We start from the raw sequence: 98951 nt of genomic DNA, 5'->3' as shown, positions 1-98951 counted from the left end.
AACGAATCAGTTTTGACCTCGTGAGATTGAGTTTATTCGAACGACCCGTAGGAAGTGAGATTGAGTTTATTCGAACGACCCGTAGGAAGTGAGATTGAGTTTATTCGAACGACCCGTAGGAAGTGAGATTGAGTTTATTCGAACGACCCGTAGGAAGTGAGATTGAGTTTATTCGAACGACCCGGGTAACTCAATGAATGCCTTCCTATGGGTCGGCATTCAGGAAGTGAGACTTTAGTTTATTCGAGCGCTAATAGAAGCGGGACGCCTGAGTTTCACAAAAACGCAGGAGTTCCCACATTTCAAAGGGATTAGGTTTTAGGACTTTTACAACTTGCCTAAGAAACGTTGACCTAATCTTTTAAAAAAGCGAGACCCCAGTCCCTTACGTTACCGGCTCCGAGTGTGACGAGCTTATCTCCGGGTTTTAGAAAATCTTTCAGGACAATCACATCCTCGGCAATAACTCCGGGAAGAATTTTTGCGGAAACCTTCATGGAATCCGCGATGAGTTCGGTTTTTACACCGTCGATCGGATCTTCGCCCGCGGAATAGATCGGTAAAAGATAAACGGTTTCTCCCGTATCCAGACTTTGAGCAAATTCTTTGTAAAGACTTTGTGTCCTCGAATACCGATGCGGTTGAAAAAGAATAACCGCCCGTCCGTCTTTTTTCAGACCCTCCATCGACTGAATCACCGCCTTGATTTCGGTGGGATGATGTCCGTAATCGTCGTAAACTTCGATTCCGTTTTTACTTCCTAGATATTCCAATCTTCTGCTAACGCCGGAATACTCCGGAATTTTAGAAACGAGCTCCGCAATAGGCGCCCCCGCCTCAAAACAGGCCAGAATCGCAGCCAAAGCGTTTTTCAAATAGTGTTCCCCCGGATACTTAAGAGAAAACGAATATTCCTTTTCTTGAAAGCTAAAGCTCAAAACACAGGACTCGATCGTGTAATGTACGATTTTGCAGGAATCGACATCCGATAAAACGTCGTTTCTCACATTGTTTCGAACACCGAACGTTTCGTTCCCTAAGTTATAGGAAATCGCTCCGTTTTCCGTAACATCCGAATTGTCCCTTCTGCGATATCTCTCAACGTCCGATTTTTCCGAAAGACCCTTTGTAGTTCCGCCGGAAACCATAGATTTAGAAAAACATAATATTCTAGGACGATTCGGAATCAAAACGAGCGAATCCAGAATTCCGACATCGTCCAGATTCAAAATCAAACTTCGGGAAGCCAGTTCCATATAACGGGCAAAGGCGCCCAAAAGATTCTCCCGCGTCTTATAATAGTCCAGATGATCCTCGTCCACGTTGGTAAGAATCCGGATTTCAGCATGATGATTATTGAATGTTCCGTCCGACTCGTCCGACTCGAAAACTCCCCATTCTCCCTTTCCCCAAAAACCTCCCTTCCCGTCCAAAAACGCGACCTCTCCCCCGACCATTACGGAAGGAGACATCCCGCATTTTTCCAACAGGAAAGCGACCATCGCGGTCGTCGTCGTTTTACCGTGGGAACCCGCAACGGAAATCTGCTTTTTCTCCGCCATGATTCGATGAAGTAGTTCCGACCGATGAACTAAAGGGATTTTCTTGTCTCTGAATTTTTTCACCAAAGGATGAGAATCCAATCGGATCGCGGAAGAATAAACCGCAAGATCGTAATCCTCTACGTTTAAAAAATCGGACTTATGCAATACGGTCGCGCCGTTTGCGACCAACTTTTCGACGATCGCGGAATGTTTTCCGTCGTAACCGCCCACCTTAAAACCCTTGCTCAAAAGTAAAAACGCAAGAGAGGACATTCCCGAGCCGCCGATTCCCAAAAAGAACGGTTTTTGAAAAGATAAACGATTTGAGTCCATCGTCAATCGAGAGAGAAAAAATATTTCGCCGTATCTTTGGAAGCGTCCACGTGAGAACACTGAAGAGAACTGATGGACATGTCGTTTAACAAATTCACGTTATTTACCATTTGATCCAATATTCTAAAAAGATGGGATTCGTCCTCGTCCTTTTGATCGATTACGACCGCCGCCCCGTTGAGTTCGAAGTATTTCGCGTTCGCCATCTGGTGATCGTCTTTCGCGTACGGATAAGGAATCAGTATCATAGGTAACGCGAACGCCGCACATTCGGAAAGAACGCCCGAACCGGCACGGGCGATCACGAAGTTCGCCCATTCGTAGTGTTCCTTCATGTTGTCGGAATAAGAAATGAGTTCCGCGTCCTTCTTCGTCTTTTTGGAAACTTCTTCGTACAAAGCGGAGCCGGTCAATACTCGAAACCGAAACTGAGTGTTGATTTCCTCGTGACCCATGAGCGCGATGACGATATTGTTGATCTGTCTCGCTCCCTGACTTCCGCCCATCACGAGCACGTTGAATTGTGTTTTCTTTTTTGTGTCGTATTTTTCCGAGAACTTCAAAGACATCTTAGGGAGCGTTTTTTTTCTAAGCGGATTTCCAAGAACTTGATAATTGCAGGGAATCGCGGAATTTTTCGGCGGAAAACTAAACGCGACCTTGTTCGCAAATCGAAAGAACAATCGGTTCACGTTTCCCGGCACGGTGTTTTGTTCGCAGAGATAAATTTTCTTTTTAAAAAAAATTCCGTAAAAGATGGACGATACGGTGGAATATCCTCCCATCCCGATCACCACGTCCACATTCAATCTTTTGAATAAAAGAAAAGTTTTTAGAATCTGAATCGTATAACGAAAAGGGAATAGAAGAATATTACTCGAAAGCGGCGGAAGATCGTGCCATAAAACCGGACAAGGAGCCTGTTCAAGGTCCGGATTGTTTCGATTACGAACCAGGGAATATAAATATAAATTTTCGTATCCGATCTTTTCTTTCAATTCGGTCAACATTTCCGCCAGAGCCACCCCCGGTGAAATATGCCCCCCGGTTCCGCCGGCCGCGATTACAATCGATCTCATAGACCCAGGTTTTCCTTTCGCGTAATATTGACAAGAATTCCGAGAGAAATCAACACGATGAGAATCGACGATCCTCCGTAACTTAAAAAAGGCAGACTGATCCCCGTGATCGGAAAGATCCCGGTTACGACGAACATATTGATGATAAACTGAGTTCCTAAGACGATCAGAATTCCAGCTCCTAAATAAAATCCGAACGGATCTTTGACTTTTTGGACGAGATAAAAACTGCGGAATAACAAAACAAGGATGAGAAAAATAAAAATCATAAATCCGAGAAAACCGAAATCCTCGACAAACGTCGCGAGTACGAAGTCCGTATGACTGTAGGTTAGATACCGGTGCGCGTAACCGGACGCCAACTTATTGCCGAACCAGCCCCCGTCCAAAAAAGCGCGAAACGACGTTACAAGCTGATGACCTTCGTCGAATCGATACCGATACGGATCCAACCAGACTTCCACTCTCTTTTTTCGATAACCCACCCGATCGATCAGAATGTATATTAGAGGAAGTGAAACAATTCCCACAACGAGCAGATTTCGAAACGGAAATCCGAATAAAAAGATAAAACCCAAAATGACGAACAGGATTTCGAGAGTGGTTCCGAACGCGGGTTCGACCAAAATCAAAACGATCACGGTCAATAAAAGCAAAGTAGGAATCAAAAGTTTTTTGTAATCGGGTAACTTCAATTTTTGAAAGAGAGAAGCGAGATAAACCAGAACCGCAATCTTGGCGACCTCGGAAGGTTGTAGTTGATACGGACCGATCGCAATCCATCTGTGAAAGTTTCTCCCGTAGTAAGTCGAAACGGACTTTCCGACTCCCGGTATAAACACCAAAATCAAAAGACCGATCGCGACGATCATTCCCACGAGGGCGAGTTTTTCGAGTTTTTGATACGGAAAGACGGAAAAGAAAAAAAAGAACACAAGCCCGATGCAAATCCAAACCGCCTGTTTTTTGAGGAAATATTCGGAATCCTTAAACTCTCTCCAAGCGGTGATACTCGAAGAGGAATACATAGCGCAAAGTCCGGTGAAAAGAAGAATAAAAATCGTTACGATCAAAAGCACATCCAGGGAATTTTTTCCCGGAAGCCAAACCGCCCTCCACTTTCTTGCGATAAAATCGATCATTGAATTTTCAAAGTCGAAAGGGAGACGATTGCGAGAATGACCGCTATGATCCAGAAACGGATCACGATCTTGGTTTCTTTCAATCCTCCCAACTCGAAATGATGATGCAAAGGAGCCATCTTAAAAATTCTTTTTCCGGTCAGTTTAAACGAACCTACTTGAAGGATCACCGAAAGAGCCTCGCTCACAAAAATCGCTCCCAAGATCAAAAGAAGAATTTCTTTTTTTAAAAGAATCACGATCATTCCGAGGGTCGCGCCTAAAAACAAGGAACCGGTATCGCCCATAAACACCTGGGCCGGATGTGCGTTAAACCAGAGAAATCCGAAAAGCGCTCCCGTAAGCGCCGAAAGGAAAACGGAATACTCGTGCGCTCCGGGAAGGTACGGAATGTTCAAGTAGTTCGCAACAACGGGCGTTCCCGAAAAGTAGGCGATGATTCCGAGTGTTACGACCGAGATCGCTACGGTTCCGGTCGCGAGCCCGTCGAGTCCGTCCGTCAAATTTACGGCGTGCGAGGAACCGATGATTACCAGGATCGCAAAAGGAACGGCAAACACGCCGAGCGCAATCACGGGGCCTTTGATGAAAGGGAAGAATAAGTCCGTGAGTTGAAACGGAATTTTACCGGAATGACCGGCCGGGGTCGCGCCAGTATAATAAAAGAATAATATACAAAAGGCGAATGAGATCAAAATCGAAGACAAAAATTTGGTTCTCGCCCGCATACCGCCTTTGATTTTTTTGACGGATTTCATATAATCGTCCGCAAAACCGAGAACGGAAAAACAAAGTGAAAACACGGACAACAAAATCACATTCGGATTTTTTAAATTACCCCAGAGCAAAACCGAAAGGAGAAGGGAACCTATGATCAAAAGTCCCCCCATGGTAGGGGTCCCTTTTTTTGCCTCGTGAGACTTGGGGCCGTCGTCCCGAACCGATTCCCTGAATTTTAATCCGTATAGAAAATCGATCACCCTATGTCCGAGCCAAAACGTGACGAACATAGAAGTCAAACCCGCCATCAGAGCGCGAAAGGTAACGTAGCTGAAAATCCTAAGAGAATCGAGATGATTGAAGTAAAGATCGTAGAGATAATAAAACATTTTGCCTGTCCTGTTTTCAAAAAAACGGAGTATTCTTTTTTTGTATCGGAAAATTTCTAAAAAAGGCCGAACGCTTTTTGAACTTCTTCGACGTCGCTGAAATGACGTTTTTCCTTTCCGACGATTTGGACTTCTTCGTGTCCTTTTCCGGCCACGAGCAAACATCCGCCTTCGGGTAAAACCGACACTCCCGTTGCGATCGCACGCGCCCGGTCGACCTCCCGCAAAAGCGGAATAAAACCCGGAGAAAACCCGGTTTGAATCTCGTCCAAGATGGCCTCCGGTTTTTCGGTCCTCGGATTATCCGAGGTTAAAATCACCTGATCGGAAAGTTCCTCCGCGATACGCGCCATCTTAGGCCGTTTGGTTCGATCCCGATCCCCTCCACAACCGAACAAAGTGATCAGACGTTTGGGCTTTGAATCCCTCACACTTCGGATTATATTTTCCAGAGCGTCGGGCGTATGAGCGTAATCGACGACGGCCATACGGGAACGATCCTTGCTGTAGACGATCTGAAATCTCCCCGGAATCTGGGGGATTTTTTCCAAGGAGGAAAGCATCTTTTCCGGATCCAAGCCGAGAGCGATTCCCGTCAAAAACGCAAGGGCCGTGTTACGAACGTTAAACGAACCGAGCAGATTGGTTTTAACGTTAGACGTAATTCCTCCCGGCGATTTCAGGGAATAGGAAGTCCCTTGTAGATCGAGGGAAAGATCTCCGACCTTCCATTCTTCCGCGATACCGTCTAACGCGCTTACGGAAAGTTTCGGGAGTTCGTTTCCGATTTTCCGATAAACTTCGCTTCCGCCCGGAGAAGCGTAATCCAAAACCGCAAAGGGAGATTTGGAAACGTCCAAGATTTCAAAAAGACGAAACTTACTTTCCAAGTAATCTTCCATATCGGGATGAAAATCCAAATGATCCTGGGTAAGATTGGTGAATACACCCGCCTTCAGGGAAATTCCGTTCATTCTACCGAGTTTGAGGCCGTGGGAACTCGCCTCCATGAACACCGTATTTACCCCTTCGTCCTTCATCTGTTTGAGAATGAGGTTGAGAGAGGAAGCGTCCGGAGTGGTATAACCCGTGTCGATCAGACGATCCCCGAACTTGACGCCGATCGTTCCGATCAGTCCGCAGGTTCTTCCCTGATCCTTTGCTAATGCGAAAAGAATGTTCGTAAGAGAAGTTTTACCGTTCGTTCCGGTAACGGCCACGATTTCCAAATCGCGGGAAGGATGTCCGAGCAAAAAGGAAGCGATTTTTCCTTGGAGTTGTTCCGGATCTTCTTCGGATTCCAAAACGAACTTGGAGGAATCGATCGAAACCGAAGAACCGGCGCGGAGTAAAATTACGGAAGACTTTGTGCTGGAAATAAATTCTTTCTTATTGGAACCGATCGAATCCGCGACGCAGAAGACGTCTTCTTCCTTCGTTTTTCTGGAATCCGATTCGATATATCCGATTTCGATCGAATCCGGATTTTTTCCGGAAGGAAACGTTCTTAATTTGAGTTCTGGAAATTCACGGAGAAGGCCGGTTAACTTCATTTTCATCTTCGTTCTTTTCGGGCGGTAAATTCAAAGTGATGATTCGATCTCCCACGGTGATGGGAAGATAGTTGTACGTTTTTCGATACAGAGTTTCGATCCTTCTTGCGGAAGTATAAGTGGCGACTCCGATTTTTAAGTCGTCGTTCTTTTTAATCTGTTTGATCTTTTCGCCCGTCGCAACTCCGATTTCTCGGTTGAGTCTTGCAACTTGAACGTTCTGCCAAACATAAAGAAAGAATAAACTCAAAAAAAGAACCACCTTACCCAAGTTCAAAAATAAAATCCCGAGATCCGTCCATAAACGACGGTTTAGAAATGTGGAAAACGCAGACATCTATTCTTCCTCTTCCTCGAAATCTTCCTTTCTGTATTTTTTATCGACCGATTTCGTTTTTCTAAGCGCTCTCAATTTTGCGGAACGGGAGGCCGGATTTTCCGCGGTTTCCTCTTCGGAAGGAAGAATCGGCTTTTTGGTAAGAAGTTCGAATCCGTATTGCTTCGCATAATCTCGAAGCGAGTTTTTTACGATCCTGTCTTCCAAGGAATGAAAGGAGATGACTTGAATCACACCTCCCAAACGCAAAAGGTTAAGGAGGGAAGCCAAACCCTTTTCGATATGAGCCAACTCTTGATTGACTTCGATTCGGAGCGCTTGAAAGATCCGAGTCGCGGGATGTCTTCCCGGAGGCCAAAACTTACGCGGTATGATTTTGGAAATCAGATCCGCGAGTTCGGAAGCGGTTGCAATCGAATTTTGTTTTCTTCTGTCTACGATGACTTCCGCGATCTTCTTGGACCAACGTTCTTCTCCGTAAGTATAAAAGATATTCATCAATCGGTCCTTGGAATACGTGTTGATTACGTCTCGAGCGCTCAGACCTCCGTCCGGAGTCAGCCTCATATCCAAGGGTTCGGCTTCTCTAAAACTAAAACCTCTTCCGGAATGAAAAAGATGAAACGTGGAAATCCCAAGATCCAAAAGGATTCCCTGCGGAGTTTCGTGGATTCCGTGAGAATTTAAAAGTGCAAAATCGATCTCTGAAAAGTTCGTTTGAATCGGAATCACTCTTTCTTTACAATCGTTCAAACGCGACGTCGCTCTGGACAACATCGCGGGATCTCTGTCGCAGAGTATAACTTTGGAATTGGGAAATTCTTTTAAGAACAAAAGACTATGTCCGCCTTCTCCCGCGGTTCCGTCCAAAAATAAAACGGGATCGTCCTTATGAAAATTCTCCGTAAAAATTCGGAGAATATCCTTTCCCTGAACTGAATAATGAACGGGTTCCAATCTCGTTCCATACTTTTCCGAAGTGTCGGTCCTGCAAGGAGATTCTATTTTGACACAAGGACGCGAGGAATTATTCTAGGACCGATGGAAGAAACGAATTCTACACAATGGGACGAACCGAGGAAAAATCTTTTTTCAATCCATAAGCTGGATTATGCGAGAGGAAAAAGACCCGAAGTGGATTGTATCCTTTGCGGAATTTGTAGAAGAGATCCGGCGGTTCCGAACCTAATCGTTTCGGAGACGGATCTTACGATCGTTTCGGTGAATCTTTATCCGTACAATCCGGGACATCTGATCGTATTTCCGAAACGTCATATACTTTCTTACGAGGAACTGACTCGGGAGGAAGCTATGGAGATTCACGACGGAACCGTAAAGGCGATCACCATTCTAAAAACGCTTTGGAACGTTCAAGGGTTCAATCTCGGTTACAATCTTGGGAAGAATTCGGGCGGTTCCATTCCGCATATCCACGAACACATCGTGCCCCGATTTCCGAACGAAGCGGGGTTTCTGGACGTATTAGCAAATTCAAGAATTGTAATCTACGAACCTTTCCAAATGCAGCAAGAATGGATTCGAATCTGGAAGGAATTTCCTAACGAGCGCCCATAGAAGCGAGTTAGTTGAATTGCACGAAGTGCCAAATTCAAATTTCAGCGAAGCTGAAAAATAGAGCGCCCAAATGCACACACGTGGGGTTGAACTCTAAACAGGATAGATCTTTAATTCAAAGTAAAATCCTATCCACTGATCCCTAACAACTATCCACTTGAAACACACACGTGGGGTTTTCTCCGTCCCTTTTTCAACAGGCCTAGCCACTTGAAACAGGGAGAAACATTGAGTTATCCGAGAACCCGCCCATCCCTAAGGGGATAGGGCCGCTCCTAAAACTTGAAACCTTCGGTAAAATGTAGGAACTATCACAAAACTTAAAACATCGAAACGAATTCATTTTTTGAATTTTATTCGTCTATTGTACGGATAAGCCCACTTTTCGTTCGTTTTAACAAATACGTTAAGACGAATCCATTTTATGAAAGCGCGGGATTACCAATCGAATCCTAAAAGAAAACGAGGCGGGATTATGCGTTTAAAAAAACCGTTCTTTCTAGGGATGAACTTTAATTTTCTGAAAATAGAAACGCGTATTTTTCTGCCTTTTCTTCTAGGTTGTATCTTGCTGATCCTTCTCCTCGGAATCCTACTCTTTTACTATCAAAAAAAGAATACGGATACGACCGCGATACGAAACGTAAAGACCGTCGCCGAACAGATGCTCGCGCTTCGGATTTATTATTCGGATAATCTCGTAAACAAGGCATTGCAGGAAGGAACGGAAGTCACTTACAAATACAAAACCGTTCCGAAAAGTATTCCTCTCCCAGCGACGATCGTGAAAGAATTCGGAGAACACCTAACGCGTCAATTCGAGGGAATCCGAGTCGAGTTATACAGCGACTATCCGTTTCCCACTCGAGGTAAAAAAGGAGGTCTCGACGACTTTCAAAAAGAAGCCTTGATCCGTTTGCAGAAGGACCCGGAAATTCCTTACTATACGTTTCAAACGATCGATTCGATTCCTTACGTTCGATACGCGCTTGCGGATCGAATGCAAACTTCTTGTATTCAATGCCACAACACTCATCCCGAATCTCCGAAAAAGGATTGGAAGGTCGGAGACGTCAGGGGAATTCTCGAAATCGGTATGCCGGTCAACAAGACCGAAAGCGGAGCCGACATGATCTTATTTTCCACAGTAGCGATTCTGATCGGACTAGGAACAATCTTTATCGTCAATCATACGAGAAACAAGGAAAACGAAGCCATGGTCCTGGAACTCAATGCGAATTTGGAACAAAAAGTGGAGACTAGAACGGCGGAACTTGCAAAATCAAACGAGGATCTCGTGAACGCGGTGAGTAGTCTCGAAAAATTAATGCGAAATCTCCGGGATACTCAAAATCAGCTTGTGTTTTCCGAAAAATTGGCCGCCTTAGGTCAGTTAGCTGCCGGAGTCAGCCACGAGTTGAACACTCCTCTCGGTGCGATTTCTTCGTCCTCAAGAACCGTATCGGAAGTAGTAAATCACGAATTGAAAAAAATTCCTTACTTACTTTCGAGTTTAAGCCCGGAAGATTCGGAACGTTTCACTACGATCTTGGAAGAAAGTTTGAAACATATATCCGAATCTTCCATCTTATCGAACCGGGGAATTTGGCGGGAATTGGCCGCCGATCTGGAAAAGTCCGGAATTAAAAATCCGAACCTGATCTCTCGTACGGTCACGGATCTGGGTCTACACAAATTAGGAGATGATTTGATTCCTTTATTACAATCGGAAAAAATCGCCGATATTCTCACGGCGGTGACTTCCTTTATAACCATCGTTCGGGTAAACAACGTGATCGGAATCGCGGCGGATAAGGCTTCCAGAGTCGTAAGCGCTCTTAAAAGTTATCTGCGTCCGGAAACGGAAGCGACGGACGGAGAACTTTCCGCCATCGACATTCGGACCGAAATCGAAAACATACTTATACTGTATCATCATAAATTGCACTACGGAATCGAGGTCGTAAAAAATTACGGAACCGACAAACGATGTTTAGGCGAAGCGGACAAATTGAATCAAGTATGGATCAATCTTCTCAACAACGCCCTTCAATCCATGAACTACAAGGGAAAAATAGAGATTACGACGGAGGAACGGGACTCTTGGATCGTGGTTTCCTGGACGGACTCCGGAGCGGGAATTCCGGAAGCGATTCAAGACAAAATTTTCGATCCTTTTTTTACGACCAAAAAACACGGGGAAGGTATGGGACTCGGGCTTGACATTTGTAAAAAAATCATCGATAATTTCGGCGGCAAAATCGAGTTCCAATCCGCACCCGGTCGAACGAAATTCAGCGTATGGCTTAAAGCCGCATAACACGTGTTAGGGGAAGATACCGAATTGGATTTAAAAAACGAACCGAACGCAATTCTTTGCGTCGATGATGAACCGATCATTTTGATTTCATTGGTGCAGGAATTGAAAAATAAACTCGGCCACGAATTCATTTTCGAAACGGCTCAGGACGCGACCGAAGGTTTGGAAGTGATAGACGAGTTGTTTTCAAACGGGACGAAAGTAGCCTTGATCGTTTCGGATTGGCTGATGCCGATTACGAACGGAGACGAGTTTTTGATAGAGGTGCATAAAAAATATCCCGACATCCCCTCCATCCTCGTTACGGGGCATATCGAAAAGGGAATTTTCGATAAGGTTCAAAAAGAAGCCGGAACGTTCACGGTCCTCCACAAACCTTGGAACTCGGAGGAATTATTAAAAGTCGTCCGAAAACTTTGTTACAATTCGACCGATTGAGAAGAGGTTTTCATAACTTACAAACGCCTTCGTTTAAACCGATCGAAAACCTAGTATTCTTCTCGGTGAAAAATACAATTCGACTTGTGGGATACGTTTGCCGAACGTCGGTTACTCGAGAAATATGTTTCAAAAAGAAAACAATCGCATTTTAGAATATTCTTGGATTCTCCAGCCGATGAACCTCCGATTTTGAAAACGAAAGATCTTAAAAAAATAGAAAAACGATCCGTTTCGTTTTTTTGATTTGATTTTTATCGTCCAACTTTTTACTTAAAATTATCTTCCAAATCGAATTCAAAAACGGTATTCGGAGTTCGTTATAAAGCTCCAAATTTCGGGCGAATCGTTCTTTCCATCTTCTCAAAAAGCCGACTCACCTTTCTTCGCGGAAAACCGAATATTCAAATATAATTTTTTTTCAGTGGACGATTTGTCCGAAGAAGTAAAAGTAAATTCGTAATGAAATTATAATTCTATTACAAGAAGGATAAAACGACAAAAAGAAAAATACACGTTATTCGCGTTTGATTGCAAATAAATCGTAAAATCAAAAAAGTATGGATAAACCTAAAACCAATCATAATTCGAGAGTCGTAATAACCGGAATCGGAGTCATTCTTCCGAACACGTATTCTGTGGATACGTTTTGGAAAAATCTTTCCGAAGGGAACTCGCAGATAAACACGATCACGCGGTTTCAAACCGACGATATGCCCGTAAAAGTCGCGGCGGAGATGAACGACTTTGAATGGGAAAAGTTCCTACCCGATTTGGACGAAAAACACGCAAGACATTACAATCGTGAGACGTTCGCGATTATGGCCGCGATGGAAGAAGCGAGAAGGGACGCGAAATTGGATAAGGATTTCTTGGATCCTTCCAAGGTCGGCTTTATCGATTCCTCTTCGCGGTCTTCTCTCGCATGGTGGGAACACGCTTGGAAAATCTATCACGAGGAAAAAAATCAAAACGTCTTCGATCGTTATTCCGTTCTCACTTCGATGGCTTCCAATCCGACCAACCTTACCGCAATCTACGCGAACATACAAGGATTTGTGACTACGATCACGGCGGCCTGCGTCGGCGGTCATCACGCGATCAGTCTTTGTTATCAGGCGATTCGCAAGGGAAGAGCGGAAGTGATGTATGCGGGAGGTCACGAATTTCCGCTCATCAAACCTCTGATGATGATGTATTCCGATCCGGCGAGTTCGGTCATGTCCTCCGAAAAGGACAATCCGAAATCGGCGATCAAACCCTACGATCGTAATCGGGACGGATTTATCCTGGGGGAAGGAGCCGCCGTTCTCTGTTTGGAAAGAATGGATCACGCGATCGCAAGAGGCGCAAAAATTTACGCGGAAGTTTTGGGAACCTTCAGTTACAACGAAGCGGATCACGCGATGAGAATGGATCTTTCCGGTAAAAAGGCCGCGACCGGTTTAAACCGACTTATGAAAATCAGCGGACTCAAACTCGGAGATATCGATTATTTCTGCGGACACGGAACCGCGACGATCAACAACGATATGGCCGAAAGTCGCGCTCTTAAGATTTTATACAACGGACTCGCTCGGAATAAATGGGCGCCCCTCGGTTCCATCAAACCGATCTTCGGCCATACGTTCGGAGCCGCGGGAATCATCAATGTCGCCGCCACGGCGCTTATGCTTGAAAAACAAATCATCTGCCCCACGATCAATCTCAAGGACGTGGATCCGGAATGCGATCACGATCATATCACCGAAGGCGCAAGAAAGGTTCGGCTTCGAAACGCGATTTCGATGGCCTTTGCGATCGGAAGTCAGTCTTCCTTCGTAAGCCTAACCGCGCCGGATCTTCTTTAAGGAAAACAAAATGAAATTCGACAAACTGTATAGGCAATACGATTATTTAAAAAAATTAAGATCGGTTCTCTATTATCAGGGTGTGGTGACTCACGAGATTCTCGGAAATCTTACCGAAATTCTTAAGGATAGAATCACAAACGAAAAAAGGAAGAATAAGATCCTAAACGTGTTTGTGGAAATGGCTCAAAACGTAAGCCACTATTCTTTGGAAAAGGAAGCGGGTTACGGAATCGGTTTGATTTTAGTCAAAGAAAAAAATCATATCCTAAAACTTTCCACCGCGAACTTTCTGAGCGCGGAAACCGCATCGTCGCTTCAAACAAAATTGGATCATTTTTTAACCCTCACCGAAGAGGAAGTGAAGGAATTGTATCTGGAAAAAATCAAGGGCGAAAGACCGGAGTACAGTAAGGGCGCCGGTTTGGGTTTTTTGGAAATATTAAGAAAATCTGATTTTCCGTTTCGTTCCTCTTTCGAAAAAACTCCGAACGGAAATTTCTTTTTTACTCTTACAGTTTTTTTCCGCTTGGGATAAATTTCCAAGGTTCGGAAAGGGAAAGCGGCATTTCCCGGACTTCGATCACGATTACGGAAGTATTGTCCTTGGTCATTCTCAGATTCGCCTCTTCCAAAAGCTGATAACAAGCCTCTTTCACGTTGGACGAATTTTTTAAGATCTCCTCCAGATCGTCTATCTTGATGACGTCCGTCAAACCGTCCGTACAAAGTAGAATTCTATCTCCCGCACTTAACGAACTCGTAATATCGAAAAGATCCATCTGAAGATCGGTGGTTCCCCCGCCGATACAACTCGTGATGTAACTCTTCGAATTTTGATTTCCCCGGATGGGACCCGCAAAGGAATGATCGACCGTAATCTTATGAATTCCCCTGTGGGAAAAATGATACGCCCTACTGTCTCCCATGTTGAAAACGAGAGCCTTTCTTTTTCCGAACAGAATGCCGACTAACGTGGCTCCCATTCCCAGTTTTCCGGTCGCCTTCGCGTGATCGTTGATTTCGTGATTGATGATACCGAATAAACTCTGCCAACCGGATAGGGGCAATTCTTCCAAAGGTTGAATGGCCCTTTCCGTCCAAGCGAGTTTCTCAAGTGTCATACGACTTGCGACCTCGCCGGAGATATGTCCACCCATTCCGTCCGCCAGCGCGAGGATCAGAGGAGACTCCCGAACACCGGAAGAGGAAAACGAACCCGAAACCGTTCCGGCTACGATTTCTCCGGATACATACATCGAATCCTCGTTATGCGAACGAAAATTTCCTTTTTCCGTAATTCCAAAATAATTGATAATCATGGAGAAATGTTTGGAATTGAAATAAATTCCGAAATTATATTATAAAAATGTGTCATGAACGAACTTCAAGAACAAATCTTCTCTCCGTCGTTTTTTTAATATGAATTCGCGCTTTCATCCCGATCGTAGTAAGATTCCGATCGAATCGAAAAGTCGGAATCGTTTCGGTAAAATTTCCATTCAAATTACCTAATGATGAGAACCGAGTCTTGGACGTGTTTTAAAATTGAATCGGATTCGTTTTCCTTCCGATTTTTCGTCCGAAGTTTTTTTCCCTTTCATTTCGCGGAATATCCGCCGTCGACCGGAATCGCGGTTCCCGTGATAAAGGAAGAATCCTCGCCGCAAAGCCACACCACGGTTTTTGCGATCTCTTCCGGAATGGCGATCCGATGAAGAGGATGCAGTTTTACGAGTTGTTTTTCCGCTTCGACGGGATCCTTTGCGAGATGAAAAAGTTCGTCTAAAATTTCCGTCTTAACCGCACCCGGACAAATCGCGTTGACCCGAATATTCTTCTTCGCATATTCCAAAGCCGCGCTTTTTGTAAGTCCTACGACTCCGTGTTTTGCGGCCGCATAGGGATTGATTCCGACAACTCCGTTGATTCCGGAAATCGAAGAAACGTTCACCACCGCTCCCCCTCCTACCTTGATCATTTCGGGAATCTGATACTTCATCGAAAGCCAGGTCCCTTTGAGATTCACGTTAACCACGTTGTCCCATACATTCTCCGGATATTCGTGCAAGGGATGATTGAGTCCCATGATTCCCGCGTTGTTGATTCCGAAATCCAGTCTTCCGAATTTTTCCAAAGCGGTATCGACCACCTTCTTCACCTGTTCTCCCGAAGTCACGTCGCAGACCACAAAATGCGCTTCTCCGCCTTGGGAACGAACCGCAGATTCCAACTTTTTTCCCTCTTCGATTCTACGACCGCAAAACACGACTTTGACGCCCTTCGAAACGAGTTCGTTTACGACCGCTTTTCCGATTCCGGTGCTTCCTCCGGTCACTACGGCGACCTTGTCTTTCATCGTATTCTCCGAATATTATATTAGAATTTTAGAATTTATCTTAGATCAATTTTCTCGTTTTTCCGTTTCGAACCCGGACGAGATATTTTTTCAGATGTCCGTTGATCGCTTCCAAATCGGATAATTCAATTTCTACGGAATAGACCCCCAAATCCTGCGCAAGAATCAAAAGATATCTGAGTTCTTCGAGATGCACCTTGGCTTTCAAAATATTTTTGATCTTTTCCGAAAGAATTCTGCTCCCCCAAGCTCCCGCGACGGAAACGGGCAAAAGAATCCCGACGGAACGGATATGTTCGAAAAGGGCCCCGTGTTCTTTGGTCCCCGAATTTCTCTCTTTGTTTCCAAGCGAGTATAACTTTAGGATGAGACCGTGAGCGAGTCGCAAAACTTCCAGCCGATCGAAGTCCCTTACTTGAGTAGAACGTTGTTGTTCGTGTTCCTCCTCGGTTCCGACTTTAGGAGACGGATAAGAAGGAATATTTCTTAAAATTTTCTTAAACCCTTCGGGAACGGGCATTACTCTACGGATGGAATAATCGAAAAATAGAACGCGGATTTTTACGAGGGCTACTTTCTCCTTTCTTTGATCCTTGGAAAGACGGAACGTGAGATCGAAAGATTTTTCCCCTAGATTGTTCAATACGACGTCGATCTTAACCCGATCGTTATAGAGCAATTCTCCTTGATAGAGAATTCCGGCGTTAGCGAAGATGATACTCTTTCCGTAGATATCCGTAACCGCAAAACCGAGATATTGAAAGAATTGAAGATGCGCTTCCATCACGATATCGAGAATGGACGCAAAAGATACGTGAATATCCAGAGTGAGATCCGTTTTGCGTATGGATAACTCGGTTGAAAAATGATAGTTCTCCGGAAATTCAATCTGTATATCTGTCATTGCTATCGATCGGGCATCTTAATCGGGACATAAAATCATTTTATACTATTCGAATCTTCGTTTCCTCTCCGACTTCAAAAATAAAGTCATAGGAAAAACGCGGAACAATCCCGATTCCTCTCTCGTTCTTAATTTCGGTTTTTGGAATATCCGTCTTAAATCGATTTCGAGTTTTGTTTCAATTTATAAAAAAGTTCTTGCTATAGAGTTCTTATAAGTAAATCTTTTTATCGTTATAGTGCGCTTCAATCCGTTCGGCGTTTACCGAAACAAGAATTGTATAAAAATATTTACGAATTCTAAAAAAAGAAATTTTTTTATAACGAACCATTTTCGTATAGGCGCCTTAGTAAGAAAGATTCGTTCCGAGTACGAAAAGTTCGTCATGTCCATACCGATCCGGAAACATAGAATCATTGGAAAAAATCGTGAAGATCTTTAAAAATCCCGATGATATGATTCGAGAAACGGTAAACCCGGGAATGTATCTGCATCTTTCGGCGACGATGTCCAGACCCAACGCGCTCATCTATTCCCTCGCCCGTTGTTTTCAACATTCCAATCCCGAGTTCGTCATCAGCATGGCTGGAATTCATTCCAGCGCGCACGCGCTTACGATTTCAAAAATCGTAAAAAGAATGATCACCGGTTTTGCGGGAGACAATTATCCGAAACCCTCTCCTAATTCATTATATTCTAATTTATTGGAAGGTAAACCTTTCGAACTCGAACTCTGGTCCCTTCTCAGCATCGTTCAAAGATTGATGGCGGGCGCGATGCGGCTTCCGGGTTTTATCACCAACTCCCTTTTGGGAAGCGATCTGATCCTGGACAAATTGGGCAACTCCGCGTTCCTATTTCCCGATCCCAAACATCGCGGCACAAACGGCTCTCACCCTCCGAATTATAAAGGTAAAAAAGGCGTGGACCTCGTCTACATTCTCCCCTTAAATCCGGACCTCACCCTTTTGCACGCGGTTGTGGCGGACGAGGAAGGAAACCTGGTTCTCTGCCCTCCGAGCGGAGAAAAAGATTGGGGGGCGCTGGCCGCCAAACAAGGAGTGATCGCAACCGTGGAAAAAATCGTTCCCAGAGGTTCCATTCCTGCGGAACTCGTTACGATTCCGGGCAATCGTGTCAAAGCCGTTTCCGTAGCGGAGTTCGGCGCCCATCCCCAATCTTTGCGCGTCCACAATTTGACGGGAGTTTCCGCCTTTGAGGGACTTTCCACCTATCTGGACGACTACGAATTTCAAATCGAAGCCAACGAGGCGGCTAACGCACCTTCTCGCGCGGAAAAATGGTATGCGGATTTTGTAAACTTACAGGGCGGTCACTCGGAATATCTGGAACGTCTGGGAAGCGCTCGTCTTAAGAGATTAAAAAGTATTCCCAAAGAAAACAAAGCCGTCATTCCGGAAGATCCGAAAACAGTGAACGACTCGGAACAGATGATCATTCTCGCCGCGAGAGCGATTCAAGAATACGTCAAAACCAAAGGTTACAAAACGATTCTCGCGGGTATCGGCGCGGCTCATATCTCGGCTTGGACCGCGGCGCGGTTTTTGGAACAAGAGGGAATTTCCGTCAAGGTCATCACGGAGCTCGGGTTCTTTTCTATGAAACCTCACACGGGGGACGTTTTTCTTTTCAGTCAACTCCATACCAAAGACTGTACGATGCTTTCCGACATCACGAGTATTTTAGGAACCGTGGTTCCCGATCACTGTCTCGGCGTTTTAGGCGCGGCGGAAGTGGATTGGTTCGGCAATATCAATTCCACAAAAACTTCCAAAGGAAAATTTCTCGTCGGTTCCGGCGGCGCCAACGATATCGCCGCGGTCGCGGATTGTATCGTGGTCGCAAAGGCGAATCGGGGGCGATTTGTGAAACACGTTAACTACATTACTTCAGTGGGAGACAGAGTGATGGAAGCGGTCTGTCAATTCGGAAGATTTCAAAGGACTCCGAACTCGGATCACGTTTTCGAGTTCTCTCATTGGATCCCGCCTCCTTCCGACGAAGAGATGGAACCGGAGGAAGCGGTATTACGTTATACGTCTTGGCTCCCTCCGGACGAGGACATTCCTCTCATACGGGAACCTCCGGTTACCTCGGAAGAACTGACCGCGTTACGCGAATTGGATCCGGAAAAGATTTACACAGAACAATTCATGGTATATACAAGACTTCCATAATAAAATGAAATTTGAATTTACTAGAGGCCCCTTATGAGCGGAAAAAATCAAAGCTCGAACGGAATCGGAATTACAGGTTTCGGTCATTATTTTCCGAAAAAAATCGTCACCAACGACGAGGTCCGCTCCCGTCTGAAATTTCCGGAAATGCATCCCGCGGAAAAAGCGGTGATCGGAAACATAGGAGTGAACGAAAGAAGAAGAGCCGACGAAACGGAAACCGTTATGTTTATGGCCGCAAAGGTCGCGGAGATGGCTTTGAAAGACGCCGGAAAAAAACCGGAAGACGTGGATCTCTACATTCTCGCCAACTGGACGGATCGTTATTATCTTCCCGATCTCGCTCCGCAAGCCTCCAAACTTTCCGGAACGACAAACGCGCTCGCCTTTGACGTAAGCACCGCCTGCACCGGATTCGTTCACGGAGTTCAAACCGCTTCCGCCTATTTGGGTACTGGAAAATTTAACAACGCTCTTGTAATAGGAAGCGAACGTTTTTCCGTCAGAACAAGAATGGGTGGTTACGGTGAATTTACGGCGGGAGACGCGGCGGCCGGCGTTTTTTTGGAGCACACGGGCGATAAAAATTCCGGAATCATCGATTCCTTTCTGCAAGACGACGGGGACTTGGCGGGAATCATCGTGACCGGTCCCCCTCCCGCGAGTTACGTGAAAAGTTATCCCGAACTCGTCACCCGCGCGGCCGATCTCACTCTCGAGTCCATGGATCTACTTTTGGAAAAAAACGGTCTTACCGTAGACGACGTGGATTGGGTCGTTCCTCATCCCGGTACGGACGTGGTCGTTCAGGACGTTCTCAAAAGGACTAAGTTCCCTAGGGAAAAAATTCTCATGAACTTCGAAAGAATGGGAAACACTTCCGCGGCTTCGATTCCGATTGTTTTATCAGAATATTATTATAAAGGAAAATTCAAAAAAGGAGATGTATTCCTCACCCCCGCGGTAGGAGGCGGATTTTATTGGGGAGGACTCTTATTTCGTCTTTGAACGATTAAAAGGTATCGACATTTATGAAAATAAACGGTTACGAAATTAAAGAGAGAATGAATACCGATTCGTCGACGGAGGTTTATAGGGCCGTTCGTTTGAAGGACGGAGTCGACGTGGTCGTCAAATACATTCCGATTTTGGACGAATTGCACCCCGCGGTGGTTAATCTTAGAAACGAATACGAAATCCTAAGTTATCTTGCCTCCGAGAAAATGATTCACGCGTTCGGGATGGAAAAAATTCCGGAAGGTTTTATACTGATCTTGGAATTCGTTCCCGGACAATCCCTCAAACATTTTTCGGGGAAAAAACCGGGCAACCTAAACAACTTCTTTAAAATCGCGATCGACCTCGCGGAAAAACTCGGAGAAATCCATAATAAAAAAGTAATACACAAGGATCTAAAGCCGGACAATATCATATTCAATCCGGATACGGAAGTTTTAAGAATCGTGGACTTCGGAATTTCCACACGACTCTCCAAGGAAGAAACTTCCTGGTCCAATCCGAACCGCCTCGAAGGAAGCATCCACTACGTTTCTCCGGAACAAACCGGTAGAATGAATCGTTCCGTGGATTACAGAAGCGATTTTTATTCTCTCGGCGTCACTTTCTACGAACTTCTCACCGGTAAACTTCCTTTTGAAAGCGACGATCTTTTGGAACTCGTTCACTTCCATCTCGCCAAATCCCCCGTCGATCCGCGTAAGGTTCGCGGCGAAATTCCGGAGGCCCTTTCTCATGTCGTATTAAAACTTCTTTCAAAAACCGCGGAGGAAAGATACCAAACCTCGGAAGGACTCAAATCGGACTTGGAGTTCATCCGGGACAAATGGTTGGAGTCGGGAGACGCTCCCGCCTTTCCTTTGGGGGCCACGGATTATTCTCACGAATTCAAAATCCCTCAAAAACTCTACGGGAGAGAGGGATACATAAAAGCGTTGTTAGGCGAATTCAAACGAATGACGGAAACCGGAAGGACGAACGTCGTACTCATCGCGGGTTACTCCGGCGTCGGTAAATCCTCCCTTGTCAAAGAGATCAACAAACCACTCACCGAATCGAAAGGATATTCCATTTCCGGAAAATTCGATCAGTACAACCGTAACGTTCCCTTCAGCGCAATCATTCAAGTATTCTCCAATTTGATCGAACAAATTCTCACGGAGTCTCCCGAAAGAATCGAAGACTGGAAAAACAAAATCAGAACCGCTTTAGGCGCGAACGGAAAAGTCATAACGGACGTTTTGCCGGAACTCGAGTTCATCATCGGGGAACAGGTTCCCGTTGCGGAGTTGGGACCTCAGGAAAACGCGAACCGTTTTTATTTGGTATTTCAGAATTTTATAAAGATCTTCGCCAATCAGGATCATCCCCTCGCGATCTTTTTGGACGATTTACAATGGGCGGACACTCCTTCTTTGGAGCTTGTCAAAAATCTGATCGAAGACGCTTCCGTAAATTACATTTTTCTGATATTGGCTTACAGGGACAACGAAGTGGATTCCACACATCCCTTCTCCGCGCTCATTACGGGTTTGGAAAAGGAAGGATTTCGTCTGGATAAAATCCTGCTCAAACCTCTAAACCTGGAAAACGTGAACGAACTTTTATCGGACAGTTTACGCAGGCCCGCCGAAGAAACCCTAAATTTTGCGGAGGTGGTATTTTCCAAAACGAGGGGAAATCCGTTCTTTATCAACGAACTGTTGAAACAATTGTCCAAAGAGGAAATCATCTTTTATCAAAAGGGAAATTCCACGATTTTGGGAAGATGGATCTGGAATCTTGAAAAAATCAAAGAGACGGAAATTTCGGATAACGTGGTCGATCTTCTCGTTAAAAGGATCAAAAAACTTTCTCCTAGAACTCAGGAAACCTTAAAACTCGCGTCCTGTATCGGAAGTAATTTCGATCTCGCAATTCAATCCAAAATTTTAGGCGTTACGTTAAAGGAAACCGCGGCGGCGCTTATGGAAACCATGGAAGAGGAATTGATCGTTCCGATCGGAGACAATTATCGCCTTGTAGATTCGATGGTCGAGATCGAAAAAAATAAGGATAAGAATTTTCAAACCGCAAAGTCGATTCAATTCCGATTTCAACACGACCGCGTGCAACAAGCCAGTTACGAACTTCTGAGCGAGGATCAAAAAAAATCCTTACGACTTCGGATCGGAAGAATCCTCCTCGAAAACTCAAACGAAAAGGTTTTGGAGGATTCGATCTTCGACGTGGTAAACCACTTGAACACCGGTTCCTCGCTTGTTACGGAAAACTCCGAAAAAAGAAAATTCCTGGAGTTGAATCTTCAAGCCGCGCAAAAGGCGAAACTTTCCGCCGCTTACAAACCCGCGAAGTTGTATGCAGAAAAAGCGAAAGAACTTCTATTCTCCCTTTCCAAAAAGGATCTTTGGGAAAAGGAATACGATCTCACCTACTCGGTTCATAAAGAACTCGCCGAAATTCTTTATCTCAACGGCAACTTCGAAGAATCTCAGGAGACGATTCAAAATATTCTCAAACAGGCAAAAACTCCCGTCGAACAAGCGGAAGCCTACAACTTACTGATGATCGAATATTCGGCCCAAGGTAAATACGACCTCGCAATGCCGACCGTAATCAAGGCCCTAAAACCTTTGGGGATTGAACTTCCCGTTTCCGGTTTCGACAAGGTTGTAAAAAAAGAAATCGAAGAGGCGAAAAAGAACCTGAAGGATCGAAGCGTAACATCGTTGTTAGACGCTCCTTTGATGAAGGACCAGAATCATATCTGGGCCGTGAATCTTTTAATCAGCGCGATCCCGATGGCTTACAATAAGGAACCCGCCCTTTTTCCGGTGATCTGTTTGAAGATGGCGAACCTTTTGTTGAAATACGGAAACCTTTCCGACTCGTACGGTTACTCCTGTTACGGTATGGTCCTAGTGAATCAATTAAACGACTACAAAGGCGCGTACGATTTTTGCGAACTCGCGGTAAAACTCAGCGAGAAATATATGAACTCGGGCGGATATACGAAAGCCGCGAATATTCTCGCGAATTATTCTTCCTCCTTTGTTAAACACCTTAAATTTTCGGAAGATATAAACGTCAAATGCGTTCAATCCGCTTTGGATTCGGGGGAATTTTTACACGGAAGTTATGCCGCGATGAACGATGCGTCTAACGTAATGTTCCAGGGAAAAAATCTGGAAATCCTAAAACCCAAAATCAATCAACTGCTCAAGTTCGTCAGAAAGGTAAAAAACAATCTTGCGATCGATACGATCCTCGGTACCACTCTCATTCTTTCCAACCTTAGGGGAGAAACGGGCAGTCATCTCGACTTCTCTTCCACAGAGTATCTTGAAAAAGAATACATCGATCTCTGCAACGATCATCAAAGTTTGGCTCCGATCTGTACCTTTAAGGTGATGAAGGTTCGTTCCCTTTTGATGTACGGGGAATATCAACTCGCGCTTCAGGAAGCGGAGGAAACGAACGGAATGATTCTCTATTTAGGAGGTCAGTACGGTCCGCTCGAACATAACTTCCTATATTCACTCGCCCTCGCCGCGAACTATAAAAAAGTTTCTCCCGATCTTAAGAAGGAATATCTTAAAAAGATTCGGGAAAATCAAAAACATCTTCTTACCTTGGCCGAAAGTTGTCCCGAAAACTTTTATCACAAATATCTTCTCGTGGACGCGGAACTTGCAAGACTCCAATACAAAAACTGGAAAGCGGCTAGGACCTACGAAGCGGCGATCCGAGAAGCGAGAAAGAACGAATTTCAAAACGACGAAGCGCTCGCTTGCGAAAACGCCGCGATGTTCTGGCTCTCCAAAGGCAGCGTTAAAATCGCGGGAGAATTTATCAACGAAGCGTTTCATCGTTACGGTCTTTGGGGAGCCAATCTCAAACAAAGTATGCTCAAGTCCAAGTTTCCGGAATTTATTCGGGAAAGGGGAACCGGAATATTACGTACCCACCGAACGATTTCCAGCACGACCGCTACCGCTACCGAAATGTATTCGGGTCAAACGCTGGATCTTCAATCGGTATTAAAAAGTTCCACCGCGATTTCCGGAGAGATTAAACTGGAAAATCTCCTGGACAAATTGATGAAGATCGTGATCGAAAACGCGGGAGCGCAAAGAGGTGTACTCATCCTGAAAAAGGAAGGGAAACTTTATGTGGAAGCGGAGGGTTCGATTTCCAAAGACGACGTGGAAGTATTAACGGGTATTCCCCTCGGTAACAGCAAAAATCTTCCGATCTCTCTCATCTACTACGTGGAAAGAACCAAGGAAAATCTGGTTTTAAGAAACGCGAGCCAGGACGAGAAGTTTAACAAAGACGAATATATCAAAAATTCTAAAACGAAATCGATTCTCTGCGCGCCCGTAATCAAACAGGGGGAAATTTCGGGAATTCTTTATCTCGAAAATAATCTTTCGGAAGGTGCGTTCACTTCGGATCGACTTCAGATCATGAACATTCTTTCCTCTCAAGCGGCGATCTCCATCGATAACGCGTTACTCTACGCGAACATGGAAGAGAAGGTCAGGGAAAGAACCAGAGAATTGGCTCAAGCCAACGCGGATCTGGAACTTAAGAATCAGCGTATCACGGATAGTATTACGTATTCTTTGAATATTCAACAAGCGATCCTTCCTTCGAACGACACTCTCGCTAAAAACTTGCGCGAACAGTTCGTCCTTTTCAGACCGAAGGACATCGTATCGGGAGACTTCTACTGGTTCAGTAAAAAAGAAGGATCGATTTTTCTCGCGGCGGTCGATTGTACTGGACATGGAGTTCCAGGCGCGTTAATGTCAATGATAGGCAATACCTTGCTGAACCAAATCGTAAACGAAGCGGGAATCAAAGATCCGGGTAAGGTTTTGGAACATTTAAACCGAAACGTTCGACAAGCCTTAAAACAAGACACGTTAGGCGCAAACTCTTTGGACGGAATGGATATCTGTTTCTGTAGAATCGACGAGGATAAGGTGCTGTTCGCAGGCGCCAAAAGACCGCTCTATTTCTCAAAGGGTGATAAGATCGAAGAAATTAAAGGCGATAGACACTCGATCGGCGGAAGACAAAAAGAGGATTCCAGAACGTATTCCACTCACGAAGTGAAATTGGAAAAGGGAAAGTCCGTCATGTTTTATCTCACGACGGACGGTTATATGGATCAACCGAATCCGCAAAGACAAAGGATCACAAGCAAGGGACTCATCTCCCATTTGCAAAACGTCCTTTCCTTATCCGCACGCGAACAAAAGGAACGATTGTCCTCCTTTTTGGACGAATATCAAGCGGGAGAGGCTCAGAGAGACGATATAACTTTGATCGGATTTAGAATCTGACCAAGCGAACAAAATATAGGAGTATGTTAAAACGAAATGAAGGAAAACAAGTCCCTAGATCTGTTTAAACAATATAGAGACGCCTACGATTACCAATTCATTGTTTCCTTTAAAGGTCGTCTATCGCAGGAAGTTCTGACGGAGTTCGGTTCTATGATCCGAACGTCTCTAAGCACGGAATCGAAAATTAAAAAAATCTTTGCGGTTTTCATCGAACTCGCTCAGAACATGTTGCACTATTCCGCGGAAAGAAAGGCTCTCGAAGACGGAAGGGAAAGCGGAGTCGGCATCATAAGGGTCGATGAAAAATCGGTTGGCTATAATGTTTCAGCCGGAAATCTTGTACTAAATGAAAAAATCGAATCGTTGAAAAAAAAATGCGAAAAAATCAATTCGATGTCAAGAGATGAGTTAAAAACTTATTACCAAAAACAGTTACGCTCTAACAGACCCGAAGACAGCAAAGGTGCGGGAGTCGGTTTGATAGATATTGCGAGAAAGTCGGACGGACCTCTTTCTTACGATATAGCTCCGGTGGACGATCAACATTCGTTCTTTACGCTTTCTGCATACTTTACGAAGGAAAATTGAGAATGGAATCCCTACACATACAACAGACCAAAACCTCTCCCGAAGTTATCTTAGATACGGAACACGGATCGGTCGAAATTATCGGCGAATCCTATCCTGAGAATGCGATCGCATTTTACAAACCCGTATTCGATTGGCTGAACGCCACGATGAATTCCAAATCACAGATCCAAGTAAAATTTCAGTTGGATTATTTCAATACGAGTTCGTCTAAAGTTATCATGGACATTTTAGATTCTCTTCAGAAATACCACGATCAAAGCGGCAAGGTAAAGGTACTTTGGTTATTCAAAGAGGATGACGACGATATGCAGGAAACGGGAGAGGAATTTTCATCCGATCTTTCCCTTCCGTTCGAACTTAAATCCTACAAATAAAACGGCTCGGTATTAGAATTTTCCATGGAACCCACTTCTACTCAAAAGGACTTTAATTCCTTTTTCGAAAACGAATTCCAATTATTAAACGAAGTCAACGGAACGCTGGATAGGAAAGATTCCCTCGAAAAGGAGGAACTCTTTCAGGAGTTGAGCAAACTCGGCGACGCTTACGAATCTCTTTTAAAACAATCTTCCAAACTCATGAAAATCGGGGATTCCACTCAAAACCGTTTGATGAAAGTTCAGACGGAACTTCAGGATTCCAATCAGAGACTCGTTTCCTCCTATCAGAACTTAAAACAGCTGAGCGAGATCGGGCAGATCATCACCGCCAGTCTCGAACCTAAGATCATACTGACTTCCGTATATGAAAACACGAAGTCCATGGTTTCTATGGATATTCTCGCGTTCGGAATCATCGAAGAGGGTAAAAATGAAATCAAATATAAGTTCAGCCTGATCGAAGGACGTTATACTCCCGCTCCTTCGGTGGATTCTCTTACCGAGGACAACCCTTCCTCTTTTTGTTACCATAACAATCAGGAACTGATTACGAACGATCTCGAAAAGGATTTTCCGCAATATGTTTCCACCATTCAGAAACATTTCGGCGAAAAGACGAGTTCGGCGGTTTATCTCCCTTTGAAAGTGGAGGAAAGATTCATCGGAATTCTTACGATCCAGAGCCACAATAAAAACGAGTTCAGCGAAAACCAACTCAGCATCTTAAGAACCCTTGCCAATTACGTCGCTATCGGCGTGGATAACGCGGACGCGTACAAAAACCTTTCCAAAAGAAACCGCGAACTCAAAGACTCTTTAGAAAAAATTAATATATTAAACGTCGGTTTGGAGAAGGAAAGACAAAAGTCGGAAAGCCTTTTGCTCAACATCCTTCCCAAGTCGACCGCGGAAAGATTAAAAGCGGGCGAAGTTGTGATCGCGGATTATATCAAAAAATCCACGGTTTTATTTGCGGACATAGTCGGTTTTTCCAAACTTTCCACCCAAATCCCGACCCCAAATCTACTCGTGGAAATTCTGAATCAGATCTTCACTTGTTTCGACGACATTGCGAGCAAGTACCAACTCGAAAAGATCAAAACCATCGGAGATTGTTATATGATGGCGGGCGGAATTCCGATCGCAACCGAAGACCACGCGGAAAAAATCGCGTTAGCCGGAATCGATATGATTTCCGGCCTTAAGGATCTTCAAAAATCCTGGAAATACGAATTCAATATTCGAATCGGAATCCATACGGGAGACGTCGTCGCCGGTGTGATCGGTAAGAATAAATTCGTTTACGATCTTTGGGGCGATTCGGTAAACACCGCTTCCAGAATGGAATCGCACGGCGAGCCCGGTAAAATTCATTGTTCCGAAGCGGTTTACGAATTTCTCAAGGACTTATTCGTATTTGAAGATCGGGGTATTATCGAGGTCAAAGGGAAAGGCCCGATGAGAACCTTTTTTCTTTTAAGTAAAGTTCTAATTCCTAACCACTGATTCCTTATCCACTTGTAAAGTCCTAAAACCTATCCACTGATCCCTAAAACGTGGGAACTACTACGTTTTTAAACGAACGGTAAACTTAGATTTCTTCCGTGCGCCGTTATGGATAAAATCGGAAAAATTTTAACCCTGACATCTGACTCCTATCCACTGACATCTAATATGCTGACCCCTAAAACCTATCCACTAACATGCATGCGTGAGCGATCGTAGTGGAAATCCTGCAACGCACCATGAGTTAAATGCAGAAACTGGAATATACGAAAAGTTTGAAATGGTGCGTTGCAGATTGAAACGAAGAGCGCGACCCGGCGCAAAGCGCCGGGGCACGCCCCTGACATCTGACCCCTAAAACCCATCCACTAAAATGGGCACGCCCCGAAAATATTTAGCCGAGAGCTTTGATTACGTCCGCGGGCGCTTGCACCAGTTCCACAAGCACGCCTTCGGATGAATACGGAAATTCTTCGTTTCCTTTCGGATGAATGAAACATACGTCGTATCCGGCGGCGCCTTTACGAATTCCACCCGGTGTGAAACGAACTCCTTTTGAGGTCAGCCACTCCACGGCTTTGTGAATGTCGTCCACCCAAAGTCCAATATGATTGAGTTTCGGTTCGTGAACTTTCGGACTTTTGTTCGCATCGATCGGTTGCATAATGTCGACTTCGACCGCGTAAGCGCCCTTACCGATTCTGAGTATGTCTTCGTCTACGTTTTCTTTTTCGCTTTTAAACGTTCCCGTTTTTTCAAGCCCCAGTATATCCACCCAAAAAGTTTCGAGTTTCTTTTTGTCTTCGCCGCCCACCGCAATCTGCTGGATTCCTAATATCTTAAAAGGTCTCATATACTTCCTTTTCCAAGTTCTTTCCTCCAGAGAATTATCCGCTTTCGGTTTGGCAAGCGTTCCTCTCGCGTTCGACAGCCGAACAATCGTCGTCGAGTTATTCGTTTCTGAAAACTCGGCATACGGATTACTCGCTCCGAGCCTGAGTCGTTCGATAATTTCCGATCTGAGGGAAATGATCCGAGACGGTCCAAAGAACCGTCTTCTGATCCGCCTTATATCCGGATTGTTTCAAATTGGAAGAATAAAAGATATAATCAATCGTCCGATCCGGTTTGCCGATCGCGGGATCATTCGCGTAATACGTATAATATTTTTCTCTTTCAGGTCCATTCAAAATATTGAATGGAACGGCGGAACTCCATCTATCAAAGAGAGGTTTGATTTCCTGTTCGTCCGAATAAAAAAAGGAGGCGTTGGGATGCATGGCCTTTCGATCGAAACCGGGCGGAAGTAAATTGAAATCCCCGCCCAATACCCAATAATGTCCCGCAAGATCCAGTTCCTTTAAAAGCCCGGCAATCGTCTCCACCTGTCTATGCATCGTATCCGTTCCTTGGGAAAATGCGTCGAGGTGGGTGTTCAGCGCCGTAAACTTATCTCCTCCTTCGATCGGAAAATCGTTCTGAAGAATCGCCCTCTTCAAATTAAACTGAGTCGAAATAGGATCCGCGGGTATGAGAGGTAAAGAATGTCGGATACCGTCGGAAATTTTATATTTACTGATCGTAGCGAGTTTCATTCCCACACTTCCCCAAATTTTAGGATGTGGAACAAAAAGGGACTTCCAGTAAAAGGCTTCGCTTCTACACACATACGAAGATCCGATCTGCGAAAGAACTCTTTCCAGTTGATCTTCCTGAAACGTGTTCTTAGCCCCGTCATGAAGCTCCTGTAAAAGAATCACGTCGGGATCTTCCGAACGAATGTAGTCCGTTACTTTTTTGAGAGTCTCTTCGATTTCCTCTCGGGAAGGTCCGATGTCCGGTCCGTCGCCGTTAGGCAAGTCGTACCAAAAAACCCTTTTTTTACCGGCGAGATATTGCACATTCCACACCAAAACTTTGATCTTAAAATCCGATTTTAAGATCGGAGCGTTCTCATTACAGACAATGTCCGCAGGTTGCTCTTGATCCGGATGATACGTAATCAAGTAGATCAAAATCAAAAGGGATCCGAAAAGAATCCCGAATATGGCCGCAATTTTTCTCAACCAACCCATCGTTATCTCCTAAGAAGCTTTCTAAATGGAAAATATATATGTTTCAAAGAGAATACAAGTTAGGAAGGAAAAGCGAGTGTAAAGGATTTTCTTTTTGAACGGGCAAAATAAAACTGGCTAGAGAGCTTAAGATGAAAATATTCTCTACGATTCTATTCTTTCTTTTCCTAATACAAACATCCGCCCATTCGGAGGAACTCGAACTTAAAATCCGCATCAAAAACGGAACCACGGGTAAGGAAGGCAACATAGAATCGCTTCGGATTATCGCCCTTCAACAAGGGATGATTCCTATCAAGGAAATCGGACCTTCCAAAGGTTCCTTTGTCGTATCGAAACTTTCCGTTCCGGACGGGACTCCGATTCTTCTTCAGGCAAATTACGCGGGCGTCAATTACAATAAGATGGTTCCCCCGGTTCCCGTTCTTCGTTCCGGCGTTCAGGAAATCGTAGTCTACGAAAAGACCAAGGAAAAATTCCTTGTGAGAACCAGGTCCGCCATGCAAATTTCCAGAGGCAGGGACTTCCTGAGAGTATTTAAGATTTATCTAATATCAAATAATACCATTCCCCCTAAAAGTTATCAAGACGAACAAAATCCTTTCGAAATTTTCGTTCCTTCCGAAGCGACCGAAGTAGTCGGCCAACTGACTCAGGGAGAGTCTAGAATGGCCATCCCTCTTCAACTTAAAGACGGACCGAACGGAAAAGTATTGGATAGGGCGATCCTTCCCGGAAGTTCTGAATTACAAATTTCTTATACGATTCCCGCGAGTAATCTTTCCACGGTAACATTTAAAGATAGGATGATCGCGGAAAAAGAGGAAGGTTTTAGAGCCGTTTTTTCAAAACCCCAGGACATGGAAATTTCCTTTATCGGAGCCTCCAAACAGGAAAGAATTCAGGAAGACGTATCTTCCGACATGAAGGCGTTTAAGGTCGGTTATCCTTCCCCTAAATACGAGGTTTCCATTTCGGTTTCGGGCGGGGCGCCGGTTGCAGAAACGGAAAAAGTCGTCGATCGAAAGATAGAAAACGGAACCTGGTTTCCGACAACGGAACGTTCCATCTTGGCATTGGTTGCTATATTAGGATTTCTTTTTACTCTTTCTTTTATTTTCGTTTTTAGAAAAAATCCGTAGTTTGCCGTAGATAACGTGAGTTCGTCGGTTGAAAATCTGGGCGAATGGAAACTAAAGCGCGGAGCTTTCAATTCATCACTCTCTGAACTCGGTGAAACGCTCTCTATGGAATCGCAACATACAATCGATTTCGGATTTGTTCGTTAAATATCGTATTTTTTGATATCGGCCGCAATACGATCGTTGATCTGGTGTTGTGCGCATTCGATCACGACTCGGATCGCACTTTGAACCGCAAGCGCGTTGGAAGAGCCGTGACCGATCAAGCAGATTCCGTCCACACCGAGAAGCAAAGCCCCTCCGTATTCCGCGTAATCGAGGCGTTTTTTGATCGCTCCAAAGGTGGGCTTGAGCAACAAAGCCCCGGTCTGGGCCAAACTGGATTGTTTGATACTTTCCCTTAAGACGTTAAAGATGGATTTGGAAAGCCCTTCGGTCGCTTTTAAAACGATATTTCCGATAAAACCGTCGCAGACCACGACGTCCACGTCCTTACCGCCTCCGTAAAGATCCCGCCCCTCCACGTTGCCTACAAAATGGATCGGAAGTTTTTTGATCATCTCGAAAGCTTTCAGAGAAACGGTGTTCCCTTTTTTATCCTCTTCTCCGTTGGAAAGAATTCCGACTTTTGGATTAGAAATATTGAATATTAGCTTTGAGTAAATTTCCCCCATCACCGCAAACTGCGCCAGATAATCCGGTTTGCAATCCACGTTGGCACCGGCGTCCAATAATAACATCGGCGGTCCGTCCTCCTGCGGAATCGGGGCGGCGATAGGAGGACGTAAAACGCCGGGAATTCTACCCAGATACAAAAGAGCGGAGGCCATAGTGGCCCCCGTATTTCCGGGAGAAAACATACCGACGCAGGTTTTATCCGCTACGAGTTGTGTGGTTTGAACGATGGAGGAATCCTGAAGAGCACGTACGGCGATCGAGGGAGAATCGTTCATGTCGATGATCTCCGATGCGTGTTGGATTCTTACTTTGTTTGTATCGTATTCGAATTTGAGGAGGATCTCCCCAACTTCTTCCTCTTTGCCGACCAAAACGACATTGGCCCCGTCCTGGTTGACGGCATTAACGGCGCCTTCAATGATTTTTTCCGGCCCGTAATCGCCGCTCATTACATCGACGGCGACCCACATCATAGGAATTAATTTTCTTCTTTCGGCTTCTTAACTTTCGGCTCTAAAACGATTCCGGTTTTATAAAATCCGCAGGTAGGGCAAATTCTATGGGGAAGTCTATAAGAGTTACAATTAGGACAAGGAACCAAATTCGGTTTTCCGATGGCATGATGCGCCCTTTTGGTTCTAACTTTTGATTTCGATTTTCGTCTTTTGGGAACTGCCATTGCTTTCCTCTTGGGAAATTGAATTGTTAAACAATACTTTTTTGAGGGTGGTAATCCTCAACTATTATTTCGAATAAAAGGAAAGAACGAAGACTCTTTTACGAGCAATTAGAAAGAGAATCCATAAAATCCACCGCTTCCTTTCGTTTTCCATACAAAGAGGAACGGTTGAAAACGAGACGAGCCGAAGATTCCAAAATTATGTCCAGCTCTTTGAGACCGTTTGCTTTGAGGGTTCCACCGGTGGAAACCAAATCCACAATGCAGTCGGAAAGACCGACAAGCGGGGCCAGCTCGATACTTCCGTAGAGTTTGAAAATTTCGCAGGACAATCCTTTGTGAAAAAAGAATTCGCGTGTAAGGTTCGGATATTTAGTCGCCACTCTGATCTTGCGGTGACGCGCTTCGAGCGTAAACCCTTCCGGGGCCGCGAGGGAAAGTCTGCACTTGCCGATTTTTAAATCCAAAGGAGTCACAAGATCGTAACCGCCTTCTTTAAGGACGTCCCAGCCGCTGATTCCCGCGTCCGCGGCGCATTGTTCCACGTAGGTCGCAACGTCTTGGGAGCGCACGAGTAGAATTCGAATTTTTCCTTTGGGGTCGTTGTAAATCAGTTCTTTGGAATCAGGATCGGGTTTTGCGGAAAGCCATCCCTTGGAGATCATCAGATCGATACTCTCCGTAGCCAATCTTCCTTTAGGCAATGCCAGTGTAAGCATCAGCCTTTCTGATTGAGTTGTATAAGTAGAAACGTGGCGTATTGTTTTACGGTATTGTAATCGGTCGCCGGAGTTTTGATTTCCTGATCCAAAACCTTTTTTAAGGATTCCGTAGCTTCCGTCTTTTTACCGTTTTTGATCTGCATTCTTCCGGTTTGGTATAAACTCCAAGCCAAAAATCCGTTGGCCTCTCTCGTATTTGCAAGAAGATTTGCGGAGGTATTAAAGTCGGTTTCGGCTAACGTGAAATTCCCTTCTCTTTCGCGGATGTTTCCCGCGAGATAAAAATAATACGCCTTTACTTCCGTCGGCTCGTCGATTTTTTTCCCGGCCCATTCCAGTTTATCCGCGGCTTTTTGAAATTCTCCGTTGCGGGAATACAAATCGGAAAGCATCTTTGCCAGTCTAAGTTCCAGTTTTTTGGAAGAATACTGAGCGGATATTTCTTCGTAAGCCTTGATCTTATCCTTTAAGTCGATCGACGGATTGGCGCGGAATTTTTTATCCAAAACCTCCAACGCAACCGTTCCTTTTTCAAACTGAGAATCCTGATATTGAACGTAGATAACGACGGCGAGGATTACGACGAAAATCACCCCGGCCCCGATCAAAACTTCCCGGATCCGGGAAGCAATCCCTCTGAAAAATTTGATCAGAGTCAATTCTATCTTATTGCCTTGAAAGTCGGCGTAAGGATCGACTTTCACTTCTTTGGTTGTGTGACCGACTTCGTATCGTTTCATAATTCTAAGTTTTTATCGGAGAGAAGTGTTTAAAAAACTTCCTAAACTTTCGCGAGAAGGAGTGTCCGAAGTTTTCAGGTATTTGGACATTTCCTCTCTTTCCAACGCCTTATCGAAATCCTTGATGGAAAGGGAAATCTTTTTGTTTTTTACGTCCACTTTGATCACTGCGGTTTTAACGATCTCGTCCGGTTTGTAAAGTTCGACGAGGTTAGCCTCTCTTCCGTTCGGAACTTCGGAGATATGAACGAGTCCTTCGATTCCCGGAGCCACTTCCACAAAAATACCGAATTCTTTGATGGACTTGATCTTTCCTTCCACGATGGTTCCGATCGGATGTTCGTTACGAAAGATCTCGTACGGATTTTCCATCAGTTGTTTGAGACCACAGGAAATCCTCTGCGCGTCCAAGTTCACGTCGAGAATCATGTATTTTACAGTATCGCCTTTTTTAAGTTGAGACGTAGGATTGGAAACCTTTTCGTCCCAAGTGATATCGCTGATGTGAATCAGACCTTCGATTCCGTTTTCCACTTCCACAAACGCGCCGTATTTGGTGATGCCGGTGATCACACCTTCCAGAACGTTTCCTCTACGAATTTCAGGACCTAACTGATCCCAAGGATTCGGTTGCAGTTGTTTTAATCCTAAGGAAAGTCTTCTGTTTTTGAAATCGATATCCAAAACCAGGGCTTCCACTTCTTGACCTTTTTTTAATATGTCTTTCGGTTGAGGGGGTTTTTTAGCCCAAGCCAGTTCGGAAGTATGAATGAGGCCTTCCAGACCTTCCTTCAATTCCACGAAAGCCCCGAATTTAGTGAGAGAAGTGACGGTTCCGCGGATGACCATCTCTTTTTCCAAGGAACGTTCCGCCCAAACCCAAGGATCTTCGTAGAGTTGTTTTAAACCTAACGCGAGTTTGTTGTTTTCCTTGTCGAGTTCCAGAACGACCAGTTCGACTTCTTGACCGATTTGAAAGTATTGTTTAAAAGGAGCGTATTTTTTGTAGGAGATATCTCTTTGACGGAGAAGTCCGGTCACTCCGTCCACTTCGCAAAACACACCGAAGGAAGCGATTTTGCTGACGATAGACTTTACCTTGTCGCCTACTTTGAGTTTTAAAAGAAGAGCGTCCCATTTTTCTTCGTTCACTTCGTCCAAAAGTTTTTTTCTGGAAACAACCCCGGAACGAGTGCGGTCGTTGAGCTCGATGATCTTGAATTCGAGTTCTTTGTTTTTGAAGGTTTCCCCTTCCTTAAATTTATAACTGAGTTGAGAAGCCGGTAAGAAGAGTTCCACCCCTTCCACGTTTACGATATAACCTTTGCCCTTGATTTCGTTCACCAAACGACCGGTAACTTGATAACCGTTTTTGAACGCCTCTTTTACGATTTCCCAACCCTTTCTTTGGTCGGCTTCTTTTTTGGAGAGAATACAACCGGAGTCCTGAGACTCTTTTCTTTTTACGATTGCTGAAACGTAATTTCCGCGTTCCGGAGTTTCGTCGAAATCTCCTCTCGGGATACGACCTTCTTGTTTGAGCCCTTCGATCGCCACATAAACGTAGTCGTTGTCGACGGAGACGATTTTTCCTTCAACGACTTGATCTTTCCGGAGTTCCGGTTCTTCGTGTATTGATTGTTCCCACTGTTTGAATACTTCTGCAAAAGTGGACTTCTCTTCCTTGTTTATCATGGGGCGTAGGTTACTCGGCTAATGGTATTGGATCCGTCTGGAATGTTGGGGGTCATCGATCCAGAATTTCAAGGATCTTGCTGATTACACTATTTTTGGAGAGTATATCAGTGTCAATCAGGAATGCATCCTTTGCCTGATAGAGAGGCGCGATTTCCCGTTCCATATCGGATTTGTCTCGAAGAACGATCTCGCGTTCGATCTCATCCCGATCGGCTTCCATCCCCTGCTCTTTCAACTGTAAAAATCTGCGTTCGGCCCGAACCATAGAAGATGCGGTCAGATAAAATTTGAACCTCGCATCCGGAAACACTTCGGTTCCGATATCTCTTCCGTCCATAATCAATTTATGAAGTTTAGCGAGTGCGTGAAGTTCTTCGTTTACGAAGTCCCGATAAATTCTGCGGTTGGCGATATGTTTGATTTCCCTCGTAATTTCCGGGGTTCGGATCGCCAAAGAAACGTCCTCTCCGTTTAATAAAATCCTGTTTTCGTTTCCCGCAGAAAACTCGCAAAGAATCCGAACCTCGGACAAACTTTTTTCCGCGGGAGAAGTTTTTACCCATTCCGCAAACGAAGCCGTGTTAGGCGAAGCGCCGTACAACCGAAACAGATACAGGGTCAATGCCCTGTAGAACGCTCCCGTATCCAGATAATTGAAACCGATCCTTTCGGCGATTTGCCGAGCGACGGTGCTCTTACCGGAACCGGCGGGACCGTCCAGGGCGATTACGTTTTCATTCATACAAACAACTCTCGAGTAAGGTTTCAAAACCGGGAAAAGAAGTTTCTATCCAGGAGGTTTCGTCGATTTCGAGGGAAAATCCGGAAAGGGCTTTTAAGATCAAAAAGCTCATCGCGATTCGATGATCCATATACGAAAGAACGGGAATTTTTTTTCCGGAAGAAAGAGATTTCCAAACCTCCGAAGATCGAGGGGAAGCGCCGTCAAACGCGTATCCGTCCGGATATTCCTCCACTTCGATTCCGAGCGCCCGGAAATTGGAAACCATCGTATGGATCCGATCCGATTCCTTGGCGCGCAACTCCTCGGCGTGACGGATCTCGAAACCGCCTTCGGCAAAAAGTCCGGCGACCGATAAAACCGGGATTTCGTCGATGATCGCAGGGATTAACGATTCCGGAATATTCGATTTTTTTAAAGTAGAAGGGTAAGTTTTGAGATCCCCCACCGGTTCCCCGCATTCGATCCTCCGATTCCGGATTTCGATTTTCGCGCCCATAAGTTCAAGCGCGGTCAAAATCCCCGTCCTGGCGGGATTGAGTCCTATATTTTTGATGAGAAGATTTCCTTCTTTGGCCAAAACTCCGAGAACCAAAAAAAACGCCGCGGAGGAAATATCTCCGGGAACCTTAAACTCTCCCCCGTTCAAAACGTACGGAGGCGAAATCTTAAAATGTAAAGGGGAAATTTGTCTGATCTTGTTTCCTAAAAACCGGAACATGTTTTCGGTATGATCGCGGGATAGTATGTTTTCTGAATATTCCAAATCCGTTTCGGACGCGATGGCTGCCAGCATCAAACAGGATTTGATCTGCGCGCTCGCGATCGGGCTTTCGTAACGGAAACTTTTCAGTTTTTTTCCCTCGATTTTCAGAGGAGCGGTCTCTTTCTCCCCCAGTCCCACGATGGAAGCTCCCATCGCGCTTAACGGTTTTATGATTCTACTCATCGGACGTTTTCTTAAGGAATCGTCTCCCGTCAAAACCGCGTTCACTCTCCCAAGTCCGCAGATCAGTCCCGCGGACAATCGGATTCCCGTACCAGCGTTTCCGAAATCGAGTTCCACGTCAGGGCCAACGAGCGCGTCTTTGCCGGGACTTGTAAATTCATATTCCCCCGGTTTGATCTTTTTGAACTTTAACCCGAGTTTGGCGAACGCGGACATCGTGTTCAACGGATCTTCCGCTTCGAGAAAGCCTGTCACCTTGGAGTTTCCTTTGGAAAGCGCGGCGAATAAGACGGATCGATGGGAAAGGGATTTGTCGCCGGGGACCGTGATTTCCCTGGATTTGAGTTTAACGTTTTTTGGAATCATCCTGGTTCTTCAAAATAGAATCCCTGGATTCTCGGGAAGTTTCCATAAAACTTTCCCATTCCTTCGGATTCAGAGTGTTTTTTGGATTCAATTTTTCTAATACAATATCGAGCCGATCCCGATAGTCCAAAAGGGATTTGTAGATCTCGTTTTGGTTCGAGGAAAAAATCGCCGCCCACATTTTCGGATTGGAGCCCGCAATTCGAGTCATATCCCGAAAACCGCCTCCGTTCAACGGAATCGGAGAAAGATCCGTATAACGTTTTACGACCTTTTGATTGGCCGCCCAGTCCGCCATGATCGAAGAAAGTATATGAGGAGAATGTGATAAATACGATAATATCGAATCGTGTTCCACCGCCGGAATTTCGATCGTTTCCATTCCGATCAGCCTCCAGAAAGCTTCCAGATTCTTTTTAACTTCGACTTTTGCGTTTTCGGGAGAAGTCAGAATACAAAGTCTTCCTTCATACAAAGAAGCGTTTGCAAACTCAAGCCCGGATTCCTCCGAACCGCACATCGGATGCGAGGAAATATAATTGTGGGAACTCCAAAACCGAGCTTCTACGGCGTGAACGATTTCTTTTTTTGTGGATCCAAGATCGGTTATAATTCCCGAATAATCCAGAGGCAATTGTGCGATGAGTTTTACGGTTAAATCGACAGGAACCCCGAATATAATAAAATCGTAATCTTTCCAGCTTTTGGAGGAATGAAATTCCTCCGCGGTCAAAATCGCGTCCGCGGATTTCAGGGATTCTCCCTTGGACTTGCTTGCGAGGGAACTCACCACCCCGGTAACGTGTGTTAAAATTCCTTTTTTTTTGAGGGCCAGGGAGAGCGAGGCTCCCATGAGTCCCAATCCGTATATGAGAATATTAGAAAATTCGGATTTCACAGGTTTTGCGGAGACATCGGATAGGATCCGAGTACTCTCAGAAAAATCGTATTCTCCTTCAAACTTGCGAGGACGTTTTGGATCGATTCGTCCTTTTGATGACCGTAAAAGTCGATGAAGAAGTTGTATTCCCAGGAATTTCTTCTCGTGGGTCTGGATTCGATCTTGGTCAAATTCAACCGATGATCGAAAAAAGGTTTTAGCACTCGGTACAAGGCGCCCGGTTTATCGGGACAAGAAAAGACCACGGATGTCTTGTCGTTTCCCGTGGGAGGACATTGATTTTTTCCTATGATTAAAAATCGGGTCGTATTGTCCGCGAGGTCTTCTATGGATTCCCGAATCAGACTTAGGCCGTAAATTTCAGCGGCGATGGAGGAAGCGACGGCCGCACAACCTTCCTTTCTTTCCGCGACAATCTGGGCCGCTTTGGCGGTGGAAGACGTCTCCACAATCTCGACGTGAGGCAGATTGGCCGCGAGCCAATTTTTGCATTGGGAATTGGCGATCTTGATTCCGTATAACGTCTTGATCTTGGAAAGATCGTGTTCGAAACCGAGAAGACTGATGTTGATACGAAGATAATGTTCCGAATAGATGAGAAGATCCGAGATCAAAAACTGATCGAGTGTGGAGTTGACCAATCCTTCGCTGGAGTTTTCCACCGGAACGACTCCGTAGTCGATCTTATCGGTTTCCACCGCGCGGAACACATCCGGGATCGAATTGAATTCCAACGCGCTGACGGAAGCTCCGAAACGGGCGCGGACCGCCTGATTGGAAAAAGATCCCGCAGGCCCGAGATAACCTACTTCCAATCCTTTTTCCACGGAGATGGAACCGGACATGATCTCTCGGTAAATCGCGAGCAACACTTTGTCGGGTAAGGGTCCCGCACTCAAAGACTTTATCTTTTCGTAAACTTCCTTTTCTCGATCCGGCCGAAAAACGGGTTCGTTTCGTTCGCGTTTGATTTCTCCGATCTTGGACGCAAACTCGGCGCGGGTCTGGATCGACTTTACGATTTCCCGATCCAAAGAATCGATCTGATCCCGAAAGATTTTCAGTTGTTGATCCAAGTCACTCATCTTCGAGTAAATCGTCCAGGTTTTCGAATTTCAGCTCTTTGACTTCCACGGGAGCCGGAAGATCCGATAGTTTATTCAAACCGAAATGAATCAAGAATTCTTTCGTGGTTCCGTATAAGGCCGGTCTTCCCGGAACTTCCTTGTTCCCGATCGGTTTGATCAGCTTTTTAGAAATCAAAGAAGTGACCATGGCTCGGGAAGAAACTCCTCGAATCTCGTCGATCTCCGGAAGTGTGATGGGTTGTTTGTAAGCGATGATGGCGAGCGTATCCAAACTGGACTTGGAAAGTTGTTCTCTTCTTTTTTCCTTAAAGATGTTTCCGAGCAATTCCGCAAAACTTCCGTTGGTAACGAATTGATACGCCCCTGCGATTTCTTTGAGAAGGAATCCCCCGTTTTTTTCGGAGTAATCCAGAACGAGTTCGTCCAGAATTTCGCGGGCTTCGGTTTTTTCTATTTCCGCGGATTTAGCGATGCTCGCCAATTTTAGGGGTTCACCGGAAACGAAAAGTAAGGCCTCGATCAATCCTTTGATTGCTGTTCTGTCCCGTTCCAATGTCCCTCGTTCAGAAATAAACGGATTTCCCCGAACAGTTTATGCTGTTTAGCTCGGAGAATCCTCTGCTTACTTAGTTCCAGCAAAGCCAGAAAAGTGGCAACGATTTCCGCTTTTTCAGGTCGCTCCCGTTCGAATAATTCCGGAAAAGAGATTTCCTTTTTTTCACGGAGAAAAGAAAGAATTTTTTCCATTTTTTCCTCTACGGTAAAACGATGCGGCGCGGTGAGTAAGGCGGGAATTTCGGGCTCTTCCGATTGGGATTCCAAAATTTCATGAAAGGCGGAAATCAGATCCAAAAGAGAAACGTCGAGCCAATTGTCGTCTTCGTCCAGAGTGACGTTGGATTCTCTTCTAAAAACTCCGGTCTGATTCTGATCCATTTCCGAAAGTTTTTTGGCGGTGAGTTGAAACTTCTTATGTTCTAAAAGTTTTTCTACAAGTTCGGGAGGAAGCGGAGGTTCGTAATCCTCTTCCTCAAACCCGGGGTCCGGCAACAAGGCCTTGGATTTGAGATAGATCAGGTTTGCGGCCATCAAGGCGTATTCTGCGCTCAGTTCCAAAGAGAGAGTTTCGGAAATGCGCAGGAAACTTAAAAAATCCCGGGTGATGCGAGAGAGAGAAACATCAAAGATGTCCACTTTGTAACTTTCAATCAAACTCCAGAGGACGGACAGAGGGCCTTCCGACAAACCGCCTTCGCCATTATTCCATTGAACTACAAAGGACTTACCGGATTCTTCATTCTCCATTCAAAAGAAATCTACCTTACGAATTGAGGGCTTTGTCCGCCGCTTGTTGAAGTCTTTCCGGAGAAAACGGTTTTACGACAAAATCCTTCACTCCCATTTTGATCGCTTTTGCGAGCAGGTCTTCCTGTCCGAGCGCCGTTACCATGATGATTCTCGCCTTCGCGTCCAACTTAAATATTTCCTGAGCGGCTTCGATTCCGTCCTTTTCACGCATGGTAATGTCCATCGTGACCAGATCCGGTTTCAGAGATTTGTATTGCTCTATTGCTATATTTCCGTTTTCCGCTTCTCCCACGATCTCGTGACCGGTTTGGGTAAGGGCGTCTTTTACCATGGTTCTCATAAATTTGGCATCATCCACAACGAGAATTCTGGCCATATTAAATTCCTCTCTCTTTCAAAATGATTTGGATCCTATTGATGATTTCAGTGACAGGCTCGATATATTCGACGCCTCCCATTTCAACTGCCTGACGGTTCATTCCATAAATTACGGAAGTTTGTTCGTCCTGTGCGATGGTAGATCCGCCGACTTCTTTAACTTTTACCATGGCCGCCGAACCGTCCTTGCCCATGCCGGTCATAATTACGCCGATCATTCCGCTCTTATATTCTTCAACCGCGCTGTTTAGGAGAACTTCAATGGAAGGTCTGTGTCCATTTACAGGGGCTTCCCTGTTCAGGGCAATCCATTTCCTCCCACCTCGGGATTGAATGAACAAATGCGCGTCACCCGGAGCCACATAACCCGTGTTCGGTTCGATCGGCTCGCCGTCTTCGGCTTCCTTAACTTTGATTTTCGCGTGATCGTTAAGCCGCATCGCAAAGGCCTTAGTAAAACCCGCGGGCATATGTTGTACTACAAAAATAGGTAGGGAAATGTCCTCGGGAATTCTGGAGAATACCTCCTGAAGCGCTCGTGGACCGCCGGTGGAAGTGCCGATACAAATCGCCTGAATCGGAGATTTTTTTATATGCGTATCTCCCGCAGGAACCTTGGAATGAACGGGAACTTTTTTTAAAAGGTCTCGGGAAGGAATTCGAATTCGACTTTCAAAGTACGCGAGAATTTTGAATTTTAAAATGTTTCCGATTTCTTCCGGATCAAATTGAAACACACTGGAAGGTTTGGGTACGAAATCGATGGCTCCGTATTCCAGGGCTTTGAAGGTCGCTTCGGCGCCGTTCTGAGTGAGCACCGAAAGCATGATAACCGGAATTCCAAGCTTCTTTTTTTGAAGTTCGTGAAGCGCGGTAAGACCGTCCATAACCGGCATTTCCACGTCGAGAATGATCACGTCGGGGTTCATCTTTTGTGCGAGATCGATACAATCCATCCCGGTTTTACCCGTCGCAATCACTTGAATATTGGAATCTTTTTGGATCTGATCGGATATGATATTTCTGACTAATAGAGAATCATCGATAATAACGGCTCGAACCGGATTGGGAACCATCGAAATCAAAACCTCGGAATCAGTTGGAGTAATTCGTCAAAATCCGGAAGGAATAATAACACCCCTAAGAGATCGTTTCCCTCGTGATTGAATTCCGTCAGCATACTTAAAAACTTGGTACGCTCCGGTTTGACGACGTCCAACACCTGCATGAAAGTTCCTTCCAAAAATTCGGGAACGGAAGGTGTTACACTTGCCTTCGCCTTATTGGATATCGAGTTCATCACCGAAGAACAAACGATGTTGGAAATCTCGCTTAACACCGATTTGGCGTCTTCCGTCAATTTTTCACCGGGAGATGCTTCCGAACCCAGAAGTTCCTTGGCGAGATTGGCCGCGTTCTCACGGGAGAACATCATCAAAAGGTTTCCGTTCAAATCCCCGTTCATTCGGATCCTTAAACCGTAAAAATGATTTTCGGAAAAACGAATTTCTTCCGCAAGACCGTCTCGGTCGTTCATGATGATTTCCGGAATAAAAAGATCGATGTTCTTTTTCAAAAGTTGGGAAAGAACCATACCGGCGTTCATCATACCGGTGTTGACTACGTTCTCCAGTTTTTTGAGTTCCTCTTTGGACAACGCCCCTTTAAAATCCTTGGAAGGAGCGACCGACATCGTACGTTCTTTCTTTTGAGTTAAAAAACTGTCTATGATCGCTTTGGCGCGTTTTTGTTCCTCTTCGCTCGCGCTTTGATCCAATGCAATATCCGTAATATGAGAACGGTATTCCTCTTCGGAAGATACGAACGGTTTTTTCGGACCGGAAGGAGGTTCGGAAGAATACGAAGTAGTCGAAGGCGGAAGGTTCGTAATTTGCGGATCCTGAGTTTTCGGCTCCGTAGACTCCGGAATTTGAATTTCCTTGGGAGTTTTCATCTCCAGGGCTACGGCCGCGGCCAATTCTTTTTCCTCTCGGAAAACCTCTTCTTTTTCCACGACGATTCGTTTCGTATCGCGAGTCCTATCGACCTTTTTCTTTTTGAGACGTTCCCGATTCGTGATGTCGTGCAGCTTGTAGTTGTAGACGTTCGTAGGATTCGTCGTTTTTTGAATATAGAGTTCTTCTTCCCTCTCTGCGGAATGGATGGAGCCGATTCTTTTCATCGTTTCGAGATGATAGTGTACGACGGTGTCCTCGAGTTCGGAGGCGATTTCCACAATGCCTGGGATATCCAAAACCATGATGATGGTTCCGTCTCCCATAATGGAAGCTCCGGTAAGACCTCGTATGTTTTTGAAGTTCTTTTCCAAAGATTTGATCACCGTCTCGTGTTTGCCCACGAGTTCATCGACCATAAATCCGATCTTACGACCTTTGTATTGAACGATAACGACCGGAAATTCATCCCTATCCGTTTTATCCTGAAGACCGATGATTCGGTTGAGTCTGTAGATCGGAAGCACCTCGCCTCGGAGATTGATGATCTCGTTTCCTTCCAGAGTCGTGATCTGATCGTTGTGAATTTTAATCGTCTCGTTGACCTCGGAAAGAGGAAATGCGTACACTTCTTCTTCCATAAGAACCAGAATGGAAGGAATGATCGCAAGAGCTTGAGGAAAAGAAAGGATAAAAGAAGTTCCCTGTCCTTTGGCGCTGTTGATGATGATCTTACCTTTGAATTCCTGGATCAGATTGTTTACGACGTTCATCCCAACGCCGCGGCCGGAAATATCGGTGATTTTTTCCGCGGTGGAAAATCCGGCCTGAAAGATGAATTGAAAAATTTCCTGCTCGGAAAGATTGGACGCCTCGGTTGCGTTCACGAGACCTTTTTCGATCGCCTTATTCAGAATTTTCTCGGAGTCCAGACCGCGTCCGTCGTCGCGGATCTCAACCATGATATTACTTCCGCCTTGATAAGAATTCAGTTCCAAAGTTCCGGTTTCCGGTTTTCCGGCGCTCAACCTTTCCGCCGGGGTTTCAATTCCATGATCCACGGAGTTGCGAATGAGATGAAGCAGAGGTTCGCCTAACGCGTCTATGACTTTTTTATCGAGTTCGGTGGATTCTCCCAAAAGAACCAGATTCACCTTTTTGCCGGTTTCCAAGGAAAGATCTCTCACGAGTCTGGAAAATCTTCGGAACACGGTCGAAATTTGTACCATCCGGATATTCATGATTCCGGATTGAAGTTCTTTGGAAATTCGATTGATGAGATCGATTCTGGATTTGAGATCGTTAAACAGCTGATCCTCTCCGAAAATTCGAACGAGGTCGTCGTAAATTCTTTGAAAGCCTGAGTTCGTGATGATGAGTTCCCCCACGTTGTTCATCAACTGATCCAGTTTATCGGAAGATACTTTAATACTTTTTAATGTAACCCTGGACTCCGACGCCGTCATATCGTCTTCGATCTTGAAATTCTCGGCGACCGTTTCGTGAACGACGGGAACGTATTCCTGAACGTCCAAGGACTCCACCATATCCACGTTAGCCGCGGTGCGGATTTGTTCGAAAGACTCGGAGGAAACAAATAACAAAGCGATGGAAGTCGCATCCACGCCTTTTTCCAATTCGTCCAAATCCGGAACGGACTTAAACACGATCCCTAAATTCTTCAGGTTTTGAAGAATTAAGGAAAAACGAAGTCCTTTCATCGGAGAATCCTTTCCAAGAGTCACCGAAATTTTCCAACACCGGCCCGACTTACGGATTTCATCTTCGAGTTCTTTGACTTCTTCCGCTTCGAGACGAATTTCCAATCCGTTCGGTCGAGACGGAGTTTGTGCCGGTTTTGTCGCGGGAGCTGGCGTTGCAGTTGCGGGAGCCGTTTTGGGTGCGGCTTCCTCCGATTTTGTCGCAGGGGCCGAGGAGGGAGTTGCAGGCGAGGAAGCGGCAGCGCCGGAAAAAGAGGAAGGATCTTTTTCGTAAACATCCAGTTTTTGGATCATCTCCGTAAACGGAGTATCGATTTTTTTTCCTTCGCCCACGTTTCGAATCACGTATTTGATAAGATCGAAACATTGAAAGAGAAGATTGACTAAAGGAAGTTTAACGTCGAGTTTACCGTCCCTCGTCAACTGAAGCAGATTCTCCATTTTATGAGCGAGATCGGAAAGATTATATAAGCCAACGAAAGCGGCGGAACTTTTTAAGGAATGCGCCGCGCGAAAGATGTCGTTGATGATCGAAAGATTTTTATGATCGGTTTCGAGTCTGAGGAGATTGGCGTTTAACTCCTCGATTTGATCTTCCGATTCTTCCAAGAAGAGGTCGGTATATTCTCCGAGAATTCCGGCCATTAGAATACCTCCTGTTCAAAGTTGATCAGGACGGATAAGTTTAAATTGAGTATCAACGTTTCGTCCGCTTGGCTGACCGATTCTATCAGAGAACTATAGTTAAGAGTGAGATCGTCGGTCGCTTTACTGATTTTGTCGAATTGAATTTTTATCACTTGTCTTACCGTATCTACGAGAATTCCCGCGCGTTTATCGTCGTGTACAACGACGATAATCCTCGTAGAAGGAATGATATCGCTATAACCGATTCCGAAAACCTGCTTCAGATCTAGTATCGGAATGATCTCTCCTCTGAGATTAATGACTCCTAAAATATAATCGTCTCCGTTCGGGATTCTTGTAATCGGAACGGGTTTGAGAATTTCGTGGATTTTCAGGATGTCGATTCCGAAAATTTCCTCGTTCACGTTGAAAGTTAAATATTCCTTCTGAGACTCCGTAATTTTATCCGCTTCCAGGGATTCAAGGTATTGTCGATTATCGAATGAGGCCATGATTATTACCTAACGGTGCTCCATAAAAATCCGGGATCAATCTATAGAACAGATTGTAATTTGTTTTTCAAGAACAATAGAAAGAAAGAAATTCCTAAATCTAAAAATTCTCGCACTTTTCCAAAGAGAAACCTTTTTTTCGATCCGATCAAAGTTACATACTAACGTCAATGGCCGCGAAAGTATTCCGAAATAAAATCGACGGTTTTGTATCGGCCTCCAATCCCTTTTACGGATCTCGCGCCCATACATTTACCGAATAACCCCGTGGCAAATTCTATCACACGATCCTTAATAGGTTGTGTTTGAATTTAGGAACGAAACATTGAGTTTATAAGACTTACAACTTTAGGATCCGCTCTGAACTCGGCGTAACAATTCCGACGAAGCGTGCACTAAGATCGCTCGATATTTCAAATAGACAGTATTTTAACGTTTTTTCAGACGATTCGATAATTTTTTTTCTCCGTAATGATTCGGCCTACCCTTATATCGTGCTTTTCCTTTGGAAAGCTAGCAGGAAAGAGTTCCTCATAAGTAAGTCCGATCAATCGAGTCGGATCCGCTTCGGAAAGAGTTCTGTCATAAAAACCTCCTCCGCGTCCGAGACGGTAACCGAACTCGTCGTAACCCAAAGCAGGCACGACAATCCATTCCGCGTCGTGAAAATTCAAGGCTTTTGTTCCCTTAGGCTCCCAAATCCCAAACGGACCCTCTTCCCAGGCTTTCGGAAGAATAAACTCCAATTTTCGATCTACGATCTTCGGGAAATAAATTTCCTTTCCGGAATCGGTCCAACCCAAAACTTTTGGATCGATCTTTACTTCCCATTTATCGGGAGAGTATGCGATAATCTTTTGTGCGCCGATCGTGATTTCTTTTAAAAATTCGAGAATAGCGAGGTCTTTTTTCTCCCTTTCTTCTAAAAGGGTAAGCAGAGTTCTGAGTGCGTTTCTAGACTGAAGTTTCAACGAGGATTACTAAGGGGATCTAATTTTAAACCAAAGAAAAAATCAAAGTTCTCCGATGATTCCTTCTTCCAACATCGTAATTAGCTTGCGGGTTTTTTCTTCGATTTCTCCGGTTCCCATAGGAACGGGCGACGGTTCGTTTTTGATTTCTTTCGCTTGTTGCAGTTCGTCCGCAAAGTTGAGCGCGGCTAAGATGGCAAGTTTTTGCCTGGAAGCGCCGGGCATTCCGACTCCAAGCTCTCTGAGTTTGCGATCCACGTCTTCCGCCAGAGAATAAATGTAGTCATCCCCCGCTTCGCTGAGGATCGTATATTCCTCTCCGAGGATTCGGACTTTTACCCTGCGGAGATCCATCTGAAATTTAAGATTTAGGATCGTCCTCGATGATTAGGAAATCATCGTCTTCATCGGCGTCGAATACGCTAATTGAGTCCTCGTCGTCATCGATGATAATATCGTCATCGTCGTCTATGGCCAAATCTTCCGCAGCTTCGTTTTCATCTGAAATTTCGATGATGTCTTCGTCTTTTTCAGGAATTTCCGTAATTAGCGAGATATCGTCGTCTTCTTCGTCAAGAAGAATGATCTCATCGTCTTCGCCGAATTCGTCTTCGGCAGAAGCGCTTTCTTTGACAACGTTAGACGCCGTCGCTGCGGCGGCAACAGCCGGGCCGGAAGGAGAGGATGCAGAAGCAGAAGACGCAGTGGATCCTCCGCTTACGGGAAGAGAATCCAATCTTCCGAGAAGCTGATTGATTTTCCCTTCGAGTTTCCGTTCTCTTTCTTTGAGTTCGTTCAGTTCGTCCGTGGTTTTTTGCAGTTGATCGCGTAGAGAAGAAAGTTCTTTTTCCTTCTCTTCCATCGCCAGTTTCATCTGGTCGTTTTCCGCTCGGAGAGTTTCGTTTTCGGATTCTAAGCGACCATTTTCAGCGCGAAGATCGGCGATGAGTTCGAGGGCTTTTACGACCTTGCTTTCTAATTCCTCAATGGTCTCCATCGTGAGCATATCTGATTCTCCCTTAAAAACATTCTCGAAAAACGAAAAACAGCCCTGTATGTACAGAGCTGTCGATTTTGGTCAGGCCGGATGTTTATCCCGCTACTTTGATTTTTTCAACCAAAGCGTTAAACACTTCCCGATCGCTGAAAGCCAGCTCTGCCAGGGATTTACGATCCATATTGATTCCCAATTTTTTTAGAGAATTCATAAATACGGAATAAGACAAACCATTTTCCCTTGCGGCTGCGTTAATTCTAATGATCCAAAGTTTACGAAAATCTCTTTTTTTCGCTCTACGATCGCGGTAAGCCCATTGCCCCGCTTTCATCACCGCGCTTTTTGCCGTTCTGTAAAGTTTAGAACGGGCTCCGCGGAATCCTTTTGCGTCTTTTAGGACTCTTCTTCTTCTATTTTTGTGGATTGTTCCGTTGACCGCTCTCGGCATTATCGTACTCCATAAGGCATTAATCTGACGATGGATTTCCAATCAGAATTATTGACCAGGGTCAAACCGCGAAGACGTCTTCTTCTTTTCGGTCCCTTTTTGGTCAAGATGTGACGGGTATTCATACTCTTACGTTTGATTTTGTTGTTCTTTGTGAACTTAAAACGCTTTGCAGCGGCTCTGTTCGTTTTCAACTTTGGCATCTTATCTACCTTTTAGGTCCTTTCCGGAAATTATTTCGGATTAATAATTACTACGATTTGCTTCCCGTCTTGAATCGGATCTCTTTCCGCCGATCCGTATTCTTTCAGGTCTTCAACCATTCTATAAACGACTTTCATACCGAGATCCGAATGCATCATTTCCCTGCCGCGGAACCGGAGACTTACTTTTACTTTGTCTCCTTTCCCGAGAAACTCCTGTGCGTGTTTCTTTTTAATTTCGTAATCGTGACTTTCAATTCGAGGTCGAATCTTAATTTCTTTAACGTTGATTACGTGTTGTTTCTTCTTTGCTTCTTTGCTCTTTTTGAGCAGCTCGAACTTGTATTTTCCGTAGTCGATAATCTTGCAAACATGAAGTTCCTGATCGCCCGATACTTCCACGAGATCTAGATTTTCTTCTCTTGCTTTTCTCAGCGCTTCTTCAAAGGGTACGATCGCCACTCCGTCGTCTGAAACGAGGCGAACTCTGGAAACGCCCGTGATTTTCTCATTGATCCTATGATTAAAAAGCTTATCCGTTGCTGATTTTTGACTCGGTTTCCTCTGCATTCATTCTCCGGCTAGATTTCCAAGATTTTATTCTTAAGTGTGTTTTCAAGCGATTTTTGACTCTATTCCGGCGGAATCGGTCTTTTATTTCAAGTCGAATTTCAGGTTTTCGGCTTCTTGTGGGAGTTCCCACGTTTTAGTTCGTTACGAATTAGTGAATAGGAGTTAGGACTTTACAATCCAGGTCGACGTGGTCATCCTCCTTGTCTGACATCTGAGCTCTGATCCCTCCTAAGAAACAATTAGGGTGAACTCCGGACAAGCCTCATTCGATAACCTTCCTCGCTTAATTTACGTTTCTTTATTTTGCAGCCTGTGGAAACGGCGTGGGACTGACTATCCACTAAAACGCGAGCGTTCCCAGACTGGAATCGTTGTTTGTCGGACCAAAGACCGGCTAACCCGCTTTGATTTCTTCCTGAAGATTGGATATGAATCCGGTTCGGGTTAATGTCTTTGTGTCTTCCTGGCCTCGCATCCTCACCGCGATCGTTCCGGATTCCATTTCTTTTTCACCCAATATCAAAAGATAATTCGTCTTTTTCAAAATAGAATCCCTGATTTTCGCTCCGATCTTTTCGTTTCGAGTATCCAATTCCACTCGAAAGCCCGCGTCGACTAACTCCCGATAGACGACTTTTGCATAATCGGTTACCTTCTCGGTTACGGTCAAAATTCTTATCTGGTTGGGAGAAATCCAAAGAGGAAATTTTCCTTCGTAGTGTTCGATTAGAATTCCGATGAATCGCTCCAAAGAACCGTAGATCGCCCTGTGAATCATAACCGGTCTTTTTTTCTGACCGTCGCTGTCCGTATAATCCAAATCAAAACGTTCGGGCATAGAAAAATCCACTTGGATCGTCCCACACTGCCAGAGCCTACCGATCGAATCCTGAATGTTGAATTCTATCTTCGGTCCGTAGAACGCTCCTTCGCCTTCTTTGATTCCGTACGGAATTCCTTTTTTCTCAAGGGAAAGTTTTAAAGTGTTGGTGGCAAATTCCCAGTCCTCGTCTCGTCCTTGCGATTTTTCGGGACGGGTCGCGATAAAGGTTTTGAATTCGTTAAATCCAAATTTCTTATATACAGTAAACGTAAAGTCGATGATATCCATCACCTCGGATTCCAAATGATCCAAAGGAGCGTAGATATGAGAATCGTCCTGCGTAAACGCCCTTACGCGAAAAAGTCCGTGAAGAACCCCGTGCAACTCGTGACGATGCACGCTTCCGAATTCCGCAAACCGCAACGGAAGTTCCCGATACGAATGCAGATGATGTTTGTAGATCAAGGAACATCCCGGACAGTTCATCGGTTTGAGTGCGTAATCCTCTTCGTCGATGTCCGTGAAATACATGTTCTCGTGAAAGTTGTCCCAGTGCCCTGATTTTTTCCAGAGTTCGGAGGAAAGAACGGCGGGGGTTTTGATTTCCTGATATCCTCTTCTGTTACATTCCGATCTAAGATAATCCGCGAGTGAGTTCCAAAGAATCGTTCCTTTCGGATGCCAAAACGGAAATCCGGGGCCTTCCTTTTGAAAGGAAAACAGATCCATTTCTTTTCCGATCTTTCTATGATCTCTTTTCTTCGCTTCTTCGATTTGAAAAAGATATTGATCCAATTCTTTTTTTGTCGGAAACGCGACTCCGTAGATGCGCGTGAGCATCGCATTGTCTTTGTTCGCTTTCCAATACGCGCCGGAGATAGCGGTTAGTTTAAAAGATTTTAATATTCCCGAATTCGGAACGTGCGGTCCTCTACAAAGATCGAACCATTCTCCCATTCCGTAGATGGAAACCTCTTCGCCCGGAATTCCGTCTATGATTTCGATCTTATACTTTTCTCCGAGTTTTTGGAACGTTGAAATCGCTTCTTTTTTAGATACGACCTTTCTCCAAACCTCGTAATCGGCTTTTACGATCTTTTCCATCTCCGCTTCGATCTTTGGAAAATCGTCCGGAGTGATCACGGTTTCGGCAAAGTCGATGTCGTAATAAAAAAATCCCGGTCCGTTATCGATCACGGGACCTACGGTGAGATTTGCGTTTTTATATAAATTCTGAACCGCCATTCCGAGCAAGTGAGCCGCGGAATGTTGAAACGTCTCCCTACCTTCTTTTTCGGAATAGGTCAATATTTCTATAATTGCATCCGTCTCCACCGTTCGGGATAAGTCCTGGATATCCTTGCCGTTGAGTCTTACGGCAAGAGCCTTGTTTTTTAAGAACGGCAATTCTTTTTCGATAAAGTCGCGATAGGTAGAACCTTGTGCGACTTCCTTTACTGATTTGTCCGGCAGAGTCAGCTTATACATATTCTTTTCCAGGAACTAAATTGGGATTTCCGCTTTCCATTCGCAAAAATCGGACATATTTTTCAATCGATTTGCATTTATGGGAGAAAAACCTGTGTTGACTCTAGTCACCACCTCATCCAGTTTGTAAAAGATGAAAGCGTTTTTAGTTTTCGATAACGGCACGATCTTAGAGGGAAAATCCTTCGGCTATGAAACTGAATCCGTCGGAGAAGTCGTTTTCAATACTTCCATGGCGGGTTATCAAGAAATCCTAACGGATCCTTCCTATTGCAATCAGATCATTACACTGACTTACCCGATGATCGGGAACTATGGGATCCATCCGGACAATATGGAATCTTCCAAAATTCAAGCGAGCGGTTTGATCGTTAAAGAATATGTGGACCGGCCTTCCAACTTCAAATCCGAAAAAACCCTATCTCAATTTTTAAAAGAATATAAGATTCCCGCGATCCAGGGAATCGACACGCGCAAACTGACTCGGTTTATCCGCACGAACGGTTCTCCGAACGGAGGAATCTTCGTGGCTCCGGATTATTCTCCTTCGTTTTTGGAGAAGGTAAAATCCTTTCCGGGAATCGTTAATTCCGACCTTGCGAAAGTGGTAACTACGAATTCAAAATATATCTTCGGAACTCATACCGGTAAAAAATACAAACTCGCCGTCTACGACTACGGTGTGAAGACCAACATACTCCGTCTTTTGGATGCGACCGGTTTTGCGGTTACGGTTTATCCGGCTGAAACTCCCGCAGAGGAAATCATGAAAGAAGGAATCGACGCGTTCTTCCTTTCCAACGGCCCCGGCGATCCGGCGCCTTTAAACTACGCAATCGCCGCGACCCGAAAAATTATGGAAAAAGGATATCCGCTTTTCGGGATCTGCCTCGGTCATCAAATCATCGGGCTTACTTTAGGAAAAAAAACGGAGAAGATGAAATTCGGTCATCGAGGCGGAAATCAACCCGTAAAAAATCTGCAAACCGGTCAGGTGGAAATCACTTCGCAAAATCACGGTTTTGCGGTGATCGACGATCATAAGCAGGATGAGCCCGTTTCTTTTATCAACTTAAACGACAACAGCGTGGAAGGAATTTTAAAATCCGGTTATCCTTTATTGACCGTTCAGTATCATCCCGAAAGCGCTCCCGGGCCGAATGATTCCCGTTATCTATTTCAAAAATTTTACGATCTCGTTGAAAAAACAAAAAGAGGTGAATGAACATGACTGAATTTCCGCAACTTCCCGATAGAATTTTGGGATTACCCGTTGGAAAAGATTTTTCCGTAGAGGCTCTCGTTAAAGACGTTTGGAATCCGGAAACCGACGATCTTTTTCCCCCTAAAAATTTTCTCGGTCTCGGCTACGGTGTAAACTTCTACGCGATCGCGAGGAAAACCGGGCTTCTTTAAGACGAACAATCGACTTCCGAAGAAGTAAATTTTTTGCTTCGATCGTTACGACTCGTTCTAAGGATTACAAACATCCCTTAGGACGAGCGCAAAAAACACTCCTTTACGCTCACGGTTCCAATACTCTAAAAGCTTCCTTTAGGAATTGTTCCGGATATTCGTGATGCATAATGTTAAAAAGCGTAAAATAGAGTTGTTGAAAAATTCCGTAGTGGAGTTTAACAAAACTGCTTCAACCGTCAATTTTAATGAAACAGAAACGGATGGAAAATTAATTTTTCGGGCAACTCTATTGTTCGTATGTGCCGTTGAATCACTTTGCAAAACCGGGAACGAGACAACCTTAGCAAAACGTCTTGCAAACTACGACGACAAAGTCGCGTATCTTATTTTTTTCGTCCGACAAATCTGATTACTGAACCTTTTCCGTTATGGAACAGACCTTCGCTCAATTCAATTTCCTTTTCTACTAACTCTATAATTTCATAATTCGCAAAGTCCGTTTTTAACTCGTCCATTGAGAATAACATCGCGATCTCTTTCGGTCCGCCGACTTTTTCGTTTTTAGTGACGTAGTCGATGTGTCTTTTACTAAACGCTTCAAAGATAACGAATCCGTTCTTTCGTAAATATCCATCCAATGTTTTATGGTATGACGATTTAATATCCGCCGGGAAGTGCGCATAAATTAGCGCAATAGCGTCAAATTGTTCGGCGTTATAATTCAACGCCTGCAATTCGCCAACTTGATAGTCGATTGTCACTTTATTAAGTTCTGCAAGCCGGAAGGCTTTCTTTTTCCCCTCGACGCTGATGTCAAACGCCGAAACCGTCCAACCAAGTTTAGCCGCAAAAACCGCATTACGTCCTTCGCCTTCCGCCGGAAAAAGTATTCTTCCAACATTCAATTTCTCTAATTGTTCTTTTAAATAGTCGTTAGGTTTTTCACCATAAGCAAACTCATCTTTACTATATCTATCGTTCCATCTGTCAATCCAAGATTCATTCATGTTTTCGCCCGATTTGTTATACTGCTAAATTACTGCTAACGACCAATGATTGCTTACGTTTTACAAATCCATTGGGCCTTGGTAGGAGATTCGCTATTGGAATGGAAAGAACAAGTTAAATTCGAGACTCATTGCCGCAGCCTGATCGGTAGATTTAGTCCACACCGGCTAAATGTCAAGGGAATTAGAATTGAAGTTTACTCGATTTTTACACAACAAAGCAGTTATAGGGACAGTCTTCAGATCGGAGCAAGATATCGATTACCGATTCCTACATATTAGAATACCATAAATTTTGAAACGAGTCCCCGTTTAAAGACAGAATTCTGGGAACTATTTTATGTAGTTCTGAGTAATTTATAAATTTCCTTATTCTATAAATATTCCGATCGCAGTTTCGCATATTTGTTTGTTTTTATATTGAGTGTAGGGTAAAACAAGAAGCGGTGTAAAACCGATCGGCCCGCCCGGAAACCTATACCATATGAGACACCGGTAATAGCAGCGGTAAAATTCCTATTTTCAATTTGAATCTCTCTCATCCTTCTTTTTGCTTGAAAAAATTGGACAACACATTCTTCCGCACCACTCTTCGGATGCTCTGGAATAGAAATACATATAAAGGGAAATATAAGAGAAATATTACTGATATTTTTTTGAAATGTCTTTTGCACATATATCAAGTGCCTTTAAATTTGTTCCCTCTATCATAGCCTCACGATAGTTCTGTAAAATCCATATATATTAACCGTTTCTGAACTTGTTTCAGTGACAGAAGATTGTAAGATAACGTTTTTACCTTTAGAAATAGTATAGGAAATACTTACTGAATAATCTCCGGTCCTCACTTGAACGGGCCAGTAACCGATTAGCGGATATATTGCGGGCTAAGTCCACCAGTAGTTATAACTGTACTTATATATAATGATCAAAGAATCAATGCCCACATTTTCATTCTTAGATGCATCTTTTACTTCTGAAAATATACGATTATTTTTTAATGTAGCCTTAAACATATATTGCCATGCTTTAAGATAATCGATTCGATCAGCCGTAAAAACTTCAAATCTACCGATAAATACGGGCAAATCATGAAGGCTAAGTTTTGTATTCTCAAATTCTCTCGGCGGAGGCAGTTGCCTAATATCCACTTTGCAATTTGATGTCACTAACGTTATTGTTATTAATATTTTTAAATAGAAAATTCTACTCGATTTCATTGTATTCACTCTTAAATTAATTTTTTAAAAAATGGAAACTAACAACATAAGCTTCTCGACTTTGCGTCCCAAACATTTGTGTGCGACAATGATCGCGGTGGCAAATCCGTAATTTCGGTATTCTTTTCGAGTCGAAATATCATAAAGACCAACCGCCTCCGCATCATAGGCGGCCTCGCAAATAACAACCGAAATTCCATTCGAAAAACCTAAATAAAATCTGAGCGGACAATTTGAATCCAGAAACAACACTTCGTTACTCTTAAAAAACGCAAGTACGTTCCCGTTCGGCGGCTCCCAGTTCATTGTGTTGATGTTGCGAATTCGAACGACTCTTTCGAAGAAGTCACTCTTCGAATTTCCAATCGATGATCTTGTCGGATCTTACCGATCCCTATAAAATAGAATACCGTCAATTTGAGCACAAATCGATTCCCATCGCGTGATTCGTATCCCGCTCTACAAAACCGAACTCCGCAAGTGCAGTTATAGCAGTATCATTTCAATCTTCTGATGCAATCCACCATGAGGATCTCCTTTCCGAGTTTTGAATATAATCTCGAATGAATTGAACCCGGCTTCGATCGAAAATCCCATCCATCTCAATTTCAAAGATCAGATTGAACGTATCACAATCTAAACCCGAATCCAAAATCTATCCGAATCCGGGTTCGATCCATTTTATATCCGTGTTGCGCTTGTGACAATATCCGATATGAAGAAGTATGTTGTTTTTGATAACGTGAAAAAGCTCATCGATCTATTTTAAAAATTTATAATAGACTCTATTTGTCGCAAAGTGCAATGATTTTATTTTACGAACGATTGATTGCCCATTTTGTATTTTACTCGGAAAGGCATTAACGTTCATGAAAAAGATTGATCCATAAATCCAAGGAACTACAAGCCAAAGGAAAATCCCCTACAATTTCGATTTTCTTGATGCACATCAAAAAAATCACAATTACGAATTCCTTTTTCGATCAGCGTTCGACGTGTTTTATAGAGATTAGTAGAATTGTAAAATCGGAGAATTTGGTTTTTTGAACCAGGTCCCGCTTTCTACGCTCTAACTTTTGAATATCCACGGAAACCTTATGTATTTTTACGAGCAAATGTCTTCTATCCCGTTTGGGAATTTTATCCTCTTCGAATAACTTTTTGTATTTCAAAAGGAATTCATGATCGATTTCCAATCTTTTAGTACATTCCTCAAACGGCATCGTAATATCCTCTATCGTTTCATCCGACTTCTCGACAAGTTCCAGATTTCTTAGTTCGATCAAAAAATGATCCTGACTCGCAAAGGGAATTTTGAATTTTAAGATAGAATTCGTACTTTTTAAAATAAAACCCTTATAGCTATAAATCAGATTCTGAATCCTGTCCCGAGACTTTGAAATCTTTTCCGATTCAATTTTTATGTTCAAAGAATGAGTATAGTATCTTCTCTCCAAATGTGCGGGATCCACATCGGTAACGGGACTTGCAAAGAGCGATATCGGAATGAGAAGAAGTAACGTAAACAATAGAACGCGATACAATACGAGCGACATGTCAGGACAGGATATGGAAATTCTATGTTTCGTCAATCTTGGTTTCAAAGTTTTGTTTCAAGATTCATGGGACGATTTCAAACCGATTTTTAAAAAATCGGATTCCGGTTCTTTTCCATTCAAGTATAGGATATTGACATCGTCTAACCATGAAATCAGCTCTTCTTTGATTTTGTATTTACTGGATTCTCTGGAAGTATAACGGAAAAAATTTTGACCTTCTTCCTCTAACAGAAAATTCTTATATTCGTTTTCATTTTTTTTATTCTCGTAAAAATCTATTTTGAAAATCAGGAATCGACTCAAAATTAAAAAGGAAAATTCAACGACGATAAATATCGGAACCATAACGAAAGTCATCGCTCCAATCAAGATCTATTTCGCGCCCCATAGGAAGCGAAATAGCCAACGAGTAGCAAAGCGTTACGAGTGGCTCTTAGCGCAGCTAAGATTCGCGATCCATAGAGAGCCATAACCTTACCCACAAGTACGTGGATCTCAAGATAAATCTGTCGGAATTACGACAAATCTTCTGTGAAACTTACGCCCCACCCTAATTTTGGGTGGTGGGGCGGGAGGTGGAAAGGCTCGGGAGGCTTTTCTCTATCAGAAAATCATACTTTTTGCAAGTAAAAAGCTCCATTCTTGTCGGAACACTTGAAAAATGTGCGTTTTTGATCCTTCTTATTCCAAAAACCTTCTTAACTTGTGGGTAAGGTTATGATAGAGAGCGAGTTATTCCCTGAATTGCGCCCCAGAAAACTAAAGCGCAGAGCTTTCAATTAATCACTTTCTGAACTCGGTGAAACGGCTCTATGGATCGCGTTAAAACAGAGCTCGGACGGCAAGTCGAATCGAACGCGGAGAAGCGGGTCGCGTGTGAATATCGTCGTAGCCTCCTTCATTCGGACCCTCCGCTTCGGATTTTAATCGGGAAGCGTAATAATAATCTATATCGCTCATCCTCGCATTTTGAATATTAAATATTTCGAATGTTATACTCCATACTTCGTCGAACCTTTTTCCGACTTGCAGATTGAATAGGGTGGTAGGAGAGGATCTCACGCTATTGTCTTCCATCAAAGCCCTGGGCCCGAAGTATCTGCCGCGGATAGAACCGAAAAAACCGTTTGTTTCCTTGAGAGTGATTCCGCCCGAGTAAACGTGTTCGATGGAGCCCGGAATGAAATTACCGGTTTCCTCGTCCCCTCTGAATCTGGATCTTGAAATCGATACGTCCGCGTCCAAGATCAGATTTTCAATCGGCTCGAAACGATTGGACCATTCCACTCCCCTTCTCGTACTGGATCGACTCGCTGCGGTCGTAGCTGCGTCTCCTTCGAATATGAGTTCGGAATCCAAATCCAACTGCCATAAACTCAATGTGGTTTTCCAACGTTCTAAAAATACGCTTCTGACTCCGAATTCTCCTCCGCGGGAAATTACGATCGGAGTGAAAGAACGTTTATTTTCCGTAAGTCCTCTCGCGTCGTTCGTATGAAAACCTTTCCCTGCGCTTAAGTAAACTTCCGTATTCGACCAAGGTCCGAAAATCATTCCCGTTTTGGGATTTGCGATCGAAGCGCGCTTTCGGTCGCTCCGTTCCGAATTCCGATCGTCAACGTGAAATTGAAATTGATCCGCTCTGATTCCAAGTACGGTTCTGATTTTGGAAGTCCATTGGATTTTACTTTCGTAGTACGCGGAAAGATTGGTTTCGACGATCCGATTGGATGAAACGGATTCGAGTTCCGCCCTTTTGGTCGTATGATAGAGAGCGTTGTTGATAAAATCCCTTCGGATCTGAACCCCGATCGAATTTTCAAATTTGATCTCGTTCCATGCGGATCGAATTTTATAACTCGACTTGAGACCGGATACGGTTCTTCTATCCGTTTGTTCTATCTGATCACCTCGCTCCGGGTCCTCAAGGTAATAAGTGGTGTTTGAAAAAAGGGAAAGATCGTTATACAAACCATATATTAGAATTTTTGCATGCGTATTTTTATCCGTACGATTGACCTCCCCCGAAAAAGAAACCCGGTTCGTATATCCCCCGTCGGTCGGATCGATCGTATCGAACCTACCGATCCGATCCTTCTCCGGCTCCAACCAAGATCCTCCCGTTTCCATCGCTCTTTTCGGAATCTGATGAGTCGTGTGCCAATTCCCTCTATAAGCCATTGCTAATAAACGATATCCGTTTTGTTCGTCTCCGCCGCTGTAACTCAACACGCCGTTTACTTTTTTATAATTTTCTTTAACGGTCCAAGGTCCGTCGGAATGCGCGCCTTCGAGTGCGTAGAGTAAACTTCCATTACCGATCGAATGGGACTTTGCGACGACCGTCCTTCCGTAACCGAAAGTTCCTCCTTCCAAGGAAGCGATTCCTTTTGAAAGAGAACGAAAATAAGACACATTCATGGAACCCGCGGAAGAGAAGTTCCCTTCCTCCGCCGAATAAACTCCCTTTTTAAATTTGATCTCTTCTATGAGTTCCGGAATGATAAAGCTGATATCGGAATAACCCTGACCGTGTCCGTGAGAAGGATTGTTGACCGGAATTCCGTTTACGTTGGAAGCGAAATCGGTTCCGTGATCCAAGTTAAAACCGCGTAGAAAATACTGATTTGCCTTGCCGGAGCCGCTGTGTTGAGTGGCGATCATTCCGGGAACCAATTCGGCGATCTCTCCCGTTCTTAAAATCGGTCTGGACCGAATCTGTTCGGATCGAACGGTATCTTCGCTGGCTGTGTTTGCGTTTCCAAAATCCGCCTTTCCCGTTACTACGATTTCTTTCTTTTTTGTTGCTTCTTTGTCTTCGTTCGGTTCTTGCGCCCCAATCGAATTCAATATTCCTAATGTTAAAAACCAGATCCAAATCCACATTAAGTTTTGAAATTCATTCCGGATCAATCGATTTGAAAGCTGCGTTGTATAAACCAATACGTTCCGAGCGACGCGAGCAGGAATAATAGAAATGAGAAGGCGATCTCTCGAAATTCGGGTTTTATCTTGGGAAACAACCACCGATTTACACACCAAACGATCGAAAGCGCTAAACCGACCAAGATCATTTGACCGATTTCCACTCCTAGATTGAAGCCGAAAAGCGGAGCCAATAAACGATTCCGATCCAATCCGGTTTCCAGTAAAAATCCCGCAAAACCGAAACCGTGAATCATACCGAAGGCAAGAGTTGTGATTCCCAGATACAAACCTCTTGATTTCAAATCGGCCGCATACCGACTGAGAGACAGATAACACGCCGCGAAAAGGGACATCCCTAAATAAGCGAACAATACGTGACCTTCACGGATCTGAAACCGCCAAGCGAGAAATCCTACGACCAAAGGAAGGGATGCGATTAGGATTGAAATGGTCTTGCGATTTTTTTCACCGACTAACACCGATTCTGCGGCTACGATCAGTATGGTGAGACCGATAAACGCTTCGATGCCGGAAGTATCCGGTTTGATTCTTCCCAACACCGCGATCGAAAGAGTGAAACTATGACCGAGGGTGAAACCGGTGACGGAAACCAAAATCTCCTTCCAATGTCTGCTCGCTAAAAGGATGGCCAACAAAAAGAAAATATGATCGATTCCGGTGCCGATATGTTCGATTCCCGCGGTTACGAACGGAAAAAATCCGGAAATTTTAGAAGTCGCTTTGTTTTGAAAATTCCATTCGGTTCTTTTGGACTGAAATAAATTTTCGACCAAGTTTCCATCCTCCAAACTCAAACGGGAATAATGAAGATGAGAAGGCGCGTATTCAAAGAGCCCCGTATAAATCATAAAATCCGGAGAAGAATTTTCGCACCGGAAAACGATCTCCAATTTCAGAAACGCGGAATTGGATCTAAGAGAACGAGGAGAATCGGAAAGCGAACAATCTCGATCTCCGGAACGAACCGCAACGTGCGATCGAATATAGGAAGCGAAATGATCGGATAAATCCCCCGTTTCTCCGTCCGCGAACGGAATCCGAGTCGCTTCCCTTACGGGAATCGTTATAACCCCGCCGAGGGTATTTCCCGCGACCTTCCAAACGGAAAACGATTCGCTTCGATTGTGGGAAAAAAGATCATTCGAAAAAATGAATATTAGAAGGACGTAAATGAAACGTTTCATCCTCGCCCTTCTTCGGAAATCGGCAGATTTCTTTCGATTTTGGATTTTGTTTTCAATCGATCCAAATATTCCCTAAGCGCCCTATCCCCGTTTTCTTGTAGGAAGGACGCTTCGACTTCTTCTCTTACGGAATCGAAGTCCGGAATTTGACCCGGTTCCAAAACGAGCACTTTGACGATTAAGAATTTTTCTCCGTACCGGATCGGGCCCGATACTTCTCCCGATTTTAAATCCTTCAAGGCTCCCACTACGTCCGGACCCAGATAGTCTAGAAGTTTACGCAAAGGTAATAAAGAATTCGGCACATCGAGAACGTTAGGCGCAATTGTCCTGCCGGTTTCTTTCAATTGTTTTGAAATTTGACGGGCGGATTCCTCGTTGGACTGTTCGTAAACGATCACTTTATAGCGGGATGTTTTCAGGAATTTTTCCCGATTGGATAGAAAATAAGTCCTCAGTGCACCAACGTTGGGTTTTTCGGAAACGTTTTCGGCAAGCACGGATTGAATGACCGTTCTGACGATCGAACCTCGGATCGATCGATCCCTTTGTGCAAAACCCAATTCCAATCCTCTTTGCACCAATAATTCCTCTTCGATCAATCTTTCTAATACTCCGGTTCTCACTTCCTCCGTAATCGGATTTTTACTGTCGGAAGCATAACCGGATAAGGCGCGAAAATATTCATCTTTACTAATGGATGTTCCGTTCACTTCCGCGATCGTGTCGGAGAGAAAAATTTCCCTTTCGGGGAACAACAAGCCGACTAACGCGAGTAAAAAACCGAAAAACGCTCCCGCTCCTAGAAAATATCCGGGTTCCCAATTACCGACTTTCCAAAAGAACATATTATTTTTGTTTCGACCCGATCAAATAGATCGGAGAAGACCAAGCCCTCTCTTCCACATTCGCCAAACAGTCGTCTTTCGGATCGGTACGATAATCGGCGTAACATGGTTTCACTTTGATACAACGTCCTTGATCGTCGTACTCGCATCTGAGTTGTCCTCCGTTGATCGCTGGGGACGGTTCTTCGACGGCTCTTACGTAATAAACGGCGTCTCTTCCCAAATCGGCATAACTCGTATCTTGAAATTCCACCTCACAACCGGACGAATCCGATTTACAAGGTATGGTCTTCCAAGGATCTTGAATCAACTTCGCCACGGATTCGTTCGGAGAAATCTGAGGAAGAATCCGAACCACTTCTATTCTTGTGATCTTTTTTCTTTCGGAAGAAGGATGGTAACATTCCCCCTTACAAAGCCTTTGCAGACGTTCGGTTCCGATTCCGGAGACGCTGCTATCGGGACAACCCGGTTTCTGTTTGAACGCTCCGACCGCGCGCACTTTGAAGGTGGGATTTTTGGAGAAACGAATCTCCGAACCCATCGAGGCGATCACTTCCGATTTTTTTCCGGAATCGTTTTTTAAATCGAACCAAAGTAGAATCCTATCTCCCGATGTTGCGTAGACCTCCTTTCGATTCAAAGACTCCCAGATGGAATCCCTATCTCTACCCGGAGAATGTACCGCGACGAGCCCTCCCGTGAGAAAAAAAGAAGCCTGTCTTTCGTTATCCATGATTTCGAAAGGAGTCAAACCCTTGGGACTGAAAGGTTTGGAGTTGGCAATCGGCTTTTTCCTGTTCTTTTCGGGTTCCATCATTCCGAATGCGTTCGGTTTTTCGGGCCCCGCCGTTTCGGTCAGGGATTTTCTCCAGTATTCCTTATAACCGTTACCCGCCCTCGCGGTGTGAGAATCGCTCGAACCGATAAAACCGAAACGAAAGTTCCTGGGTTTATGAGGATTATCAAAATTAGTAATTGCTAATGCGTATTGAACGGAATTACCCGGTCGGTGATTGAAAGCTGGTAAAAAACAATCCGGGCATTGTCCCGAGTTTCCCCAGTCGTCCAAGTTGGCCCCCGGTACGGTTGAAAACCCGGAAACGCCGGCTAACGCGTGAAACTCCCTCGCCTGTGCGGCTCTTGACTCGCATTCTCTCGGAGATTCACCTTCCTTAAAACATCTTTTTCGAATGATTTCTCCCGCTCTCCAACAAGAAGGTTCATAACCGAAAGAAGGTTCGTTACAAACCGGTTTTCCGTTTGGATCGAAACTTACTTCCTGCCAAGGACGGTATTCTTCCGCGTTACCGTGACCGGAATAGATTTCGACTAACTTTTGCAGGTCTTCGTTATGATCTTTTCCTTTTAATTGTTTATCGAATGTGATTCCGGGAGGAGTATAAAAACCCCAAGTGGTTCCGTGTGGAATCACCAAAGAAGGTATATTCCATTGTTGTAATTTTTCAAAAAGTTCCGAAGGAGTCGCCGCCCATTCCGTACAATCTTTCGGTAATTCCTTTACGGGAACTCCGGACGGACAATGTTTGTAAGAAAGACGATCGGTGACAAAATCCGCAAAATCGTAATAAGCTTGTCTATTTCCTCCGGGAGCTATGATTTTTAAAACGTTTCTCATAATAAACGGAGGACCCGAAAAAAGATCCGTATACGGACCGGACGCGGCAATCGGTCTTGCGGGAACCTTGTCTTCTTCGGTGTCTTTCAAAATTACGTTTCTATGTCCGTAGTGATCTTGTACGGTGGTCCCCATTTGAGTCCATTCCCAACCTAAGAATGAAACCAAATCCGGATTTTTAGGATCACCCGCGCTTGCATTGCACTGACGGATCAGATCTTTTTCTTCCTGCCATTGTTTCGGAGTTAAACCTTCCGCGTGATCGTTGATGGACCAAAAATCCAAAGAAGAACAATATCTTGCAAAGTCGCAGGCGTCCTTAGGCGGATGGGCCCCTTCTCCGTTGAGCATCGGTAAACTAATCGCATACGCATCCATGGAATACGTAGTATGTACGTGTAAGTCGCCGAATAAGATTTGTTTTTCCCGAGGCGGTTTTTCCGTCGAATCCACTCGCAGTGTGGAATCGGGGTTTTGAAATTTAGAGCCGGAAGGAGCGCCGATCCAACCTTCGTTCCAGGCATTGACCACAAAAATAAACGCGATCCCGATAAAAGTAACTGACTTCAGAAAATTTTTCCTCATTCGATTCTCCATTTCTAATCTCGTCGGGAAATTTAATTTGAACTTAAAACAATCTGCGAACGAGAAATCAGAATATCTTTCGAAAAGCGGCTTTTGAGTGCAAGCAATTTCCATTATAACAGACAAATATTATTCAATATAAGAAATATAGTTTGATTAACAGATTAATTTTTCATTTATGGTTATATTATTTGTTATAGCGGATGCAAATCATTCTAATTGAGATTAAATCTCTTTAAAAGTATATCGATCCGACAAAAAGGCGCTAGTCAAGGAGCTTCATGAAAACCGTATTCAATCGAATTACATTCCTAGGGTTGGTAATTTTCACTCACTATCATTCGCTTTGGGCGGTTGCAAGTAACAACAGAAATGCGATCAATGCAAGGTACGAGGGTTTGGCGGGCGTTAATTTTGCGTTAGGCGGTTCTCCCATGGACGTCGCACTCAATCCGGCGAATTTATATCTGACAAAAGGAAAAAAAATAGAATTCGGCTTAGGACTCAGTTACGGCCAAATAAAATTTAAAGACCGCTTTCTGGATCCGGATCCGAGTTTGGATTACGCGAATTCCAAATCAAGATCCGGCGGAGGTCCCGCGCCGTATTTTGCGGTAAAACTCCCTGTGACCGATAAAATCGATTATGGATTTGCGGCGTACGTGTCCGGAGCGGTGGACGGAGCGGCGGAAAAAATCGATCGGAATACTCCCACGGGAGATTCGGTAAATCAATGGAGTGAACTGGGTCTGCCCGGGGTCTTAGGAAGCGGTAAGAGAATCAAAGAAACTACTCAGAACAAAGCTGCTTTCGTAAAGGCAGTGAACGGCTTTTCGGTCAAGTTTGGAAATCTTTCCTTAGGGGCAACCTTAGAGCTGAACTACGGAACTCAGAATCGCACCGTAAAATATTACGACGCTTCGGGAACCTTTGAAATTCCGGGCCAAGGATTTCGTTATGACAGTAGAAAAAACGCACTCGCTCTGAGCGGGATTTTAGGTTCGAATTATACGGTTACGGATTGGCTCAGAATCGCCTACATATACCAATCGAAAACGAGTTTTCCATTGGACGGTAGTTATTCTTTCGGTGTGAACGATCCTCGTTATCGATCCACGGGAGTATCCTTTCAGTTCAGCACTCCGGAGAAACACGGCCTTGGATTTGCGATCGGTCCCGAAAATCTGAAAGTAGCGATCGATTTCGTTTATACGAATTACGGTTCTTATTTAAAAAACATTCGGCAGGATTTGGCGGATCCGTGGTATCCGAATCTGCAAGGAAAAGGTTCAAACGTTGTCGCACATTTGAATTACAGAGATCAATGGGCCGCATTGATCGGGCTCGAACATAAAATCACTCCGGAATGGGTCTATCGTTTAGGATACAGTTATAATTCTCCGGTGGTTTCCAGCAACGGTTTAAACGGAGCACAGGGGATCGTGTTGACTCTCAATCACGTGATCGCGGGCGGTTTTAGTTATTCGCCCGGACCCTGGAGTTTTGATTTTGGCGCCACTTACTTTCTTCCCGGAAAACAGATCGAAGGCGGCAAAGGTACGGACTGGGCAATCACCCACGGAACTTACGGACCCGATCAAAAAAACTTAACTGGATATTCTTACAGCGGTCAAGCGCTCAATTCGATCGGGATCAACTTCGGAGCCACACGTTTTTTATCGGACTAAAGCGAGCGGGAAAGACGGATCTTGATTCTTCGGGATTTACTACGATCGGTAAATTATTTTTATCTAAATTATTCTTTTCGGATATATCAAAACAGTCGGAATAGATTTGGTAAAAATCAGCAATGGGAATTAGAAACTTAAGAAAACTGCTGCCATAGATTCGGCCTATCCTTTTCCTTCCAATGTATCTTTGTATGACGGATTCGACGGTAAAGGAAATTTTTGCAATTTTTCAAACCGCTTTGAACTTTAGCAAAGCTTGATACATTTTTTCCAAAAGTTTTCGATATGCGGTTCATTCGTATTCGAGTCACCCGGATATTCTCTGCCAAATTCCGAAAAATCTCCGTTTGCTTTCTTGCAATGGTTGGATTCTTTCATTCCGATAGAGAGGAGCTCTCAAGTCGATCGCAAGCATAAGACTTTCACAATTTCAAATATTCACTTTTTAGAATAAACGATCCTCTCGAAACGATCCGAGCCCCTTCTTTTAAACCGGCCTTGATGACGATCTCTTCTCCGACCGTCTCACCCGTGATCACTTCGGTCGCTTCAAAACTTCCGTCCTCGTTTTGAAGAAACAAGACGGACTTTCCTTCTATCTCATGAACGGCTTCGAGAGGAACGGTATGTCTCGGTTCTCCTCCGGAATTAGCCACGATTCCTTTTACCTTTGCGGTCACCGACTGACCGGGTTTTAACTTTCCGTTTCGGTTGGAAACCATGATTCTCAGTTTTGCGGTTCTTTTGATGCTATCCAAAACCGTTCCGACATACGCGACCTCTCCTCGTATCCCCGGAGATTTTTCGTCTCCCAAAGGATACACGATCGCTTCCGCGCCTTCCGAGATGGTGCCCAAGTCCTTTTCATAGACTTCTAGTAATACCATCAAATTGGTAAGATTGGCGATCGTGAACAAGTCTTCGTTTCTTGTGACCTGTTGTCCCTGAATCGCCTTTCTTTCGGTGACTTCTCCGTTGATCGGACTTCGGAGAACCAGGTTGGAAGAAACGTAAACGCCTCTTTCAATCCCCGCGATTTCTCCGGGAGTGAGTCCGTAATTTTCGAGTTTGATCCGGGTCGTTTCGACTTCGGTCTTAGCGGTTTTGTATTGCATGTTCGCGAACTCGTAATCCTTCGCGGAAGTAACCTTCATATCGAAGAGTTCTTTGGCGCGATCAGCCTGCAACTTCAATGCTTCCAGACTGGCTCTCGCTTTTACGTAGGAAGCTTCGACTTCTCCGAGCATCACGGAGGAAAGAATCGCAAGCGGAGAACCCTGGCTGACTCGGTCGCCTTCTCTCACGAGAACTTTTTTGACTCTCGCTTCCACGGTGGAACCGGCCCTCGCCATACTTTCGGGATCGTAGGAAATTCTACCCGGAAGAGCGACCTCGTCGAACGCGGAAACTTCCTTAAGCTCGACTAACGTCAACGGATGTCTCTTTAATATTTCTTCCGATACGCTGAACCTGTTTTTATCGACGACGGTTTGTTTTTTTTCGTCCGGTTTTTTGGAAAAGAATTTTTTGTAACCGAAATATCCCGCGCTTAAGATCGCGAGAAGAACGAATGTGGTTTTATATCTTTTTATGAAATGGATCATACGAATCTCCGGGATCGATTTTCAATCCCTTTCTGTTTTTTTTCCGACGGCGGCCTTATAGATTTCGACCGCGTTGTAATAGAGATACAATACTTCGTAGTAATCCCTGAGGACCGTAAGGTAATTTTTTTCGGCTTGAAGAAAGGTAACCTGATCGGACGCACCGCGAACGTAGGCTATCCTGGACTTTTGTTCCAACAGTTTATTCTTTTGTAATAGATCAATTCTTTCGTATTTTGCGAGAAGGTCCTCTCTCGCGAGAAGTTCTTTTTTGGAAGCCTCTATCTCTTCGTTGACTTCCCTTTTTTTGGCTTCGAGCGCGAGTTCGAACTTCTTGTATTCTTCCTTTGCGGAAAGAACCTTTCCCTGACCTCTGTCGTTCACGGGAAGAGGGATCGTCGCAAAAACCCCCGCGTAGTGTTCGTTACCCTTGATCCTCCATTCTCCCCCGACTTGAAGATAACCAAGGGCTTCCCTTCTTTGAAGATCGATGTTGAGTTTCTTTTCTTTGACCCTTTCTTCGAGAGCGGCGATATCGGGACGGTTGACGGAGGCGGTCTCCTTCAATTTCAACCCGAGATCCTCCAAGGATTTGAATTTCATTTCCGTTTTAAACGCGAAAACTCCTTCCGCTTCCCTGATTCCGGAAAGAATTCGGAGTTCTTTTTCCACGAATTGTCTGCGAACGAGAGCGTCGCGATAGAATTTTTCCACCTGGATCCTTTCCAACTCGAGTCTTTCGTATTCGAGAGGGGAAATGTCCCCTTTTTCGACCCGAAATTTCGTAAGCTCCAAAAGGTCGCTGTAATTTTCATAAAATTCTTTATTATAATCTACTAAATTAGTAAGAAATAAATAAGCCCAATAGTTCTGCCTAAGTCTGAGTCGAAAGAGTCTGTCGAAGTTATCGAATTCCCCCCAAACCGCTTCAAACGATTTTTTCGCCACCTTGGACCTAAGAGAAACCACTCCGTATATGTCCAAATCCTGATAGAGTCCGGGAGCGAGTTCGGCGCTTCCGCCTTGGGATCTGTTGGTACCGAGAATATTAGGATCGGAAGGCCCTCCTCCCGGCACACCGATAAACTGCTGTTGGAATTGTAAGACGGGGTTTTTATAAAGAGAGGCGGTGATCACCTTTCCCCTTTCGATTCCCATATTTTGTTTTTCCGCGAGATAAAGCGGATTGTTTGCGACCGCATACTCCGTCAGCCTTTCCACGTCCCAATCGATGATCTTTCCGGTAAAGGAAATCGGATTCGCGTTAGTCGCGTTTTGATTTTGCGATTGCGACAGTTGTGTTTTCTCTTCCTGGAAATTTTGGGAATTCTTTTCGTTTAACGCGGAACCTGATTTTTTCTTTTCCTCTTCCGTTACGGCCCCGGATTCGAGAGGAATCACCTCCGTATAAATCGGAGAAGGCGGGAAAACAAATCCGAGAAAACCGAATAGGAAAAGTACATTTACGAACTTTCCGGGTATGAACCTAAGATTGCGGATATTGCAATTTTCGGGTTTTCCAAAAAAGAATATTCGAAATTTGGAATGATCCTCGGACTTGAGCGCACCGATTCCATTTCGATACGACTTCGGAAAAATTTTTACCTCGCCGCGGAAGAATTCGTTTTCAAAAAACGATTCTCCATTCGGATTTCTTAAAACATTCTGTGAAGATACCATTTCCCCTGCACTTTCTTAAAGTATGGATTGAGAAGCTCCTTTTCCAGTTCTTTATTTTCTTTAAATCCGAGTTTCAATTCGCATTCCGTCATACTTTCGTAATAAAACTCAACCTCGATCCCTCCCGAAAGTAAAAACAAATCCCGAACCGTCCTTACGTTTTCGGACTCCTTTTGTTTTTTCAGCAATTCCCGATCGAAAAAATAAGTCTCGAAATAATTTCCTTCTTTGGAGAGTTCCTTTTTGATTTCTTCCCGGGTCCAAATTCCTTTCAGATCCAATAACAATCCGTCTTTCGGAGAAACCTGATCCGGTAATTTTGAAAAATCTTTTGCAATCGTATCTTCCACCAGGGTTTTTATCAATCGTAGAATTTCGGGCGTGTCCTTACTATGATCGCCCGTGTGACCCGCGAGAAATACCTTTCCGGCCCGAACGTCCGGGCTTTTTAGATTCGTTGTGGATAAAAAATTTTCCCGTGCCGACGCCGACGCACAAGAAAGGGTCATAACCAAACCTAAGAAGAGGAAGAGCCCGCATTTTTTTTCGGATAAGGATCGTTTGCAAAGAAGGTTCATTACGGTTTCCGGATTTTCAAACAAGGAACGAGCCTAATCTCTGAAAATCAATCCGAAAGTCGAGCTCAAGTTTTGTTTTTCCATTAACGTCTAACATCACGCGCCTTTCGCTTCCTGACGAAGCGCTTTTTTAAGAAGTTCTTCCAGATCCTTTCCGCCGATCACGTTGAGTACGGAGGAATTCTCCGTAAGAAAACGTTTAGCGCCTTCCGTAAACTCCGCGTCGCCGACGATAAAAGCCTTATCCACGCCCAACTCACTCAACTGACCGATGGTATCCCGAAGAAAAATATCCGAAATTTTCGCGTCCTTCCATTTACGAAATTTGAATAGGGCGCGAGTTTCCTTGTCCGCTTTGTACAAACCCGTAAGATTGAGACCGTCCCCTTCTTTGTTGGGAACTTCGCGACTCACGGTATAGTTCAGAGCCGTCACGATTCGAACGCAGAGATTTTTAAACTCGACCCCTTTCAGTTGACGATAGTGATCCAAAACTCCGACGCCGATTTTAGAAACGTCCGAAAGAAGTTTATTCCCTTGATCGTCCAAGATCCCCTTGATGTGAAAGGACTTGGAAGACTTCAGTCCGGAGAGTTCGTAAAAACGTTCCACCGGAAAAAGTTCCCCGAAGATCCTAGCGATCTCGTCGTCCAAAGAAAAGTTACCCTGAGCGGCGGTCTTACTCGCATCGGTTCTTTTGGTTTCCAATTGAAATTTGTAGTTCGCGAGTTCCAAAATTCTTTGGTCGTCGATTCTTTCGGATTCCGCTTCGATGAGATACTCGCTCGCTTCTTCGAGTTTGCCGAGTTTAACCGCCAAAAGGGAAAAATGAACGTCGGAGTCTATCATCTCCTGTTTCCAGCCGCTCGTCCTCGCCGTCTCCATACAAAGTCTCGCGTGTTTGAGAGCCTCGCCCAAATTCTTTTGAAGGATAAAACAACACATCAAAAACTGAAAGACCGTATAACGTATGTAATCGTCTTCGATCAGATCCGCGACGTTGTTTGCAACCTTGACGGCTTCGTCGTATTTCCCGTCTCTTGTCAAACTGAGAGCGTATAAAAAACCGCCTACCGGAGAGGAAGGATCGAGTTCGTAAGCCTTTGCAAAAAATTCGACCGGATTTCCTTTTCTAAGAATCGCGGAGATCACTCCCTTGCCGATAAAGATGGAAGCGGTTTTGATTTTATCGTCGGAAATCTTACCGAGGAAACGATCCGCGATCGTAAATTCTTTTTGGCCCAGTGCCATAAATCCGATCCGAACGTTCGCTTCCGGATTTTCCGGATCGACGGTAACGGTGTCCAAATAATGGAAGAGGGCTTCCTCAAATAAATCCTGTTGGTAATAGATGTCGGCGACTCGGTTGGAAACGACGACCTGGTTGATTCCCTTCTCGTAAGACCCTATCTTTTTGATTTTTTCAAGATGGCGGGCTTCGTTGATCGTATCCCCTTCCATCGCGTAGATTTTCGCGATCACATAATGAGCCCGGACGTTCGAGGGAGAATTGTCTAAAACATCCCGAATGATCGCTCTGGCATCCATATAATTCCCCATCGCGGCTAGGGCTAGGGCCTTTTCATACGCGTCTTTCTTGGTCTGAATCAGAAAGGATCCAAACGCAACGATCAGAATGATTCCAATGGCAACAAGAATGACGAAGATCATTTTTTTTGTTTTTCTTTCAGGTTCCGGTTGGTAAATGGATAAAATCCCGGAAATTGGTCCGGGTCTTATCCAATTTTAGGATAAAATCAATCATTTTGTAGAAACGAAAACCAGATGGGAAAACTTACCTACTTCAGATTCGCGTATTCCATTGTAAAACGCGATATTACGATCAGTGTACTTCATATGGGATTTTCCGCTTTATTTTGTTTTTTTCTGATTTTCGGAATCTTTCTACTCAGGATGGATAAGGCCCCTTCCAACTCTTCTAGTATCGAACTCTTCCGGAATTATCCTCAGTTGGTTTTATTGCTCAGTTCCTCCGCGCTGATATTTATGGCGATTACGAGAACCCTCCTTCGAACCGCCGACGCCGGAATTATGATGGCCGTCGGAGGAAATCGAATCGGAACGATTCGACTTTTAGTCTCCGAACTCTGGATTTTACACGGAATCGGATTTTTTCTAAGTATGCTCGCGACCGTTTTTTTCCCACCCTGGGTGGCCGAAGGTTCCAGTTTATTCGATTACGGAAAAGCTTTTTTGATTTGTATCGCTCTCATCTCCGGAATCGGGTCGATTCTGTCCTTGATTCTCACCTATTTGGATCCGTACCGATCGATTCGGAGGGGAAAATGATCCTTCGCATCAACGACCTTTCCCGAGAATACGGAAAATCGAGGGCGGTCAACGGGGTTTCCTTCGACATGAATCAATCCGACTATGTCGCGATCGTAGGTCCGTCCGGCTCCGGAAAAACGACATTACTTTCCATGATCACCGGAATGCTTTCCAGCACCTCGGGAGAAGTTTACTTCGACACGACCAAGGTCAGCGATATGAGTAGCGGAGAACTCGCGAACTTCCGCGCGAGAAACATCGGCCTTATCTTTCAGTTTTCGGAACTACTTCCTCATCTGGACGTCGAGGAGAATATTCTGCTTCCAGCGCTTCTTGTTGGAAAATTCAGTCGGAAGGAATACCTGGAAAAATGCGAATACCTGATTCAAAGTCTCCACCTCGGATCGATCCGAAAAAGTTATCCGAGTAAACTTTCCGGCGGTCAGATTCAGATGACCGCGATCGCGAGGTCGCTTATCAACGAGCCCGAACTTTTACTCGCGGACGAACCTTCGGGAGATTTGGATCCGGAAAACAGCGAACTCGTACGCAATCTTCTCTACGATTTCAATTCGAGAGGACTTACGATTCTATTAGTAACTCATGATATGAATCTCGCATTCGACGCAAAAACGATCTATGAAATGAGAGAGGGAGAATTTACCCGGGTGGTAAAGTGAAATCCTATCTCGGAATCGATATCGGCGCCGGAAGCATCAAAGCAAATCTGATCGATAAACAAGGAACGGTTCTGAAAAACGCGTCTCGGACTACCGGAGCGGAAACCGACGAAAAACAATTTTTGGATTCACTTTGCGACATCGTTGTCGAGATGAAAGATTTCTCTCTTACCGCGATCGGAATCGGGAGCCCGGGACCGATCGACTGCGAAAACGGAATTTTAATCCAATCCGCAAATCTTCCCTTACTCAAAAATGTCGCGTTAGTCGCTCATTTAAAAAAGAACTTTCAAATTCCGGTATATTATAATAACGACGCAAACCTCGCCGCGCTCGGGGAATATCGTTTCGGTCTCGGAAAGGGATCTCCCAGTTTGGTGATCCTTACGCTCGGAACCGGACTCGGAGGCGGTTGGATCTATCAAGGAAAATTGTTTAACGGTTACAAAGGAAGCGGAATGGAAGCGGGACACGTTACGTATCTTCCGAACGGTTCTCTCTGCGGTTGCGGACAAAGAGGTTGCACCGAGGCATATTTCAGCGCGAGCGGTCTCTTAAATCGATACCGGGAAAAAACGGGAAACCGCTTAAACTCCGTCGAAGAATTCTTCGATAAAAATCGAAAAGGGGAAACGAACGCATCGATTTTGTTAAACGAAGGAATCGAAGCGCTGGCGCAACTCTGCAGGGGGCTCATTCATACAATCAATCCCGAAAAGATCGTTTTTACGGGAGGACTTGTGAAGTCCTGGGATCTATTCGGAAATTCTCTCAAAGAAAGAATCCGGGAACTGATCTTTCCGATTTTCAGAACTTATACGCAAATTCTGCCCGGTGGAAACGTATCCGGAGCCTTAGGCGCGGCCGCGCTTTGTATGGAGAACCACGAATGAACGAACACAATTGTATTTTCTGCAAGATCGTCCGAAAGGAAATTCCTTCCAAGATCGCGTTTGAAAACGATGAAATATTAGCTTTTCATGATATTTCTCCCCAGGCCCCGGTTCATATCGTTTTTATTCCCAAAAAACACGTAACGTCCCTCGCGGAAATCGAAAACGAAGACTCCTCCCTGCTCGGAAACGTTCTGCTTCGGATCCGAGACACCGCAAAAAATCTGGGATTTTCCGAAAACGGATACAGGGTCGTAAACAATACCGGAAAAAACGGCGGACAAACCGTCTTTCACATTCACTTTCATCTTTTAGCGGAACGCCAACTTCATTGGCCGCCGGGTTGAACAAGGAGCCCCACTTTGAAACGAATCTTATTCGGAACCGTTGTCAGCGTCGTCGCCCTCGGATTTTTATTTTCAAAATTGGATCTGAGCGAGTTCGCAAGAATTCGGGAACGTTGGGAACCCATTTATCTCGTTCCATTTTGTCTCTCTTCGATTTGGGGTTTGATCCTTTTTTCCTGGAGATGGTATCTTCTTATGGGAAAACAAATCCGCTTCCGTTATGCGCTCCTTTCCTCCTTTATCGGAGTGGGAGCGAATATGTTTCTTCCCGCGAGAGGCGGAGACATCTTCCGTTTATACTTTTGTAAAAAAGAATCGTCGCTTCAATATCCCACGCTCGTCACGGCGCTTTTTATCGAAAAAGTATTAGATTTTTCTTTTATATTTTCGGCGGGGATCTGCGCTCTGATGTTTTTGGGAATCAAGGACGAAAGCAGCGATTCGTTCCTGATCGTGTCCTCTCTTGTGTTGGCCGGAATTTTTCTCGGTTTGATCGCCGTTCGATTTTTAAACGAGACCATCCTATCGATCCTTGCTTGGACCGCGGGTCTCTTCGGTAAAAAAGAATGGTTCTTACACAAACTTTCGCATTATATCCGCGACCTAGGAAATTTTTTAGTTTTGAAACGATTCCTGCTTCCCGCCCTTCTTACCGCGTTTACTTGGTCGATCGGATACGCTCTCTCTTACGGAATTCTTCTCAAATTGGTCGGAATTGAAATGAGTTACGCCGGAATCGTACTCGTCATGTTTGCCGGTGCGGTCGGTGTGATGGTTCCTTCCGCTCCGTCCGGTGCGGGTGTGTTTCACGCCTCGGTCACATCTTCCTTTGTTCTAATGGGTAAAAAGGCCTCCGAAGGTTTGTTCTATGCGACGACCGTTCATCTCGCGCAATTCATCTTACAGAGTGTCTTTGCGGTGATTCTTTATCTCTATTGGATCGTAGACAGAAGAAAACGCGGTCTCGATAAGGCGGAATTTTCCCTCAAAGAATCCGAAATCATAGAAGTGGAAAGTTCCGAAGAAGAGACTGCGTAGAGTTCGGCCATATCCGAAATTGAATCCGGAAAACGACCGATCGGTAAAGAGGTTGTGTCGATTTTTTCACAAGACGATCGAAAACTTAGGAAATAGAAAAGAAGATCGTTCTAACGAAACTTCGTTGTATCCTTTGGGTTTTAATTTTCAATTCCTGTTTTAATTACGGCGTTATCAAGAGGATAACTCCGATTTCGGATACGAAAGAAACGGAGGTTTGTAGATTCAATCCGCGTCAATTGTCGTATCAAGAATCGACCCTAATACTGGATGCGGAGTTCGACTTCTGCAATGGAGAAAAAATTGCGAAAACGTATTGTTTTCACGATCCGTTTGAAAATTCTTATGAACATAAAGTTTTAGAATTAAAAGATACTTGCGAATTAGAGAAAGATAAAATATTCAAGAAGATTCGGATCATAAAGTCCGTTCTTAAAAGTTATTTTCTCGTTTACGATAAGGAATTACAAAAAAAATATTCGCTTAAATACCATTACCTGGATTTACAAAATTCTTTTTGAAATTTATCTTAAATCGAGATCATTTGTGAAACCACTCACAGAAACGATGACTTGAGCGGCAATCTATAACTTAAAAAATTCGCAACGGATCTTATTCCATTCTACTTTTAAATCCAATGATAAAGATTCAATTGCTAAAAATCTTTAAACCCATAAATATAGCAGAATCTACTAAATTATAAACTTCATAAAATTCATATATTCTATTTTTATAATTATTTCATTCCGTAAAATCCGAACCTGTCGATTTCAGTCTCGATATCCGGAAGACGAAAAGAAGGGAAACAGAAAGAGAATTTCAAGAATAGCCTCAAGAATTTCCGACAGTCGATATCTCCTTGTTTGGACCGGGAAAGTGGATTGCGTTTTGATTCGGAACCGGATAACGGCGCCTCCCTCCCTAAAACCTCGAAGATTTTTTAGCGAAAAAGCAAAATCATTACTAGGGGAAATTGATCAAAACGACAGTATTTTCTAGACATAACATTCAATTTTCCTACACAAGTCTTTAGCCTATTCCCCACACACGTGGGGTTGGATGGGAAACAGGATAGATTTTGATTTAAAGTCCTATCCACTGATTCCTAACAACTATCCACTTGAAACACACACGTGGGTAACGTTATGGCTCTCTATGGATCGCGTTCTATACAACCGGTTTTTTTTGATAGATCGTGTGTCCCAAAAACTTATAACTATCCGAAATTCCGAACAAGGTTTCCGAGTGACCGATCACGAGAAGTCCCCGGTCCTTCAAAACGGTTTCAAAATTTTCGAATATTTTTTTCTGAGTCGGTTTGTCGAAGTAGATGATTACGTTCCTGCAAAACACGCAGTCCATCTTTTCCGGAATCGGATACGGAGTTTCCAAAAGATTGGCCTTTCTAAAATCGATCAGGTCCTTGAGTTGTTGTTTGGCTTGATACGATAATTCTCCCCTTTCCGGGTCCCGATGTTTGGTAAAATATTTATTTTTGAGTTTATCGTCCACGGGTAAAAGACGATCCTCTCTATAAATTCCTTCCTTGGCGGCGTTGATCACGTTCGTATCTATATCGGATGCGTAAATCTTAATGTCCCAACCGGGTTTGTATGCGAAGTATTCGAGACAAGTAATCGCGATCGTATACGGTTCCTCTCCCGTCGAGCAGGCGCTGGACCAAATTCTTAGGATTTTTTTTCCGTTTTTACCGGCCTTCTCTTCCACCGAAGGAAAGAAAGTGGACTTTAAGAATTCGAAGTGATGATTTTCCCGAAAAAAATCCGTTTTGTTCGTAGTGATCCGATTGATCAGTTCCGTGAGTTCGCTGTTGAAAAAACCGTGATCCGCGCGGAGTCTTCCGATATATTCGGAAACGTTTTTTAAACCGAAATGTTTCGCCCTTCCGTTCAACCTGGATTGAACCATGATCTTCTTATGATCCGCGAGAAAAATTCCCGTCTCTTTGTACATTAGAGATTTGACGAATTGAAATTCCTCGTCCGAAATCGTGGTTATCCCGAATTGGCTTTCTGTCATATAATGGAATGGTTTACAAAGAACCTAGTCATCTGTCAAGAGTTACAAGTTTAGGTTTTCAAGATATGAATTAAAAATCGCTTTGTAACTTTTCTCAATTCAAATAATTGAAATCGATCGGAACTTTCTCGTTGAAAACCTTTGATACAATGGGACGGTGTAAAAAATAGAATTCAAACGAAATATTTTTTTGAATCCCTTATGGAACCATTCGAGAAAAACGAATCAGAAAACGAAGACGATTTTTCGGCCCATTGGGAAACCACGGACCCGATGTTGTTATCCATCGTGAAATCCTTTTTGGACGCGAGGGAAATTCATTATTTCGTCGTCGGCGAAGAATTGTTCTTTTTGGGGGGAGCCGCGGTTCCCGCCGTAAATCACACTGCGGTTCTATATTTGGCAAATCGGGATTATCCGATTTTATTGGAGTTTTTGGAAAGAGAGAACCATTGAAGATAGGAATCGTTAAACATTTAAACGCAAGACCGTTAACCTGGGGATTTGAAAAAAATCAAGAACACGAAATCGTACCGGAAAATCCGGCCATTCTGAAAGACTACTTGATAAACGGAGAGATCGATCTGGGTTTGATTTCATCGATCGAATGTATACGTAACCGGGAAGTTCTCAACGCGTATTACGATACGGGAGTATGCGCCCTGGAAAAAGTCAGATCCATTCTTTTTTTTAAGAACAAAAAGGAAAAATATCCTCCCGAATCGATTTGCACGGACAACGGTTCCAAAACGAGCGTGGCCCTAGTCCGCGTTTTGGTACACGAAGAAAGCGGATTGATTCCGGAGGTGGAGCCAACGGATTCGAAACTCATACAGGAAAAAATCGCAAAAGGAGTCGGTTCCCACATGTTATTCGGAGACAACGCTCTATTAGCAAAATGGAATCCTGAATTTTACGAGGTCAAGGACTTGGCTCGGTGGTGGAATCAAATCACCGGACTCGGATTTATTTTTGCGCTTTGGGCGAGTAAAAAACCTTTGAAGGCGGACGATTCTATCTTCATTCAATCTTTGGAATATGGAATTTCTCACATAGACGAAATCATCGCTCACGAAACCAGACTTCCTCCGGTTTTGGTCCGAGAATATCTGACGAAAGAGCTTCACTACAAGGTAACGGAAAAGGATCGGGAAGGATTTATTCTTTTCGGAGAGAAATGCGAAAAGTTAAATCTGCTGTAGAACAAAAATAGCGCTCTTGCCGATTTCCATATATTAGAGTATCATGAATTTTGAAACGAATCCCGATTGCCCATTGCGGTTTATCCATGCCGCGTCCGGTTTCACCGGACCGCGCTCTCAGCTTCGGTCAATAAATTGCGAAAAAAGTAATGAAAAATCAACTTCAAATACAATTTATTGACCACGCATCGATCGCTCGCGGATTTAAAAAACACAACGGTAACAAACAAATGACCCGAAAAAATTCCAAAGAAGAATTCGAATTTCATCATACTCTCCGAGTGCGTTATGCGGAATCGGATCCGCAGGGAATCGTGTTCAACGCGAATTATCTCGTCTACTTCGACGTAACGATCACGGAATACTTTCGATTTCACGGCCTACCTTACGGAGAGTCGGTTTCCACACACGGAATCGACTTTCACGTGGTTCACTGTTCCATTGATTACAAGGCTCCGGCTCATTTTGACGAAGAACTTCAGATCTACGTCAAGGGATCGTATTCGGGCGTTAAGATTTTCTGGGATCTCGCGGTCTTCAAAGAAAACACTTTGATTTGTTCGGGCAATTTGGTCTACGCCGGAGTGGATGTTGTAAATGGTGGTTTGAGAAAGATCGAACCTAACCTCGCTTCCATCTTAAAGTTAAAATCGAAGTCGGAATGAATGTTAGAATTTATTCCCTATTCTTATAAATGGATTTCCCGAACTCTGACTTTGGAAACGGTCAGAACCGCAAATTTCCCATAAAGTTTTGCTCCATGCTGATCGAGAAATTTGAAAAGAGTATTTGTGATCTCCTGAAATTCCTTCGGATGGTATCGCAGTAGAACGATACCGATCGGATCTTCCTTATGAGCAAAAACCCATTCGCCAAAGTCCTTATCTAAAGTGAGAAGAATTGAATTCGATTTCTTGGCGATTTGCAGAATTTCGAAATCGCCATAACTTCGAAAATCTTCGAGGACGGATTGAACCGTAAATCCGGATTCCCTTAATTTTTGAATGATACGAAAATCAACGTTTTCATCCGCAAGAATCTTAACTTGCAATCAAACTTTCTCTGGAAATAACATCGCTCGAATAGGAAAGACAAGCAAGAATATCTTCTTTAGTAATGTTCGGAGTAGCGGCAAGAAGTTCCTCAACCGACATTCCTTCCCCCAACCTTTCCAAGATCAACTCAACCGTGATGCGCGTGCCTTTGATTACCGGCTTACCAAGCATCACACCTGGATCGGAACTCAATCGATTCTTATATTCCATATTTTAAAAGTAGTGTAAATCGACGGTTTGTCAAGATTCATTTTATGACCTTGTCGTATAGGAACGATAACCTTATGTATATTAGGGTCGCCCGAAAAATTAATTTTCTTCTCTTTCTTTTTTAACAAGACAACTGATAACGCCGTTTTGTTAAAAGCGGATACGGAATTTTTCGGGCAACTCTATTGCGGGAAAGTCAATAGATGACCGTGATTCTATAATCCCAGGAATGGTTTCCCGTTTTTTCAATCGTCTCCGCCAAAGGCAAACGATAACTGAGTCTTCCCAGATTGACGTCGCCTCGATTGGATCTGCATACGGATGCGATCGGAAAATTCACCTTAAACAGAATGGAACTTGTACGTAACAATCGAAGTGTCTCGGAATAAATTTTTTTTTCTCCGTCCTTCTTCAAGGTTTCGGGGGCCCTACTGATCGCCGGAATTTCCCTTTTGACGTAGATCGTATTTCCTTTTTTACGGACCTGAACCTTCCCGAGCATCGCGTCTTCGATTTGGGAAAGATCCTGAAATTCCACCTTATAGTAAACCTTCGCTTTTTCCCGAAATAAACTCGGATCGGTTTCCGGTATTATGATCTTTTGATACGTATAATCCTTGAGGGAAACGTTTTTGGAAAAAAAACCCTTGTTCAGTCTCCCTAAAATTTCGTCTTTTTGTGTGGGAAGAAATTTAATCAGGGATTCGTCGGAATTCTTACGCGTCGGAACTACATAAGAAACCTCTAATGTTCCGGAAAAGTCGTGATTGATCGTCAAGGTTTCCTCGTAATCGAAACAATTGGAAACGAATAATAGGATGATTACAAAGGGAAAAAACTTGGAAATCCGGCCGTAAAAGGGGCTCATGCATCAAATCTGAGACGCAAAAGGATTCCGTCAACGAAAAGAGATTACGAGCTTTTTCGCAAGGGCTCGAATGAAGGCGCCAATCTCCGGACGATCCCTAACAACTATCCGAGTAACTTGGAAATGGTGGAAAGAATTCCCTCTTTGATTTTAGTCGCAAACCCGGGCTCTGAACGAAGTCCGTGTTTTTTCAAAAAGGATTCCACGTATTGAAAGACGTCGTCTTCCGCGCGATCGCCCATCACGAGACAGGCGTGACCGTAGTCTTCGGAAGATCCGTTCGCTTTGGAGACGACCCTGAATTCCTTTTTTCGGGAACCTGCGTTTTCGTAAACGGCTCGGACCGCTTCCGGAGTCGCGATGACGTCCTTCTCACCCGCGATAAAAAGAGAAGGAACGGAAATTTTTTTTTGAAGTCGGATGTAATCGTACAATCCGTTGAGCGAATACATACTTTTCGTTTCGATCCAGTGCATAAACTGTTCGATAACCCCGTCGGAAACGTTTTCGACCGCATTCTTCATGATCTTCTTCACCGTTTTGGAAGAGGTCACTTTCGGGTTGTATAATATTTCGTCGATCGGAGTATAAAGTTCTCCCGCGAGAGGCGCAAGAATCGAAGCTCCGAATTTCAGATCCAACATTCTCCGAGCGCGGGGAAATCGGGAAAGAAGTCCGATCAGAGTGATTCCGATATGATTCAGATTTCCGGGACCGCCTAACGATACGAAGGCGGCGATGTCCTTCGTATCGTTTTTATCTTCGGACATGCAAAAATGGGAATATAAAATCATCGCTCCCATGGAATGCCCCACGTACGAAATACGATCGGAACCGGAGATCGTTTTCACTTTTTCGATCATCGCGGGGATGTCGTATTTTACGATGTCGTCGAACGTAAAGTCCTCGTAACGAGTCGGACTTTCGTGATAAGAACGACCGCAACCTCTCAGGGAAACCGCAAATACGTCGTAACCTCTGAGTTTCAGATAATAGGGAAGAGAATGCCTTCGATCCAAATCGACCACGAACTTGTTCGTTCCGATTCCGTGAACGACCAACACCGGCGCAAGTTGCGGATTCGGTTGGGGAGGAATATGTCTGTGAAGGGCGAGATTCCATCCGTCCTTCGTTTTCGCAAAATGGACTTCGTCCGCGATGTCCTCTTGTCCGTATAATTTTCCGATCCAATTCAAAAGAAGAGGATGGATGAGAAGTATTAAGATCAAAACTCCCGTGAAAATAAAAGCGAGTGTGGATGCGAACAACGCGAACAAAAGAAGTATGAGAAACGTAGTCGCTAAGTAGAAAGGGCTTCTACGATTCTTGAGGATGGCGATCACAGAATTAAAAATAACCGAAATTTCGAAATGTCAAGAAATAGAAGCTGCTTGCCCGAAAAATCCAGGAAAAGATTCTGGTTCAGAGATTTCGTCATGTCTCAAACTCCGGAATACAAACTCTACACTTCGCCCAACGGTTGGTACTCCATGGTGGTTCCGGCACATTGGGTTCATCTGGTCATCGAAGGAATTCCCGCTTTTTTCGAAGAAAACGGAAGCGGCGCTCTTCAAGTCTACGCCTTTGAAAATAAATCCGGAAGTTACGATCTCAGAGAAGAATTGAAAAGATATCTCAAAACGCACGAGATCGATTTCGAAGAGGACAAGATCGCCGCTTTCGAAAACGAGGAAGGAAGCAGGATCATGGCCTGCGAATTCGTGAAAGAGGATCGTTTCTGGATGGTTTATATGATCTCCAATCAAAAGAGGATGACCCTCCTTACGTATAACGGCGACGAAATGCCTCCGAGTTATCTCGTAGGCGAACTCACCACGGTCATAAGCTCCATTCGATTTTCATAATATATCTTCAAGTTCGGAATAATACATTCGTCCGGCGTTTCGATTTTGAACGTTTATCGAGGCAATATTTTTCGCGTGAAATCTTTTTTCGATTTGATTAAAATCGGGCCTTGATTTCCATTCTCCCATCATGAATTCAAACCGTAAATTTTCGGATAAACTTCGTTATCACTTCGACAACTTCATGTCCCGAGGAGGCGGCTCGGTTTTTGCGGCCCTCATACTTTTGTTCCTAATCGCTTTCGTATCTCTTTCCATTCTCCGCCTATCGGGGGGACTGATTTTCCCGGACGAATCGATTCAAGGTAAGGGAGAATTTTTGTGGAGAGTGTTTCTGCAAATTTCAGACGCGGGGGCCGTCGCCGAAGACGGAGAATCGAACTGGTTCAACAAATTTTCGGGAATCCTGACCGTGTTTCTGGGACTCGTTCTATTTTCAAGTTTAGTGGCCTTTATCACGAACCAATTCGATCAAAAAATCCAGGAGCTGAGAAAGGGAAAAAGCGACGTATTAGAAAAAGATCATACGATTATACTCGGGTTCGGAGTCAGGGTGTTGGAAATCCTGAAAGAGCTGATCGAGGCGAATTCCTCGGAGTCGAGGGCCGTCGTAACTGTACTTTCGGAGGAGGACAAGGAGTTTATGGACGATTATTTTTCGGAAAATCTGAAAGTCAGAAAATCGACGAAAATCATCACACGTTCCGGAACTCCCTCGAGTCTTCATTCGCTCAGAAAAGTAAACGCGAGCGAGGCTAAGTCCGTTCTGGTTTTAAACTCCTCCGGGGGCGAGGATTCCAAAGAAGGCAGAAACGTAGGGGATTCGAAAGTTTTAAAATCACTCATGGCGTTAGTCGCCGTTTGCCGTGATCGGGAACTTCCTCCGATCGTCGCGGAACTCCACAACGAGGAAAATCGAATGATCGCCCAGGAACTTTCCTCCTCGATTCAGGTGATGGACGAAAGGAATATTCTCGCAAAACTTCTCGTTCAAACTTCCAGAACATCGGGACTTGCGGTCGTGTATTCCAATCTCGTCGGTTTTGAAGGAGACGAAGTTTATTTTTACAAACCTCCTTCCGGTTGGAAGGGCCTCGATTTTAAGGAGATTTCATTTCGGTTTAACGAATCGATTCCCTTGGGATTCAGAAAAGAGAACGGAGAAATCATTCTCAATCCTTCTTCGGATTACGTTCCGAGCGACGGGGAAAACGCGGTGTTGCTCGCGGAGGACGATTCCAAAATTCGTTTTTCCGAAACCGCCGTTGGGAGTCCGAGGGATTTTCCGCTTCCGGACATAAAAAGATCCGTTCCGATCGACAAACAGCTCATCGTAGGTTGGAATTCCAAGAGCCCTCTCATCGTGGAAGAATACGCTAAGTTTGTTTCTCCGGGTTCGACCATCGACATCCTCGTTAAACAGATCGAGGAGGAATTCAAGGCCACGGTTGTACGTCTCAAGAAAAAATATCCGGCGATAACGTTACGCGCCTTTCAAGCGGATCTTTCCCAAGAATCCTCGATGAAACGACTTGAACCCGAATCCTACGACTCCGTGATCTTTTTGGCCGAGGAAAAGGAAAATATCGAGGAAGTGGACGCGCAAACGATTTCTCTTCTTCTCAGATTCAGACAATATTTCAGACGATATGCGCTGAAAACCGGGAATCAACCTTCTACGCAGTTGATTACGGAAATCATGAATTCCGAAAATACCGAAATCGTTTTGGAAACAGGCGTGAAGGATTTTCTCATCTCCAATCAGTTCGTTTCCAAGATGATGGCGCAGGTCTCGCAAGAACCGGACGTTATGCGCGTTTACGAAGATCTTTTTAGCCCTGAAGGAAGCGAAATCTATCTTAAACCCGCTTCGCTTTATTTCGAAACCCTGCCCCAGACTCTGAGTTTTGCGGATTGTGTAGGCGCCGCTCTAAAACGGGGAGAAACTTGTTTCGGAATCAGAATGTCTTCCGAAGAAAAGGACGAAAAAAAAGGATACGGAGTTTATCTGATTCCTTCCAAGGATGTCGAGTTTTCCATCAGCTCGGAGGACAATTTGATCGTGTTGGCGGAAGACCAGACTTAATCGGAAAGGGCGTCGTTCAAATATTCGAGAAACGGTCGCAGAATTTTATAAGACTCGATCGTATTCTTGATCAAATTCTTAGACAACAGATCCTCGTCCTTAAGTTTTTTTTCGACGATATAACTCGTATATTGAATCCATTCCAAATCGGGATGATCCTTGGAAAAACCCTTCGGGGCCGTTTTCAATTTCATATCCGAAAGTCCGCCGAACTCTTTGACGAATTTTTTTTCCTGAACGATCTTTTTTAGAAAATTAGAATTTTCTAAAATACTCTCCCGAACCTTTTTTAACACGGGAGAATCGGGCATATAAAGCCCGCCCGCCAAAAAGGATTCTCCTCCCGGTTGAACGTGAAAGTAAAAAAGAGGTTTCCTCAAATCCTTTCCGGTGGGACCGATACTCGCGCCGAAATTGGTTTTGTAGGGTTCTTTATTTTTGGAAAAACGAACGTCTCTGTAGATTCTAAAGATACATTTTTTCGGATCGACTCCGGCCAGGGACGGTTCTATTTTCGCCAGTCCGATGACCAGTTCGGTGATTAAGTTTTCGAAGTCCGCCTTGGCCTCAAGGAATCGATCCTTATTCTTTTCCAACCAAGGTTTGTTGTTGTTTTTCGCTAATTTTTTAAGGAAGTCAAGAGTGGACGGATGTAACATGGGAAAACCTTTTGCAAAAGAAAGGTTTCACTTTCGTTTAAGTCAAGTCCAAAATGAATCGACGACTCCGGGTAAACCAACTTCAAGTATTAAAAAATTCCATCTCCGATTTGAGTTTGCCCGCTTGTTCGTTCAACTTTACGGCCAGTTCGTCGATCCGGATCACAACGTCGTTGAGAAAATCTGTCGTTTCGGAGATGGCGACGATCGTTTTCGAAAATTCTTCGGAAGTTCGAGCTTGTTCTTGGGTATGATTGCTGATTTCATCGGAGGAAAAAGAAAGCTCCGTAAACGCGGACCTCACTTGTTCGCTTGCGACCAATTGAGAATCGGATAATAAGGTCACCTCGGAAACACGATCCAGTGTGACTCCGACGGTATCGCCGATACGTTGAAAAACCGTCTGGGTGGATTCGATCACTTCCCTTCCGCTTTTGGTCGCGCTCAACGCTTCCGCAATCGCGGCCGTAATTCTTTTTGCGTTTTCTTGAGTCTGTTCTCCGAGTTTTGCGATCTCCTGAGCCACAACCGCAAAACCCTTCCCCGCTTCCCCGGCTCTTGCGGCTTCGATGGACGCGTTCAAAGAAAGCAAACCGATTCGATCCGTAATTTCCTTGATCACGTTCATGGTCGCGCCCATCTTCGCAGTACTCCCTTCGATGGCTTCCATCGCTTTCTGAGTTCCTTTCAGAGCCTCTTCGCCGCTTTTGGTTTCGCCTTTCATTCGATCCGCATCGCCCTTGGTTTCCAAAAGAGCCGTATGAACCCGACGAATTCTATCTTCCAACTCCGCAAGGGAAGTCTGCGCCTTTTTCGCGATCTGAGTCTGACTTTCCGCGCGAGAAGCGGTGGAATGAATCGAAGCCGCAATTTCTTCGACGGAAGAACTCATCTCCTCCGAAGACGCCGCTTGATTTTGCATCTTTGCGGACAATTCCCTCGTATTTTCTCCGAGAGTTTTAGAACTTTCCGAAAGTTTATCCGCTTCCCGAGTCACTCTCTTAACGATAATACGAAGTCGCTTAACAAATTCGTTAAGCGCCCTGCTGTTGGAACCCAACTCGTCGCTGGAAACGGTGGGAAGAATATGAGTCAGATTTCCGTCGGACATCTCCGCGAAAATTTGAATCATGTTTTTGGAATTTCTTCGGATCGTGGAAGAAAGTTGAAACGAAGCGATTCCGACCGCAATCAACATGAACGTCAAAGTAAGGATCAAAGGAATCGTGACGTCGCCGAGTTGGATCCAACCGGACGTTTCTTCGAACAGAAGATAACCCAAGATGATAATCGGAAGTACGGCGATCGCCGAGATCGTGCTGAAAATTCTAGTATGAACTCCCACGGTTTTTATTTTTTCGGAATCCGTTTGAACCTCGTTCAGACGATCGGATTCCAAAAGATCCACGAACGTGGATTCCGTTAAAAAGAAATGAGAAACGCCTAAGATCGGATAGATGATCGCCGGCAGAAACGCAAAAGGAACGGATTCGATCGTTTTCGGCACGAAGAATAAGTGCATGATTCTCCAAGCGGCAAAAATTCCGTAACACCACTGGATCACGTAAAACCAAGTGTTATAAAGCGGAAAATTGAGAATTTTCGTTTTAATCTCGGATCTTTCCTTGGAGTCCAATAGAAACCAATTTTTATCTTCCAAGTTTCTAAAAAGTTTTCCGAGTATCGTAAACCGAACGGAAGGAACCACAAACGAAGTGGTCAAAGAAATTGTGGAAGAAACGATCAATGCGATCGACTGATCGAAGTCGTAACCTCCCGCCGAAATTACGAACAAAACCGCCAATGGAACGGCCAAAATCGAAGTCAGCAATTCCAAACCGACCGTTAACTTCCATCGTAACTTCCGAGATTCCAGTTGATTCATAGTGTTACTCTATTTTTACAATCGAAAGTCAATCGTTTGAACGGGAGCCGTTTCCATCCACAAATTATCGGCCGAACCTTTTTTTTTCCGCTAATGCGAAAGAAAAGAATCATCCGAAAATTATTTTTTCACTTTCGTCTCCTCAAATTACGGAATTCCGACACGGAGTTTTCAAATAGATCCCTAAAAGGCCAAAGTCTATCGCCGACGAACCCATATTCTCGATTTCCGTTGGGACAACGCTCACGCCGCTTCTTTTTTCTCTTCCGTAAACTTCAAATCCCGACCGAAATTTTTCAAAGAGTTCATAGTTTGTAAATACAACCTTTTAATTACGGAATGGTTCCAGCCGAACCAGCGGGAAATTTCTTCGTAAGTATAGATCTTTTCGACTCTCAAAAGTTTTTTCCTGAGTTTTCGTTTGGCCTTGGAGGAAAAAAACGCGGCGTTTTTCCGTTTGGAAAAAAGCATTTGATGAGAGATTTCCATTCTTTCCAAAACGGCCAGTTCCCGACGCCGGACCGCAAATCTTTTTTCCATTCTTTCCTTTAGAAAATCCGGAACCGAATTTCCGGACGCATAGAGAATACTTTTTAAAAGTAAAATCTCCTTTCTTTCGAGAAACAAATTGTGTTTGAGTTTAAAGATCAAAACTCCTCTCGGATCCAAGGCGCCCAGTTGTTCCCGTAGGAGAATTCTAAACGGACATCGCTCGGCGTTATAATCGGGTTCGTAGACGACAGAACCGGCTAAACCGTCGGGCTCTAAAAAGACGGGTTCCGTCTTTAGGGATTTGATTTCCTTCTTCCATTGATTTAATACGAGATTTCTAAAAAAAACGATCGCGTACGCCGTAAAATTTTCGAATTTTCGGGTCTCGTAGATTTCCGAAAAATATTCAATTTTTTGAATGAACTTGAGCAGAACTTCGTTTCGTCCGTCCTCGCTCAGGGAATATTTGCCCGCCGTGATTCTACGAATCCAAAAGTCCGCCTGTTCTACCAAAGCTTTCGAATCGCCTAAATTTTTGTATTCTAAATAAGAATTTATGAATATACGATCCTGTTCCGTTTTTTGTTCCATGATCGAAAAATCCGTTTCGATACTTTATCATCCAAGTTTTTTATAGAAATCCCAATTCTCCGATCGATCAAAATCCGGAGGTATAAATCCAAATTTTAGATTTTTTTTGATTGGAAAACGGATTGGGAGCGATACACTTTTTGCGAAGAGAAACAACATGCAAAGATTCATCAAAAAAATTTTAGTCCCCGTGGACGGTTCGGAAAGTTCCAAAAAAGCCCTGGAAATGGGAATCGCGATCGCAAAAGCGGCAAACGCAAGCCTTACGATTTTGGAAGTCGTCGAAGAGTTCGGTCCTCTTCCCGGTTATTACGAAAAGGCTCCCGAAGGCAAGGACAGAGTGAAATGGATTTCGGAACAAAGATTCGAAAAGATTCATTCTCCTTTGGACGAATCCCCCGATATCCAATGGGATCGTCTGGTCCTGGAAGGTTATCCGGCCGACAAGATCGTCGAAACGGCTACAAAAGGAAATTATGATATGATTGTAATCGGTTCGAGAGGTCTTTCCGCAGTCGGAAGATTTTTAGTGGGTTCGGTTTCGGATCGAATCGTCCATCACGCAACCTGTTCGGTCACGGTCGTACGATAACGTCAGTCTTGCGATATTACGCGGGCAAGACCCCGGGATTCAATTCTGGTCCCGGTAAAAGTGTCACTCCGGGAAGATTTTTCCAATCGGGATGATCTCCGATATGTCTGTATCTATGTTCCCATACGATTCGATCCCGAACCACAAGAAACGCTCCTGGCATCTGAAACGTATTACTTCCCGGGATTCCGTAAAAATGTCCTTTGAGAGTGGCTCTCGCGGTTCCGATCAATACTTCGGGACCCGCCAGTTGAAGGAGGTTTGCGTTTTGTAATCCTAGGTCCCGATAAAATTCGGTTTTAGAATCGGAGACGACACAGGCGTCTTCCCAAACTCCTTCAAAAAATTTTTCGCTGTCTTTCAAATTTCCGGGGAAAAAAAATAAGATCGACGGAAAGGAAAGACAGGTTTCGAAAATTTCCTTCAGATCGGAAATCGCTTCCCGACTGAAAATACAACCCGAATGTCTTAAAAAAACCAAAAGGCTGAGACGAGGAGGTAAACAAGGGAGAATGGTCTTGTTCCTCAGATGAATTCCGACCGCTTCTCTCGTTTCGAAACTTTCCGGAAGAAACTCCATACCTCCAGTATGCCTCCTTAAATTCCTTTGTAAATCGATTGATTTCTTCGTTTTCGAAAAATTAACTGCAAGCATGGAACTACTCACGCTCGATAAAGTCGTCGCAATTCTGACCCTAACACTCATGGAAATCGTTCTTGGAATCGATAATATCGTATTTCTATCCATTGTTTCCGGTAAACTACCCAAAAATCGACAGAATCAGGCAAGAAACCTCGGCCTCACGCTCGCCCTCGGTTTTAGAATCGGTTTGTTGTTTGCGGTCAGTTGGATCGCTTCTTTAACGGCCCCTCTCATCACGATCGTGGGTTTCGAAATCTCGGGCAGGGATTTGATTATGCTCGGGGGAGGACTTTTTTTGATCGCAAAAAGTACGAGTGAGATTCACGGTAAGGTGGAAGGAATCGAAGAGGATCAGCCCAAAAAACAAAAAATTTCTTTCTGGGGAGTGATCGTTCAACTGATTATTTTGGACGTCATTTTTTCCGTGGATTCGATCGTAACCGCGGTCGGGCTTTCGGGTCAGTTTCAGGTGATGGTGGCGGCGGTGATACTTTCGATGATCGTAATGCTCATTTTTTCCGGAACGGTAAGCGATTTTATCAACGAACATCCCACCATGAAAGTGTTGGCTCTTTCGTTTTTGATCATGATCGGAGCGATGTTATTTGCGGACGGACTTCACTTCCACATACCGAAAGGATACGTGTATTTTTCCATGGCCTTTTCCCTCGGAGTGGAACTGGTTAATATGAAAATCCGAAAGGCGCACACTAAGAGACGCTGATTCCCGCTTTGGAATTCCAAAAAGACCATTGCAATCGATACAAGGGCGCGAATGCTTTTTTAGGCCGATTTTTCCTCAATTCGCTTAACAAATCCCCGTTCCAAAATCGGTATTCCTGAAAAGCCGCTTGTGCGGCTCGGACGCTCAGAAGATCCAAGGCCTTGGAAGGATTGGGATTTTTTTCCAACTTTTTCAACTCTTGAAACCATTCCTTTTCCAAGGCTGCGATCCGAGGTTGTACGAGTTTTTTTGCGTCGGGATAAAAACGTTGGATCTCCCTATAAAACTTTTCGTGAGTCCACCAAAGGGAAATATCCGCCCTCGCTCCCGGTTGTTCGAAATTCTTTTTCAAGAAACTCGTTCCCGGAAAACCGACGGGAAGAAAAAAAGAGACGGAAGGAATCGAAGCGCCCGTAAACCAAAAACGATTTTGGGAGAGTTTCGGTTTTAACTCGGCGATCAAAGAAGCGGTCGTACCGTTAGGCGTAATCGGCCCGGTCGCGTGAAGGCAAACCGAACCCATATCGGAGGAAGAAGGATAAAAATCCTCGATTTGGAGCGGTTCCCCTTCCGTTCTAAGGATCTCCGCCGCCGCGTGTACATCTAAATTCCCTTTTTTGAATGTACCCATCGCCTTGGTTTTTGCCCTTCTTACCCTACACTTGCTGAAAAAAGTAAAAAAAGAATCCGAAAACGCATTACAAAAAGAGAATGTTTCTCCCTTTTTTGTCCAACCCTTTTCGAGGGCAAACTCGATCGCTCCCGGATGAATCGCGTCGTAATCGTTTTCCAGAGTGAGCCCGTTGGAAATCGAATAAAAACCTTCGATCTTTTTCCAGGCCCAGAACTTGCCCGCGGTTTCCAACACGAAAGCATTTTGAAAATCGGCGATCAAAAAACTATTATGATAATAAAAGGAAGAATTCGTATAACCGCCGCAAGCGTCTTGACCGAAACGTTCCAAGAGTTGCAGAATCGTTTCTCTTGCCGTCTCAGCGTCCTTACTTCTTTCCAAAGCGAGACGTAACAAATCCATTCCGGTCAAACCTTGATTCTTTTTTTCAAAAGGGATTTTCGTAAAGACCGCTTCGTTTCCGATCACAACCCCGGAAGCGTTGGCCCCCATCTCCGCTCCCCACATCTGAAAGGGTTTTGAGAGAACGACTTCCTGAGTTTGTTTCACACCCGGAACCTGAATGTAAGTACAAAGAGTTGCCGATTCTCCGGAACGGGCAGGAACTCTCAAAAGAGCTTGAGCCTCGTTGGGTTCCCTGTCCGAATTCTTTCCGAAAATCATCGAACCGGTTCCCGTAAAAGACGGCGTGGCGACGAACGTATCACACATGATACGTTGAAATTCTTCGTTTGGAATCGTTTGACAAGCGGTTTTTATACGGGGCACAATAGACGGAAGAGCGCGAACGGAAACCGTGTTTTTGTTTGAAGTATGACAAAATTCTCCGACGTCTCGATTTCATATCTTCTGGAATCGATCGTGAAACAAAGTCGATTCCCGGTACGATAACGGCGACGGAACTTTTTTTCGTTTTTGAAAATAAGCAAAAATAATAAATTCTAAATTGTTTATATATAAAATGATCAATAAAATCGTTATCTTAATCATAATCGTTTCCCTTGAAAGCTGCGTTACATTTATGACCTTACCTACTTGGACGGAAAAGGGAGGATGTCCTATTTATAGCGGAGTCCGAGCGGGTTGTGACGGAAAATCAAAACCTATTTCCTCTTTAGAATTTGCCATAACGTATTACTTAAGCCTCCCTTTTACTTTTGTTGCGGACACAATATTGTTGCCGGTATCGATTCCCTTCGGTTTTGGAAATACCGTTTATTACGGCATTAAAGATTGGAGAGCTAATAGAAAGGCCGCCGAAATCTATGAACACAAGTTCCCGCTGCATTATGCCGCAGAATTCAATCAAAAAGAAAAAGTAAAAGTTCTTTTAAAACAGGGAGCGAACTTCAACGCTCCGGATTCAAATGGTCGGACTCCGATCGACGCCGCGATCAACGGGAAAAATTATGAAGTTGCGGTTATTTTATTGGAATACGGCGCGCGTCTCGAAGAACCGAATATGGAATTTTTTGAATATTTAACGGAACAACGCAACTATAAAAAAATTGAAACGATCTCCGAACATCGACCGAATATAAAAAATGATTTTTTGTTTTTTGCGGTGACGACCGGAAATTCGACGTTAGTGAACGATTTGATTCGTATCAATGCGAACGTAAATTACATTCGCCGCTATCCTATTTTAGTATGGGCTTACATAACCGGAAACTTCGATATTATTAAAACGTTAGTGGAGAAGGGAGCGGACGTAAATATTCATTACGAGGATAGTGGAGAAATTTCAACGCCTTTCTTTAGAATTGTATGCGATTATCGAAATCAGAAACTACCGGAGAATCTTGAACGAATCCGATTTCTTTTAAAGAACGGCGCAAAGGTCGGCAATCTTAAAAAGGATAAAGAGGAAGCGATCGTATTGTATGAAGATCTGCTCGGATCGCCCTCTAATGACATCCCTATTTTATTATTGGAAAACGGTTTAAACGCAAACGAAAAAGGATATAACGGTAAAAACCTTTTGCAAGCCCCAATCGATAAAGGTGATATAAAGGTAATAAAGTATTTAAACGAACACGGAGCGCCGATAAAAAAATTAGACAAATCCTACCGCACCTCGTCTTTTTTATCCGCAATCCGCGAACAACGAATAGAAACGGTAAAATGGTTTTTAGACACGAATAACGCGGATGTTAAATCGATTCGAGACGTTGCATTATATTCCTCTAATATGGAAATTACGAAACTCCTCGTCGAAAAAGGGGCTGAAATAAATGCAAAAAGAAGAAACAAAGGTTATACGAACGACGGTTTCACCTTTTTAGCAAACGCCGTATGGAATAATCAACCGGATATCGTCGAATACCTGGTTTCAAAAAACGCAGACATTTACGAATTGAACGACAACAAAGAGACGTTGCTCTTTTTTATCACCGAACATAAAAATACGAATATGGCAAAATATTTAATCGGAAAAGGTCTGGACGTAAACGCAAAAAATTCAAAAGGAGAAACCGTCATCCTAAAATCATTTTCTCCTTTTGAAGATACCTGCAGTCTGAACCCTAACCTAGAATTGGTTCGACTTCTCATTGATCATCATGCGGATTTGAACGCGCAGGATTATGCGGGACATGCAGCCATACATTGTGCGGCCGTTATAGGCAGCATTGACGCCCTACGATTTCTCTTAAGAAACGGAGCAAATATAAACTTAAGAGACAAAGCGGGTTTGTCAGCCTTGGATTACGCGGAACGATATAATCATACTTTAGTTCGATATTATTTAAAGCTGAACGGCGCCGAATAATCCCCAAAAAGAATTCTTTAAAACGACTTTTTGAATTTTGTTATAATCTTTTCCCTTTGCACGACCGTGTCCACTAATTCGAAGGAAGTTCAATATCAAAATCGGGAATAAAACGGCGAAGGTGTTCGGTTTCCTCCGCCGTAATCGTGAATTGATGTAAAAAACTTTCTCCTAGTTTCCACTCTTTTTCTCCGTGATAAAATACGAAATGCACAGACTCGCCGCCGCATGTAGGAACCAACGCGCGCCTCCGACAACATTCATATGTATTTTCTAAAATCAGCTGAACGGTATTCTTATTTTGATAATTCCAATGCGCATTCTGCCTGTAAGCCGGATTCTGTCCTCCCCGCGAGGAGATGGATGATCATTTATCTTGCCCCGAAAGTTACCGATCGGAGTCCTTGCTCTCTACCCGCAGCCCTGCGGAAACGGCAAAAAGGCTGCCTATTTGAGATTGCACCCGGGAGGGTTTACCGTTCCCGATCTCTCTCGAAATCGGAGGTGGGCTCTTACCCCACCATTTCACCCTTACCCGTCGAATTTCTTCAACGGGCGGTATCCTTTCTGTTGCACTTTCCATACTCGTTTCCCTGAAATTTCTCTCAGGGTTAGAATTCCGGGGATTGCCCGGTCCCGTGTTTCCCGGTGTCCGGACTTTCCTCACCCTTTTGTTTGCAAAAGTAGCGCGATCATCCGGCAGAATGCTTACTTTCGACTATTTTGGAAAGGCCCAATCAAAACGAGAAAAAAAGAAAGATTCTTTAGAAATTTTGGCACGGCCCTTGCATATATCTATACAAGAACACTGGAGTTGAGGTGATAAGATGAACAAGTTTGCGACAATTGCCCTCTTTTTAAGCATTTTTACAGGGCTTTATGCAACTCCAGAAGCCGAAAAGGTTGCAGATGAGCTTAATAAGTTTAAGCCTGAGAATGAAATCCAACTTGCAAACAAGCTGAGCGCCTTAGGGAGTCTCAAACAAAAGGTAAGGGACTACGGTTCTGCCATCGATCTTTACGACCAATCTCTGATCATTCGCGAAAAGATGGGAGAAAAAGAATCTTCCGGCTACGCTCTGGTTCTCTATCTCAAGTCCATTTCGGAGTTCCGTCAAGGAAAGTCCTGCCAAGCGCTTGAGAACATCAAAAACGTAATTTCCATCTATCAGAAAATCGGGGACATCGATTCTGCTTTGAACGCGGAAGAAGAGGCTTATAAAAAGTATCAAGAAGCTTGTTCCATCCACATGGAGAATGTTGCAAACGCGCAGTAATCCTTTTGTGAATTCATCCCATCTCTAGTTCTAACTGACTTGACCCGCCCCGAAAGGGCGGGATTTTTTTGATTTGACTCTTCCTCTTTCAAGGCTAACCTGAAATTCCGGATCTTGGAACTCCTCTATCCTTTTCAATTTATCCGGTACAAAAACAATTCGGAGCCGCCTATGAAAATAAATTATAATTGGAAAAACGTCGATCATTCTAAAGCCGCCGAAAAATACGCCGACAGTAAATTGGATCGAGTTTCAAAATATCTTCATGCGGTTCAGTCTTTCGAAATTTCTTTCGAAATGATCCATGGAGAAGTCACCGCAAATCTGAATTTGCACGGTGACGGCAACAAATTCAACGCACAAAATTCAAACAAGGATATCTACGCTTGTATCGACGGATTGGAAGATAAGATCGTCAAACAAGTCAGCAAACATCACGATAAAAAAGCGAACCACTGATCCGAATTTTACAAATATCCCGTCCGGTGGAATTCTCCGCCGGATTCTTAAGTTAAGAATCAATCCTAAATGTCCTTTTCCAGAAAACTCGAAGAAGCAAATCAATATCTATCGGACGGAGATTTTGATAAGGCAAAAAAGGTTTTCGATTCGCTTCTCGGAGAAAGTCCGGAACATCCGGACACGATCGCCGGTTATTTTATTGCATCCTACTGGGACAATCGTTTGGATCGAATTCACAATACGAAGGAAGGAAGAGAAAGAAGTCACCTTCTCGTTCAATATTTTTCCGAATTTCAAAACGCGTTCGAACTGAGAAAATTTACCGGCACTTCTTCCTTTCGCGCCGTTTCGGAATCGGTTTTATCCGAAGCGGTCGATCAACTGAAAATCTCGGTTCAAAGGGAAGGCATTCACTTTCAAGATCCGTCCGCGTTGTTGAGTCTTATACGGGAACTCATTCGTTTCAGAGATTACCGAAACGCACTTGAAATTTTAAATTATTCTTCCTCCGTGGAAAGAAATTCTCCCGAGTTTCTTTACTTGAGAGCGGAATCCCTTTTTCAAACCGGCGAAGAAAGAAGGGCTCTCGTTCTCTTTCGGGAAGCCTTTTTAAAAGATCCCTCCGCGGCCCCGCTCGCGGTTTTGAAATCGGAACCGATTTTCTCTTGGATCGAAAAACTAAAAGATTCCTATCAGGAGGAATCGGATCTGAAAGAAGTTCTTCCGGTCGTTTTGACGGAACGGGGAGTTTTCGAAGAAACCGGAAATTATTCCGAAAAGGATATATTAGGATATTATCAAAATCTAATTCGTTTGAAAGATACCCTGAACTCCAGAAAGGATCTCTACGACTTTAAGATTCGTTGCAGGATCCTACAACACGCTTGTTTCCTTTTGGACGTTTACAAAGGTATGCAATACGGCGAAATCTATCAAGAATCCAAGAAAATCCTGGATTCCGTGGACCCCGGTTTTTTTCAAAGACGCCAAGAAGGAATTAAGGGTTAATTGTTTCCCTGCGTTTGTTCCAGTATTCTATCCAATTCTTCCGCAATTCTTAATTCCCCTCTTTCGGAAAAATATTTCCGAAGAGAATGGATCGTTTTTCTGGATTCCGCAGTGGAAGGAATTTGTTTAAGAAGAGCCTTATCCAATTCAAATTGAAACTTACCGGAAGAAGGAATGTCCTGAAAGTTTCCCGCTGGAGATTGCCCGAACACGGTACCGGATCTTTCCGATGGATTCGATCTATCGGAACTCCGATTATAAGTTACGAATACGATCGTAAATACCAAGATGAACGAAAAGGAAAGTTGCAGACCTCGATTGCCGAGAATACTTTCCCTCATTTTTTCCCACCCTTTTTCAGGCTCCGGTCGAACCGACTTGAGTTGATTTTTCAATCGGATCGAAAATTCATCGCCCAAGTTAATACTACGCAACTCTTTGTCCCTGAGTTCGGACATCGTTTTTATAAGCGAATTTTCAATTTTAAGCAAATCTCCGTCTTCCTTTCGCAGGAAAAGCGGTATTTTAAATTTTGACTGCAATCTTTCCATCTTTTTTACCTAAAGTATCCTTCACCCTTTCCGTCTTGTAAAATCAAATGTTTCAAAAATTCTTTCGCCTTAAAGAGTCTGCTCTTTACGGTCCCCACGTTGGTTCCCAGAACTTCGGCGATCTGCGCGTAGGACATCTCTTCGAAGTATCTGAGTTCGATTACCTCTTTGTAGAGATCTTCCAACCCGTTGATTTTGCTAATTAGATAGTTGGATTCGTCACTAAGTTCAATTTTTTTTTCGAATCCCAATCTTTCGTCCGTTACCTGATATTCCTTATCGTCCATGGAATTTTCTTTAGCTCGTTTCCGTTTCGCTAACATGTCCTTGGATTTATTGACTACGATCCGATAAAGCCAAGTATAAACTCCCGATTCCGCGCGAAAGTTACGTATGGATCTGTATCCGGAAATGAGCGCGTCTTGAACGATGTCCTCCGCGTCGTCTCCGTCCTTTACCATCGAGACTGCTTTACGAAAGAGTCTTTCTCGAAACGGACTAACGAGTTGAATGTAAGCTTCGTCGTCCCCTTCCTTGATTTTTTTAAGAAGGCCGATTTCGATCTCTCTTAAGGTCGGTTTTTTAGGAATGATTTGTTTCTGTTCCATTCTTGTAGAAGATGAATCCATGATTCAAGAATCGCGAAGGAATCGGATATGGCAATCCGGAAACTTGGGATAGGTGACTTACGTCAGGGATCTTGCAGAGAAAGATTGATCAAAACCAAGGATTCCGTCAAAATCATAGGCATCCGAAATCTGAGACCGTATACGAATCTTATCTTATGATCGATCGTTTCCGAACCGACCCATACGATGTCGCCCTCGAATTCGAGACGTTTTCCCGATTTCTTTTCTATTACGGAACCGTGTACGGGTTCCGCTACGTTCAAATCCTCCCCGCTTAAGATGAGACAGATTCCGGTTTCCGAAATGTTGCCGAGTTTTGCATGAAGTGTGATCAAACCGAATTCGATTTGTATGATATAGTCGACGTAAATACCCGGATAGTACCGATGACTCCTTGGTTGTTCGTCTGGATTGCCGGACATATCCGATCAGAGTCGAAGCGGAACGAATGTTTGTCCAGAAGGATTTTATTTCGATTCTTTGCGGATCGAGATTCTTTCCGGCACAATTCGCATTAACAGAATCAAGCGGATTTTTCGACGTTGCCGACCCGAGCGCTTGTACACGAAGGAATTGGCACGGAGTTTGTGTGAACCTTGAAAAAGACTTACAAACCGAACTTACAAAGTAATGTGTCGAAGGCCGAACGGAGCCGCGAGGACGAACGACGCGAAAAAACGTTGTTAGGCGACGTAAGGCTTTGGCCCCAACTTTTCGGCCACTTTGATTACTCTATCATCGAAACTATAAAACGAGAAATTTGAAGTCTATAACTTATTTTTTAAGCATGCAGCCGTTGCGATATGAACCCGTCTAAAAGTAGACAATCGGAAATTTGTTTTTTTATCGTTACAATGGATTCAATGTTTTCATCAACTTCAACTACATTACATTCGGAAAGAAGCTCCTTTCGCGTTTTCTCTTGTTTTGTTTAGATATCCAACTGCGCAAAGATCATTATTTTTATACCACTGCGGTCGTTTTTTTCAATCGATAATTTTTCGATTCATTCTTAAACTTATATTAACGTGAGTTCCATATAACAATACGAAGGCGGTCATATGTTGCGATCCATAGAGAATATATGAGGCACCTATTTCAGTGGGCACTTTCTGAACTCGGTGAAACGCTCTCCGAACTCAATCTCGCTCTCTGAATGCCGCCCCATAGGAAGGCATTCACTGAGTTTCTACGGATCGCGAGATAGCTCAGGCCTGGCAAGGCCGGATTCGCCCAAACTTTTTTACGTCGAATTCGCGTTAGTGTTGATCACTGACTAAAGCGGCAGTGCACACCTGCCTCCTCCATCCGGACACTGATTTACCGAGGCGCCGGTCGGATATCCTCCCGTACCTCTTCTGTCCTCGCCTTCTCCGGTGCAATTTCTGTTAGCGATTATGAAGTCAAAAGTATTGTGGTAAACCTCGCTTAACTGTACGGTTATCAATACTGTCAGAGTCCTATCCGGTGTTTCCAGTCTATTCATTACCTGGAGCGGATCTGTGGTAGGCGTTACAAATTGTCTGAAGAAGTCCAATGGCCTCGAACGCAAGGCCGTCGGAATTACCACTATCCCTTGAGAAGTCCTAAGAATCGGAACTGCATGTCCCGTCAAAGTTCCATCCGGCCTATTACGTCCCAATATCCCTAACCAAACGCTTCCGGGAGGAGAATTTATCAGTGTGTTGATGTGAGATCGTATCGCGGACCGAGTGATGAATTCATTGGAAGGAGTCCAGTTGTACTGAGGCAACATAGTCCTAGCCGATGCCAATCCTAACAGTCTGGATGTGTTACCGTCGAGACCATATATTCTAGGTACGTCTGTCAGCAACATGTCCAATAGCGGATAACGTTGTCCGAACGAGATAAAAGGATCCGTATCCGGAGCCGTATCAAAGAAATAACCTCCACTCTGAAGAGGTCCTTGCGAATGATGCTCCTGAAGCTCCGCTATCATCTGAAAACTATGAAGCAGACAGATACCGCATATCCCATGTAGCGGAGTCGCAGTTGTTGCCGAAACCGCTATGTCATAAAGCCTTCGAATCCAAGCATCGCTTAGTTGAAAGTCGGGCGGTAAGGTCCTTTTTTCTCTTTTATACGCATGACTTTCCTT

The 98951-nt window shown here is 44.2% G+C and carries 92 protein-coding genes, 1 other RNA gene and 1 pseudogene; 31 read left to right on the top strand and 63 right to left on the bottom strand.

Annotated elements, in window-relative coordinates; translation table 11 throughout:
• Positions 1 to 353: 353 nt before the first annotated feature.
• The 7 genes from LEP1GSC194_RS19450 to rsmH are packed head-to-tail and all read right to left on the bottom strand — an operon-like array spanning position 354 to position 8102.
• Entirely contained in the window at positions 354 to 1877 is a 1524-nt protein-coding gene (locus LEP1GSC194_RS19450) for a UDP-N-acetylmuramate--L-alanine ligase (protein WP_020775133.1), read from the bottom strand.
• 2 nt (positions 1878 to 1879) lie between these two features.
• Positions 1880 to 2956 carry a UDP-N-acetylglucosamine--N-acetylmuramyl-(pentapeptide) pyrophosphoryl-undecaprenol N-acetylglucosamine transferase gene (locus LEP1GSC194_RS19445; protein ID WP_020775199.1) on the bottom strand — a complete coding sequence of 359 codons (1077 nt, stop codon included), beginning with the start codon at positions 2954 to 2956 and terminating at the stop codon, positions 1880 to 1882.
• On the bottom strand, positions 2953 to 4098 hold the full coding sequence (locus tag LEP1GSC194_RS19440) for an FtsW/RodA/SpoVE family cell cycle protein (RefSeq protein ID WP_020775155.1): 1146 nt from the start codon (positions 4096 to 4098) through the stop codon (positions 2953 to 2955). Before LEP1GSC194_RS19440 ends, LEP1GSC194_RS19445 begins: the two co-directional genes overlap by 4 nt.
• Positions 4095 to 5207 carry a phospho-N-acetylmuramoyl-pentapeptide-transferase gene (gene mraY / locus LEP1GSC194_RS19435; RefSeq protein ID WP_020775167.1) on the bottom strand — a complete coding sequence of 371 codons (1113 nt, stop codon included), beginning with the start codon at positions 5205 to 5207 and terminating at the stop codon, positions 4095 to 4097. Before mraY ends, LEP1GSC194_RS19440 begins: the two co-directional genes overlap by 4 nt.
• Positions 5208 to 5263: 56 nt before the next feature.
• Entirely contained in the window at positions 5264 to 6766 is a 1503-nt protein-coding gene (locus LEP1GSC194_RS19430) for a UDP-N-acetylmuramoyl-L-alanyl-D-glutamate--2,6-diaminopimelate ligase (RefSeq protein ID WP_036043815.1), read from the bottom strand.
• Complete coding sequence (locus LEP1GSC194_RS19425) at positions 6735 to 7097, bottom strand: hypothetical protein (RefSeq protein WP_020775177.1); 363 nt, start codon at positions 7095 to 7097, stop codon at positions 6735 to 6737. The genes LEP1GSC194_RS19430 and LEP1GSC194_RS19425 overlap by 32 nt, the downstream gene beginning before the upstream one ends.
• Positions 7098 to 8102, bottom strand: a complete 1005-nt coding sequence (rsmH, locus tag LEP1GSC194_RS19420; protein ID WP_081605146.1) for a 16S rRNA (cytosine(1402)-N(4))-methyltransferase RsmH — start codon at positions 8100 to 8102, stop codon at positions 7098 to 7100.
• A 36-nt stretch (positions 8103 to 8138) separates the two neighbouring features.
• Between rsmH and LEP1GSC194_RS19415 the strand changes: the two genes are divergently transcribed.
• The 5 genes from LEP1GSC194_RS19415 to LEP1GSC194_RS19395 all read left to right on the top strand — a co-directional run bounded on the left by LEP1GSC194_RS19415 (position 8139) and on the right by LEP1GSC194_RS19395 (position 13818).
• Entirely contained in the window at positions 8139 to 8672 is a 534-nt protein-coding gene (locus tag LEP1GSC194_RS19415) for an HIT family protein (RefSeq protein WP_020775188.1), read from the top strand.
• 475 nt (positions 8673 to 9147) lie between these two features.
• Positions 9148 to 10992 carry an ATP-binding protein gene (locus LEP1GSC194_RS19410; RefSeq protein ID WP_036043829.1) on the top strand — a complete coding sequence of 615 codons (1845 nt, stop codon included), beginning with the start codon at positions 9148 to 9150 and terminating at the stop codon, positions 10990 to 10992.
• Positions 10993 to 11016: 24 nt separating this feature from the next.
• Entirely contained in the window at positions 11017 to 11430 is a 414-nt protein-coding gene (locus tag LEP1GSC194_RS19405) for a response regulator (protein ID WP_021064401.1), read from the top strand.
• A gap of 560 nt (positions 11431 to 11990) precedes the next feature.
• Positions 11991 to 13280 carry a beta-ketoacyl-[acyl-carrier-protein] synthase family protein gene (locus LEP1GSC194_RS19400; protein WP_020775125.1) on the top strand — a complete coding sequence of 430 codons (1290 nt, stop codon included), beginning with the start codon at positions 11991 to 11993 and terminating at the stop codon, positions 13278 to 13280.
• 10 nt (positions 13281 to 13290) lie between these two features.
• Positions 13291 to 13818 (top strand): SiaB family protein kinase, encoded by a 528-nt coding sequence (locus tag LEP1GSC194_RS19395; RefSeq protein ID WP_020775117.1) that lies wholly within the window; start codon positions 13291 to 13293, stop codon positions 13816 to 13818.
• On the opposite strand, the gene LEP1GSC194_RS19390 is transcribed toward LEP1GSC194_RS19395, so the two are convergent.
• The 3 genes from LEP1GSC194_RS19390 to LEP1GSC194_RS19380 form a co-directional block, all read right to left on the bottom strand.
• Complete coding sequence (locus tag LEP1GSC194_RS19390; RefSeq protein WP_020775173.1) at positions 13793 to 14602, bottom strand: PP2C family protein-serine/threonine phosphatase; 810 nt, start codon at positions 14600 to 14602, stop codon at positions 13793 to 13795. The genes LEP1GSC194_RS19395 and LEP1GSC194_RS19390 overlap by 26 nt on opposite strands.
• A 278-nt stretch (positions 14603 to 14880) precedes the next feature.
• Positions 14881 to 15639, bottom strand: a complete 759-nt coding sequence (locus LEP1GSC194_RS19385; protein ID WP_020775169.1) for a glucose 1-dehydrogenase — start codon at positions 15637 to 15639, stop codon at positions 14881 to 14883.
• A gap of 40 nt (positions 15640 to 15679) precedes the next feature.
• Positions 15680 to 16543: an acyl-CoA thioesterase gene (locus LEP1GSC194_RS19380; RefSeq protein ID WP_020775183.1), complete on the bottom strand. Its 864-nt coding sequence runs from the start codon at positions 16541 to 16543 to the stop codon at positions 15680 to 15682.
• Between the two features lie 416 nt (positions 16544 to 16959).
• On the opposite strand from LEP1GSC194_RS19380, the gene LEP1GSC194_RS19375 reads away from it, so the two are divergent.
• The 6 genes from LEP1GSC194_RS19375 to LEP1GSC194_RS19350 are packed head-to-tail and all read left to right on the top strand — an operon-like array spanning position 16960 to position 27592.
• Positions 16960 to 18741: a CoA-transferase gene (locus LEP1GSC194_RS19375; protein WP_021064392.1), complete on the top strand. Its 1782-nt coding sequence runs from the start codon at positions 16960 to 16962 to the stop codon at positions 18739 to 18741.
• A gap of 33 nt (positions 18742 to 18774) precedes the next feature.
• The gene (locus LEP1GSC194_RS19370) at positions 18775 to 19749 is read left to right on the top strand and encodes a ketoacyl-ACP synthase III (RefSeq protein ID WP_020775137.1); all 975 of its coding nucleotides are present in this window, start codon (positions 18775 to 18777) and stop codon (positions 19747 to 19749) included.
• 23 nt (positions 19750 to 19772) lie between these two features.
• Complete coding sequence (locus tag LEP1GSC194_RS19365; protein WP_020775181.1) at positions 19773 to 25112, top strand: AAA family ATPase; 5340 nt, start codon at positions 19773 to 19775, stop codon at positions 25110 to 25112.
• 36 nt (positions 25113 to 25148) lie between these two features.
• Positions 25149 to 25703 carry a SiaB family protein kinase gene (locus LEP1GSC194_RS19360; protein ID WP_020775164.1) on the top strand — a complete coding sequence of 185 codons (555 nt, stop codon included), beginning with the start codon at positions 25149 to 25151 and terminating at the stop codon, positions 25701 to 25703.
• 2 nt (positions 25704 to 25705) lie between these two features.
• The gene (locus LEP1GSC194_RS19355; RefSeq protein WP_020775120.1) at positions 25706 to 26080 is read left to right on the top strand and encodes a DUF1987 domain-containing protein; all 375 of its coding nucleotides are present in this window, start codon (positions 25706 to 25708) and stop codon (positions 26078 to 26080) included.
• Between the two features lie 24 nt (positions 26081 to 26104).
• Positions 26105 to 27592: an adenylate/guanylate cyclase domain-containing protein gene (locus LEP1GSC194_RS19350; RefSeq protein WP_020775189.1), complete on the top strand. Its 1488-nt coding sequence runs from the start codon at positions 26105 to 26107 to the stop codon at positions 27590 to 27592.
• Between the two features lie 394 nt (positions 27593 to 27986).
• Here the strand turns inward: LEP1GSC194_RS19350 and LEP1GSC194_RS19345 are convergent, their stop codons facing one another.
• Both LEP1GSC194_RS19345 and LEP1GSC194_RS19340 read right to left on the bottom strand, forming a co-directional pair.
• The gene (locus LEP1GSC194_RS19345) at positions 27987 to 28445 is read right to left on the bottom strand and encodes a VOC family protein (protein WP_017810104.1); all 459 of its coding nucleotides are present in this window, start codon (positions 28443 to 28445) and stop codon (positions 27987 to 27989) included.
• 127 nt (positions 28446 to 28572) lie between these two features.
• Positions 28573 to 29667, bottom strand: coding sequence for an endonuclease/exonuclease/phosphatase family protein (locus LEP1GSC194_RS19340; protein ID WP_017810105.1), 1095 nt, complete (start codon positions 29665 to 29667; stop codon positions 28573 to 28575).
• A 131-nt stretch (positions 29668 to 29798) separates the two neighbouring features.
• On the opposite strand from LEP1GSC194_RS19340, the gene LEP1GSC194_RS19335 reads away from it, so the two are divergent.
• On the top strand, positions 29799 to 30809 hold the full coding sequence (locus LEP1GSC194_RS19335; RefSeq protein ID WP_020775116.1) for a hypothetical protein: 1011 nt from the start codon (positions 29799 to 29801) through the stop codon (positions 30807 to 30809).
• 143 nt (positions 30810 to 30952) lie between these two features.
• On the opposite strand, the gene plsX is transcribed toward LEP1GSC194_RS19335, so the two are convergent.
• The 22 genes from plsX to thrS all read right to left on the bottom strand — a co-directional run bounded on the left by plsX (position 30953) and on the right by thrS (position 51376).
• A complete protein-coding gene (plsX, locus tag LEP1GSC194_RS19330) occupies positions 30953 to 31960 on the bottom strand; it encodes a phosphate acyltransferase PlsX (protein WP_086005207.1) in 1008 nt (335 codons plus the stop codon).
• A 5-nt stretch (positions 31961 to 31965) separates the two neighbouring features.
• A complete protein-coding gene (gene rpmF, locus LEP1GSC194_RS19325) occupies positions 31966 to 32166 on the bottom strand; it encodes a 50S ribosomal protein L32 (protein ID WP_000290471.1) in 201 nt (66 codons plus the stop codon).
• Positions 32167 to 32264: 98 nt separating this feature from the next.
• The gene (hisG, locus tag LEP1GSC194_RS19320; protein WP_036043811.1) at positions 32265 to 32885 is read right to left on the bottom strand and encodes an ATP phosphoribosyltransferase; all 621 of its coding nucleotides are present in this window, start codon (positions 32883 to 32885) and stop codon (positions 32265 to 32267) included.
• Positions 32885 to 33628 (bottom strand): YfgM family protein, encoded by a 744-nt coding sequence (locus tag LEP1GSC194_RS19315; RefSeq protein ID WP_020775151.1) that lies wholly within the window; start codon positions 33626 to 33628, stop codon positions 32885 to 32887. Before LEP1GSC194_RS19315 ends, hisG begins: the two co-directional genes overlap by 1 nt.
• Positions 33629 to 33640: 12 nt before the next feature.
• Positions 33641 to 35323: a 30S ribosomal protein S1 gene (locus LEP1GSC194_RS19310; RefSeq protein ID WP_020775198.1), complete on the bottom strand. Its 1683-nt coding sequence runs from the start codon at positions 35321 to 35323 to the stop codon at positions 33641 to 33643.
• Positions 35324 to 35375: 52 nt separating this feature from the next.
• A complete protein-coding gene (gene cmk, locus LEP1GSC194_RS19305) occupies positions 35376 to 36068 on the bottom strand; it encodes a (d)CMP kinase (protein WP_020775126.1) in 693 nt (230 codons plus the stop codon).
• Positions 36061 to 37383 (bottom strand): 3-phosphoshikimate 1-carboxyvinyltransferase, encoded by a 1323-nt coding sequence (gene aroA / locus LEP1GSC194_RS19300; protein ID WP_020775122.1) that lies wholly within the window; start codon positions 37381 to 37383, stop codon positions 36061 to 36063. The genes cmk and aroA overlap by 8 nt, the downstream gene beginning before the upstream one ends.
• Positions 37364 to 38281: a prephenate dehydrogenase gene (locus tag LEP1GSC194_RS19295; protein WP_036043808.1), complete on the bottom strand. Its 918-nt coding sequence runs from the start codon at positions 38279 to 38281 to the stop codon at positions 37364 to 37366. The genes aroA and LEP1GSC194_RS19295 overlap by 20 nt, the downstream gene beginning before the upstream one ends.
• Complete coding sequence (gene pheA / locus LEP1GSC194_RS19290) at positions 38278 to 39369, bottom strand: prephenate dehydratase (RefSeq protein ID WP_020775196.1); 1092 nt, start codon at positions 39367 to 39369, stop codon at positions 38278 to 38280. Before pheA ends, LEP1GSC194_RS19295 begins: the two co-directional genes overlap by 4 nt.
• Positions 39362 to 39925 carry an SMC-Scp complex subunit ScpB gene (gene scpB, locus LEP1GSC194_RS19285; protein ID WP_020775158.1) on the bottom strand — a complete coding sequence of 188 codons (564 nt, stop codon included), beginning with the start codon at positions 39923 to 39925 and terminating at the stop codon, positions 39362 to 39364. Before scpB ends, pheA begins: the two co-directional genes overlap by 8 nt.
• Complete coding sequence (locus LEP1GSC194_RS19280; RefSeq protein WP_020775147.1) at positions 39892 to 40677, bottom strand: segregation and condensation protein A; 786 nt, start codon at positions 40675 to 40677, stop codon at positions 39892 to 39894. Before LEP1GSC194_RS19280 ends, scpB begins: the two co-directional genes overlap by 34 nt.
• A 16-nt stretch (positions 40678 to 40693) precedes the next feature.
• Positions 40694 to 41056 carry a response regulator gene (locus LEP1GSC194_RS19275; protein WP_002632024.1) on the bottom strand — a complete coding sequence of 121 codons (363 nt, stop codon included), beginning with the start codon at positions 41054 to 41056 and terminating at the stop codon, positions 40694 to 40696.
• A gap of 1 nt (position 41057) precedes the next feature.
• Positions 41058 to 42134 carry a protein-glutamate methylesterase/protein-glutamine glutaminase gene (locus tag LEP1GSC194_RS19270; RefSeq protein ID WP_020775127.1) on the bottom strand — a complete coding sequence of 359 codons (1077 nt, stop codon included), beginning with the start codon at positions 42132 to 42134 and terminating at the stop codon, positions 41058 to 41060.
• 5 nt (positions 42135 to 42139) lie between these two features.
• Positions 42140 to 45379, bottom strand: coding sequence for a chemotaxis protein CheW (locus LEP1GSC194_RS19265; RefSeq protein ID WP_020775163.1), 3240 nt, complete (start codon positions 45377 to 45379; stop codon positions 42140 to 42142).
• Positions 45379 to 45873, bottom strand: a complete 495-nt coding sequence (locus LEP1GSC194_RS19260; protein WP_020775185.1) for a chemotaxis protein CheW — start codon at positions 45871 to 45873, stop codon at positions 45379 to 45381. The genes LEP1GSC194_RS19265 and LEP1GSC194_RS19260 overlap by 1 nt, the downstream gene beginning before the upstream one ends.
• 440 nt (positions 45874 to 46313) lie before the next feature.
• Positions 46314 to 46844, bottom strand: coding sequence for a 5-formyltetrahydrofolate cyclo-ligase (locus LEP1GSC194_RS19255; RefSeq protein WP_020775197.1), 531 nt, complete (start codon positions 46842 to 46844; stop codon positions 46314 to 46316).
• Positions 46845 to 46886: 42 nt separating this feature from the next.
• Positions 46887 to 47198 carry a cell division protein ZapA gene (locus LEP1GSC194_RS19250; RefSeq protein ID WP_017808629.1) on the bottom strand — a complete coding sequence of 104 codons (312 nt, stop codon included), beginning with the start codon at positions 47196 to 47198 and terminating at the stop codon, positions 46887 to 46889.
• 7 nt (positions 47199 to 47205) lie between these two features.
• Positions 47206 to 47850 carry a coiled-coil domain-containing protein gene (locus LEP1GSC194_RS19245; protein ID WP_017808628.1) on the bottom strand — a complete coding sequence of 215 codons (645 nt, stop codon included), beginning with the start codon at positions 47848 to 47850 and terminating at the stop codon, positions 47206 to 47208.
• A gap of 85 nt (positions 47851 to 47935) precedes the next feature.
• A complete protein-coding gene (gene rplT, locus LEP1GSC194_RS19240) occupies positions 47936 to 48289 on the bottom strand; it encodes a 50S ribosomal protein L20 (protein ID WP_017808627.1) in 354 nt (117 codons plus the stop codon).
• Positions 48289 to 48492: a 50S ribosomal protein L35 gene (rpmI, locus tag LEP1GSC194_RS19235; RefSeq protein ID WP_002765180.1), complete on the bottom strand. Its 204-nt coding sequence runs from the start codon at positions 48490 to 48492 to the stop codon at positions 48289 to 48291. The genes rplT and rpmI overlap by 1 nt, the downstream gene beginning before the upstream one ends.
• Positions 48493 to 48522: 30 nt before the next feature.
• Positions 48523 to 49062: a translation initiation factor IF-3 gene (gene infC, locus LEP1GSC194_RS19230; protein ID WP_020775138.1), complete on the bottom strand. Its 540-nt coding sequence runs from the start codon at positions 49060 to 49062 to the stop codon at positions 48523 to 48525.
• Positions 49063 to 49459: 397 nt separating this feature from the next.
• Positions 49460 to 51376, bottom strand: coding sequence for a threonine--tRNA ligase (gene thrS / locus LEP1GSC194_RS19225; RefSeq protein WP_020775149.1), 1917 nt, complete (start codon positions 51374 to 51376; stop codon positions 49460 to 49462).
• A 133-nt stretch (positions 51377 to 51509) separates the two neighbouring features.
• Here thrS and carA point away from each other — a divergent pair, with 133 nt between their 5' ends.
• Complete coding sequence (gene carA / locus LEP1GSC194_RS19220; RefSeq protein WP_020775180.1) at positions 51510 to 52601, top strand: glutamine-hydrolyzing carbamoyl-phosphate synthase small subunit; 1092 nt, start codon at positions 51510 to 51512, stop codon at positions 52599 to 52601.
• 2 nt (positions 52602 to 52603) lie between these two features.
• Complete coding sequence (locus LEP1GSC194_RS19215; RefSeq protein WP_003001179.1) at positions 52604 to 52792, top strand: hypothetical protein; 189 nt, start codon at positions 52604 to 52606, stop codon at positions 52790 to 52792.
• Positions 52793 to 53178: 386 nt separating this feature from the next.
• Here the strand turns inward: LEP1GSC194_RS19215 and LEP1GSC194_RS19205 are convergent, their stop codons facing one another.
• The 9 genes from LEP1GSC194_RS19205 to LEP1GSC194_RS19160 form a co-directional block, all read right to left on the bottom strand.
• Entirely contained in the window at positions 53179 to 53802 is a 624-nt protein-coding gene (locus tag LEP1GSC194_RS19205) for a class I SAM-dependent methyltransferase (protein ID WP_020775119.1), read from the bottom strand.
• 887 nt (positions 53803 to 54689) lie between these two features.
• Positions 54690 to 55022 carry a hypothetical protein gene (locus tag LEP1GSC194_RS23310; RefSeq protein ID WP_231384465.1) on the bottom strand — a complete coding sequence of 111 codons (333 nt, stop codon included), beginning with the start codon at positions 55020 to 55022 and terminating at the stop codon, positions 54690 to 54692.
• A gap of 24 nt (positions 55023 to 55046) precedes the next feature.
• Positions 55047 to 55328, bottom strand: coding sequence for a hypothetical protein (locus tag LEP1GSC194_RS23305; protein WP_020775203.1), 282 nt, complete (start codon positions 55326 to 55328; stop codon positions 55047 to 55049).
• Positions 55329 to 56005: 677 nt separating this feature from the next.
• Positions 56006 to 56578 (bottom strand): DUF4349 domain-containing protein, encoded by a 573-nt coding sequence (locus LEP1GSC194_RS19185; RefSeq protein WP_020775179.1) that lies wholly within the window; start codon positions 56576 to 56578, stop codon positions 56006 to 56008.
• Between the two features lie 57 nt (positions 56579 to 56635).
• Positions 56636 to 56926 (bottom strand): hypothetical protein, encoded by a 291-nt coding sequence (locus LEP1GSC194_RS19180; RefSeq protein ID WP_020775195.1) that lies wholly within the window; start codon positions 56924 to 56926, stop codon positions 56636 to 56638.
• A 477-nt stretch (positions 56927 to 57403) separates the two neighbouring features.
• Positions 57404 to 59467, bottom strand: a complete 2064-nt coding sequence (locus LEP1GSC194_RS19175) for a TonB-dependent receptor (protein WP_155826395.1) — start codon at positions 59465 to 59467, stop codon at positions 57404 to 57406.
• 23 nt (positions 59468 to 59490) lie between these two features.
• The gene (locus LEP1GSC194_RS19170) at positions 59491 to 60714 is read right to left on the bottom strand and encodes a HupE/UreJ family protein (RefSeq protein ID WP_020775121.1); all 1224 of its coding nucleotides are present in this window, start codon (positions 60712 to 60714) and stop codon (positions 59491 to 59493) included.
• Positions 60711 to 61562: a peptidyl-prolyl cis-trans isomerase gene (locus LEP1GSC194_RS19165; protein ID WP_020775184.1), complete on the bottom strand. Its 852-nt coding sequence runs from the start codon at positions 61560 to 61562 to the stop codon at positions 60711 to 60713. Before LEP1GSC194_RS19165 ends, LEP1GSC194_RS19170 begins: the two co-directional genes overlap by 4 nt.
• Position 61563: 1 nt before the next feature.
• Positions 61564 to 63798, bottom strand: a complete 2235-nt coding sequence (locus tag LEP1GSC194_RS19160; protein WP_020775201.1) for a DUF3604 domain-containing protein — start codon at positions 63796 to 63798, stop codon at positions 61564 to 61566.
• Positions 63799 to 64067: 269 nt separating this feature from the next.
• Between LEP1GSC194_RS19160 and LEP1GSC194_RS19155 the strand changes: the two genes are divergently transcribed.
• Positions 64068 to 65474, top strand: a complete 1407-nt coding sequence (locus LEP1GSC194_RS19155; protein WP_020775170.1) for an OmpP1/FadL family transporter — start codon at positions 64068 to 64070, stop codon at positions 65472 to 65474.
• A gap of 425 nt (positions 65475 to 65899) precedes the next feature.
• On the opposite strand, the gene LEP1GSC194_RS19145 is transcribed toward LEP1GSC194_RS19155, so the two are convergent.
• The 4 genes from LEP1GSC194_RS19145 to LEP1GSC194_RS19130 form a co-directional block, all read right to left on the bottom strand.
• Entirely contained in the window at positions 65900 to 67081 is a 1182-nt protein-coding gene (locus LEP1GSC194_RS19145) for an efflux RND transporter periplasmic adaptor subunit (protein ID WP_020775171.1), read from the bottom strand.
• 21 nt (positions 67082 to 67102) lie between these two features.
• On the bottom strand, positions 67103 to 68761 hold the full coding sequence (locus tag LEP1GSC194_RS19140; protein ID WP_020775187.1) for a TolC family protein: 1659 nt from the start codon (positions 68759 to 68761) through the stop codon (positions 67103 to 67105).
• Positions 68737 to 69339: a hypothetical protein gene (locus tag LEP1GSC194_RS19135; protein ID WP_036043821.1), complete on the bottom strand. Its 603-nt coding sequence runs from the start codon at positions 69337 to 69339 to the stop codon at positions 68737 to 68739. The genes LEP1GSC194_RS19140 and LEP1GSC194_RS19135 overlap by 25 nt, the downstream gene beginning before the upstream one ends.
• A gap of 96 nt (positions 69340 to 69435) precedes the next feature.
• The gene (locus LEP1GSC194_RS19130) at positions 69436 to 71010 is read right to left on the bottom strand and encodes a tetratricopeptide repeat protein (RefSeq protein ID WP_020775131.1); all 1575 of its coding nucleotides are present in this window, start codon (positions 71008 to 71010) and stop codon (positions 69436 to 69438) included.
• A gap of 114 nt (positions 71011 to 71124) precedes the next feature.
• Here LEP1GSC194_RS19130 and LEP1GSC194_RS19125 point away from each other — a divergent pair, with 114 nt between their 5' ends.
• From LEP1GSC194_RS19125 to LEP1GSC194_RS19105, 5 genes are read left to right on the top strand one after another with little or no spacing between them, the layout of a single operon-like run.
• Positions 71125 to 71649, top strand: a complete 525-nt coding sequence (locus tag LEP1GSC194_RS19125; RefSeq protein ID WP_020775123.1) for a hypothetical protein — start codon at positions 71125 to 71127, stop codon at positions 71647 to 71649.
• Positions 71646 to 72311 (top strand): ABC transporter ATP-binding protein, encoded by a 666-nt coding sequence (locus LEP1GSC194_RS19120; protein WP_020775191.1) that lies wholly within the window; start codon positions 71646 to 71648, stop codon positions 72309 to 72311. The genes LEP1GSC194_RS19125 and LEP1GSC194_RS19120 overlap by 4 nt, the downstream gene beginning before the upstream one ends.
• The gene (locus LEP1GSC194_RS19115; protein WP_020775148.1) at positions 72308 to 73204 is read left to right on the top strand and encodes an ROK family protein; all 897 of its coding nucleotides are present in this window, start codon (positions 72308 to 72310) and stop codon (positions 73202 to 73204) included. Before LEP1GSC194_RS19120 ends, LEP1GSC194_RS19115 begins: the two co-directional genes overlap by 4 nt.
• Positions 73201 to 73551 carry a histidine triad nucleotide-binding protein gene (locus LEP1GSC194_RS19110; RefSeq protein WP_020775174.1) on the top strand — a complete coding sequence of 117 codons (351 nt, stop codon included), beginning with the start codon at positions 73201 to 73203 and terminating at the stop codon, positions 73549 to 73551. Before LEP1GSC194_RS19115 ends, LEP1GSC194_RS19110 begins: the two co-directional genes overlap by 4 nt.
• Before the next feature lie 15 nt (positions 73552 to 73566).
• On the top strand, positions 73567 to 74589 hold the full coding sequence (locus LEP1GSC194_RS19105; RefSeq protein ID WP_020775157.1) for a lysylphosphatidylglycerol synthase transmembrane domain-containing protein: 1023 nt from the start codon (positions 73567 to 73569) through the stop codon (positions 74587 to 74589).
• 1167 nt (positions 74590 to 75756) lie between these two features.
• On the opposite strand, the gene LEP1GSC194_RS19095 is transcribed toward LEP1GSC194_RS19105, so the two are convergent.
• Complete coding sequence (locus LEP1GSC194_RS19095) at positions 75757 to 76629, bottom strand: CheR family methyltransferase (RefSeq protein ID WP_020775202.1); 873 nt, start codon at positions 76627 to 76629, stop codon at positions 75757 to 75759.
• A 201-nt stretch (positions 76630 to 76830) separates the two neighbouring features.
• Between LEP1GSC194_RS19095 and LEP1GSC194_RS19090 the strand changes: the two genes are divergently transcribed.
• The 3 genes from LEP1GSC194_RS19090 (at position 76831) to LEP1GSC194_RS19080 (ending at position 78496) form a co-directional block, all read left to right on the top strand.
• Complete coding sequence (locus tag LEP1GSC194_RS19090) at positions 76831 to 77085, top strand: hypothetical protein (RefSeq protein WP_036043819.1); 255 nt, start codon at positions 76831 to 76833, stop codon at positions 77083 to 77085.
• Positions 77082 to 77831 carry a menaquinone biosynthetic enzyme MqnA/MqnD family protein gene (locus tag LEP1GSC194_RS19085; RefSeq protein ID WP_020775194.1) on the top strand — a complete coding sequence of 250 codons (750 nt, stop codon included), beginning with the start codon at positions 77082 to 77084 and terminating at the stop codon, positions 77829 to 77831. Before LEP1GSC194_RS19090 ends, LEP1GSC194_RS19085 begins: the two co-directional genes overlap by 4 nt.
• A 230-nt stretch (positions 77832 to 78061) precedes the next feature.
• Complete coding sequence (locus LEP1GSC194_RS19080; protein ID WP_036043817.1) at positions 78062 to 78496, top strand: acyl-CoA thioesterase; 435 nt, start codon at positions 78062 to 78064, stop codon at positions 78494 to 78496.
• A gap of 23 nt (positions 78497 to 78519) precedes the next feature.
• Here LEP1GSC194_RS19080 and LEP1GSC194_RS19075 read toward each other — a convergent pair whose 3' ends face one another.
• The 4 genes from LEP1GSC194_RS19075 to LEP1GSC194_RS19060 form a co-directional block, all read right to left on the bottom strand.
• Positions 78520 to 78882: a DUF5615 family PIN-like protein gene (locus LEP1GSC194_RS19075; protein WP_020775130.1), complete on the bottom strand. Its 363-nt coding sequence runs from the start codon at positions 78880 to 78882 to the stop codon at positions 78520 to 78522.
• On the bottom strand, positions 78872 to 79096 hold the full coding sequence (locus tag LEP1GSC194_RS19070; RefSeq protein ID WP_017807799.1) for a DUF433 domain-containing protein: 225 nt from the start codon (positions 79094 to 79096) through the stop codon (positions 78872 to 78874). Before LEP1GSC194_RS19070 ends, LEP1GSC194_RS19075 begins: the two co-directional genes overlap by 11 nt.
• 196 nt (positions 79097 to 79292) lie before the next feature.
• The gene (locus LEP1GSC194_RS19065) at positions 79293 to 79964 is read right to left on the bottom strand and encodes an LIC11874 family lipoprotein (protein WP_020775128.1); all 672 of its coding nucleotides are present in this window, start codon (positions 79962 to 79964) and stop codon (positions 79293 to 79295) included.
• Between the two features lie 104 nt (positions 79965 to 80068).
• Positions 80069 to 81307, bottom strand: coding sequence for an alpha/beta hydrolase (locus LEP1GSC194_RS19060; RefSeq protein WP_020775115.1), 1239 nt, complete (start codon positions 81305 to 81307; stop codon positions 80069 to 80071).
• On the opposite strand from LEP1GSC194_RS19060, the pseudogene LEP1GSC194_RS19055 reads away from it, so the two are divergent.
• Positions 81291 to 81829: pseudogene (locus tag LEP1GSC194_RS19055) on the top strand (hypothetical protein). The gene LEP1GSC194_RS19060 and the pseudogene LEP1GSC194_RS19055 sit on opposite strands and share 17 nt — an antisense overlap.
• Before the next feature lie 130 nt (positions 81830 to 81959).
• The gene (locus LEP1GSC194_RS19050; RefSeq protein ID WP_020775156.1) at positions 81960 to 83915 is read left to right on the top strand and encodes a CASTOR/POLLUX-related putative ion channel; all 1956 of its coding nucleotides are present in this window, start codon (positions 81960 to 81962) and stop codon (positions 83913 to 83915) included.
• On the opposite strand, the gene LEP1GSC194_RS19045 is transcribed toward LEP1GSC194_RS19050, so the two are convergent.
• From LEP1GSC194_RS19045 to LEP1GSC194_RS19035, 3 genes are all read right to left on the bottom strand, one after another.
• Entirely contained in the window at positions 83912 to 84574 is a 663-nt protein-coding gene (locus LEP1GSC194_RS19045) for a DUF2461 domain-containing protein (RefSeq protein WP_020775141.1), read from the bottom strand. The genes LEP1GSC194_RS19050 and LEP1GSC194_RS19045 overlap by 4 nt on opposite strands.
• 82 nt (positions 84575 to 84656) lie before the next feature.
• Entirely contained in the window at positions 84657 to 86459 is a 1803-nt protein-coding gene (locus LEP1GSC194_RS19040) for a methyl-accepting chemotaxis protein (protein ID WP_020775190.1), read from the bottom strand.
• Positions 86460 to 86702: 243 nt separating this feature from the next.
• Positions 86703 to 87542 carry a hypothetical protein gene (locus tag LEP1GSC194_RS19035; protein WP_020775162.1) on the bottom strand — a complete coding sequence of 280 codons (840 nt, stop codon included), beginning with the start codon at positions 87540 to 87542 and terminating at the stop codon, positions 86703 to 86705.
• Between the two features lie 157 nt (positions 87543 to 87699).
• Between LEP1GSC194_RS19035 and LEP1GSC194_RS19030 the strand changes: the two genes are divergently transcribed.
• Complete coding sequence (locus LEP1GSC194_RS19030; protein WP_003003031.1) at positions 87700 to 88134, top strand: universal stress protein; 435 nt, start codon at positions 87700 to 87702, stop codon at positions 88132 to 88134.
• 16 nt (positions 88135 to 88150) lie between these two features.
• Here LEP1GSC194_RS19030 and LEP1GSC194_RS19025 read toward each other — a convergent pair whose 3' ends face one another.
• The gene (locus tag LEP1GSC194_RS19025; RefSeq protein ID WP_020775139.1) at positions 88151 to 88714 is read right to left on the bottom strand and encodes a SelL-related redox protein; all 564 of its coding nucleotides are present in this window, start codon (positions 88712 to 88714) and stop codon (positions 88151 to 88153) included.
• A 73-nt stretch (positions 88715 to 88787) separates the two neighbouring features.
• On the opposite strand from LEP1GSC194_RS19025, the gene LEP1GSC194_RS19020 reads away from it, so the two are divergent.
• Positions 88788 to 89501, top strand: coding sequence for a TerC family protein (locus LEP1GSC194_RS19020; protein ID WP_036043804.1), 714 nt, complete (start codon positions 88788 to 88790; stop codon positions 89499 to 89501).
• Here LEP1GSC194_RS19020 and LEP1GSC194_RS19015 read toward each other — a convergent pair.
• Positions 89488 to 90846, bottom strand: a complete 1359-nt coding sequence (locus LEP1GSC194_RS19015) for a peptidase C69 family protein (protein WP_020775168.1) — start codon at positions 90844 to 90846, stop codon at positions 89488 to 89490. The two genes, LEP1GSC194_RS19020 and LEP1GSC194_RS19015, sit on opposite strands and share 14 nt — an antisense overlap.
• A 250-nt stretch (positions 90847 to 91096) precedes the next feature.
• On the opposite strand from LEP1GSC194_RS19015, the gene LEP1GSC194_RS19010 reads away from it, so the two are divergent.
• On the top strand, positions 91097 to 92905 hold the full coding sequence (locus LEP1GSC194_RS19010) for an ankyrin repeat domain-containing protein (protein ID WP_036043802.1): 1809 nt from the start codon (positions 91097 to 91099) through the stop codon (positions 92903 to 92905).
• A 73-nt stretch (positions 92906 to 92978) separates the two neighbouring features.
• Here the strand turns inward: LEP1GSC194_RS19010 and LEP1GSC194_RS23695 are convergent, their stop codons facing one another.
• Both LEP1GSC194_RS23695 and rnpB read right to left on the bottom strand, forming a co-directional pair.
• On the bottom strand, positions 92979 to 93119 hold the full coding sequence (locus LEP1GSC194_RS23695; protein ID WP_020775165.1) for an Rpn family recombination-promoting nuclease/putative transposase: 141 nt from the start codon (positions 93117 to 93119) through the stop codon (positions 92979 to 92981).
• Between the two features lie 99 nt (positions 93120 to 93218).
• An RNA gene (gene rnpB / locus LEP1GSC194_RS20910) (RNase P RNA component class A) lies at positions 93219 to 93613 on the bottom strand.
• Between the two features lie 119 nt (positions 93614 to 93732).
• Between rnpB and LEP1GSC194_RS19000 the strand changes: the two genes are divergently transcribed.
• The 3 genes from LEP1GSC194_RS19000 to LEP1GSC194_RS18990 all read left to right on the top strand — a co-directional run bounded on the left by LEP1GSC194_RS19000 (position 93733) and on the right by LEP1GSC194_RS18990 (position 95652).
• A complete protein-coding gene (locus tag LEP1GSC194_RS19000; protein ID WP_020775132.1) occupies positions 93733 to 94182 on the top strand; it encodes a tetratricopeptide repeat protein in 450 nt (149 codons plus the stop codon).
• Positions 94183 to 94353: 171 nt separating this feature from the next.
• The gene (hpf, locus tag LEP1GSC194_RS18995) at positions 94354 to 94641 is read left to right on the top strand and encodes a ribosome hibernation-promoting factor, HPF/YfiA family (protein WP_003003050.1); all 288 of its coding nucleotides are present in this window, start codon (positions 94354 to 94356) and stop codon (positions 94639 to 94641) included.
• Between the two features lie 69 nt (positions 94642 to 94710).
• Complete coding sequence (locus LEP1GSC194_RS18990; protein WP_017808198.1) at positions 94711 to 95652, top strand: tetratricopeptide repeat protein; 942 nt, start codon at positions 94711 to 94713, stop codon at positions 95650 to 95652.
• On the opposite strand, the gene LEP1GSC194_RS18985 is transcribed toward LEP1GSC194_RS18990, so the two are convergent.
• The 4 genes from LEP1GSC194_RS18985 to LEP1GSC194_RS18965 form a co-directional block, all read right to left on the bottom strand.
• Complete coding sequence (locus LEP1GSC194_RS18985; RefSeq protein ID WP_020775154.1) at positions 95649 to 96203, bottom strand: LIMLP_12425 family protein; 555 nt, start codon at positions 96201 to 96203, stop codon at positions 95649 to 95651. The genes LEP1GSC194_RS18990 and LEP1GSC194_RS18985 overlap by 4 nt on opposite strands.
• A 5-nt stretch (positions 96204 to 96208) precedes the next feature.
• On the bottom strand, positions 96209 to 96832 hold the full coding sequence (locus tag LEP1GSC194_RS18980; protein ID WP_020775192.1) for an RNA polymerase sigma factor: 624 nt from the start codon (positions 96830 to 96832) through the stop codon (positions 96209 to 96211).
• 62 nt (positions 96833 to 96894) lie between these two features.
• Positions 96895 to 97254, bottom strand: a complete 360-nt coding sequence (locus LEP1GSC194_RS18975) for a PilZ domain-containing protein (protein WP_017808422.1) — start codon at positions 97252 to 97254, stop codon at positions 96895 to 96897.
• Positions 97255 to 98108: 854 nt separating this feature from the next.
• A partial coding sequence (locus LEP1GSC194_RS18965; RefSeq protein ID WP_020775114.1) for a DUF1561 family protein occupies positions 98109 to 98951 on the bottom strand: 843 nt, incomplete at its 5' end.

The organism is Leptospira alstonii serovar Sichuan str. 79601 (assembly GCF_000347175.1).
Classification (GTDB): domain Bacteria; phylum Spirochaetota; class Leptospiria; order Leptospirales; family Leptospiraceae; genus Leptospira; species Leptospira alstonii.
This window is presented reverse-complemented; position numbering and strand designations above follow the sequence as displayed.

What these genes read in the sequence shown, in the direction of transcription:
- LEP1GSC194_RS19450 (WP_020775133.1), bottom strand. Translation starts at nt 1,877, where the DNA reads ATGGACTCAAATCGTTTATCTTTTCAAAAACCGTTCTTTTTGGGAATC.
- LEP1GSC194_RS19445 (WP_020775199.1), bottom strand. Translation starts at nt 2,956, where the DNA reads ATGAGATCGATTGTAATCGCGGCCGGCGGAACCGGGGGGCATATTTCA.
- LEP1GSC194_RS19440 (WP_020775155.1), bottom strand. Translation starts at nt 4,098, where the DNA reads ATGATCGATTTTATCGCAAGAAAGTGGAGGGCGGTTTGGCTTCCGGGA.
- mraY (WP_020775167.1), bottom strand. Translation starts at nt 5,207, where the DNA reads ATGTTTTATTATCTCTACGATCTTTACTTCAATCATCTCGATTCTCTT.
- LEP1GSC194_RS19430 (WP_036043815.1), bottom strand. Translation starts at nt 6,766, where the DNA reads ATGAAAATGAAGTTAACCGGCCTTCTCCGTGAATTTCCAGAACTCAAA.
- LEP1GSC194_RS19425 (WP_020775177.1), bottom strand. Translation starts at nt 7,097, where the DNA reads ATGTCTGCGTTTTCCACATTTCTAAACCGTCGTTTATGGACGGATCTC.
- LEP1GSC194_RS19415 (WP_020775188.1), top strand. Translation starts at nt 8,139, where the DNA reads ATGGAAGAAACGAATTCTACACAATGGGACGAACCGAGGAAAAATCTT.
- LEP1GSC194_RS19410 (WP_036043829.1), top strand. Translation starts at nt 9,148, where the DNA reads ATGCGTTTAAAAAAACCGTTCTTTCTAGGGATGAACTTTAATTTTCTG.
- LEP1GSC194_RS19400 (WP_020775125.1), top strand. Translation starts at nt 11,991, where the DNA reads ATGGATAAACCTAAAACCAATCATAATTCGAGAGTCGTAATAACCGGA.
- LEP1GSC194_RS19395 (WP_020775117.1), top strand. Translation starts at nt 13,291, where the DNA reads ATGAAATTCGACAAACTGTATAGGCAATACGATTATTTAAAAAAATTA.
- LEP1GSC194_RS19390 (WP_020775173.1), bottom strand. Translation starts at nt 14,602, where the DNA reads ATGATTATCAATTATTTTGGAATTACGGAAAAAGGAAATTTTCGTTCG.
- LEP1GSC194_RS19385 (WP_020775169.1), bottom strand. Translation starts at nt 15,639, where the DNA reads ATGAAAGACAAGGTCGCCGTAGTGACCGGAGGAAGCACCGGAATCGGA.
- LEP1GSC194_RS19380 (WP_020775183.1), bottom strand. Translation starts at nt 16,543, where the DNA reads ATGACAGATATACAGATTGAATTTCCGGAGAACTATCATTTTTCAACC.
- LEP1GSC194_RS19370 (WP_020775137.1), top strand. Translation starts at nt 18,775, where the DNA reads ATGAGCGGAAAAAATCAAAGCTCGAACGGAATCGGAATTACAGGTTTC.
- LEP1GSC194_RS19365 (WP_020775181.1), top strand. Translation starts at nt 19,773, where the DNA reads ATGAAAATAAACGGTTACGAAATTAAAGAGAGAATGAATACCGATTCG.
- LEP1GSC194_RS19360 (WP_020775164.1), top strand. Translation starts at nt 25,149, where the DNA reads ATGAAGGAAAACAAGTCCCTAGATCTGTTTAAACAATATAGAGACGCC.
- LEP1GSC194_RS19355 (WP_020775120.1), top strand. Translation starts at nt 25,706, where the DNA reads ATGGAATCCCTACACATACAACAGACCAAAACCTCTCCCGAAGTTATC.
- LEP1GSC194_RS19350 (WP_020775189.1), top strand. Translation starts at nt 26,105, where the DNA reads ATGGAACCCACTTCTACTCAAAAGGACTTTAATTCCTTTTTCGAAAAC.
- LEP1GSC194_RS19345 (WP_017810104.1), bottom strand. Translation starts at nt 28,445, where the DNA reads ATGAGACCTTTTAAGATATTAGGAATCCAGCAGATTGCGGTGGGCGGC.
- LEP1GSC194_RS19340 (WP_017810105.1), bottom strand. Translation starts at nt 29,667, where the DNA reads ATGGGTTGGTTGAGAAAAATTGCGGCCATATTCGGGATTCTTTTCGGA.
- LEP1GSC194_RS19335 (WP_020775116.1), top strand. Translation starts at nt 29,799, where the DNA reads ATGAAAATATTCTCTACGATTCTATTCTTTCTTTTCCTAATACAAACA.
- plsX (WP_086005207.1), bottom strand. Translation starts at nt 31,960, where the DNA reads ATGATGTGGGTCGCCGTCGATGTAATGAGCGGCGATTACGGGCCGGAA.
- rpmF (WP_000290471.1), bottom strand. Translation starts at nt 32,166, where the DNA reads ATGGCAGTTCCCAAAAGACGAAAATCGAAATCAAAAGTTAGAACCAAA.
- hisG (WP_036043811.1), bottom strand. Translation starts at nt 32,885, where the DNA reads ATGCTTACACTGGCATTGCCTAAAGGAAGATTGGCTACGGAGAGTATC.
- LEP1GSC194_RS19315 (WP_020775151.1), bottom strand. Translation starts at nt 33,628, where the DNA reads ATGAAACGATACGAAGTCGGTCACACAACCAAAGAAGTGAAAGTCGAT.
- LEP1GSC194_RS19310 (WP_020775198.1), bottom strand. Translation starts at nt 35,323, where the DNA reads ATGATAAACAAGGAAGAGAAGTCCACTTTTGCAGAAGTATTCAAACAG.
- cmk (WP_020775126.1), bottom strand. Translation starts at nt 36,068, where the DNA reads ATGAATGAAAACGTAATCGCCCTGGACGGTCCCGCCGGTTCCGGTAAG.
- aroA (WP_020775122.1), bottom strand. Translation starts at nt 37,383, where the DNA reads ATGATTCCAAAAAACGTTAAACTCAAATCCAGGGAAATCACGGTCCCC.
- pheA (WP_020775196.1), bottom strand. Translation starts at nt 39,369, where the DNA reads ATGAGTGACTTGGATCAACAACTGAAAATCTTTCGGGATCAGATCGAT.
- LEP1GSC194_RS19280 (WP_020775147.1), bottom strand. Translation starts at nt 40,677, where the DNA reads ATGGAGAATGAAGAATCCGGTAAGTCCTTTGTAGTTCAATGGAATAAT.
- LEP1GSC194_RS19275 (WP_002632024.1), bottom strand. Translation starts at nt 41,056, where the DNA reads ATGGCCAGAATTCTCGTTGTGGATGATGCCAAATTTATGAGAACCATG.
- LEP1GSC194_RS19270 (WP_020775127.1), bottom strand. Translation starts at nt 42,134, where the DNA reads ATGGTTCCCAATCCGGTTCGAGCCGTTATTATCGATGATTCTCTATTA.
- LEP1GSC194_RS19265 (WP_020775163.1), bottom strand. Translation starts at nt 45,379, where the DNA reads ATGGCCGGAATTCTCGGAGAATATACCGACCTCTTCTTGGAAGAATCG.
- LEP1GSC194_RS19260 (WP_020775185.1), bottom strand. Translation starts at nt 45,873, where the DNA reads ATGGCCTCATTCGATAATCGACAATACCTTGAATCCCTGGAAGCGGAT.
- LEP1GSC194_RS19250 (WP_017808629.1), bottom strand. Translation starts at nt 47,198, where the DNA reads ATGGATCTCCGCAGGGTAAAAGTCCGAATCCTCGGAGAGGAATATACG.
- LEP1GSC194_RS19245 (WP_017808628.1), bottom strand. Translation starts at nt 47,850, where the DNA reads ATGCTCACGATGGAGACCATTGAGGAATTAGAAAGCAAGGTCGTAAAA.
- rplT (WP_017808627.1), bottom strand. Translation starts at nt 48,289, where the DNA reads ATGCCGAGAGCGGTCAACGGAACAATCCACAAAAATAGAAGAAGAAGA.
- rpmI (WP_002765180.1), bottom strand. Translation starts at nt 48,492, where the DNA reads ATGCCAAAGTTGAAAACGAACAGAGCCGCTGCAAAGCGTTTTAAGTTC.
- infC (WP_020775138.1), bottom strand. Translation starts at nt 49,062, where the DNA reads ATGCAGAGGAAACCGAGTCAAAAATCAGCAACGGATAAGCTTTTTAAT.
- thrS (WP_020775149.1), bottom strand. Translation starts at nt 51,376, where the DNA reads ATGTATAAGCTGACTCTGCCGGACAAATCAGTAAAGGAAGTCGCACAA.
- carA (WP_020775180.1), top strand. Translation starts at nt 51,510, where the DNA reads ATGAAAGCGTTTTTAGTTTTCGATAACGGCACGATCTTAGAGGGAAAA.
- LEP1GSC194_RS19215 (WP_003001179.1), top strand. Translation starts at nt 52,604, where the DNA reads ATGACTGAATTTCCGCAACTTCCCGATAGAATTTTGGGATTACCCGTT.
- LEP1GSC194_RS19205 (WP_020775119.1), bottom strand. Translation starts at nt 53,802, where the DNA reads ATGAATGAATCTTGGATTGACAGATGGAACGATAGATATAGTAAAGAT.
- LEP1GSC194_RS23310 (WP_231384465.1), bottom strand. Translation starts at nt 55,022, where the DNA reads ATGAAATCGAGTAGAATTTTCTATTTAAAAATATTAATAACAATAACG.
- LEP1GSC194_RS23305 (WP_020775203.1), bottom strand. Translation starts at nt 55,328, where the DNA reads ATGAACTGGGAGCCGCCGAACGGGAACGTACTTGCGTTTTTTAAGAGT.
- LEP1GSC194_RS19185 (WP_020775179.1), bottom strand. Translation starts at nt 56,578, where the DNA reads ATGTCGCTCGTATTGTATCGCGTTCTATTGTTTACGTTACTTCTTCTC.
- LEP1GSC194_RS19180 (WP_020775195.1), bottom strand. Translation starts at nt 56,926, where the DNA reads ATGGTTCCGATATTTATCGTCGTTGAATTTTCCTTTTTAATTTTGAGT.
- LEP1GSC194_RS19175 (WP_155826395.1), bottom strand. Translation starts at nt 59,467, where the DNA reads ATGTGGATTTGGATCTGGTTTTTAACATTAGGAATATTGAATTCGATT.
- LEP1GSC194_RS19170 (WP_020775121.1), bottom strand. Translation starts at nt 60,714, where the DNA reads ATGAAACGTTTCATTTACGTCCTTCTAATATTCATTTTTTCGAATGAT.
- LEP1GSC194_RS19165 (WP_020775184.1), bottom strand. Translation starts at nt 61,562, where the DNA reads ATGTTCTTTTGGAAAGTCGGTAATTGGGAACCCGGATATTTTCTAGGA.
- LEP1GSC194_RS19160 (WP_020775201.1), bottom strand. Translation starts at nt 63,798, where the DNA reads ATGGAGAATCGAATGAGGAAAAATTTTCTGAAGTCAGTTACTTTTATC.
- LEP1GSC194_RS19155 (WP_020775170.1), top strand. Translation starts at nt 64,068, where the DNA reads ATGAAAACCGTATTCAATCGAATTACATTCCTAGGGTTGGTAATTTTC.
- LEP1GSC194_RS19145 (WP_020775171.1), bottom strand. Translation starts at nt 67,081, where the DNA reads ATGATCCATTTCATAAAAAGATATAAAACCACATTCGTTCTTCTCGCG.
- LEP1GSC194_RS19140 (WP_020775187.1), bottom strand. Translation starts at nt 68,761, where the DNA reads ATGGTATCTTCACAGAATGTTTTAAGAAATCCGAATGGAGAATCGTTT.
- LEP1GSC194_RS19135 (WP_036043821.1), bottom strand. Translation starts at nt 69,339, where the DNA reads ATGAACCTTCTTTGCAAACGATCCTTATCCGAAAAAAAATGCGGGCTC.
- LEP1GSC194_RS19130 (WP_020775131.1), bottom strand. Translation starts at nt 71,010, where the DNA reads ATGATCTTCGTCATTCTTGTTGCCATTGGAATCATTCTGATCGTTGCG.
- LEP1GSC194_RS19125 (WP_020775123.1), top strand. Translation starts at nt 71,125, where the DNA reads ATGGGAAAACTTACCTACTTCAGATTCGCGTATTCCATTGTAAAACGC.
- LEP1GSC194_RS19120 (WP_020775191.1), top strand. Translation starts at nt 71,646, where the DNA reads ATGATCCTTCGCATCAACGACCTTTCCCGAGAATACGGAAAATCGAGG.
- LEP1GSC194_RS19110 (WP_020775174.1), top strand. Translation starts at nt 73,201, where the DNA reads ATGAACGAACACAATTGTATTTTCTGCAAGATCGTCCGAAAGGAAATT.
- LEP1GSC194_RS19095 (WP_020775202.1), bottom strand. Translation starts at nt 76,629, where the DNA reads ATGACAGAAAGCCAATTCGGGATAACCACGATTTCGGACGAGGAATTT.
- LEP1GSC194_RS19090 (WP_036043819.1), top strand. Translation starts at nt 76,831, where the DNA reads ATGGAACCATTCGAGAAAAACGAATCAGAAAACGAAGACGATTTTTCG.
- LEP1GSC194_RS19080 (WP_036043817.1), top strand. Translation starts at nt 78,062, where the DNA reads ATGACCCGAAAAAATTCCAAAGAAGAATTCGAATTTCATCATACTCTC.
- LEP1GSC194_RS19070 (WP_017807799.1), bottom strand. Translation starts at nt 79,096, where the DNA reads ATGGAATATAAGAATCGATTGAGTTCCGATCCAGGTGTGATGCTTGGT.
- LEP1GSC194_RS19065 (WP_020775128.1), bottom strand. Translation starts at nt 79,964, where the DNA reads ATGAGCCCCTTTTACGGCCGGATTTCCAAGTTTTTTCCCTTTGTAATC.
- LEP1GSC194_RS19050 (WP_020775156.1), top strand. Translation starts at nt 81,960, where the DNA reads ATGAATTCAAACCGTAAATTTTCGGATAAACTTCGTTATCACTTCGAC.
- LEP1GSC194_RS19045 (WP_020775141.1), bottom strand. Translation starts at nt 84,574, where the DNA reads ATGTTACATCCGTCCACTCTTGACTTCCTTAAAAAATTAGCGAAAAAC.
- LEP1GSC194_RS19040 (WP_020775190.1), bottom strand. Translation starts at nt 86,459, where the DNA reads ATGAATCAACTGGAATCTCGGAAGTTACGATGGAAGTTAACGGTCGGT.
- LEP1GSC194_RS19035 (WP_020775162.1), bottom strand. Translation starts at nt 87,542, where the DNA reads ATGGAACAAAAAACGGAACAGGATCGTATATTCATAAATTCTTATTTA.
- LEP1GSC194_RS19030 (WP_003003031.1), top strand. Translation starts at nt 87,700, where the DNA reads ATGCAAAGATTCATCAAAAAAATTTTAGTCCCCGTGGACGGTTCGGAA.
- LEP1GSC194_RS19025 (WP_020775139.1), bottom strand. Translation starts at nt 88,714, where the DNA reads ATGGAGTTTCTTCCGGAAAGTTTCGAAACGAGAGAAGCGGTCGGAATT.
- LEP1GSC194_RS19020 (WP_036043804.1), top strand. Translation starts at nt 88,788, where the DNA reads ATGGAACTACTCACGCTCGATAAAGTCGTCGCAATTCTGACCCTAACA.
- LEP1GSC194_RS19015 (WP_020775168.1), bottom strand. Translation starts at nt 90,846, where the DNA reads ATGTGTGATACGTTCGTCGCCACGCCGTCTTTTACGGGAACCGGTTCG.
- LEP1GSC194_RS19010 (WP_036043802.1), top strand. Translation starts at nt 91,097, where the DNA reads ATGATCAATAAAATCGTTATCTTAATCATAATCGTTTCCCTTGAAAGC.
- LEP1GSC194_RS19000 (WP_020775132.1), top strand. Translation starts at nt 93,733, where the DNA reads ATGAACAAGTTTGCGACAATTGCCCTCTTTTTAAGCATTTTTACAGGG.
- hpf (WP_003003050.1), top strand. Translation starts at nt 94,354, where the DNA reads ATGAAAATAAATTATAATTGGAAAAACGTCGATCATTCTAAAGCCGCC.
- LEP1GSC194_RS18990 (WP_017808198.1), top strand. Translation starts at nt 94,711, where the DNA reads ATGTCCTTTTCCAGAAAACTCGAAGAAGCAAATCAATATCTATCGGAC.
- LEP1GSC194_RS18985 (WP_020775154.1), bottom strand. Translation starts at nt 96,203, where the DNA reads ATGGAAAGATTGCAGTCAAAATTTAAAATACCGCTTTTCCTGCGAAAG.
- LEP1GSC194_RS18980 (WP_020775192.1), bottom strand. Translation starts at nt 96,832, where the DNA reads ATGGATTCATCTTCTACAAGAATGGAACAGAAACAAATCATTCCTAAA.
- LEP1GSC194_RS18975 (WP_017808422.1), bottom strand. Translation starts at nt 97,254, where the DNA reads ATGTCCGGCAATCCAGACGAACAACCAAGGAGTCATCGGTACTATCCG.